General features: G+C 68.3%; 101 protein-coding genes and 1 tRNA gene (2 of these 102 only partly in view). 64 read left to right on the forward strand and 38 right to left on the reverse strand.

The window, feature by feature from the left end:
• Positions 1-1,226, forward strand: partial view of a sensor histidine kinase gene (locus tag GGQ80_RS06775; protein WP_183983140.1) — the 3' portion only. The gene continues 157 nt to the left of window position 1, outside the view; the window shows 1,226 of its 1,383 coding nt (coding positions 158-1,383); its start codon lies beyond the left edge, outside the window; it ends in the stop codon at positions 1,224-1,226.
• Here the strand turns inward: GGQ80_RS06775 and GGQ80_RS06780 are convergent.
• The 3 genes from GGQ80_RS06780 to gltX are packed head-to-tail and all read right to left on the reverse strand — an operon-like array spanning position 1,194 to position 4,138.
• Positions 1,194-1,394, reverse strand: coding sequence for a hypothetical protein (locus tag GGQ80_RS06780; RefSeq protein ID WP_183983141.1), 201 nt, complete (start codon positions 1,392-1,394; stop codon positions 1,194-1,196). The two genes, GGQ80_RS06775 and GGQ80_RS06780, sit on opposite strands and share 33 nt — an antisense overlap.
• A 3-nt stretch (positions 1,395-1,397) precedes the next feature.
• A complete protein-coding gene (locus GGQ80_RS06785; RefSeq protein ID WP_183983142.1) occupies positions 1,398-2,681 on the reverse strand; it encodes a citrate synthase in 1,284 nt (427 codons plus the stop codon).
• 20 nt (positions 2,682-2,701) lie between these two features.
• On the reverse strand, positions 2,702-4,138 hold the full coding sequence (gltX, locus tag GGQ80_RS06790) for a glutamate--tRNA ligase (RefSeq protein WP_221364227.1): 1,437 nt from the start codon (positions 4,136-4,138) through the stop codon (positions 2,702-2,704).
• Between the two features lie 56 nt (positions 4,139-4,194).
• On the opposite strand from gltX, the gene GGQ80_RS06795 reads away from it, so the two are divergent.
• Positions 4,195-6,333, forward strand: coding sequence for a ComEC/Rec2 family competence protein (locus GGQ80_RS06795; protein ID WP_183983143.1), 2,139 nt, complete (start codon positions 4,195-4,197; stop codon positions 6,331-6,333).
• A 43-nt stretch (positions 6,334-6,376) separates the two neighbouring features.
• Here the strand turns inward: GGQ80_RS06795 and lexA are convergent, their stop codons facing one another.
• Genes lexA through GGQ80_RS06810 form a run of 3 tightly spaced genes read right to left on the reverse strand, consistent with a single transcriptional unit; the run spans position 6,377 to position 8,972 of the window.
• Positions 6,377-7,066 carry a transcriptional repressor LexA gene (lexA, locus tag GGQ80_RS06800; RefSeq protein ID WP_183983144.1) on the reverse strand — a complete coding sequence of 230 codons (690 nt, stop codon included), beginning with the start codon at positions 7,064-7,066 and terminating at the stop codon, positions 6,377-6,379.
• Positions 7,067-7,122: 56 nt separating this feature from the next.
• Positions 7,123-8,304 carry a molybdopterin molybdotransferase MoeA gene (locus GGQ80_RS06805; RefSeq protein ID WP_183983145.1) on the reverse strand — a complete coding sequence of 394 codons (1,182 nt, stop codon included), beginning with the start codon at positions 8,302-8,304 and terminating at the stop codon, positions 7,123-7,125.
• Entirely contained in the window at positions 8,301-8,972 is a 672-nt protein-coding gene (locus tag GGQ80_RS06810) for a peptidylprolyl isomerase (protein ID WP_183983146.1), read from the reverse strand. Before GGQ80_RS06810 ends, GGQ80_RS06805 begins: the two co-directional genes overlap by 4 nt.
• Positions 8,973-9,147: 175 nt before the next feature.
• On the opposite strand from GGQ80_RS06810, the gene GGQ80_RS06815 reads away from it, so the two are divergent.
• Positions 9,148-9,666 carry a PilZ domain-containing protein gene (locus GGQ80_RS06815; RefSeq protein WP_221364228.1) on the forward strand — a complete coding sequence of 173 codons (519 nt, stop codon included), beginning with the start codon at positions 9,148-9,150 and terminating at the stop codon, positions 9,664-9,666.
• Between the two features lie 7 nt (positions 9,667-9,673).
• Here GGQ80_RS06815 and GGQ80_RS06820 read toward each other — a convergent pair whose 3' ends face one another.
• From GGQ80_RS06820 to GGQ80_RS06840, 5 genes are read right to left on the reverse strand one after another with little or no spacing between them, the layout of a single operon-like run.
• Entirely contained in the window at positions 9,674-10,135 is a 462-nt protein-coding gene (locus tag GGQ80_RS06820; RefSeq protein ID WP_183983148.1) for a GNAT family N-acetyltransferase, read from the reverse strand.
• A 40-nt stretch (positions 10,136-10,175) separates the two neighbouring features.
• Entirely contained in the window at positions 10,176-10,643 is a 468-nt protein-coding gene (gene moaC, locus GGQ80_RS06825) for a cyclic pyranopterin monophosphate synthase MoaC (protein ID WP_183983149.1), read from the reverse strand.
• Positions 10,640-11,422 (reverse strand): indole-3-glycerol phosphate synthase TrpC, encoded by a 783-nt coding sequence (trpC, locus tag GGQ80_RS06830; protein ID WP_183983150.1) that lies wholly within the window; start codon positions 11,420-11,422, stop codon positions 10,640-10,642. Before trpC ends, moaC begins: the two co-directional genes overlap by 4 nt.
• Positions 11,419-12,414, reverse strand: a complete 996-nt coding sequence (trpD, locus tag GGQ80_RS06835; RefSeq protein ID WP_183983151.1) for an anthranilate phosphoribosyltransferase — start codon at positions 12,412-12,414, stop codon at positions 11,419-11,421. Before trpD ends, trpC begins: the two co-directional genes overlap by 4 nt.
• Positions 12,411-12,995 carry an anthranilate synthase component II gene (locus GGQ80_RS06840; protein ID WP_183983152.1) on the reverse strand — a complete coding sequence of 195 codons (585 nt, stop codon included), beginning with the start codon at positions 12,993-12,995 and terminating at the stop codon, positions 12,411-12,413. The genes trpD and GGQ80_RS06840 overlap by 4 nt, the downstream gene beginning before the upstream one ends.
• Positions 12,996-13,141: 146 nt before the next feature.
• Between GGQ80_RS06840 and GGQ80_RS06845 the strand changes: the two genes are divergently transcribed.
• Positions 13,142-13,552 carry a hypothetical protein gene (locus GGQ80_RS06845; RefSeq protein ID WP_183983153.1) on the forward strand — a complete coding sequence of 137 codons (411 nt, stop codon included), beginning with the start codon at positions 13,142-13,144 and terminating at the stop codon, positions 13,550-13,552.
• Positions 13,553-13,673: 121 nt separating this feature from the next.
• Here GGQ80_RS06845 and GGQ80_RS06850 read toward each other — a convergent pair whose 3' ends face one another.
• Both GGQ80_RS06850 and GGQ80_RS06855 read right to left on the reverse strand, forming a co-directional pair.
• Complete coding sequence (locus GGQ80_RS06850) at positions 13,674-15,167, reverse strand: anthranilate synthase component I family protein (RefSeq protein ID WP_183983154.1); 1,494 nt, start codon at positions 15,165-15,167, stop codon at positions 13,674-13,676.
• A 139-nt stretch (positions 15,168-15,306) separates the two neighbouring features.
• Positions 15,307-17,253, reverse strand: coding sequence for a peptidylprolyl isomerase (locus GGQ80_RS06855; RefSeq protein WP_183983155.1), 1,947 nt, complete (start codon positions 17,251-17,253; stop codon positions 15,307-15,309).
• Positions 17,254-17,367: 114 nt separating this feature from the next.
• On the opposite strand from GGQ80_RS06855, the gene tpiA reads away from it, so the two are divergent.
• Complete coding sequence (tpiA, locus tag GGQ80_RS06860; protein WP_183983156.1) at positions 17,368-18,117, forward strand: triose-phosphate isomerase; 750 nt, start codon at positions 17,368-17,370, stop codon at positions 18,115-18,117.
• Positions 18,118-18,240: 123 nt separating this feature from the next.
• Positions 18,241-18,747, forward strand: a complete 507-nt coding sequence (locus tag GGQ80_RS06865; RefSeq protein ID WP_183983157.1) for a hypothetical protein — start codon at positions 18,241-18,243, stop codon at positions 18,745-18,747.
• A gap of 27 nt (positions 18,748-18,774) precedes the next feature.
• Here the strand turns inward: GGQ80_RS06865 and GGQ80_RS06870 are convergent, their stop codons facing one another.
• Both GGQ80_RS06870 and GGQ80_RS06875 read right to left on the reverse strand, forming a co-directional pair.
• Positions 18,775-20,163, reverse strand: coding sequence for a leucyl aminopeptidase family protein (locus GGQ80_RS06870; protein ID WP_183983158.1), 1,389 nt, complete (start codon positions 20,161-20,163; stop codon positions 18,775-18,777).
• The gene (locus GGQ80_RS06875; protein WP_183983159.1) at positions 20,160-21,551 is read right to left on the reverse strand and encodes a serine hydrolase domain-containing protein; all 1,392 of its coding nucleotides are present in this window, start codon (positions 21,549-21,551) and stop codon (positions 20,160-20,162) included. Before GGQ80_RS06875 ends, GGQ80_RS06870 begins: the two co-directional genes overlap by 4 nt.
• A 107-nt stretch (positions 21,552-21,658) precedes the next feature.
• Here GGQ80_RS06875 and GGQ80_RS06880 point away from each other — a divergent pair, with 107 nt between their 5' ends.
• Complete coding sequence (locus GGQ80_RS06880; protein WP_183983160.1) at positions 21,659-21,802, forward strand: lmo0937 family membrane protein; 144 nt, start codon at positions 21,659-21,661, stop codon at positions 21,800-21,802.
• Between the two features lie 121 nt (positions 21,803-21,923).
• On the opposite strand, the gene rimO is transcribed toward GGQ80_RS06880, so the two are convergent.
• Positions 21,924-23,255 carry a 30S ribosomal protein S12 methylthiotransferase RimO gene (gene rimO / locus GGQ80_RS06885; RefSeq protein WP_183983161.1) on the reverse strand — a complete coding sequence of 444 codons (1,332 nt, stop codon included), beginning with the start codon at positions 23,253-23,255 and terminating at the stop codon, positions 21,924-21,926.
• 84 nt (positions 23,256-23,339) lie between these two features.
• On the opposite strand from rimO, the gene GGQ80_RS06890 reads away from it, so the two are divergent.
• Positions 23,340-24,428, forward strand: a complete 1,089-nt coding sequence (locus tag GGQ80_RS06890) for an anhydro-N-acetylmuramic acid kinase (protein ID WP_183983374.1) — start codon at positions 23,340-23,342, stop codon at positions 24,426-24,428.
• Positions 24,429-24,742: 314 nt separating this feature from the next.
• The gene (locus GGQ80_RS06895; protein WP_183983162.1) at positions 24,743-25,396 is read left to right on the forward strand and encodes an Npun_F0296 family exosortase-dependent surface protein; all 654 of its coding nucleotides are present in this window, start codon (positions 24,743-24,745) and stop codon (positions 25,394-25,396) included.
• 99 nt (positions 25,397-25,495) lie between these two features.
• Here the strand turns inward: GGQ80_RS06895 and GGQ80_RS06900 are convergent, their stop codons facing one another.
• From GGQ80_RS06900 to GGQ80_RS06920, 5 genes are all read right to left on the reverse strand, one after another.
• On the reverse strand, positions 25,496-26,674 hold the full coding sequence (locus tag GGQ80_RS06900; RefSeq protein ID WP_183983163.1) for a vWA domain-containing protein: 1,179 nt from the start codon (positions 26,672-26,674) through the stop codon (positions 25,496-25,498).
• A 42-nt stretch (positions 26,675-26,716) separates the two neighbouring features.
• Positions 26,717-27,259 (reverse strand): CHAP domain-containing protein, encoded by a 543-nt coding sequence (locus GGQ80_RS06905; protein ID WP_246346923.1) that lies wholly within the window; start codon positions 27,257-27,259, stop codon positions 26,717-26,719.
• Positions 27,260-27,345: 86 nt separating this feature from the next.
• Positions 27,346-27,858, reverse strand: a complete 513-nt coding sequence (locus GGQ80_RS06910) for a serine O-acetyltransferase (protein WP_221364229.1) — start codon at positions 27,856-27,858, stop codon at positions 27,346-27,348.
• Positions 27,855-28,709, reverse strand: a complete 855-nt coding sequence (locus tag GGQ80_RS06915) for an AAA family ATPase (RefSeq protein ID WP_183983165.1) — start codon at positions 28,707-28,709, stop codon at positions 27,855-27,857. Before GGQ80_RS06915 ends, GGQ80_RS06910 begins: the two co-directional genes overlap by 4 nt.
• 38 nt (positions 28,710-28,747) lie before the next feature.
• Positions 28,748-29,410 (reverse strand): DUF6975 family protein, encoded by a 663-nt coding sequence (locus GGQ80_RS06920; RefSeq protein ID WP_183983166.1) that lies wholly within the window; start codon positions 29,408-29,410, stop codon positions 28,748-28,750.
• A 195-nt stretch (positions 29,411-29,605) separates the two neighbouring features.
• On the opposite strand from GGQ80_RS06920, the gene GGQ80_RS06925 reads away from it, so the two are divergent.
• The 5 genes from GGQ80_RS06925 (at position 29,606) to GGQ80_RS06945 (ending at position 34,413) form a co-directional block, all read left to right on the forward strand.
• A complete protein-coding gene (locus tag GGQ80_RS06925; protein WP_183983167.1) occupies positions 29,606-31,834 on the forward strand; it encodes a S9 family peptidase in 2,229 nt (742 codons plus the stop codon).
• Positions 31,834-32,595: a hypothetical protein gene (locus tag GGQ80_RS06930; protein ID WP_183983168.1), complete on the forward strand. Its 762-nt coding sequence runs from the start codon at positions 31,834-31,836 to the stop codon at positions 32,593-32,595. Before GGQ80_RS06925 ends, GGQ80_RS06930 begins: the two co-directional genes overlap by 1 nt.
• Before the next feature lie 77 nt (positions 32,596-32,672).
• Positions 32,673-33,701 carry an aspartate-semialdehyde dehydrogenase gene (locus GGQ80_RS06935; protein ID WP_183983169.1) on the forward strand — a complete coding sequence of 343 codons (1,029 nt, stop codon included), beginning with the start codon at positions 32,673-32,675 and terminating at the stop codon, positions 33,699-33,701.
• Positions 33,702-33,733: 32 nt separating this feature from the next.
• Complete coding sequence (locus GGQ80_RS06940; RefSeq protein ID WP_221364266.1) at positions 33,734-33,994, forward strand: FitA-like ribbon-helix-helix domain-containing protein; 261 nt, start codon at positions 33,734-33,736, stop codon at positions 33,992-33,994.
• Positions 33,994-34,413: a type II toxin-antitoxin system VapC family toxin gene (locus tag GGQ80_RS06945; RefSeq protein ID WP_183983170.1), complete on the forward strand. Its 420-nt coding sequence runs from the start codon at positions 33,994-33,996 to the stop codon at positions 34,411-34,413. The genes GGQ80_RS06940 and GGQ80_RS06945 overlap by 1 nt, the downstream gene beginning before the upstream one ends.
• A gap of 8 nt (positions 34,414-34,421) precedes the next feature.
• Here GGQ80_RS06945 and GGQ80_RS06950 read toward each other — a convergent pair whose 3' ends face one another.
• The 3 genes from GGQ80_RS06950 to GGQ80_RS06960 are packed head-to-tail and all read right to left on the reverse strand — an operon-like array spanning position 34,422 to position 37,613.
• Entirely contained in the window at positions 34,422-35,987 is a 1,566-nt protein-coding gene (locus tag GGQ80_RS06950) for a DHA2 family efflux MFS transporter permease subunit (protein WP_183983171.1), read from the reverse strand.
• Complete coding sequence (locus GGQ80_RS06955; RefSeq protein WP_183983172.1) at positions 35,987-37,069, reverse strand: HlyD family secretion protein; 1,083 nt, start codon at positions 37,067-37,069, stop codon at positions 35,987-35,989. Before GGQ80_RS06955 ends, GGQ80_RS06950 begins: the two co-directional genes overlap by 1 nt.
• Entirely contained in the window at positions 37,062-37,613 is a 552-nt protein-coding gene (locus GGQ80_RS06960) for a MarR family winged helix-turn-helix transcriptional regulator (protein WP_343050912.1), read from the reverse strand. Before GGQ80_RS06960 ends, GGQ80_RS06955 begins: the two co-directional genes overlap by 8 nt.
• A 79-nt stretch (positions 37,614-37,692) precedes the next feature.
• Here GGQ80_RS06960 and GGQ80_RS06965 point away from each other — a divergent pair, with 79 nt between their 5' ends.
• Positions 37,693-38,451, forward strand: coding sequence for an alpha/beta fold hydrolase (locus GGQ80_RS06965; protein ID WP_343050913.1), 759 nt, complete (start codon positions 37,693-37,695; stop codon positions 38,449-38,451).
• Between the two features lie 172 nt (positions 38,452-38,623).
• On the forward strand, positions 38,624-40,432 hold the full coding sequence (locus GGQ80_RS06970) for a M2 family metallopeptidase (RefSeq protein ID WP_183983174.1): 1,809 nt from the start codon (positions 38,624-38,626) through the stop codon (positions 40,430-40,432).
• Positions 40,433-40,544: 112 nt separating this feature from the next.
• On the opposite strand, the gene GGQ80_RS06975 is transcribed toward GGQ80_RS06970, so the two are convergent.
• The 3 genes from GGQ80_RS06975 to GGQ80_RS06985 form a co-directional block, all read right to left on the reverse strand.
• A complete protein-coding gene (locus tag GGQ80_RS06975; protein WP_183983175.1) occupies positions 40,545-41,105 on the reverse strand; it encodes a hypothetical protein in 561 nt (186 codons plus the stop codon).
• Positions 41,106-41,169: 64 nt separating this feature from the next.
• A complete protein-coding gene (locus GGQ80_RS06980) occupies positions 41,170-42,618 on the reverse strand; it encodes an AMP nucleosidase (protein WP_183983176.1) in 1,449 nt (482 codons plus the stop codon).
• 184 nt (positions 42,619-42,802) lie between these two features.
• Positions 42,803-43,282 carry a peroxiredoxin gene (locus GGQ80_RS06985; protein ID WP_183983177.1) on the reverse strand — a complete coding sequence of 160 codons (480 nt, stop codon included), beginning with the start codon at positions 43,280-43,282 and terminating at the stop codon, positions 42,803-42,805.
• A gap of 106 nt (positions 43,283-43,388) precedes the next feature.
• On the opposite strand from GGQ80_RS06985, the gene GGQ80_RS06990 reads away from it, so the two are divergent.
• From GGQ80_RS06990 to trxA (GGQ80_RS07030), 9 genes are all read left to right on the forward strand, one after another.
• Positions 43,389-43,949 (forward strand): YqgE/AlgH family protein, encoded by a 561-nt coding sequence (locus GGQ80_RS06990; protein ID WP_183983178.1) that lies wholly within the window; start codon positions 43,389-43,391, stop codon positions 43,947-43,949.
• Between the two features lie 155 nt (positions 43,950-44,104).
• A complete protein-coding gene (gene ahcY / locus GGQ80_RS06995; RefSeq protein ID WP_183983179.1) occupies positions 44,105-45,526 on the forward strand; it encodes an adenosylhomocysteinase in 1,422 nt (473 codons plus the stop codon).
• Positions 45,527-45,761: 235 nt separating this feature from the next.
• Positions 45,762-48,098 (forward strand): PAS-domain containing protein, encoded by a 2,337-nt coding sequence (locus GGQ80_RS07000; protein WP_183983180.1) that lies wholly within the window; start codon positions 45,762-45,764, stop codon positions 48,096-48,098.
• 100 nt (positions 48,099-48,198) lie between these two features.
• Positions 48,199-48,645: a tRNA (adenosine(37)-N6)-threonylcarbamoyltransferase complex ATPase subunit type 1 TsaE gene (gene tsaE, locus GGQ80_RS07005; RefSeq protein ID WP_343050915.1), complete on the forward strand. Its 447-nt coding sequence runs from the start codon at positions 48,199-48,201 to the stop codon at positions 48,643-48,645.
• On the forward strand, positions 48,642-49,613 hold the full coding sequence (locus GGQ80_RS07010) for an aminoglycoside phosphotransferase family protein (RefSeq protein ID WP_183983380.1): 972 nt from the start codon (positions 48,642-48,644) through the stop codon (positions 49,611-49,613). The genes tsaE and GGQ80_RS07010 overlap by 4 nt, the downstream gene beginning before the upstream one ends.
• Positions 49,610-50,374, forward strand: coding sequence for a nucleotidyltransferase family protein (locus tag GGQ80_RS07015; protein ID WP_183983182.1), 765 nt, complete (start codon positions 49,610-49,612; stop codon positions 50,372-50,374). Before GGQ80_RS07010 ends, GGQ80_RS07015 begins: the two co-directional genes overlap by 4 nt.
• Positions 50,375-50,476: 102 nt before the next feature.
• Entirely contained in the window at positions 50,477-53,395 is a 2,919-nt protein-coding gene (locus GGQ80_RS07020) for a PD-(D/E)XK nuclease family protein (RefSeq protein WP_183983384.1), read from the forward strand.
• Positions 53,388-56,798: a double-strand break repair helicase AddA gene (gene addA, locus GGQ80_RS07025; RefSeq protein ID WP_343050917.1), complete on the forward strand. Its 3,411-nt coding sequence runs from the start codon at positions 53,388-53,390 to the stop codon at positions 56,796-56,798. Before GGQ80_RS07020 ends, addA begins: the two co-directional genes overlap by 8 nt.
• Before the next feature lie 61 nt (positions 56,799-56,859).
• Complete coding sequence (gene trxA / locus GGQ80_RS07030; protein ID WP_183983183.1) at positions 56,860-57,183, forward strand: thioredoxin TrxA; 324 nt, start codon at positions 56,860-56,862, stop codon at positions 57,181-57,183.
• Positions 57,184-57,290: 107 nt separating this feature from the next.
• Here trxA (GGQ80_RS07030) and argJ read toward each other — a convergent pair whose 3' ends face one another.
• Entirely contained in the window at positions 57,291-58,520 is a 1,230-nt protein-coding gene (gene argJ / locus GGQ80_RS07035) for a bifunctional glutamate N-acetyltransferase/amino-acid acetyltransferase ArgJ (RefSeq protein WP_425506023.1), read from the reverse strand.
• Positions 58,521-58,615: 95 nt separating this feature from the next.
• Here argJ and GGQ80_RS07040 point away from each other — a divergent pair, with 95 nt between their 5' ends.
• The 4 genes from GGQ80_RS07040 (at position 58,616) to secA (ending at position 62,578) form a co-directional block, all read left to right on the forward strand.
• Positions 58,616-59,020 (forward strand): energy transducer TonB, encoded by a 405-nt coding sequence (locus GGQ80_RS07040; RefSeq protein WP_183983185.1) that lies wholly within the window; start codon positions 58,616-58,618, stop codon positions 59,018-59,020.
• 60 nt (positions 59,021-59,080) lie between these two features.
• Positions 59,081-59,389: a hypothetical protein gene (locus GGQ80_RS07045; protein ID WP_183983186.1), complete on the forward strand. Its 309-nt coding sequence runs from the start codon at positions 59,081-59,083 to the stop codon at positions 59,387-59,389.
• A 40-nt stretch (positions 59,390-59,429) separates the two neighbouring features.
• Positions 59,430-59,732 (forward strand): hypothetical protein, encoded by a 303-nt coding sequence (locus tag GGQ80_RS07050; RefSeq protein WP_343050918.1) that lies wholly within the window; start codon positions 59,430-59,432, stop codon positions 59,730-59,732.
• A gap of 101 nt (positions 59,733-59,833) precedes the next feature.
• A complete protein-coding gene (gene secA / locus GGQ80_RS07055; protein ID WP_183983188.1) occupies positions 59,834-62,578 on the forward strand; it encodes a preprotein translocase subunit SecA in 2,745 nt (914 codons plus the stop codon).
• A 159-nt stretch (positions 62,579-62,737) separates the two neighbouring features.
• On the opposite strand, the gene astD is transcribed toward secA, so the two are convergent.
• The gene (astD, locus tag GGQ80_RS07060; protein ID WP_183983189.1) at positions 62,738-64,150 is read right to left on the reverse strand and encodes a succinylglutamate-semialdehyde dehydrogenase; all 1,413 of its coding nucleotides are present in this window, start codon (positions 64,148-64,150) and stop codon (positions 62,738-62,740) included.
• A 92-nt stretch (positions 64,151-64,242) separates the two neighbouring features.
• The gene (locus GGQ80_RS07065) at positions 64,243-65,601 is read right to left on the reverse strand and encodes a protein adenylyltransferase SelO family protein (protein ID WP_183983190.1); all 1,359 of its coding nucleotides are present in this window, start codon (positions 65,599-65,601) and stop codon (positions 64,243-64,245) included.
• A 37-nt stretch (positions 65,602-65,638) separates the two neighbouring features.
• Here GGQ80_RS07065 and GGQ80_RS07070 point away from each other — a divergent pair, with 37 nt between their 5' ends.
• The 5 genes from GGQ80_RS07070 to GGQ80_RS07090 all read left to right on the forward strand — a co-directional run bounded on the left by GGQ80_RS07070 (position 65,639) and on the right by GGQ80_RS07090 (position 70,706).
• The gene (locus GGQ80_RS07070) at positions 65,639-66,496 is read left to right on the forward strand and encodes an alpha/beta fold hydrolase (protein WP_183983191.1); all 858 of its coding nucleotides are present in this window, start codon (positions 65,639-65,641) and stop codon (positions 66,494-66,496) included.
• Between the two features lie 9 nt (positions 66,497-66,505).
• On the forward strand, positions 66,506-67,636 hold the full coding sequence (locus tag GGQ80_RS07075; protein WP_183983192.1) for a glycosyltransferase: 1,131 nt from the start codon (positions 66,506-66,508) through the stop codon (positions 67,634-67,636).
• A gap of 81 nt (positions 67,637-67,717) precedes the next feature.
• Positions 67,718-69,121, forward strand: a complete 1,404-nt coding sequence (locus tag GGQ80_RS07080) for a nitronate monooxygenase (RefSeq protein WP_183983193.1) — start codon at positions 67,718-67,720, stop codon at positions 69,119-69,121.
• On the forward strand, positions 69,121-70,563 hold the full coding sequence (locus GGQ80_RS07085) for an amidohydrolase family protein (RefSeq protein ID WP_183983194.1): 1,443 nt from the start codon (positions 69,121-69,123) through the stop codon (positions 70,561-70,563). Before GGQ80_RS07080 ends, GGQ80_RS07085 begins: the two co-directional genes overlap by 1 nt.
• Positions 70,560-70,706 (forward strand): hypothetical protein, encoded by a 147-nt coding sequence (locus GGQ80_RS07090; protein ID WP_183983195.1) that lies wholly within the window; start codon positions 70,560-70,562, stop codon positions 70,704-70,706. The genes GGQ80_RS07085 and GGQ80_RS07090 overlap by 4 nt, the downstream gene beginning before the upstream one ends.
• Positions 70,707-70,793: 87 nt before the next feature.
• On the opposite strand, the gene GGQ80_RS07095 is transcribed toward GGQ80_RS07090, so the two are convergent.
• Entirely contained in the window at positions 70,794-70,982 is a 189-nt protein-coding gene (locus tag GGQ80_RS07095) for a YMGG-like glycine zipper-containing protein (RefSeq protein ID WP_183983196.1), read from the reverse strand.
• 66 nt (positions 70,983-71,048) lie between these two features.
• The gene (locus tag GGQ80_RS07100; protein ID WP_183983197.1) at positions 71,049-72,047 is read right to left on the reverse strand and encodes a 2-hydroxyacid dehydrogenase; all 999 of its coding nucleotides are present in this window, start codon (positions 72,045-72,047) and stop codon (positions 71,049-71,051) included.
• An 86-nt stretch (positions 72,048-72,133) separates the two neighbouring features.
• On the opposite strand from GGQ80_RS07100, the gene GGQ80_RS07105 reads away from it, so the two are divergent.
• On the forward strand, positions 72,134-72,622 hold the full coding sequence (locus tag GGQ80_RS07105; RefSeq protein WP_425506025.1) for an SH3 domain-containing protein: 489 nt from the start codon (positions 72,134-72,136) through the stop codon (positions 72,620-72,622).
• Between the two features lie 119 nt (positions 72,623-72,741).
• Here GGQ80_RS07105 and GGQ80_RS07110 read toward each other — a convergent pair whose 3' ends face one another.
• On the reverse strand, positions 72,742-73,929 hold the full coding sequence (locus GGQ80_RS07110) for a thiolase family protein (protein WP_343050919.1): 1,188 nt from the start codon (positions 73,927-73,929) through the stop codon (positions 72,742-72,744).
• A gap of 92 nt (positions 73,930-74,021) precedes the next feature.
• On the opposite strand from GGQ80_RS07110, the gene GGQ80_RS07115 reads away from it, so the two are divergent.
• The 9 genes from GGQ80_RS07115 to GGQ80_RS07155 all read left to right on the forward strand — a co-directional run bounded on the left by GGQ80_RS07115 (position 74,022) and on the right by GGQ80_RS07155 (position 88,089).
• A complete protein-coding gene (locus GGQ80_RS07115) occupies positions 74,022-74,255 on the forward strand; it encodes a hypothetical protein (RefSeq protein WP_246346924.1) in 234 nt (77 codons plus the stop codon).
• 28 nt (positions 74,256-74,283) lie between these two features.
• Positions 74,284-75,000 (forward strand): prepilin peptidase, encoded by a 717-nt coding sequence (locus tag GGQ80_RS07120; protein ID WP_246346925.1) that lies wholly within the window; start codon positions 74,284-74,286, stop codon positions 74,998-75,000.
• Entirely contained in the window at positions 74,997-75,398 is a 402-nt protein-coding gene (locus GGQ80_RS07125) for a hypothetical protein (protein WP_183983202.1), read from the forward strand. Before GGQ80_RS07120 ends, GGQ80_RS07125 begins: the two co-directional genes overlap by 4 nt.
• Before the next feature lie 185 nt (positions 75,399-75,583).
• Positions 75,584-77,710: an autotransporter assembly complex protein TamA gene (locus GGQ80_RS07130; protein ID WP_183983386.1), complete on the forward strand. Its 2,127-nt coding sequence runs from the start codon at positions 75,584-75,586 to the stop codon at positions 77,708-77,710.
• Positions 77,710-81,924, forward strand: coding sequence for a translocation/assembly module TamB domain-containing protein (locus GGQ80_RS07135; RefSeq protein ID WP_183983203.1), 4,215 nt, complete (start codon positions 77,710-77,712; stop codon positions 81,922-81,924). Before GGQ80_RS07130 ends, GGQ80_RS07135 begins: the two co-directional genes overlap by 1 nt.
• Positions 81,925-81,989: 65 nt before the next feature.
• Complete coding sequence (locus tag GGQ80_RS07140) at positions 81,990-83,462, forward strand: flavin-containing monooxygenase (protein ID WP_183983204.1); 1,473 nt, start codon at positions 81,990-81,992, stop codon at positions 83,460-83,462.
• A 389-nt stretch (positions 83,463-83,851) separates the two neighbouring features.
• The gene (locus GGQ80_RS07145) at positions 83,852-85,189 is read left to right on the forward strand and encodes an EAL domain-containing protein (protein ID WP_183983205.1); all 1,338 of its coding nucleotides are present in this window, start codon (positions 83,852-83,854) and stop codon (positions 85,187-85,189) included.
• Positions 85,190-85,193: 4 nt separating this feature from the next.
• Complete coding sequence (locus tag GGQ80_RS07150; protein WP_246346927.1) at positions 85,194-87,638, forward strand: ATP-binding protein; 2,445 nt, start codon at positions 85,194-85,196, stop codon at positions 87,636-87,638.
• A gap of 61 nt (positions 87,639-87,699) precedes the next feature.
• The gene (locus tag GGQ80_RS07155) at positions 87,700-88,089 is read left to right on the forward strand and encodes a response regulator (protein ID WP_183983206.1); all 390 of its coding nucleotides are present in this window, start codon (positions 87,700-87,702) and stop codon (positions 88,087-88,089) included.
• A 3-nt stretch (positions 88,090-88,092) separates the two neighbouring features.
• Here the strand turns inward: GGQ80_RS07155 and GGQ80_RS07160 are convergent, their stop codons facing one another.
• A complete protein-coding gene (locus GGQ80_RS07160; RefSeq protein ID WP_183983207.1) occupies positions 88,093-88,938 on the reverse strand; it encodes a methyltransferase domain-containing protein in 846 nt (281 codons plus the stop codon).
• Between the two features lie 43 nt (positions 88,939-88,981).
• On the opposite strand from GGQ80_RS07160, the gene GGQ80_RS07165 reads away from it, so the two are divergent.
• The 8 genes from GGQ80_RS07165 to GGQ80_RS07200 all read left to right on the forward strand — a co-directional run bounded on the left by GGQ80_RS07165 (position 88,982) and on the right by GGQ80_RS07200 (position 92,676).
• Positions 88,982-89,707: a ComF family protein gene (locus GGQ80_RS07165; RefSeq protein ID WP_183983208.1), complete on the forward strand. Its 726-nt coding sequence runs from the start codon at positions 88,982-88,984 to the stop codon at positions 89,705-89,707.
• A gap of 31 nt (positions 89,708-89,738) precedes the next feature.
• Complete coding sequence (gene grxC, locus GGQ80_RS07170) at positions 89,739-89,996, forward strand: glutaredoxin 3 (RefSeq protein ID WP_183983391.1); 258 nt, start codon at positions 89,739-89,741, stop codon at positions 89,994-89,996.
• The gene (locus GGQ80_RS07175; protein ID WP_183983209.1) at positions 89,993-90,811 is read left to right on the forward strand and encodes a carbon-nitrogen hydrolase family protein; all 819 of its coding nucleotides are present in this window, start codon (positions 89,993-89,995) and stop codon (positions 90,809-90,811) included. Before grxC ends, GGQ80_RS07175 begins: the two co-directional genes overlap by 4 nt.
• A complete protein-coding gene (locus tag GGQ80_RS07180; protein ID WP_183983210.1) occupies positions 90,808-91,230 on the forward strand; it encodes a DUF1178 family protein in 423 nt (140 codons plus the stop codon). Before GGQ80_RS07175 ends, GGQ80_RS07180 begins: the two co-directional genes overlap by 4 nt.
• A gap of 186 nt (positions 91,231-91,416) precedes the next feature.
• The gene (locus GGQ80_RS07185; RefSeq protein WP_343050923.1) at positions 91,417-91,866 is read left to right on the forward strand and encodes a LuxR C-terminal-related transcriptional regulator; all 450 of its coding nucleotides are present in this window, start codon (positions 91,417-91,419) and stop codon (positions 91,864-91,866) included.
• Between the two features lie 37 nt (positions 91,867-91,903).
• Positions 91,904-92,095, forward strand: coding sequence for a hypothetical protein (locus GGQ80_RS07190; protein ID WP_183983211.1), 192 nt, complete (start codon positions 91,904-91,906; stop codon positions 92,093-92,095).
• A 7-nt stretch (positions 92,096-92,102) separates the two neighbouring features.
• The gene (locus GGQ80_RS07195; protein ID WP_183983212.1) at positions 92,103-92,564 is read left to right on the forward strand and encodes a hypothetical protein; all 462 of its coding nucleotides are present in this window, start codon (positions 92,103-92,105) and stop codon (positions 92,562-92,564) included.
• Between the two features lie 35 nt (positions 92,565-92,599).
• Positions 92,600-92,676 (forward strand) — tRNA-Arg (locus GGQ80_RS07200).
• 48 nt (positions 92,677-92,724) lie between these two features.
• Here GGQ80_RS07200 and GGQ80_RS07205 read toward each other — a convergent pair.
• Both GGQ80_RS07205 and GGQ80_RS07210 read right to left on the reverse strand, forming a co-directional pair.
• Positions 92,725-93,072 (reverse strand): FkbM family methyltransferase, encoded by a 348-nt coding sequence (locus tag GGQ80_RS07205; RefSeq protein WP_221364232.1) that lies wholly within the window; start codon positions 93,070-93,072, stop codon positions 92,725-92,727.
• A gap of 56 nt (positions 93,073-93,128) precedes the next feature.
• Positions 93,129-93,886 (reverse strand): IS5 family transposase gene (locus GGQ80_RS07210; protein ID WP_183983213.1). Its coding sequence is split into 2 segments (ribosomal slippage): positions 93,129-93,562 and positions 93,562-93,886, totalling 759 coding nucleotides; the frame shifts between segments, so codons are not numbered across the junction.
• Positions 93,887-94,773: 887 nt separating this feature from the next.
• On the opposite strand from GGQ80_RS07210, the gene GGQ80_RS07215 reads away from it, so the two are divergent.
• The 6 genes from GGQ80_RS07215 (at position 94,774) to GGQ80_RS07240 (ending at position 102,221) form a co-directional block, all read left to right on the forward strand.
• Complete coding sequence (locus GGQ80_RS07215; RefSeq protein WP_183983214.1) at positions 94,774-95,721, forward strand: LysR family transcriptional regulator; 948 nt, start codon at positions 94,774-94,776, stop codon at positions 95,719-95,721.
• A 266-nt stretch (positions 95,722-95,987) separates the two neighbouring features.
• Positions 95,988-98,288 carry a TonB-dependent receptor domain-containing protein gene (locus GGQ80_RS07220; RefSeq protein ID WP_183983215.1) on the forward strand — a complete coding sequence of 767 codons (2,301 nt, stop codon included), beginning with the start codon at positions 95,988-95,990 and terminating at the stop codon, positions 98,286-98,288.
• Positions 98,289-98,316: 28 nt separating this feature from the next.
• Positions 98,317-100,107, forward strand: a complete 1,791-nt coding sequence (locus tag GGQ80_RS07225; protein WP_183983216.1) for an ABC transporter ATP-binding protein/permease — start codon at positions 98,317-98,319, stop codon at positions 100,105-100,107.
• Positions 100,108-100,202: 95 nt separating this feature from the next.
• The gene (trxA, locus tag GGQ80_RS07230) at positions 100,203-100,526 is read left to right on the forward strand and encodes a thioredoxin (protein ID WP_183983217.1); all 324 of its coding nucleotides are present in this window, start codon (positions 100,203-100,205) and stop codon (positions 100,524-100,526) included.
• The gene (locus GGQ80_RS07235; RefSeq protein WP_183983218.1) at positions 100,523-101,371 is read left to right on the forward strand and encodes a hypothetical protein; all 849 of its coding nucleotides are present in this window, start codon (positions 100,523-100,525) and stop codon (positions 101,369-101,371) included. The genes trxA (GGQ80_RS07230) and GGQ80_RS07235 overlap by 4 nt, the downstream gene beginning before the upstream one ends.
• A gap of 13 nt (positions 101,372-101,384) precedes the next feature.
• Positions 101,385-102,221, forward strand: coding sequence for an amidohydrolase family protein (locus tag GGQ80_RS07240; protein WP_246346929.1), 837 nt, complete (start codon positions 101,385-101,387; stop codon positions 102,219-102,221).
• Here the strand turns inward: GGQ80_RS07240 and GGQ80_RS07245 are convergent.
• Positions 102,197-102,745 carry a septal ring lytic transglycosylase RlpA family protein gene (locus GGQ80_RS07245; RefSeq protein ID WP_183983219.1) on the reverse strand — a complete coding sequence of 183 codons (549 nt, stop codon included), beginning with the start codon at positions 102,743-102,745 and terminating at the stop codon, positions 102,197-102,199. The genes GGQ80_RS07240 and GGQ80_RS07245 overlap by 25 nt on opposite strands.
• An 83-nt stretch (positions 102,746-102,828) precedes the next feature.
• Between GGQ80_RS07245 and GGQ80_RS07250 the strand changes: the two genes are divergently transcribed.
• Positions 102,829-104,157 carry an MFS transporter gene (locus tag GGQ80_RS07250; protein WP_183983220.1) on the forward strand — a complete coding sequence of 443 codons (1,329 nt, stop codon included), beginning with the start codon at positions 102,829-102,831 and terminating at the stop codon, positions 104,155-104,157.
• A 13-nt stretch (positions 104,158-104,170) separates the two neighbouring features.
• Here GGQ80_RS07250 and GGQ80_RS07255 read toward each other — a convergent pair whose 3' ends face one another.
• On the reverse strand, positions 104,171-106,447 hold the full coding sequence (locus tag GGQ80_RS07255) for a glycoside hydrolase family 3 N-terminal domain-containing protein (RefSeq protein ID WP_183983222.1): 2,277 nt from the start codon (positions 106,445-106,447) through the stop codon (positions 104,171-104,173).
• Between the two features lie 159 nt (positions 106,448-106,606).
• On the opposite strand from GGQ80_RS07255, the gene GGQ80_RS07260 reads away from it, so the two are divergent.
• The 5 genes from GGQ80_RS07260 to GGQ80_RS07280 all read left to right on the forward strand — a co-directional run.
• The gene (locus tag GGQ80_RS07260; RefSeq protein ID WP_183983224.1) at positions 106,607-107,599 is read left to right on the forward strand and encodes a substrate-binding domain-containing protein; all 993 of its coding nucleotides are present in this window, start codon (positions 106,607-106,609) and stop codon (positions 107,597-107,599) included.
• Between the two features lie 4 nt (positions 107,600-107,603).
• On the forward strand, positions 107,604-109,022 hold the full coding sequence (locus GGQ80_RS07265; RefSeq protein ID WP_183983226.1) for a glucoamylase family protein: 1,419 nt from the start codon (positions 107,604-107,606) through the stop codon (positions 109,020-109,022).
• A 96-nt stretch (positions 109,023-109,118) separates the two neighbouring features.
• Positions 109,119-110,675 (forward strand): tryptophan halogenase family protein, encoded by a 1,557-nt coding sequence (locus tag GGQ80_RS07270; protein ID WP_183983228.1) that lies wholly within the window; start codon positions 109,119-109,121, stop codon positions 110,673-110,675.
• 127 nt (positions 110,676-110,802) lie between these two features.
• Positions 110,803-113,820, forward strand: a complete 3,018-nt coding sequence (locus GGQ80_RS07275) for a TonB-dependent receptor (RefSeq protein WP_183983230.1) — start codon at positions 110,803-110,805, stop codon at positions 113,818-113,820.
• 24 nt (positions 113,821-113,844) lie between these two features.
• A protein-coding gene (locus tag GGQ80_RS07280; protein ID WP_183983231.1) for a DUF6445 family protein crosses the window boundary here: on the forward strand, positions 113,845-114,173 show its beginning. Its footprint extends 349 nt past the window's final position; 329 of the gene's 678 nt are visible here — the first part of the coding sequence; the start codon lies at positions 113,845-113,847; its stop codon lies off the right edge, out of view.

A 114,173-nucleotide genomic window follows, 5' to 3' on the forward strand; every position in this document is an offset into this window, starting at 1 on the left:
CGCGGCTGGCGCATCGACTGGGCATCCTCGTCTCGCGCGGGGTAGTGGTCGGCGACACCGATGCGCCGGTCGAGCTGTGGGTGAAGGCGGAGCCGATCGGCAACCTCGTCCGGTTGGCGATCAGCGGCTGGCGCGAGGGGCGGCGGATCGCACCGGCACCGATCGACGAGGCGGCGGCGGCGGCGATCGGCACCGACCTGGGCTGGGACGTGGATGCGGCGCTGCGCTTCACCTACATCGCGCTCGACGGGGCGCGGCAGCTGGGGATCGATGCGATTGCCTTGCTTGGCAAGCCGATCACCGCGCTGTTCCAGTTCGAGGAAGATCGCGACGGATCGATGCCGCTGCTGGAGGCGGTCGCACAGCGTAAGCCGTTTGAGCAGCAGCGCGCCCTGCTGCGCGCGCCTAATGCGCGGCAGGTGATGCTGTCGGCGTTCGTGCGGCGCGATCCCGATGGCGGCTTCGCGGGCTTTTCGGGGGCGGCCAACCTGATCGTCGAGCCGGGTAGCGAGACGCCGGCACCGCCGCCGTCGATGGCGGCGATTGCCGGCGATGGACTGAACCAGGCGCTGCGCACGCCGCTCGCGCGGATCATCGACACCGCGGAGACGATCAGCACCTCCGCCGAAGGGCCGATCCAGCAGGAATATGTCGATTATGCCGCGCACATCGCGCACGCCGGCCGGCACCTGCTGGGGCTGGTCGACGACCTGATCGACGTCCATGCGATCGAGCGCGAGGATTTCCACCCGACGCTGAGCGCGATAGACCTGGCCGATGTCGCGCGCCGCGCCGCCGGGCTGATGTCGGTGAAGGCGAGCGAGGTCGGGGTGGCAATAGCGCGGCCGCTGCCGGCGCTACACGTTACCGCGATGGCTGATTTCCGCCGGACGCTTCAGATCCTGGTCAACCTGATCGGCAATGCCGTGCGCTATTCGCCCGAGGGCGGGGTGGTGACGGTAAGCGTGACGGCGACGCCCGATGGCTTCGCCAATGCGATCGTCGCCGACAAGGGGCGTGGGATCGATCCCGCCGATCATGACCGGGTCTTCGCGAAGTTCGAGCGCCTCGACCCGCTGGAGGCGACGGGCAACGGGCTGGGCCTCTACATCGCCCGGCGGCTGGCGCGGGCGATGGGCGGGGAGCTGACGGTTGAGAGCGAGCCGGGCGAGGGCGCGCGGTTTACCCTGTCGCTACCGACGCAGCCGGCGCGCCACGAGGATTAGGCCGAGGCCGAACACCGCGACGACCGCGCCGCGATCGGCCCAGGCGCCCTGGCCCAGCATGAAGCTGGACGAGGGCCACATGATGTATCCCAGCCCCTGCCCAATCCAGAGCAGACCGACGAGCGTGACGATCACGCCCGTCGCGATCAGGATCGGCCGAAGGCGCATCGGTTAGCGCTGGCCGACGGGGATATAGTCGCGCTCGGTCGGGCCGGTGTACAGCTGGCGCGGACGACCGATCTTCTGGTCGGGATCCGTGATCATCTCGTTCCACTGCGCGACCCAGCCGACGGTACGGGCGAGCGCGAAGAGCACGGTGAACATCGACGTCGGGAAGCCGATCGCCGACAGGATCACGCCCGAATAGAAGTCGACGTTCGGGAACAGCTTCTTCTCGACGAAATAATCGTCGTTGAGCGCCAGCTCTTCGAGCCGCAGCGCGGTTTCGAACAGCGGATCATTGACCTTCAGCGCGTCGAACACCTCGCGCACCGTCTTCTGCATGACGGTCGCGCGCGGATCGTAGTTCTTGTAGACGCGGTGGCCGAAGCCCATCAGGCGGAACGGATCGTTCTTGTCCTTGGCGCGGGCGATGAACTCGGGGATGCGCTCGGGCGTGCCGATCTCGCGCAACATGTTGAGCGCAGCCTCGTTGGCGCCACCGTGCGCCGGACCCCACAGGCACGCGATGCCCGCCGCGATGCAGGCGAAGGGATTGGCGCCCGACGAACCGGCGAGACGAACGGTCGAGGTCGATGCGTTCTGCTCGTGGTCGGCGTGGAGGATGAAGATGCGGTCCATCGCGCGCTCGACGGCCGGGTTCACCTCATAGGGCTCAGCCGGCACGCCGAAGGTCATGCGCAGGAAGTTGCCCGTGTAGCTGAGCGAATTGTCGGGATACAGGAACGGCTGGCCGACGCTGTACTTGTACGCCATTGCCGCGATCGTCGGCATCTTGGCGATCAAGCGGTGCGACGCAATGGTGCGCTGCTGCGGATCGTGGATGTCGGTCGAGTCATGATAGAAGGCGCTGAGCGCGCCGACGACGCCGCACAGGATCGCCATCGGGTGCGCGTCGCGACGGAAGCCGCGGAAGAAGGTCGCCAGCTGCTCGTGGACCATGGTGTGGCGGCTGATCGTGCGGCTGAACTTCTCCAGCTCGTCGGCGCTCGGCAGCTCGCCGTTAAGCAGCAGGTACGACACCTCCATGAAGCTTGACTGCTCGGCCAGCTGGCCGATTGGGTAGCCGCGGTGGAGCAGCACGCCCTCGTCGCCGTCGATGAAGGTGATTTCCGAACGGCAGCTCGCGGTCGAGGTGAAGCCGGGATCATAGGTGAAGTCGCCGGTCTGGGCATAGAGCTTGCGGATGTCGACCACGTCGGGCCCGATCGTGCCCGACAGGACCGGATATTCGAAGTCACCACCGTTGACGGCAAGTTTGGCGGAATCGGTCATGCGAAAAGGCGTCCTTCCTGTCAGGCGGCCATATGATCGGCGATGCGACCAAGGCTCTCCTCGCGCCCGAGCAGCACGAGGACGTCATAGATCCCGGGCGACGTCTTGCGCCCAGTGAGAGCGGCACGGAGCGGTTGCGCTGCCTGGCCGAGCTTCACGCCACGTGCCTCGGCAACCTGCCGTACCGCCGCTTCGAGTTCTTCCGTATCCCAGTTGTGCACTGCGTCAAGCGCGCTGTGCAGCGCAGACAGTATCGCGGGTGCATGACCCTCGAGCAGCGGCGCGGCGGCGGGATCGATCGGCAGCGGCCGGGCGACGAACAGGAAAGCGGCGCCTTCGGTCAATTCGTTGAGGTTGGCGGCGCGGACCTTGAGCACCGGCATCGCCCGCTCGACCAGCGGCAGCGCGTCGTGCCCCCAGCCGCCACGCTCGACGACCAGCGCCGCGAGCCGCGCATCGTCGGCCTCGCGGATGTAATGGCCGTTGAGATTCTCGAGCTTCTTCAGGTCGAAGCGCGAGGGGCTCTTGCCGACGGCGGCGAGGTCGAACCATCCGGTCGCCTGCTCTCGGCTAATGATCTCGTCGTCGCCATGGCCCCAGCCGAGGCGGAGGAGGTAATTGTCGAACGCTTCGGGCAGGATGCCCATCGTGTCGCGATACGCCTCGATCCCGACGGCGCCGTGGCGCTTCGACAGCTTGGCGCCGTCGGGGCCGTGGATCAGCGGGATATGCGCATAGACCGGCTCGGCCCAACCCATCGCGCGGATGATCGGCAACTGGCGGAAGGCGTTGTTGAGGTGGTCGTCACCGCGGATGACATGGGTCACGCCCATGTCGTGGTCGTCGACCACCACCGCGAGCATGTACGTCGGCGTGCCGTCGGAACGCAGCAGGATCAGGTCGTCGAGCTCGGCATTCTGGACGGTGACCGGACCCTGCACCTGATCGTCGATCGTCGTCGCGCCCTCCTGCGGCGCACGTAGGCGAACGACGAAGGGCTGGCCGGCGGGTGCTTCCGAGGGATCGCGGTCGCGCCAGGGGCTGCGGATCCGCAAGGGGCGCTTGGCGGCCTGCGCCTCGGCGCGTTGCTGCGCGATCTCGTCCTGCGTCATCCAGCAGCGATAGGCGTGGCCGCGCTCAAGCAGCTCGGCGGCGACGGCGGCGTGACGATCCGCGCGGGCGAACTGCATGACGGCGTCGCCATCCCAGTCGAGCCCGAGCCAGCGCATGCCCTCCAGAATCGCGTCGATCGCCGGCTGCGTAGAGCGGGCGCGGTCGGTGTCCTCGATGCGGAGCAGGAAGCGGCCGCCATGATGGCGCGCGAACAACCAGTTGAACAGCGCGGTGCGCGCGCCGCCCAGGTGGAGGTAGCCGGTCGGCGACGGTGCGAAGCGGGTGACGACGGTGCCGTTCTGCTTCGCTTCCGTGGCGGTGTCGTGATCGATCGTTGCGCTCAAGCGCGCGTGCTCCCAAGCTCGAATGGATGGCCTCTTCAGCCGCCGCGCCCCCTAGCATGCCGTTCCGGCGTAACCCAAGCCTCGATTGGCCGGGAACGGGCGCCGTCGAGCGCTGGCTGGAAGCGGAGCGCGACCAGCTGGTGCTGTGGCTGCCGGTGACGTTCGGCGTCGGGGTCGCAGCGTGGTTCGTGCTCGGCGATCTATGGGCGTGGCAGGTGCTGGCCTTGGCGGCGCTGGCGGGCGGGCTCGGGTGCCTGGCGGTGGGGCGCGCCGGGCGATTGGCGCGGGCGTCGGGGATCGGGCTGCTCATGGTGGCGCTGGGCGTCGGTTGCGCCTGGTGGCGGGCGGAGCGCGTCGCGGCGCCCGTTCTGGCGCGGCCGGTGGTGGCGATGGTGACGGGGCGGGTCGAGGCGATCGACCGGCTGGCGGCGCGTGGGGTGATGCGCCTGACGATCGCGACGACGGGCGGCGGATTGCCGAAGCGGGTGCGGGTCAATCTGGCGGAAGCGGACGCACCCGCGGCGCTGACGGTCGGCGCCGGCGTGTCGTTGCGCGCGCGGCTGATGCCGCCGCCGGGGCCGGCGGTGCCCGGCGCCTACGACTTCGCAAGGGTGGCGTGGTTCGGTGGGCTGGGGGCGACCGGGCGGGGGTTTGCGCCGGTGGCGGTGACCGCGCCGGGAGAAGCGTCGGCCGGACTGCGCGAGCGGCTGACGCGGCACATCAACGATAGGCTCGAGGGTAGCCGCGGCGGCATCGCGGCCGCGCTGGTGACGGGCGACGAGGGCGCGATCGAGGAGGCGGACGCCGAGGCCATGCGGCGGGCGGGGCTGGCGCATCTGCTCTCGGTCAGCGGGCTGCACATCACCGCGGTGGTCGCCGCGACGATGGTGATCGTGCTGCGGCTGCTGGCGCTGAGCCCGTGGCTGGCGCTGCGCGTGCGGTTGCCGCTGGTCGCGGCAGTGGCGGGGGCGGTCGCGGCGATCGGCTATACCTGGCTGACGGGCGCTCAGGTGCCGACGATCCGCAGCTGCGTCGCGGCATTGCTGGTGCTGGCGGCGCTGGCGGTGGGACGCGAGGCGATGACTCTGCGGCTGGTGGCGACGGGTGCGCTGGTGGTGCTGGTATTCCGGCCGGAGGCGCTGGTCGGGCCAAGTTTCCAGCTGTCGTTCGCCGCGATCACCGCAATCGTGGCGTTGCACGAGCAACCGCGCATACGGGCATTCTTCGAGCCGCATGATGAGGGGCGGATACGGGGCGTGGGGCGATCGCTGGCGTCGCTGCTGGTGACCGGCGTCGTCGTCGAACTGGCGCTGATGCCGATCGCGATGTTTCACTTTCACAAGGCCGGTGTCTATGGCGCACTCGCGAATATCGTCGCCATCCCGCTGACGACGTTCGTCATCATGCCGATCGAGGCACTGGCGCTGGTGTTCGACTTGGTCGGAGCCGGCGCGCCCTTCTGGTGGCTGGCGGGGCAGGCGGTGACGGCGTTGCTGTGGATCGCCCGGACGGTGGCGGCGGCGCCGGGATCGGTCGTGGCGCTGCCGTCGATGCCGGTCGGGGCGTTCGCGATCATGGTCGGCGGCGGGCTGTGGCTGGCGCTGTGGCGGACGTGGTGGCGGGCGCTGGGGGTGGTGCCGCTGGCGGCGGGCGCGGTCTGGGCGCTGGTCACGCCGCCGCCCGACCTGCTGGTGACGGGGGACGGACGGCATGTCGCGGTGCGAACCGGTGACGGACTGGCGCTGCTGCGCGAGCGGACGGGGGACTATACGCGCTCGACGCTGGCGGAGAATGGCGGGACCGACGGTGAGCCGCTGCTGCTCGACGGCCGGCGCGAGGCGCGGTGCAGCCGCGACCTGTGCATCGTCGACCTGATGCGCGAGGGGCGGCGATGGCGGGTGATGGCGACGCGGTCGGGCTATCTGGTGCCCGCGGGTCAGCTGATCGCGGCGTGCGGGCAGGCGGACGTCGCGGTGAGCGAGCGCGGGCTGCCACGGCGGTGCCGGCCGCGCTGGCTGCGGCTCGATCGGCAGACCCTGGCGCACACCGGCGGCGTGGCGGTGAGGTTTGCCGGTGGGTGGGTCGTGACGGTCAGGCAGCCGGGCGATCAACACCCCTGGATGGTGGCGGAGACCGTCATGCCGCCGCGCCTACGCACGGCGGAGGGCGGGCGCTGCCCACCTACGTCATGCTGAAACGGGTTCAGCATGACGGTAACGTGGCGGGCGGAACCTGGCCTCAGTCGTAGCGGCGGAGCAAGCCGGCGAGCTTGCCCTGTACGCGGACGTGGCTCGGCGGATAGCGCTGGGGATCGTAAGAGCGGTTTGCCGGGTCGAGGCGGACCATCGCGCCTTCGCGGCGAAAATATTTCAGCGTCGCCTCGCATTCCTCGATCAGCGCGACCACGATCTCGCCGTCGCGGGCGGTCTCGGTGCGGCGGATCAGGGCGTAGTCGCCGTCGAGGATACCCGCTTCGACCATCGAGTCGCCCGACACCTCGAGCGCGTAATGCTCGCCCGAGCCGAGCAGCGCGGCGGGGACGGCGAGCATCGAGCTGCCCTCGAACGCCTCGATCGGCACGCCGGCGGCGATGCGGCCATGGAGCGGGATCTCGACCACGTCGTTGGCGGGGGTCGGCGCAGGCTTGAAGTTCTCGAAGGTAACGGCCCGTTCGGTCGGCGCCGTGGCAGGCGCCGCAGGCTTCTTCTCGCCACGCTCGGGCATGCGCAGCACCTCCAGCGCGCGGGCGCGGTTGGGGAGGCGGCGGATGAACTGGCGTTCCTCGAGCGCGGAAATCAGGCGATGGACGCCCGACTTCGACTTCAGCGCCAGCGCCTCCTTCATTTCCTCAAACGACGGCGATACGCCGGTCTCTTCGAGCCGGTCGTTGATGAAGCAGACGAGCTCGTGCTGCTTGCGCGTGAGCATGGCGACCCTTTCGTCGGGAACAGACGCGGAACTTCTAGTGAACGCCTGCGCCCCCGTCAAGCGATGACGAGGATTTCCGCCGAGTCGCCTTCCGCGGCCGCCGAAGCGTGCGGCGGCCGGACGATCAGGCATGTCGATCGTGCGAGCGTCAGCAGCATCGAACTGTCCTGGATGGTCGAGGCATAGGCCCGGCCATCGCGCACTTCCGCCCGCAGATAATCGGTGCGCGGGCCATTGGCGGGCAGCGCTTCGCCGAGGATGGCGACGGTCGACAGCGGCAGCGGATCGGCCGCCCCGGCGAGGTGGGCGACGAGCGGGCGGACGAACAGCAGCGCGGTGACGAAGGCCGAGACGGGATTGCCCGGCAGGCCGAGCACGACCGCGTCGCCGAGGCGGCCGGCCATCATCGGCTTGCCCGGCCGGAGGGCGATCCGCCAGAAGTCGAGGCTGCCGCCGGCCGCCTCCAGCGCTGGCCGGACGAGATCATGGTCGCCGACCGAGGCGCCGCCGGTGGTGACGAGCAGGTCGGCATCGACCGCAGCGAAGGCGGTGGCGAGCGCGTCGAGGTCATCGGGCAGGATGCCGAGCGGCACCAGATCGACGGGCAGGTCGGCCAGCATCGCGGCGAGCATCGGCGAGTTGGATTCGGGGAGCGACAGCGGATCGGCGAGGGTGCCGGCGGGGACCAGTTCGTTGCCCGTCGCGGCGATCGCGACCCGGACGCGGCGACGCACGGTCGCTTCGGCGACGCCGCCGGTGATCGCGACGGCGAGCCGGGCGGGCGTCAGCCGCTGGCCGGCCGCGACCAGCGTGTCGCCGGCCGAGAAGTCGAGCCCGCGGCGGCGGACATTGGCGGTGAGGCGGGGCGGGCCTTCGCCCATCAGGGTGAGCGTCGCGCCATCGCGACCCGCCTCTTCCTGCACGAGCACGGTGTCGGCGCCCGCCGGCATCACGGCGCCGGTGAAGATGCGGGTGGCCTCGCCCGTCTCGACCCGACCGGCAAAGGGGGCGCCCGCCGCGCTTTCGCCGATCACCTGCCAGGGGCCGGGGAGGTCGGCGTAGCGGATCGCATAGCCGTCCATCGCCGACAGGTCGGCGGCGGGCTGGGTGCGGCGGGCATGGAGATCGGTGGCGGCCCAGCGGCCGGCGACGGCGGTGATCGGCAGCGTCTCGGTGGCGACCGGGCTGACGAGCGCGAAGAGGCGTGCCTGCGCCTCGGCGACGGGGACGAGGCTCATCGAGCGGGCTTCGCCGACACGGGCTTCTTGACCTCGAGCCAGGGTTTGACGCGGCCGGTGGGGTGCGGGGTGCCGTTCAGCCGCTTGGCGCTGATGAGCCGGATCGGGCGCAGCAAAAGCTGGCCCCCCATGCCGCCGCCGGTGGGGAGGGCGAGGATGCGCTTGACCGTGTCCATCCCGGCGATGACGCGGCCGAACGCGGCATAGCCGGGCGACTGCGGGCCGGCGTCCATCGCCGGCATCGGACCGACGGTGATGAAGAAGTTGCCGCCCGCCGACCCGGCCTCGGCACGCCGCGCCATCGAGATGGTGCCGTCGAGGTGGCGCAGGCCGGTCTTCGCCGTGGTTTCGAGCGGGAAGGCGGGGAGGATGCGCTGCGCATCGGTGCGGATCCCGCCCTGGACGAAGCCGAACTTCGGCGCGAGGCGGCTGCGCGCGGCGCGATAGAACCAGACGCCGTCGAAGCGACCGTCGTCGACATAGGCGAGAAAGTTGGCGGTGGTCGCTGGCGCCCGCCGGGTGTCCAGCGCCAGCGTGATCGCGCCGACGCCGGTCGTCAGCCGGACGCGCACGACCGCGGGTTCGCGCGGGCGGGCAGCGGGAGCGCCGGTCGACACGGCGGTGAGGATCAGCGCCAGAACGGCGCGGGCGATCGAGCGAAACGTCATGGCGTGGGCGGTAGGCCGCTTGCCGTCGGTCGGCAACGACAGTGCGCTATCGTACTATCAATACATATCATGGGATAAATATCGCGGCAGCGCCCCTGCACTTAACGTTGTGTTTTCCCCTGGCGTGTCAGGGGAGGCTCCTTCGTCGACCACCAGAGGGGGCGTGACAGTGTTGATGACCGCCCTGCAATCGGGCTTGCGACCACGCGAGCCGCGCGTGAAGGTCGTCGTGCCCTGTCGGATGAACGTCAACGGCGCGTGGAGCGACGCGTGTATCCACAATGTTTCGTCGCGCGGACTGCTGGTCGCCGGGGCGAAAGGCGCGCCGGCGGTCGGCAGCTATGTCGACATTCGCCGCGGGTCGCTGGTCATGATCGGCCGCGTCATGTGGCAGAAGGACCGGTTCTTCGGCGTTCGCGTCCAGGACAAGGTCAACGCCCGGGCGCTCGTGGCCGAACCGCGCGGGCGGCGCAAGGCGAGCCGCGACGGGAGCGAGGTATCGCGGAGCGCACGCGCCCTCGCGCACGAAGGCAATGTCGCGCGGCGGGTGGAGCGGAGCCGCGCCATTGCGGCGGCGTTCCAGTCGTCGCTGCTGGTCCTGGGCGGCGGCGGTGCGGCGGTGTTCGTCGCGCTCGAAGTCTATGAGGCGCTGGCCGCGCCGATGGAGACGGTGAGGCAGGCAATGGGGGGCTGAGCGGGCATCAGCCGAGCCGATAGACCTTCTGCACGATGCCAGGAGGTTTGTGATAGGTCGTGAAGCCCATCGCTGCGTAATAGGCGAGGCCGGTCGCATTGTCGGCGCCGATATAGGCATCGATCGCCTCGATCCCTGCTGCCGTTGCGGCCGCCAGGCTGGCGGCGAACAGCGCCTTGCCGACGCCCTGGCGGTGGGCGTCCGGACCGATGTGGGTGCCGATGATGCCCCACCCGTCGGGAACGTGGTAGCGATTGCCGGGCGTCGCCCGAACGAGCGACTGGAAGCCGAGCAGCCTATTGGAGTCGCTGACCGCGACGCTGCAACGGATGCCGGTGAAATTGTCGATATATTGCGCGAGAACGAACGCGATGTCGCCGGGTCGTTCGCGGCCGCTCGCCGCGATGATGGCGCGAAGGACACGGCTCATCTCGGCAGCATCGGCCGATGTCGCAGCACGAATCAACATCCTGAGCGATCCCCATCCCCAGTCTGCGTAAGTACGGGGCCTAGCCGCGTACCCAATCACCAGACTTTCCACCGCTTTTCGCAAGCAGCTGAACCGCATCGATGACCATCGTCCGGTCGACCGCCTTGGCCATGTCGTAGATCGTCAGCAGCGCGACCGAGACGGCGGTCATCGCCTCCATCTCGACCCCGGTCTTGCCCTCGGTGGCGGCGGTCGCCGTCGCTTCGATGCCGTCGTCGGTGAAGGCGAGGTCGAGGCTGACGCGGCTAAGCGGCAACGGATGGCAGAGGGGGATCAGGTCGCCGGTGCGCTTCGCCGCCATGATGCCGGCGACGCGGGCGACGGCGATGACGTCGCCCTTCGCGGCGGCGCCGGTGCGGATCGCGTCGAGCGCCTCGGCGCTCATGCGGATGTGGCCCCGGGCGGTCGCCTCGCGCCGGGTCACCGACTTGCCGCCGACGTCGACCATATGCGCGGCGCCAGCCGCGTCGAGGTGGGTCAGGCTCATCCCTGGAGCAGTGTTCGGGTGGCGGCGGCGACGTCGTCCTGGCGCATCAGCGCCTCGCCGACGAGGAAGCAGTGGACGCCGCGCGCCATCATGTCGGCGACGTCGGTGTGGGTCATGATCCCACTCTCGGTGACGAGCGTCGTGCCCTCGGGCGCGCGGCCCATCAGTTCTACGGTGCGGGCGAGATCGACCGAGAAATCGCGCAGGTCACGGTTGTTGATGCCGATCAGCCGCGACTTCAGCCGCGCGGCGCGCTCCATCTCCGCCGCGTCGTGGACCTCGACGAGCACGTCCATGCCGCAGTCGTTCGCCGTAGCCTCTATCTCGGCCATCTGGCCATCGTCCAGCGCCGCGACGATGATGAGGATCGCATCGGCGCCGATGCTGCGCGCCTCGTGTACCTGCCACGGATCGACCATGAAGTCCTTGCGCAGGACGGGCAGCGAACAGGCGGCGCGGGCGGCCTTCAGATAATCGTCGCAGCCCTCGAACCACTTCTCGTCGGTCAGGACCGAAAGGCAGGCGGCGCCGCCTTCCTCATAGGCGCGGGCGAGGGCGGGGGGATCGAAGTCGGCCCGGATCAGCCCTTTCGAAGGGCTGGCCTTCTTGATTTCGGCGATCAGCGCCGGCTGGCCAACGCGGGCGTCGAGCGCGGCGCAAAAGCCGCGCGGGGCGGTGGCGGCGTCGATCCCGGCGTCGAGATCGGCGAGGCTGGTCGTACACTTGCGTGCCGCGACCTCCGCCTTTTTGGTTTCGATGATTCGGGTCAGGACGTTCATGCGTAGGCGATCCAGGCGTCGAGCAGGCGCGCGGCGGCACCGGTGTCGATGGCAGTGGCGGCGCGGCTCGCCGCGTCGGCAAGATGGGTATCGGTGCCCGCCAGCACCAGCGCGGCGGCGGCGTTGAGCAGCACCGCGTCGCGATAGGCGTCATGCTCGCCATCGAGCAGCGTGCGCAGGCGCCGGGCGTTGTACACCGGATCGCCGCCACGGATCGCGGCGAGCGGATGGCGGGGGAGGGCGGCGTCGTCGGGTGTGACGTGGCGAGGCAGCGCGGCGCTGCCGATCGAGACGACGATGCTGGGGCCCGCGCCCGACAATTCGTCGAGCCCCTCTTCGCCCGACACGACGAACGCCGCTTCGGTGCCGAGCTGTTCCAGCGCCTTGCCATAGAGCGGGGCATAGTCGGGCCGGGCGATGCCGATCAGCTGGCGGGTGACGCGCGCTGGGTTGGCGAGTGGGCCCATCAGGTTGAAGATCGTCCGGCGACCGATGCGGCGGCGGATCGGGGTGATGCGGCGCATGACCGGGTGGTGGTTGGCGGCGAAGAGAAAGCAGATGCCGAGATCGCGCAGCGTCGCCTCGGCGAGCGCCCCGGCGCGCTCCATGTCGAGGCCCAGCGCCTCAAGCGTGTCGGCGGCACCGGCCTTCGACGAGGCGGCGCGGTTGCCGTGCTTGGCCACCGGCACGCCGGCGGCAGCGACGACGAGCGACACCGCGGTCGAGACGTTGAGCGTGTGATGGCCGTCGCCGCCGGTGCCGCACACGTCGATCGCGCCCGCGGGGGCATCGATCGGCACCATCCGCTCGCGCAGCGCGCGGGCCGCCTCGGCAATCTCGATCGAGGTCTCGCCGCGGTCGGCGAGCGCGATCAGGAAGTCGGCAACGGCGTCTTCCGAGGTGCGGGCATCGAGCAGGTCGGCGAACGCCTGACGCGCCGATTCGCGCGCCAGCGGCGTCGACGGGTCGGGCAACAACGCGACGGTGGTCACGCCAGTGCCTTCACGGGAAGGCCGGCAATACGGAGGAAATTGGCGAGCATCGCATGACCATGCTCGGTCGCGATGCTTTCGGGATGGAACTGGACGCCGTGGATCGGCAGCGTGGTATGGCGGAAGCCCATGGTCACGCCATCGTCGCTGCGCGCGTTGACGACGAGCGTCTCTGGCACGTCATTGACGATCAGCGAATGGTAACGCGTCGCGGTGAAGGGGGAGGGCAGGTCGGCGAACAGCCCGGTGCCGTCATGCTCGATCGGCGAGGTCTTGCCGTGCATCAGCCCGCCGCGTTCGACCCGGCCGCCGAAATACTGGCCGATCGCCTGATGCCCCAGGCAGACGCCGAGCAAGGGCCGCCCCGCATCGGCGGCGGCAGCGACCAGATCAAGGCTGACGCCCGCCTCGCTTGGCGTGCAGGGGCCGGGCGAGATCAGGAACGCTTCGGCACCGGACGACAGCGCCTGCCCCGCGGACATCGCGTCATTGCGCACGACCTCGACCGCCGCGCCCAGCTCCTTGAGGTAGTGGACGAGGTTCCAGGTAAAGCTATCGTAATTGTCGATCACCAGGATCATCGCGCCGCCATAGCCGATGGCAGCGACTTCGCAACGATTGTTGCCGCGCTGCAATGCCGTGGTGACACGACGGGTGTGAGACCGCGTTCAGCGCGGAGCCAGCGGCGCCGTGGAACGTTATGTCGAAGGACCAAGGAGATGCCCCCATGTTACGCGTCGTGATCGCTGCCGCCCTGCTCGCCTCGCCGGCGATCGCCGCGGCGCAGGATACCCAGGCGGAGAGCGGCCAGCCGCCGCAGCGCGTGCGCAGCGTCACGCTGTCGGCGGGGCAGAAGTGCCCGCCGTCGACCTCGACCGAGGTCGTGGTGTGCTCGACGCTCGACCAGCCCTATCGCATTCCCAAGCAGTTCCGCGACGATGGCCCGATTGCAGCGAACAACCAGAGCTGGGTCAATCGGACGGCAACGATGGACCAGGTGAGCCGGGTCAACGGCGGTCTGCCGAACACCTGTTCTGTGGTGGGCACGGGCGGGCAGACTGGCTGTTCGCTGGTTGCCGGGCGGCAGTGGATCGCCGAGCGGCAGGCGCAGCAGCGCACCGAGTCGACGGTTCCTTAAACCGGAATCTTCGTCACCCCGGCCTTGAGTCGGGGCCCCGCTGTCTTCTCCTTACTCGTTGGATAAAAGCGGGACCCCGGCTCGAGGCCGGGGTGAAGGGGATTTGAATCGGGCGTCAGGATTACTGACCGTATGCGGGGGCGCCAGCCCGCTCCACAGCCTCGCGCGCCGCGGCCAGAATGGCGCCCGCCTTGGCCTCGCACTCACGCTGTTCATAGGCGGGAATGCTGTCGGCGACGATGCCAGCGCCGGCCTGGGCGTGGATCGTGCCGTCCTTCACGACCGCGGTCCTGAGCACGATGCACGAATCCATCGAGCCGTCCGGCGAGAAATAGCCGACGCCGCCGGCATAGGCACCGCGGCGCTCGGGCTCTAGCTCGGCGATGATCTGGCAGGCGCGGACCTTGGGTGCACCCGAGACGGTGCCGGCGGGAAAGCCGGCGAACAGCGCGTCGAGCGAATCGCGGTCGCTGGCGAGCGCCCCGGTGACGTTGGAAACGATATGCATGACGTGGCTGTAGAATTCGACGCCGTAGCTGGCGGTAACGCGGACGCTGCCCGGCTCGGCGGCGCGGCCGACGTCGTTGCGGCCGAGGTCGAGCAGCATCAGATGCTCGGCCCGCTCTTTGGGGTCGGCGAGCAGGCTGGCACGGTTCGCCTCGTCCTCCGCTGCGGTCGCGCCGCGCGGGCGGGTGCCGGCGATTGGGCGGATCGTCACCGCGCCGTCGCGGACGCGGACGAGGATTTCGGGGCTCGACCCGATCAGTGCGAAGCCGGGCAGGTCGAGGTGATAGAGATAGGGCGACGGGTTGATCCGGCGCAGCGAGCGGTACAGCTCGAACGCCGGCAGCGGGAAAGGCGCCGAGAAGCGCTGTGCGAGGACCACCTGGAAGATGTCGCCGGCGCGGATGTATTCGCGCGCGGTTTCCACCATCTCGGCGTAGCGTTCAGGCGGGATCGCCGGAGTGTAGGCCGGCGGCGTCAGCTCGGCACGGACCGGCGGCGGCAGCGAGGCCGAGGCGAGCGCTGCGGCGACCAAGTCGAGGCGCTCCTCGGCGGCGGCCATCAGCGCATCGGGTTCGCCCTCAACTGGCCAGACCGGGGCGACGAGGTACAGCGCATCGGCGAGGCGATCGAACACCAGTACCACCGTCGGGCGCACGAACAGCATGTCGGGCAAGCCGAGCGGATCGGCATCGGGCTGCGGCAGGGTTTCGACGAGACCGACGGTTTCATAGCCGAAATAGCCGACGAGGCAGGCGAGCGCGCGGGGCAGTTCGGGCGGCACCTCGCCGCGGCATTCCTCGACCAGGCTGCGCAGCGCGGCGAGCGTCGGGGCGCCGGCGGGGGCGAAGGCGTCGCGGTTCGTCGACCAGTGGCGGTTGATCTCGGCGACGTCGCCGTGGGCGCGGAAGACGAGGTCGGGGGCGAGGCCGATCAGGCTGTGGCGGCCACGCGTCGCACCGCCCTCGACCGATTCGAGCAGGAAGTCGCCGCGGCCGGGCTCGATCAGCTTGAGCGCGGCGGCAACGGGAGTGTCGGTGTCGGCAACCTGCCGGCGCCACAAGAACGCAGGGCGGCCGGCGGCGAGCTGGGCGCGGGGGTCGGGCGGCATTAAATCCTCCCCGGCACGGGGAGGGGGACCAGCCGCACACCGGCGAGTGGCGGGCGAGTCGCCTGTGGGGAACCCCCTCCACCATCGGCTGGCGCCGATGGTCCCCCTCCCCGTGCCGGGGTGGACTTGCGCGGCATCATCAGTTCGGGCCGCCGGCGCCGGTTAGGTCGGCGCGGGTGCGGGCGACGGCACCCTTGTCGATCTTGACGCCAACGCTGTCGCGAACGGCGCGGACGAACTGTGCGGCATATTCGCGGCCGATCCCGCCGGCGAGCGAGCGGCGCGCGTCGGCGACGAAGGCGGGGTTGGCGGCGGCGTTGGCGGCGTCGATCCGATCGAGGCGGACGACGTACCAGCCGCTGCCGTCGGGCGCTTCGATTAGCTTGGCCTGGCCGCGGTCCATGCTGAACATCAGGACGAGCGGGCCGGCCGCGGCACGCGGGTTGGAGGCCAGTTCCGCACGCGATGCCGCCAGCGGCTGCGGCGCGGGCAGCGAGCGGCCGGTGCCCGACAGCGCCTGCGCGAGCGGCGTGCCCTTGTTGACCTTGGCCACCACGTCGGCGGCGATCCGGCGCGCCTCGGCACGGGCGCGGTCCTGGCGGAAATCGCGGTCGACCTGGGCGCGGACGTCGGCGAGCGCGCGGGGCGTCGGCTGAGTCAGCGACCCGATGCCGACCAGCGCGAAGCTGCCGTCGGGGCCGGTCTGCACCATCTGCGGCGAATCGCCCTCTTGAAGCTGGAAGCCGGCGCTGACCACGGGGGCGAGCGCGGGATCGGGCTTGGCGTCGGGCTTCAGCGGATCGATGCCCTGCGCGGTGATCGCGGGGGTCGACTGCGCGGTCAGCTTCTGGTCGGCGACCGCTTCGTCGAAGGTGGCGTTGTTCGAGAGCGAATCGTCGATCGCGTTGCGCACCGCGGTGAGCGCGTCGAGCGTCTTCTGCTTCGTCAGCTCGGCGACGAGCTCGGGCTTCGCCTGGTCGAGCGACTTGCCGGCGACCGCCTCGATCGAATCGACCTTGGCGACGATCCAGCCGATGCCGCCGCGTATCGGCCCGACAACTGCGCCGCGCTGGGCGGCGAACACCGCGTCGGCGACCTGGGCCGAGGTGGTGCCGGCATAGGCGGCCTTGTCGACGCCCGCCTGGGTCGACGGCTCGAGCCCGGCAGCGCGGGCGGCGTCGCCGATCGGTGTGCCCGCCTTCACCTTCGCGGCGAGCGCATTGGCACCGGCCTGGTCGAGGACGGTGACCTGCGTGATCGTGCGCTTCTCGCTGGCGGCGAAGCGCGCGCGATTGTCGTTATAGGCCTTGGCGATCTCGGCGTCGGTCGGCGCGACGCGGCCGGCGACCGCGGCGGGGCCGACGAGCGCGTATTTCAGCACGCGCCGTTCCGGCAGGGTGTAGCGCGCAATGTTGCGGCGATAGAAAGTCTGAAGCTCGGCGTCGGTCGGCGCCGCGCCGTTCGCGACCGCGGCGGCGGGGATCAACGCTGCCTGGCCACTACGCTTTTCGAGCAGCAGCGCGGCATAGGGCAGCGCGATGCCTTCGGGCAGGTAGCGGGCCGACAGGGCGGGGCGGAGCAGCTGCTGCCCGATCATGTCGCGCGCGATGTCGGCACGGACCTGGCGGTCGCTGAGCCGGCGTTGCGCCAGGAGCTGCTCGTAGATGCGCTGGTCGAACTGGCCGGTGGGACCCTGGAGACCCGGCAGACTGGCGATCTGGCCGTCGACGAGGCGCTTGCTGATCTGCATCCCGGCGGCGTGGCCGAACTGGTCGAGCGCGAGGCCGTTGATCACCTGGTCGAGCGTAGCGTCGAGCCCGCCCTGCGCGGCGAAGTCGGCGACGGTGACGCTCGGCTGCTGCTGGCGGATCGCGTCGATGCGGGCGCCCACGGCGGTCTTGAAGTCGGCGACCGACACCGCGCCCTTGCCCACCGTCGCGACATTGCTGCCCGTCAGGCTGCCGCCGGACGGCCGAAGCCCGGTGACGTCGCCCGCCGCGAAGGCAAGGGCGATGACGCCGAGGACGACGAAGGTCACGACGATGCCGGCCTTTGAATTGATGATCCGGCGGAAAAAGCTGAGCATGGGCGTCCGTTGCGGCCGACAGGGAGGAGCGACGCTTTACGGGCCACCTCGCTTGCCATCAAGCGCCCGCCGCGCCATCGCCCTTCGTAACGAGAGTCGAGACAGGGGAACGGGATGACGAGGCGCACGCTGATTGCGGGCAATTGGAAGATGAACGGGTCGCTGGCGGCGCTCGGCGAGCTCGAGGCGATCGCCGCCGCAGCGGCGGCGGCGCCGGGCATCGATGTCGAGGTGGCGGTGCCCGCCACGCTGATCGCGGCGGCGGCACAGCGCGTACCCGCGCTCAAGATCGGTGCCGAGGATATCCACGAGGAGGACAGCGGCGCGCATACCGGCTGCGTGTCGGCACCGATGGTGAAAGAGGTCGGCGCGCAGTTCACGATCGTCGGCCATTCGGAGCGTCGGTCGGACCAGCACGAGACGAGCCACGACGCCTATATGAAGGCGGCGGCGGCTCACCGGCACGGGCTGTCGGTCATCATCTGCGTCGGCGAGACCGAGGCGGAGCGGCTGGCAGGACGGGCCGAGCGGGTCGTGCAGGCGCAGCTCGAGAAATCCGTCCCCGACGATGGCGACGCATCGTGGCTGAGCATCGCCTATGAACCGCGCTGGGCGATCGGGACGGGGCGGACGCCGAGCCATGAGGAGATCGAGGCGATGCACGCGATCGCGCGCGCCAAGGTGCGCCAGATGATCGGCGACACCGCGCTCGACATGCGCATCCTGTACGGCGGGTCGGTGACGGGGGACAATGCGGGGTCGATCCTGGCGCTGGACAATGTCGACGGTGCGCTGGTCGGCGGCGCGAGCCTGACCGCCGCCAAGTTCGTGCCGATCATCGAAGCGGGGGCCAAGGGACGCTGAAATACTGCGGTCCGGCGGGTGGATATGGCCGCTGCGTGACAAATGATGGCTGTCGCGCCGTCGCCCCTTGGCGGCGCGGCTCTGCATCCCGACTAGAGCCTGCATGTCCGACAGGAGTGATCGATGCAGATGAAGCTATTGACGGCGGCGGCGATGTTGGCGGCGGTCGGCCTCGGCACGCTGGTGTCGTGCGGCGAGGCGCCGAGCACGCACATGGGACCCGACGGCAATGGCGTGTCGCTGCGCAACCTGGCCGACACGCCAGTCGCGATCGACAAGGACGAGCAGCCGCGCCGGCTGATCCAGGGAACGCTGGTGCCGACGCCGTCGGACACCAGGTCGCGCCACTACCTGCTGCGCGAGCGCAAGGCGTTGAACGGCACGATCATCGCGGTGCTGCGCGAGGAACGGGGCGAGCGGGTCGCCTATTCGCGGGTCGAGGTCGATTGCCAGCGACGGCTGTTCCATGTGCTGGGCGTCGGATCGTCGCGCGCCAAGGTCGAGGTAACGCGCGCCTATGACGGGCCGCTTCGCTCGATCGAGGGGTTGCCGCTTCGCCAGGAGCTGGCGGCGTTCGTCTGCGAGCGATCGAAAACACCGCTGGCGCCGGCGCCCTCTTCGCGGATTTGATCCCGCAGCGTCCAGCGTGAGAGCCCGCTATGGTCGGGCGTAGCGCTTCTGGAGGACGGCGAAGGCGGCACGTAGAGCGTAGGCGTCGCCGCCCTTCGGCCGGCCCGCCTTGGCGGTGGGCCGCCAGGCGAAGACGTCGAGGTGCGCCCAGGCGGTGTCCTTCGGCACGAAGCGGCGGAGGAAGAGCGCGGCGGTGATCGCGCCAGCGAAGCCGCCCTCGGGCGCGTTGACCATGTCGGCGATGTCGGACTTCAGCAGCTCGTCGTACGCATTCCAGAGCGGCAGCCGCCACATCGGATCGTGGAGCTGCTCGCCAGCGCCTAGCAGATCGGCGGCGAGGGCGTCGTCGTCGGTGAACAACGGCGGCAGGTCGGGGCCGAGCGCGACTCGGGCGGCGCCGGTAAGCGTCGCGAAGTCGAGGATCAGCTCGGGCTGGTCCTCGCCCGCCTTGGTCAGCGCATCGCCGAGGATCAGGCGGCCTTCGGCGTCGGTATTGGTGTTCTCGACGGTCAAGCCCTTGCGGGTCCTGAGCACGTCGCCGGGACGGAAGGCGTTGCCCGCGATGCTGTTCTCGACCGCGGGAATGAGGAGGTGGAGGCGGACCGGCAGACGCGCCTCCATGACGAGGCCGGCGAGCGCGAGCACATGCGCAGCGCCGCCCATGTCCTTCTTCATCAGCCGCATGCCCGCCGAGGGCTTGATATCGAGGCCGCCGGTGTCGAAGCACACGCCCTTGCCGACCAACGCGATGCGCGGGTGCGAGGGATTACCCCATTCCACCTCGATCAGCCGCGGCTGGCGGTCGCGCGCAGCGGCCTGGCCGACCGCGTGGATCATCGGATAGCCCGTCGCCAGCGCGTCGCCGCGAGTGACGGTAAGGGTTGCGCCGTGGCGCTTGGCGAGTGCGTCGGCCTCCGCCTCGAGCTGTTCGGGGCCGAGGTCGCCGGCACCGGTGTTGACGAGGTCGCGGACCCAGGCGGTCGCCTTGGCGAGGCGAACGGTCTCGTCGATATGGGCAGGATCGTCGGTCAGCAGCACGCGCGGGCCGACGTCGCCGCCCGCGGCGTAGCGGGTGAAGCGGTGCTGGGCGAGCAGCCAGCCGAGCCCGGCGGCCCCGACCGGGCCCTCGGCGAGGCGATAGTGACCCTCGGGCAACCCAGCGCCGAGTGACGCGATCCGCCAGGGAGATGTCACCGCTTCGTTGCAGACGAGCAGCATCGACCAGTCGTCTGGGGATTCGCCTGGCAGGACGGCACGGTCGCCGGGCTTGCCGGTCAGGCGGTGCGCGGCGACGGTGGTGCGGATACGCTGGGGCTGGTGCGCGAGCCAATCCGCCCAGCGATCTGGATGGACGACGTGGATGAGATGCGCGGGCTGGCCGCGATCGGGCTGGAGCAGGGTGGCGAAGTCGGTCATTGGACGGGCGCCACCAGGAACTGCTCGAAGCGGCCGTTCTCGCCCGGCTCGCTAAAGGTGCTGAGCGACAGGGTGCGATCGGGATAGGTGATGCGATAGCTGCGCAGGACGAAGCCGCCGCGCAATCTCATCGTGCCGCGTTGGGTGAAGCCGGTGGGCTCGCCAAGCGCCGACAGGCTGGAACGGTAATCCGCCTGTGCCGCCGGCGTGAAGTAATAATTGGCGTTGTCGGTCAGGCGGCTGCGGTCGAGCGTGCCGGTGCGCAGCTGGTCGTAGACGGCGCGGGCGCGGGTGAGCGCGGCGGTGTCGGCGGCGCTGGCGGGGGCGGCGGGTAGCACCGCCTTGACGATGCCGTCGGTGATGCGGCCGGTGGCGTCGCCGAACCAGCTGTTGGTCAGGACGACAACGGCGGCTTTCTGGTCGGGGAAGACGATGTTTTCGGAGAGGAAGCCGACCGCCTCGCCGCTATGCTCGACATAGCGGCGGCCGTCGCGCGTGCCGGTCTGCACGCCGAGGCCATAGCCGTTGGTGGTGCCGTCGACGAGCTTCACCGGCGTTTCCTGCGCCTGCCAGTCGTCGGTGGGCAGCAGCGCACGGTCGATCCGCGCGACGTCCCATTTGGCGAGATCCTCGGCACTCATCGACAGCTCGCCGGCGGCGTAGAGCCAGCCGCGCGCCGCGGGCTTCTCGACGCGGACGGGGCCGAGCGCGTAGCGGCCATAGCCCTGGGGAAAGCCGGGGCCGACCGCGAGATCCTGGTCGAGCGCGCGGATGTCGAGTGGCTTGAAGACGCGCTGCTGGAGGAAGGCGAGCAGCGGCATGCCAGCGACCTTCTCGACGATCAGGCCGGCGACGACATAGCCGGTGTTGGAATATTGCCACTGGGTGCCGGGCTCGAAATCGAGCGGCTTCTTCGCCCAGCGATCGACGATGTTCTGCGGCGTGGTGGGGGTCGCCATCGCCTTGAAGCTATAGTCCTGCGGCCAATAGTCCTGCAGGCCCGAGGTGTGGGCGAGCAGCTGGCGCAGCGTGATGCGGTCACCGCCGGTAATGCCGGGGAGATATTGGCCGACCTTATCGTCGAGGCTGAGCTTGCCGTCGTCTTCGAGCAGTTGCAGCGCGGTAGCGGTGAACTGCTTGGAGATCGAGGCGATCTGATAGGGCGCCTTCGCATCGGCGGTGCCGCCGCGCTCGGATTGCTTGCCATAGGCCTTGGCGAACACGGTCCGGCCGCCGCGCACCACCGCGACCGAGGCGGAAGGCGTGCCCGACGCCTTCAGCGCATCGGCGACGACGGTGTCGATCTGGGCCGTTTCCTGTGGGGTGAGCGACTGGGCGGCGAGCGAGGCGGGCGCGAGGAGCGCCGCCGCGAAGAGGATTGGCTTCATCGCCGGCGGTTCAAGCAGAAGCATTGACCTAGTGCAACCGGGGGAACGAACGCTGGCGGACCAAGTTTGTTACAGCCGAGCAATGTTCTGTTACGAGGAGGACCGTCATGCTGTGGACCATCGTCGTTATCCTGCTGATCCTATGGGCGCTTGGCTTCACGCTGCACGTCGGCGCGGGCCTGATCCACATCCTGCTGGTCGTCGCGTTGATCGTCGGGCTGGTACAACTTTTCAGCGGACGGCGGGTCTGACGGCCCTGCAGCATGTGAAGCCGTCATCCTGAACTTGATTCAGGATCTCAGGCGGGGGAGCCCGCTCGTGGCCTGAGATGCTGAAACGAATTCAGCATGACGGGGGGATGAGTTGAAAGATTCAGTGGACGGGCACGCCGTAGAGGTCGTGCTCGTCGGCGTCTTCGATCACCACCGGGGCGATGTCGCCGACGGCCAGGTGGCCGGCATCGCGCAGGAAGACCTCGCCGTCGATTTCGGGTGCGTCGGCCTTGGAGCGGGCGGTGGCGCCGCCTTCCTCGTCGACGGCATCGACGATGACGTCGAGGGTGCGGCCGACCTTGGCCTGGAGCTTAGCGGCGGAGATCGCCGCCGTCTTTTCCATGATCCGCGCGTAGCGTTCTTCCTTGAGCGCGTCGGGGACATGGTCGGGCAGCACGTTGGCGCTGGCGCCCTCGACGGGTTCGAAGCGGAAGGCGCCGACGCGGTCGAGCTGCGCCTCGTCGAGCCAGTCGAGGAGGTACTGGAAATCCTCCTCGGTTTCGCCGGGAAAGCCGACGACGAAGGTCGATCGGATCGCGATGTCGGGGCAGATGCTGCGCCACTGATGGATACGCTCGAGCACGCGGGCGTCGTTGCCGGGGCGCTTCATGCGGCGCAACACCGACGGCGCGGCATGCTGGAACGGTATGTCGAGATAGGGGAGCACCAGCCCCTCCGCCATCAGCGGGATGACCTGGTCGACGTGGGGATAGGGGTAGACATAATGTAGCCGTACCCAAGGCGCGATCTGGCCGAGTTCGCGGGCAAGATCGGTCATGTGGGGCACGACCTCTCGTCCCTTCCAGGCGCGCAGTTCCTTGCGGATATCAAGGCCGTAGGCGGAGGTGTCCTGGCTGATGACCAGCAGCTCGCGCGTGCCGGCGGCGACCAGCTTCTCCGCCTCGCGCAGGATCGCGTCGGGGCGGCGGCTGACCAGATCGCCACGTAAGGACGGGATGATGCAGAAGGAGCAACGGTGGTTGCAGCCTTCCGAGATCTTCAGATAGCTGTAGTGGCGCGGCGTCAGCTTCAGCCCGGCATCGGGGATGAGATCGAGATAGGGCGACAGGTTCGCGGGCGCGGCGGCGTGGACCGCCTCGACGACCTGCTCATATTCGTGCGCGCCGGTGATCGCGAGCACATCGGGGAAGCGGGCGCGGATCGCCTCGGCTTCCTTGCCCATGCAGCCGGTCACGATGACGCGGCCATTCTCTGCAATCGCCTCGCCGATCGCCTCCAGGCTTTCCTCCTTGGCGCTGTCGAGGAAACCGCAGGTGTTGACGAGCACGACGTCGGCGCCGGCATAGTCGGGCGACATCTGATAGCCGTCGGCGCGCAGCTGGGTGAGGATCCGTTCGCTGTCGACCAGGTTCTTGGGACAGCCGAGCGACACCATGCCGACACGCGGCGGAGAGGGGAGTTGGGTTGCCATGGGACGGCCCGCACATAATGCGAGCCGGCCCGATTTGCCAGCCGCCCGCATTGCTGGGATGGAAGCGGCATGGCTGGAGAACGGATGCTGGCGATCGGGCTGATGTCGGGGACATCGCTCGACGGGATCGATGCGGCGCTGATCGAGACCGATGGCGACGCCTATGTGAAGCCGCTGGCGTTTCGCGGCGAGCCCTATTCCGATGCGGCGCGCGCGCAGCTGGCGGCGGCGACGGTGACGGCGCTCACCTATGACAAGCCGCGGCCGAGCCCCGAGATCGTCGCGGCGACCGAGTTGCTCGACCGGGCGCATGTCTTCGCGGTCCACAAGCTGCTGCGCGAGGCAGGTGTGGATGCGGCCGACGTCGGGGTGATCGGCTATCACGGGCAGACGGTGGCGCATCGCCCCGACCGCGGCTGGACCTGGCAGATCGGTGACGGCGCGGTGCTGGCGCAGGCGACGGGCATCACCACGGTCAGCGACCTGCGGAGCGCCGATGTCGCGGCGGGCGGACAGGGGGCGCCGCTGCTGCCGGTATATCACCGCGCGCTGACGGCCGGGCTGGAGAAGCCGGTGGCGGTGCTGAACCTGGGCGGGGTCGGCAACATCACCTTCGTCGGCAGCGACGGCGCGCTGATCGCGTTCGATACCGGGCCGGCGAACGGGCTGGTCGATTCGTGGGTCGAGGCGACGACCGGAGCCAGGTTCGACGCCGACGGCGCGCTGGCGGCCGGCGGGCGGGTCGACGAAGCGGTGCTGACCGCGATGCTCGATCATCCCTATTTCGACTCGCCGGCGCCCAAGTCGCTCGATCGCAGCGACTTTACCGTCCAGCCCGCGCGTGGCCTGTCGCCGGCGGACGGCGCGGCGACGTTGACCGCATTCACCGCCGAGTCGGCTGCCCTGGCGCTGCGGCAACTGCCCGAGCGACCGCGGCGGCTGATCGTGGTCGGCGGCGGGCGGCTCAATCCGGTGATGTTGGCGATGATCGGCGATCGCACCGGGCTTTCGCCGGAAGCGGGCGAGTCGCTCGGCTGGAACGGCGATGCGACCGAGGCCGAGGGCTGGGCCTATATGGCGGTGCGCGCGCTTGGAGGTGAGCCGATCAGCTTTCCCGGCACCACCGGCGCGCCGAAACCGATGACCGCAGGCAAGATCAATCCGGCCGCTTGACGGGTGCTAAGCCGATCGGCGGGGGAAGCTTTCCTGTCTTCAACCTGCCGTTTCTCACAGGCTGACCCATTTTGGGTCATTCGTGTTGCTGCAGTGCAACAGGCGGAAAACGCGAAACTCGCGGCAATCCGCTGATTTCGGTCCATTCAGCAACGCTTAAGCTGCGATACCATGATCGAAAAAAGAGCGTTACTAAGTCGTTAACGGTGGTATGAAGGGGCGGTCGCAACGAGAGGGGCAATTCGCATCAAGCGGAGACCTCACGGACACCAAACTCAGGCTGTTTCACAGCCAAATAACGGGGCATACTCATCATGAAGAAGCTTTCTCTCGCGATCGTGGCAGTCGCCGCCATCGCCGCTGCTGCGCCGGCGAGCGCGACCGTCCTCGGCACCTACACTCCTGCCGGTGCGTCGACGTCGAGCAACGGCACGCTGCTGCAGACCTTCAACTCGTGCACCAGCACGAGCTGCACCGGCATGTCGGGCACCTTCTCGATCCTGACGCCGCCGGCGAACTCGAATGGCGCGCCGCCCGCCAGCTCGAATCCCGCGGGCACGCCGTATCTGTCGGTTCTCGCCAACAACAGCGCGACCTACACCTTCGCGAGCCCGGTTTCGGCCTTCCAGTTCGACTGGGGTTCGATCGACACGTACAACACGCTGGTCGTGAACTACGTCGGCGGCTCGAAGACCTTCGTCCCGGGCTCGACCGACTTCAACAACACCGTCGCAAACGGCAACCAGACCTCGTCGCAGACCAACGGTCTGTTCCGCGTGTTCGGTACGGCTGGTGAGCAGTTCACCAGCGTCACGTTCCAAAACGGTAACCAGAACTCGTTCGAGGTCGACAACATCGCAGCGGTTCCCGAGCCGGCGACCTGGGCGATGATGGTTCTCGGCTTCGGCGCAGTCGGCTTCGCCGCTCGCCGTCGCTCGAAGGTTGCTGGCCGCGTCGTCGCTGCCTAATCTTCGGACCTGATGAAGGAGCCGCCGGTGAGCGATCACCGGCGGCTTTTTCATGTCTGGAGGCTATCGGACGAGGCGAATGCCGCTTCGTCGGCCATCTCAGCGCTTGCGCGTCAGCTCGCGCATCGCGTCGTCGAGACCAGTCAGCGTCAGCGGGTACATGCGGTCGTTCATCAACCGGCGCATGATCGCGATCGACTGCGAATAGCCCCATTGCGCCTCGGGGATGGGATTGAGCCAGGCGGCGGCGGGGTAGGTGGTCGTCAGCCGCTGAAGCCAGACCGCGCCCGCTTCCTCGTTCATATGCTCCACCGAGCCGCCGGCGTGGGTGATCTCATAGGGGCTCATCGACGCGTCGCCGACGATGACCAACTTATAGTCGTGGCCGAACTTGTGGAGGACATCCCAGGTCGGCGTCCGTTCGGTGAAGCGGCGGCGGTTGTCTTTCCACAGCCCCTCGTACGGGCAGTTGTGAAAGTAGAAGAATTCGAGGTTCTTGAACTCGGCCGTCGCGGCGGAAAACATCTCCTCGCACAACGTCACCCACGGATCCATCGACCCGCCGACGTCGAGGAATAGCAACAGCTTGACCGCGTTGCGGCGCTCGGCGCGGAAGCGGACGTCGAGCCAGCCCTGGCGGGCGGTGCCGTCGATCGTGCCGTCGATGTCGAGTTCGTCGGCCGCGCCCTCGCGCGCGAAGCGGCGCAGGCGGCGTAGCGCGACCTTGATGTTGCGGGTGCCGAGCTCGCGCGTCGAATCGAGGTTCCTGAAGGCGCGCTGGTCCCAGACCTTGATCGCCTTGCCGTGGCGCGACTCGCCGCCGATGCGGACGCCTTCGGGGTTGTAGCCGCCGTTGCCAAACGGGCTGGTGCCGCCGGTGCCGATCCACTTGTTGCCACCCTGGTGGCGACCCTCCTGCTCGGCGAGGCGCTGTTCGAGCGCAGCCATAATTTCGTCCCAGGAACCGAGCGACTCGATCGCGGCCATCTCTTCCGGTGTGAGGTGCTTCTCGGCGATGGCGCGCAGCCAGTCGGCGGGGAGTTCGACGCGATTTTCGGCGAAGCTGATCGCGATGCCGCGGAATACCTTGGCGAAGACCTGGTCGAAGCGATCGAGTAGGCCCTCGTCCTTCACATAGGTCGCGCGGGCGAGATAGTAGAATTGCTCGGGCGTGCGATCGATCACCTCCTCGTCGAGCGCGCGGAGGAGGACGAGATGCTCCTTCAGGCTTGCGGGGATGCCGGCGGCGCGCAACTCGTCGAGGAAAGCGAGGAACATGGCGGCCAGCCTAGGCCGTCGTCGCGGACGGGGGAAGCGGGGTCAGCGCGCGTAGGCGTCGATCAGCGCGGCAATATCGTCCGGGTTCTTGCCCGACAGGCCGGGCGCGGCCTTGGCGGCGCCGGGATAGATGAAGCCCTCGACCGGATAGACGCTGCCACCGAGACCCTCTACGCCGAGATACCAGACCTTCACCTGGCTCCAGTCGTTGGCGGGCGAGACGTCGAACAGCGTCACGTCCTGCTCGGTATGGCCGCGCTCGCCATTCTGGCGCGACCAGTTGGCATGGGTGAGCATGACGACGCGCTTCTCGACGACGCGGCTGATGACCGCGACATGGCCGAGCGGCAAACGCGCGGTCCTGGCGAAGACGATGACCGAGCCGACGCGGGGCGTGTGCGCGCGGACGTAGCGACCGGCGGCCTGGGACCACCAGGTCCAGGCATCGCCGAAGATCTGGATGCCCGACGCCGCGCGGGCGAAGGGGACGCACTGGCCGACATAGTCGAGCAGGCCGGCGTGCGCACCGGCAGGCAAAGCCAGGGCACCCGCCGCGATCGCTGCCATGATCCCCTTGTATCGCATCGCTCGCCTGTCTGACGCCGGGATGGTTGCCGCCAGGTTAGCAGAGCGGCGATTCGTCAGGCAAGTCGTCCGCCGTGCGTTGCCCGTCAGCGGCGATAGCCGATGCAGCGCGCCGGGACCCCGACCATGATCGCGCCGGGCTCGACATCCTTGGTGACGACCGCGTTGGCGCCGATCAGCGCGTGGTCGCCGATGGTGACGGGACCGATGATCTTCGCGCCGGCGCTGACGTCGACATGGCCGCCGAGGCGCGGTGCGCCTTCGCGCCGGCCGTCGACACCCAGCGTCACCTGCTGCATCAGCAGGCAGTTGGGGCCGATGACGCTGGCGGGAAACACGACGATCCCATTCGGATGCGGCATGATGAGGCCGCCCGCGATCGTCGCCTCCGGCGGGATGTCGGCCTGGGTCACGATCGACCAGAAGCGATAGCGCAGCACGATCAGCTTACGCCCGATCGATCGCCGGCCGGTGGTTCGCTGCATATCACGAAGCGCCGCGAGGAAGCGTCGCGAGGGATCCCAGCGGGTCGTCGGTCGCTCGCGCGTCCAGTCGGGCTCGGTAGCCGAGACGACGGGCGCCGCGGGCTGGTCGATCACGGCCGATTCTGCTGGCGCTTCGCCATGAAGGCGAGGCGTTCGAACAGCATCACGTCGGCCTCGTTCTTGAGCAAGGCGCCGTGGAGCGGCGGGATCGCCTTGGTGGGATCGCGGTTCTGCAGCGTTTCGAGGGGCATGTCCTCGTGCAGGAGTAGCTTCAACCAGTCGAGCAGCTCGCTGGTCGAGGGCTTTTTCTTGAGGCCGGGGACGTCGCGGACGTCGTAGAAGATGTCCATCGCCTTCGACACCAGGATCTTCTGGATGCCGGGGAAGTGGACGTCGACGATCGCCTGCATCGTGTCGCGATCGGGGAATTTGATATAGTGGAAGAAGCAGCGGCGCAGGAAGGCGTCGGGCAGCTCTTTTTCGTTGTTGGAGGTGATGACGACGATCGGCCGCTCGACCGCGCGCACCGTCTCCTTCGTCTCGTAGACGTGGAATTCCATCCGATCGAGCTCCTGTAGCAGATCGTTGGGAAATTCGATGTCGGCCTTGTCGATCTCGTCGATCAACAGCACCGGCGGCTTGGGCTGGGTGAATGCCTCCCATAATTTGCCGCGGCGGATGTAGTTGCCGATGTCGTGGACGCGCGGATCGCCGAGCTGGCCGTCGCGCAGGCGGGCGACGGCGTCATATTCGTAGAGGCCCTGCTGCGCCTTGGTCGTCGACTTGACGTTCCATTCGATCAGCGGCGCGCCGACCGCCTTCGCGATCTCGTAGGCGAGCACGGTCTTGCCGGTGCCCGGCTCGCCCTTGACGAGGAGCGGGCGGCGGAGGGTGACGGCCGCGTTGACCGCGACCTTCAGATCGTCGGTGGCGACGTAGCTCTGCGTACCTTCGAAGCGCTGCATGTCCGCGGGATGGCGGATCGCGGCGCCCGGTGCAAGCGTCAGGCCGCCTCGCGGGCGCTGGCGCGGGCGTCGAGGAGTTGCCAGAGGCCGCGGTGTTGGGCGAGGACCTGCGCGGCGCCGAAGCTCATGGCCCGCTCCACGGCGGGCAGCTGGGCGAGATCGTCGACGACCATCACGCATTCCTCGACCGAGGGAAGCGCCAGCGCGACGGGATCGATGCCGAAGCGGGCGGCGGCATGGTCGAGCAGGGCGCGGATGGCATGCCAGTCGAGGACGAGCGCAGCGACCGCGCCGGTCGAGCAGCCACGGCGATCGGAGCGGGCGAGCATGTCCATCGCGTGGCGCTGCCCGACCAGGGTCGCATGGGTTTCGGCCTGGCCCGGCGTCGAGGGCAGGGGGCCGGCAGCGGCGGCGAGCTGGGCGAGATAGCCGCGCTCGATGGTGCAGCCGTCGGCGATGCGCTCGATCCAGTCGCACGCATCGGGATGGGCGCGCTGGGCGAGCGCGGTGGCGGCGATGCCGGGATGCTGGCCGTGGACGGCGCACAGCGCATGGATCGCGTCGCACAGGTCGCGCTGGCTGGCGCCGAGCCCCAGCAGGCGTTGCCGCTGCGGCTGCGCCGCCGAGCCATCGGCACCGACCAGCCGGACGAGGGTGTCGCCCGCGTTAGCATGCCAACCAGTCCGTGCGTTATCCAACATGTTACCCCGGATCGTGAACTCGTGCCGCGTCGGCGGGCACGAACTCGGTTGTGAAGCACTGCTCTAACCGAAGCGCGTAAAGACAGGGTTTATGCCGAAATAACCACGCCCTGCGGCTTTACGCGAGGCGACCGGCCCGCGATAACCCGCGCCGTGGCCGGCGTCCGCCGGCCATGGGACTCGCGGAGTGACGGGATGCGCGCATGGTTGCTGGGATTGGCGCTGGCTTCGGTGGGGAGCGCTGTGATGGCCGCTGACGAGGTGGCGAAGCCCGGTGACCTGACCCTGGCCCGTGTCTTCGGCAATCCCGACCTGTCGGGCGCGCAGCCACGCGCGCTGAAGCTGTCGCCCGACGGCACGCTGCTGACGTTCCTGCGCCCGCGCGCCGACGAGAAGGAGCGGCTTGACCTGTGGGCGCGCGACACGCGCAGCGGTGCCGAGCGGATGCTGGTCGATTCGAAGAAGGTCGGATCGGGCGCCGAGCTGTCGGAAGCCGAGAAGATGCAGCGCGAGCGGGCGCGGATCGGCGGCTCGAAGGGCATCGTCGCCTATAATTTCGCGCCGGACGGCAAGTCGATCCTGGTCCCGATCGACGGCGACCTGTTCCTGGCGACGCTCGACGGCAAAACGCGGCGGTTGACGAACACGCCGGGCGGCGAGCTGAACCCGGTGGTGTCGCCCGCGGGCGGCTATGTCAGCTTCGTGCGCGACCAGAATCTGTATGCGCAGCCGCTGGCCGGCGGCGATGCGCGGGCGGTGACGACCGGCGGGGGCGGCACCGTTCACTTCGGCGAGGCGGAGTTCGTCGCGCAGGAGGAAATGCATCGCAGCACGGGCTATTGGTGGAGCCCCGACGATCGCTTCATCGCGGTCGAGCGGTTCGACGAGGCGCCGGTGCCGGTCTTCACCCGCGCAGCGATCGGCGCGTCGGGCACCAAGACGTTCGAGCAGCGCTATCCGGCCGCGGGCACACCCAACGTGCTGGTCGAGCTGTACGTGATGCGTCCCGACGGCAGCGGGCAGGTGAAGGTCGATCTGGGCCGCGACCCCGACATCTATCTGGCGCGGGTCGACTGGACGCCTGACGGGTCGGCGCTGCTGGTGCAGCGCGAGAGCCGCGACCAGAAGACGCTCGACATGTTGCGCGTCGATCCGGCGACGGGCAAGGCGACGGTGCTGTTCACCGAGAAGTCGGGCGCCAGGAGCTGGCTGAACCTGTCCGACGCGTATCGGCCGATGAAGGACGGCAGCCTGATCTGGCGGTCGGAGCGTGACGGCTTTGGCCACCTTTACCGGTTCGACAAGGGTAGGTGGACGCAGCTGACCAAGGGGTCCTGGGTGGTCACCAATCTTGTCGGCGTCGACGAGGGGAAGGGCCGGTTGTGGTTCACCGGCAACAAGGACGACGTCCTCGAGCAGCAGCTCTATTCGGTCGACATCGCTCGCCCCAACCAGATCACGCGACTGACCGAGCGCGGCTGGACCAATGGCGCGACGATGGACGCCGCAGCGACGCGGCTGATCGTGTCGCGCAGCAATCCCAATCAGCCGTCGCAGGTGTTCCTGGCCGATGCGACCGGCAAGCGGCTGGATTGGATCAACGAGAATGCGGTGAAGGCGGGGCATCCCTATTACCCCTATCTCGCCAGCCACCAGCCGACGCAGTTCGGCACGATCAAGGCCGAAGACGGCACGACGCTGTATTGGGAAATGATCACGCCCAAGCTGGAGCCGGGCAAGAAATATCCCGTCTTCTTCCAGCATTACGGCGGCCCCGGCACCGGGCAGCAGGTGACGCGCGGGTGGCAGGGGGCGTTGCCGCAGTATCTGGTCGACCAGGGGTGGATCTTCTTCCAGATCGATAACCGCGGTTCGTACAATCGCGGCAAGGCGTTCGAGGACCACATCTATCACGCGATGGGTACGGTCGAGGTCCAGGATCAGCTCGCCGGCGCCAACTATCTGAAGACGTTGCCGTTCGTCGATGCGACGAAGATCGCGACCTATGGCTGGTCCTATGGCGGCTATATGTCGTTCAAGATGTTGGAGAAGACGCCGGGCGTCTATGCGGCGGCGGTATCCGGTGCGCCAGTGACCGACTGGCAGCTGTACGACACGCATTATACCGAGCGCTATCTGGGCGATCCGCGCAAGGATCCGAAGAGCTACACCTCGTCGGCGGCATGGGCGCAGGCGAGCGAGATCAAGGACCCGCTGCTCGTGATCCACGGCATGTCGGACGACAACGTCTTCCTCGACAACACGTTGAAGGCGGTGGCCGAGATGCAGAAGGCGGATACGCCGTTCGAGATGATGCTGTACCCCGGCTATACCCATCGTGTCGGCGGGCCGGGCGTCAGCGAGCATCTGTGGGGGACAATCCTCGACTTCCTCGACCGCAAGGTGAAGAACAAGGCGAAGTGATGATCCTGGCACTGATGCTCGGCGCGGCCACGCCGTCCGCCGCTTGTACGCTGACGGCGCCGCAGGATTGTGCCTCGGCGGGCGAGGTGCTCGCGGCGCCGGGAGCGGTCGAGGGAATCCGCTCGATCGCGGGGCAGCGCCGAGGCAATTTCCTGCGCGATGGCCTGCCGCTCGTTGCTGACCAGGCGATCGAGGTGTTGCGCGGCATTCCCGAAAAGCCGCGACGGATCGCCAATGGCTGGCTGTTCGGCGCATGCCGGCAGGCGAGCTGCGGCGAGATGGCGGCGGTGATCGTCGACGCGAGGGGCAAGATCGCGTCGTTCGCAGTGCTGCATGGCGCGTGCCCGCTCGACGTCACGCGACCCGGCTGCGCCCGCGCGCTGACGCTGTCGATCTGGGGCGGCAACGATGTCGTCAACTGGCGCGGGTTGTTGACCGACTGGGCGACGCGATACAGCAGCGGCGTGGTCGACAACGTGTTCCTCAACGGCGAGAACGAGCCGGTGATTACGGCGGTCGGCGAATTCGACGGCGACCGCGTACCCGACACGGCGGCATTCGCGGCGTTGGGCGATAGCTGGCAAGTGACGATCAACCGGGGGGTGGAGCCCGGCAAGGCGATCGTGGTGGCGACGACCGCCGATCCGGCAGGCTACACGCTGAAGGCGACGCCGGCCGGGCTGGTCTTTGGCCCGCCGGGGTTGCTGAGCCGCGCGCAATGGAACGGCGCGCGCTTCGTGACGCGAGCGCCAGCGCAATAAAGTTATAGAAATGTCCGCTGGTCTTTGCGTGGAAGCAAGCTAGAGACGCCGCGACGCAGCATATTGGAACGTTGAAGATGGGTTATCGGGTGGTGGTCGCAGGCGCGACGGGCAACGTCGGGCGCGAGATGGTCAACATCCTCGCCGAGCGCGAATTTCCGGCGGACGAGATCGCGGTGCTCGCCTCGTCGCGCTCGACGGGCGACGAGATCGAATATGGCGACACCGGGCGGATGCTGAAGGTGCGCAATATCGAGCATTTCGATCCCGAAGGCTGGGACATCGCGCTGTTCGCGATCGGCAGCGAGGCGACGAAGGTCTATGCGCCCAAGTTCGCCGCCGCCGGCTGCACCGTGATCGACAATTCGTCGCTGTATCGCATGGACCCCGACGTGCCGCTGATCGTGCCTGAGGTGAACGCCGACGCGATCGACGGCTACAGGGCGAAGAACATTATCGCCAACCCCAACTGCTCGACCGCGCAGATGGTCGTCGCGCTGAAGCCGCTGCACGATGCGGCGACGATCAAGCGCGTCGTCGTCGCGACCTATCAGTCGGTGTCGGGCGCGGGCAAGGTCGGCATGGACGAGCTGTTCGAGCAGAGCCGCAACATCTTCGTCGGCGATCCGGCCGAGGCTAAGAAATTCACCAAGCAGATCGCGTTCAACGTGATCCCGCACATCGATAGCTTCCTGGACGACGGATCGACCAAGGAAGAATGGAAGATGGTGGTCGAGACCAAGAAGATCCTCGATCCCAAGATCAAGGTGACCGCGACCTGCGTGCGCGTGCCGGTATTCGTCGGCCATTCCGAAGCGCTCAACATCGAGTTCGAGAACGAGATTTCCGCCGAGGACGCCAAGCGCATCTTGCGCGAGGCGCCGGGCGTGCTGCTGATCGACAAGCATGAGGACGGCGGCTACGTCACCCCGATCGAGAGCGCCGGCGAGGATGCGACGTTCGTCAGCCGGGTGCGCGAGGATCCGACGGTGGAGAATGGCCTGTCCCTGTGGTGCGTCAGCGACAACCTGCGCAAGGGGGCGGCGCTGAACGCGGTGCAGATCGCGGAATTGCTGGGCCGGCGGCACCTGCAGAAGGCGGGTTGAGAAAGTGATAGCAGCGCGCTATCATGCTGGCCATGGGCCAGGTACTGATCCGCAATCTAGATGACTCGGTGATCGATGCTTATCGTAGGGCGGCCGCTGCCAACCAGCGGTCGCTCGAGGCGGAATTGCGTGAGGCGCTGCGACAGGCGGCGCCTGATCAATCAGCCAGTCGACGTGCCGCCGCGCAGGCAATCCGCGATAGGCTGCCGGCCGATATGCCGGGTCCCGACGGCACCAACATTATTCGGCGCTATCGCGATACCAACGGTGGACGTGACTTGGACGCGTTCTGATGGTGCGCATCGTCGACGCTAGCGTCGCCTTCAAATGGTTCGTTCCTGAGGACGGCAGCGATCTTGCGCTCGCTATCCTAGACGGCCCTGAGAGATTGGTGGCGCCGGATATCATATTGTCGGAAGTAGCCAATGCGCTGTGGGTGCGTCTCCGCAAGCTGGAGCTCGACGGGGCTCCATCAACCGTAGTGCGTGACGCGGTTGCATCGCTGAAACGGATGCTGGACGAGAAGGTGCCGGCGCCAGAACTGCTACCTCGGGCCGTCGAACTGGCTTTCGCGTTGAACCACCCGGTGTATGACTGCCTTTATCTCGCGCTAGCCGAGCGGGAGCAGGCAGTGCTGGTCAGCGCCGACAAACGCCTCGTCGAGACGGCGCGAAAGGGCGGGTACGGGCCGTTGGCGCAGGTGCTGGCTTAACCTCGGCATCACTCCGCGTGCACCGCCTCCACCTTGCCCTTGGGGCGGCGGAGCAGGAGGACGAGCGGCAGCACCGCGACCGAGATCCAGGCCATCAGATAGAAATCGTCGATATAGGCGATCATCGCCGCCTGCTTGTTCACCATGCCGTCGGCGACCGCCATGACGCTGTCGGACAGCGCGCCGAACTGGTCGAGCTGGCCGAGGTTGAGGCCGGGGATCGTCGTTGCGGTGACGTGCTGCGACAGGTCGGCGTGGCTGGTCTGGATGTTGCGGGCGAGCAGCACCGTCACCATCGAGATGCCGGCCGACTGGCCGATCGAGCGGAACAGGTTGAGCAGGCTGGCGCCGTCGGGCCGGAAACGGCCGTCGAGCGTCGCGAAGGCGAGGCTGTTGAGCGGCATGAAGACGAGCCCCATGCCGAGCCCCTGGACGAAGCCGGTGGTGACGACCGGCCAGAAGTCCATCTCCAGCGAGTAGCCGGCCATCATCCTTAGCGACCAGGCGAAGACGATGAGGCCGACCGCGATCATGATCCGCGCGTCGATACGGCTCATCATCACGCCGGCAAACCACATCGTCACCAGCACGCCGACGCCGCGCGGCGCCATCATCATCCCCGTGTCGATCACGGGATAGCCGAACAGCGACTGGAGCATCGGTGGCAACAGCGCCATCGGCGCCATCGTCGAGACGCCGATCACGACCATGAAGAACATGCCGGTGACGAGGTTGCGGTTGGCGAACAGCTGGCGGTCGAACAGCGGCTTCTTCGCGGTGGCGAGGTGGATCACGGTCATCCAGGTCGCCGCCAGCGCGACGAGCCCCTCGATCACGATTTCCCAGCTCGAAAACCAGTCTCGCTCCTGCCCACGGTCGAGCATCAGCTGGAATGCGGCGACGGCGATGCCGATGAGAAGGAAGCCGCCGACGTCGAACGACTTGGCGTCCTTGGGTCGCGACGGCAGCAGGAACCAGAGGATGGCGAAGGTCAGCAGGCCGACGGGCACGTTGACGTAGAAGACCCAGCGCCAGTTATAGCTTTCGGTCAGCCAGCCGCCGATCACCGGGCCCATGATCGGGCCGACCATGACGCCCATCCCCCACACGCTCATCGCCTTCGCCGCGCGTTCGGGCGGGTTGATGTCGAGCATCGCGGTTTGCGACAGGGGATTGATGAAGGCGGCGAACACGCCCTGGAATACGCGGAAGACGACCATTTCGGTCAGGCTGACCGCGGTGCCGCAGGCCATCGAGGCGAGGATGAAGCCGGCGACGGCGATCAGGAAGAGGTTGCGGCTGCCGAACCGAGCCGACAGCCAGCCGGTCGCTGGCAACGCGATCGCGGTGGCGACGATATAGCTCGTCAGCACCCAGGTGACCGTGTCCTGCGTCGCGCCGAGCGCCGTCGCCATGTGCGGCAGCGCGACGTTGGCGATGGTGGTGTCGAGGATCTGCATGATCATCGCCCCCATCACCCCGACGGTCAGGATGCCGCGGTTGCGCGTTTCGAGCACCGGCTTGCCCATCGCCGCCGCGGGCCGTGGCGCGGCGGAAGCGGCGGCGGTCGCCATCAGTGCTTGCCGGTGTCGATCGTCACGTCGGCGGAAAGGCCGGCGATCATCGTCCGCGGCGGTGCGCCATCGATCGCGATGCGCACGGGTACGCGCTGCGTCACCTTTACCCAATTGCCGTTGGCGTTCTGTGCGGGGAGGACCGAAAACTCGCTGCCGGTCCCGGCGCCGATTGACTGGACACGGCCGCGGATCTTGAGGTCGGGATAGGCATCGAGCTTCACCTCGGCCGGCTGGCCGGGCGCCATGTGATCGAGGTCGGTTTCCTTGAAATTCGCCTCGACCCAGGCGGCCTGGCTGACGACGAGGCTGAGGGCCGGCACGCCGGTGGGGGTGACGTTGCCGACCTGAAGTCGCCCGGTCTGGCTGACGATGCCGTCGTGCGGCGCGCGCACGACGGTGCGCTGGAGATCGTAGGCGGCCTTTTCGCGCTTCGCGAGCGCGGTCTGGATGGCGGCGGGCTGGGCACCGCCGCCGCCGCTGCCGAGCTGCTGACGGGCGCGCGCGGCCGACGCCTCGGCAGTCGCGAGCTTGGCGCGGGCGGCGGCGACCGACTGGGTGGCGGCATCGACCGCTGCCCGCGTGGTGAAGCCGCGCTGCATCAGCGCCGCCTGGCGGTCATAGGTCGCCTGCGCCAGCGTGATGCCCGCGCGCGCGTCGGCGATATCGGCGGCGGCGCTCTGGGTATCGGTCGCCATCGTCGACACCGACACGCGAGCGGATGCGAGATCCGCATCGGCCTGGTCGAGCGCGATCTGATAGGGGCGGGGATCGATGCGGAACAGGACGTCGCCGGCCCTGACCCGCTGGTTCTCCTTCACGTCGACCTCGACGATCCGGCCGGACACGTCGGGGCTCACCGACACCATGTCCTGGCGGACATAGGCGTTGTCAGTCGACACGTAGCGCCCCCCGGTCAGCCAGACATAGCCGGCGATGGCGGCGATCAGCAGCGGTACGCTGACCAGCAGCACCGGCCGCAGCCAGCGACGCCTGGGCTTGGCGACGACCAGATCGGCCGGGGCGGCGACGGGAGCGGCGCCGGACGTGCGAACGTCGCGCTGGGGGTCTGCTTCAGCCATGGGCGGCGCGGTCCTTGTCGTCTTGATCGGTGAGGTTCGTGCGAATGCGCGCGAGCATGTCGACCAGCGCGGCGCGGTCGGCGGCGGCGATGCCGTCGAGCGCCTCGTCGACCGCCTGGTCGCCGATCGTGCGGAGCTGGTCGATCAGCGGGCGCGACTTTTCAGTGAGATAAAGATTCCACGCACGGCGGTCGTGAGGATCGCGGCGGCGTTCGACATGACCAGCCTCTTCGAGCCGGTCGACCATGCGGCACAAGGTGATTGGCTCGACCTCGAGCACCTCGGCAAGGCGCCCCTGGGTCAGCCCTTCGCGTCGGGAAATGGCGGTCAACGCGCGCCACTGCGTTCGGGTGACCCCGATCGCACGCGCACGCCCATCGAAAAGCCGGCGAAGCAGGCGCGACGTGTCGCTCAGCAGAAAACCAACTTCAGACATGGACGCGCATATAATAAGCACACTTATATAATGGAAGGACTGACGCGTGTGCGTTGCGCAATGGCGGTTGCACATGGCGGCGGCCGGCAGGATTTCTTTCGCCGTCAATCCTCACACGACAGGTGCGGCTTGCCATGCGGGCATCGTCAAGAGAATGAGGGCGCCGTGCAGCGATGGATGGATGCCGGTGGCAAGCGACCCGACTGAATTTTTCGAAAGTTTCGATGGCGCACGGATCGCGTGGCGCGAAATGGGGCAGGGGCGGCCGGTGGTGCTGATCCACGGCTATTTCTCGACCGCGCAGGTCAACTGGATCAAATACGGCCATGCCCGGGCGATCGCCGATGCCGGCTTTCGCGTCATCATGCCCGACCTGCGCGGCCATGGCGAGAGCGCGACGCCGCACGACGCCGCGTCCTATCCGCCCGACTGCCTGATGCGCGACAATCTGGCGCTGATCGAACATCTGGGGCTCAGCGACTATGACCTTGGCGGCTATTCGCTGGGCGGGCGGACGACGGTGCGGATGCTGGCCAACGGTGCCATGCCGCGACGCGTGGTGATCGCGGGCATGGGGTTGCAGGGATTGGTCGATACCGGCGGGCGCGGCGGGTATTTCCGGCGCGTGCTGACCAACCTCGGCAGTTTTGAGCGCGGGACGCCGGAGTGGCTGACCGAGGCGTTCCTGAAGACGACGGGCGGCGATGCCGAGGCGTTGCTGCGCGTGCTCGACACGTTCGTCGATACCGACGAGCGTGACATTGCGGCGATCTCGCAACCGACGCTGGTGGTGTCGGGGGTCGACGACGAGGACAACGGCCCGGCAGCCGAGCTCGCCGATCTGTTGCCGAACGGGCGCTATGTCGCCGTGCCGGGTAATCACATGAGCGCAGTGACCAAGCCCGAGATTGGCCGGGCGATCGCGGATTTCCTGGGCGAGTCATGATCCTCCCCCGCCAGGGGGAGGTGGCGCGCCGAAGGCGTGACGGAGGGGGAGGAGGGCGAGCAACCTCGACGATGTCGCTTACCGCCCCCTCCGTCAGCTTCGCTGCCACCTCCCCCTGGCGGGGGAGGATCAGTGGGCCTAAGCGGTTGGCAAGATTGAGAGAGAAACAAGAATGTATCGTTCGATGATTTCCGCGCTGGCGCTGGTGGCGGCAACCCCGGCGGTGGCGCAGAGCGCGACGCCGACCGCCGCGCAGGCCGACGCCTTCGTCGCGGAGGCCGAGAAGACGCTGGCGGCGAAGGGCGTCGATGCGGCGCGGATCAGCTGGGTCAATGCGACCAACATCACCGACGATACCGATGCGCTGGCGGCCAAGTCGGGTGCGGAGATGACCCAGCTTGGCGTCCGATACGCGCTGGAGGCAGCGAAATACGCCAAGGCGCCGGGGCTGTCGGCGGTGACCAGGCGCAAGCTCGACCTGCTGCGCGGCGGCCTGACGCTGCCCGCACCGACCACGCCGCCCGGTGCCGCGGACGAGCTGGCGACGCTGCGCACGCGGATGGCGTCGTCCTATGGCAAGGGCAAGGGCACGCTCGACGGCCAGCCGATCAACGGATCGGATATCGAAGCGGCGATGGGCACCGAGCGTGATCCCGTCAAGCTGAAAGAGATGTGGCTGAGCTGGCACGACAATGTCGGCGCGCCGATGCGCAAGGACTATGTGCGGATGGCGGAGATATCCAACGCCGGTGCGCGCGAGCTGGGCTATGCCGATCTCGGCGCGATGTGGCGGTCGGGATACGACATGCCGCCCGAGCAATTCGAGGCACTGACCGACAAGATCTGGGCCGAGGTCGAGCCGCTCTACGAGTCGCTGCACACCTATGTCCGCTGGAAGCTCAACGAGAAGTACGGCGATGCGGTGCAGCCCAAGACCGGGCCGATCCGTGCCGACCTGCTCGGTAACATGTGGGCGCAGGAGTGGGGCAACATCTATGACGTCGTCGCGCCGGCGGGGTCGGGCGACCTGGGCTATGACGTCGGCGAGCTGCTGGTCGCCAAGGGCTATGATCCGGTGAAGATGGTGCGGCAGGGCGAGGGCTTCTACTCCTCGCTCGGCTTTGCGCCGCTGCCCGAGACGTTCTGGCAGCGATCGCAGATCGTGAAGCCGCGCGATCGCGAGGTGATCTGCCATGCCTCGGCGTGGGACATCGACAGCAAGGACGATATCCGCATCAAGATGTGTACCAAGGTGAACGGCGACGACTTCGTCACGATCCACCACGAGCTCGGTCACAATTACTACCAGCGCGCCTACAAGGATCAGCCCAACCTGTTCCAGGGCGGCGCCAACGACGGCTTCCACGAGGCGATCGGCGACACCGTCGCGCTGTCGATCACGCCCGATTATCTGGTGAAGATCGGCCTGCTCGATCCCGCCAAGGTGCCGGCTGCCGACAAGGATACCGGGCTGTTGCTGCGCCAAGCGATGGACAAGGTGGCGTTCCTGCCGTTCGGCCTATTGATCGACAAGTGGCGCTGGGGCGTGTTCTCGGGCGAGATCAGGCCGGCGGGCATGCAGGCGGCATGGGACGCGATGCGGCTGAAATATCAGGGCGTGGTGCCGCCGGCGCCGCGTGACGAGACGCGGTTCGATCCGGGCGCGAAGTATCACGTGCCGGCGTCGACGCCCTACATGCGCTATTTCCTGGCGCGCGTGCTCCAGTTCCAATTCTATCAGGCCGCATGCAAGCAGGCCGGGTGGAAGGGGCCGCTTCACCGCTGCTCCTTCTATGGCAACAAAGCGGTCGGCGAGCGACTGAACGCGATGCTGACGATGGGCCAGTCGAAGCCGTGGCCGGATGCGCTACAGGCGTTCACCGGCAGCCGCGAGATGTCGGGCAAGGCGATGATCGCCTATTTCGCCCCGCTCAAGACGTGGCTCGACAAGCAGAACCAGGGCAAGCCGCAGGGGTGGTAACGGCGCCAGCGGTTTCGTCATCCCGGCTTTGAGCCGGGATCCCGCTTTCATCCTCGAACGATGAGGAAGTAGCGTCACCCCGGCTCGAGGCCGGGGTGACGGGGATTGGGGATCAGCCCGGGATCGTATTCTCGTCGGCGATGCCGGCTTCGAACTGCTTCGACGAATCGGTGCCGTCGGGCTGGTGCGCCTTGGTCCGCTTGGATTCCGGCTTGTCGTTCGCTGGCTTCTTGGGCGGCTTGGGCGTGCTGCCGCGAAGCGAGAGTAGCGCAGCAGTGGCCGCGCCGGCTGCGGCGAGGCCACCGGCGATGGCAGCGATCCCCCAGGGGCCGCCGACCTTCTTCTCGGCAGTCTTCGCGGCCTTCGTGGTTGCGCGGGTGGCGCGCTTGGCCGACGTGGACGTCGTCTTGGCCGCCTTGCCGGCGCTGCCCCGCACGGACTTGGCGGCGGACTTCGCGGTCGCCTCGATCGTCTCGACAGGGCCCTGCGATGCGCTCGTCGCCGTGCGTCGCTTGCGGGCGCCGGTCGTCGATGCGGCGGACTTGCTCGCGCGCGATTTTGTCGTGGTCGCGGGCGTGGTGGTGCTGCTCGACGAGCGCGCGGCGCGGCGGCGAGGTGCGGGCTTCTTCGCGTCGGTCGCTGGCGGCGTCGGCGTGTCGGGGGTGTCGGCCATGGCGGAAGTTCCCTGAATGGTTCCGCACCCGTAACGCATTAGGTCGCGATGGTTTCCCCAACGATCAGCGGAACGGCGGTTCGTCGAACGCGCGCAGCTTGCGGCTGTGGAGCCGTGGTCCTTCGATCCGCAGCTGCTCGCACGCCTCGATGCCGATGCGCATGTGCTCGCTGATCGCGCGTTCGTAGAAGCGATTGGCCTGGCCGGGCAGCTTCAGCTCGCCGTGGAGCGGCTTGTCCGACACGCAGAGCAGGGTGCCGTAGGGGACGCGGAAGCGATAGCCCTGCGCCGCGATCGTCGCCGACTCCATGTCGATGCCGACCGCGCGTGACAGCGAGAAACGCAGCGCCGAGCGGGAATAGCGCAGTTCCCAATTGCGATCGTCGGTGGTGACGATGGTGCCGGTGCGCAGGCGGCGCTTGAGCTCCTCGCCGGACTGGCCCGAGACGATCTCGGCCGCCTTGGCCATCGCCACCTGGACCTCCGCGATGGCGGGCACGGGGATCTCCGGCGGCAGAACGTCGTCGAGGACGTGATCGTCGCGCAGATAGGCATGGGCGAGGACATAGTCGCCGATCCGCTGCGACGGACGAAGGCCGCCGCAATGGCCGATCATCAGCCAGCTTTCCGGACGCGTGACGGCGAGATGGTCGCAGATCGTCTTCGCGTTCGACGGGCCGACGCCGATGTTGACGAGGGTGATGCCGGTGCGATCCTCGGCGATCAGGTGATAGGCGGGCATCTGGTGCCGGCGCCACGCGCTGTCGGTGACGATCTGGTCGACGTCTTCGGGCTTGGTGATGAGCACACCGCCCGCGCCCGACAGCGCGGTGAAGCGGCTGGGTGATCCGTCCGCCTTGGGGCCAAGCTGCGACGCGCCCCAGCGGACGAATTCGTCGACGTAGCGATGGTAGTTGGTGAACAGGACGTACTGCTGCGTATGCTCCGACGGGGTGCCGGTATAGTGGCGCAGCCGGGCGAGGCTGAAGTCGGTGCGCAACGCATCGAACAGCGCGAGCGGGCGGGCACCACCATCGGTATTCCACAAGCCGTCGGCGATCTCGTCGCCGATATGCGCAAGCTCGGTCGCGGGGAAGAAGCGCGCCAGCTCGGCGGCGGACACGGTGTCGAGGCTGAGCGCGTGGCCGGGATCGAGGACGTAGGGGAAGGGGATCTCCTGCCGCCCCGGCGCCGCTGTGACGTAGACGTCATAGTCTTCCATCAACAGCGTCAGCTGCTCGACGAGATAGTCGGCGAACAATGCGGGCTTGGTGACGCTGATCGCATAGTCGCCCGGGGTGACGAGCCGCCCGAACGAGCGCAGCGGCGTCGGCCGCTCGGTGCCGCCGCGATAGCTGAGGCGGATTTCCGGATAGGCGAACGAACCATCGGTGCGCGCGGCGTGCGGCGGGACGGTGCCGTCGGTGAGGTAGGCATTCAGCGCGCCCTGAAGGCGTTCGACGGCGGCGCGGTAGAGCCGATCGAGTTCGGCGACGATGTCGGATGCAGTCATCCGGGATGGTTACGCGCGGCGGATGACGCTGGCAAGACGGGGGCGATTGTCCTCCCCGCAGCGTGGGGAGGGGGACCGCCGCGCAGCGGTGGTGGAGGGGGCGTTCGGCAAGCGCGTCGCGGGTGGATGGCCCCTCCACCATGCCTGCGGCATGGTCCCCCTCCCCGTGTCGGGGAGGATCTGCTTACATCTCCGTCAGCAGCTTTTCGGCGCTGCTTACCTCGAAGGCGCCCGGCGCTTCGACGTTGAGCTGTTCGACGACCCCGTCATTGACCAGCATCGAGTAGCGCTTCGACCGCTTGCCCATGCCGAACTTCGATCCGTCCATGTCGAGGCCGAGCGCCTCGGCGAAGTCGCCGTTGCCGTCGGCGAGCATGGTGATGCCCTCGGCGTTGCTGGCCTTCGCCCAGGCGTCCATGACGAAGGCGTCGTTGACCGAGACGCAGGCAATCTCGTCGACGCCCTTCGCCTTCAATTCGTCCTGCTTCTCGACGAAACCGGGCAGGTGCTTGGCCGAGCAGGTCGGGGTGAAGGCGCCGGGCACGGCGAACAGCGCGACGGTGCGGCCGGCGAAGAACGCCTCGCTGTTGATCTGGTCGGGACCGTCGGGCGTCACCTTCACGAGCGTGGCCTTGGGCAGCCGGTCGCCTACGCTGATCGTCATGGGATATATTCTCCTGGGTTAGGCTTTTGCGCCGGCCATCCAGTGGCCATCCGCCGCGCCGATTTCAAGCATGGCGCCGCATCCGGGTACGGTATAGGCAGGCCGGATGTCCGAGCCAGCCTATCTGTCGGGCCAGTTCCTGCTGGCGATGCCGGGGATGAGCGATCCCCGCTTCGATCACGCGGTCATCGCGATCTGCGCGCATGACGACGAGGGCGCGATCGGCATCGGTCTCGGCGCGACGATCGACGGGCTGACGCTGCACGACCTGCTCGACCAACTCGAGATCGACCATGGCGTCGCACCCGATGCGCCGATCCATTTCGGCGGCCCGGTTGAGACGCGGCGCGGCTTCGTCGTCCATTCGAACGACTGGAGCGGCCAGGACACGGTCGACGTCGGCGGCCGCTGGGCATTGTCGGGGACGATCGACGTCCTGCGCGCGATCGCCGCGGGGAATGGGCCGAGCCGCTGGGTCGCGGCACTGGGCTATGCCGGCTGGGGCGCGGGCCAGCTCGACGGCGAGCTGACACGGCCGGGCTGGCTGGCGGTAACGGGTGACGAGACGTTGCTGTACGATACGCCCGCGGAAGAACGCTGGTCGGTCGGCTATGCCCAGGCCGGCGTCGATCCGCGGTTGCTGGTGAGCGATCTGGGGACCGCGTAACGCCCAGGCACAGGCAGGCGAGGGCTGCGCCGGCCATGGTGACCAACATATAAAGATATCTTTATATTTGATCTCGGGGACGTCCCGCAGTAAAGGCGCGCGCATCCGGCACGGGGATCAGCCCCGCCGAACCACCACGTTTCAGGAGAATCCTCGTGGCCACCGCGCTCGCTACCGAGACCCACGACTATGTCATCAAGGACATCGGCCTCGCCGATTTCGGCCGCGCCGAGATCAAGATCGCCGAAACCGAAATGCCGGGCCTGATGGCGCTGCGCGAGGAATTCGGCGCGTCGCAGCCGCTCAAGGGCGCGCGCATCACCGGCTCGCTGCACATGACGATCCAGACCGCGGTGCTGATCGAGACGCTGACCGCGCTCGGTGCCGACGTCCGCTGGGCGACGTGCAACATCTTCTCGACGCAGGACCACGCCGCCGCCGCCATCGCGGCGACGGGCGTTCCCGTGTTCGCGGTGAAGGGCGAGACGCTGGCCGAGTACTGGGATTATGTCGGCGACATCTTCTCGTGGGATCACGACGTCGACGGCCAGACCGCCAACATCATCCTCGACGACGGCGGCGACGCGACGATGTTCGCGCTGTGGGGTGCGAAGCTCGAGGCCGGCGCGACCTTCGCCGAGCCGGAGAACGAGGAAGAAGTCGAGTTCCAGCGGTCGGTGAAGGCGTTCATCGCCAAGAAGCCGGGCTATCTGACCGAGACGGTCAAGAACCTGAAGGGCGTGTCGGAAGAGACCACGACCGGCGTCCACCGCCTGTACGAGATCGCGAAGAAGGGCGAGCTGCCCTTCCCGGCGATCAACGTGAACGATTCGGTGACCAAGTCGAAGTTCGACAACCTGTACGGCTGCAAGGAATCGCTGGTCGATGCGATCCGTCGCGCCACCGACGTGATGCTCGCCGGCAAGGTCGCAACCGTCGCCGGCTTCGGTGACGTCGGCAAGGGTTCGGCCCAGTCGCTGCGCAACGGCGGCGCCCGCGTGCTGGTGACCGAGGTCGATCCGATCTGCGCGCTGCAGGCGGCGATGGAGGGCTTCGAGGTCGTGACGATGGAAGAGGCGGTCAAGCGCTCGGACATCTTCGTGACCGCGACCGGCAACGCCGACGTCATCACCGCCGATCACATGAAGGCGATGAAGCCGATGTCGATCGTCTGCAACATCGGCCACTTCGACTCCGAAATCCAGATCGCCGCACTGTCGAACTACAAGTGGTCGGAAGTGAAGCCGGGCACCGACCTGGTTGAGTTCCCCGACGGCAAGCAGATCATCATTCTGGCGAAGGGCCGCCTGGTGAACCTGGGCTGCGCGACCGGCCACCCGTCGTTCGTGATGTCGGCGTCGTTCACCAACCAGACGCTCGCGCAGATCGAGCTGTGGACGAAGGGCGAGAACTACAAGAACGACGTCTACGTCCTGCCCAAGCACCTCGACGAGAAGGTCGCGGCGCTTCACCTCGAAAAGCTGGGCGTCCAGCTGTCGAAGCTGAGTGACAAGCAGGCCAAGTATATCGGTGTGCCGGTCGAGGGCCCGTTCAAGCCCGACCACTACCGCTACTGATGCTTGCCGCCGCGTCGCCGCGCGAGCGGTGGCGGGCGGGCAGACGACGGGCCGCGCTTCCTATCGGAGGCGCGGCCCGTTCGCGTTGGCGATTGCTTTCTTTCCTGCGGCGCGACAATCGGTTTAGATCGGGACCCGGCTGGCGCTGCAGGGCGATGCGCGCGGCCGAAGGGGTGAGGAGTTCGACTAGCTTGACTGCCGATCGTCTCATCCAGTCGCCGGGCGGGGCCGCCGCGTGCTGACGCTGGACACGACCGCCCTGGCCGGCGTGGCGGCGGCGCTGTTCCTGCTGATCGCTGGCGCGGTCGTGGCGCTCTACGTCGGGCTGACCACCTGGGGCCGTGCACGCGCCGTCGAGGCGGAGCAGCGCGAGGCGGAGGCGTTACGCGCCGGTGCGCCGGTGGTGGCGATGATCGTTCGCCCCGATGCGCGGATCGACATGCCGCCGCGGATGGCCGACTGGCTGGGCCTAGTCACGCCGCCCCGGTTCCTGGCGGACCTGGGCGGCACCGATCGTGGATTGTCGTTGGCCGATGCGGAAACGCTGGTCGAGCATGTGACGGCGGCGCAGCGATCGGGCCGGCCCTTCACGCTGGCGGTGCGGCCGATCGGCTCCGATCGCGCGGTGACGCTACGCGGCGCGCGGGCGGCGGGCGAGCTGGGCGCGACCGGCGCCGTCATCGTCTGGGCGATCGACGCGACCGAGGCGGAGGCCGAGATCGCGCGGCTCGGCGAAGAGGTAAGCGATCTGGCCGCTGCCTATTCGGCGATGACGGGGCTGATCGAGGCGGCGCCGATGCCGATGTGGTATCGCGCGTCCGACATGTCGCTCGCGATGGTCAATTCGGCCTATGTCGAGGCGGTCGAGGGGCAGAGCGCGAGCGAAGTCGTTCGGCGCGGCGTCGAGCTGATCGACGGCCCTCCGATCGGGGCACGGACGGCACAGCAGACGGCGAGGCCCTATGTCCAGGCGATCCCGGCGACGATCGGCGGCGAGCGACGGACGCTTCAGGTCCATGACGTGCCGTTGCCCAATGGCGGCGTCGCCGGTTTTGCGGTCGATATCGAGGACCTGGAACAGTCGCGCGCACGCGCCAAGCGCTTCAACGAGGCTCAGCGGGCGATGCTGGACCAGCTGTCGGCCGGCGTCGTCCAGTTCGGTGCCGATCGCAGCCTGATCTTCTGCAACCAGCCGTTCCGGCGGCTGTTCGCGATGCGCGCCGAATGGCTGGCCGACCGGCCGGAGTTCGACCGCGTGCTCGAACGAATGCGAGAGGCGGACCGGCTACCCGAGGTGCGCGACTTCCCGTCGTGGAAGGCGGAGCGGCGCGACTGGTTCTACCTGACCGAGGATGCGGTCGAGGAAAACTGGCACCTGCGCGGCGGCACGCATCTGCGCGTCGTGGCACAACCGCTGCCTGATGGCGGCCTGCTGCTGATCATCGAGGACCGGACTGAGCAGGTCCAGCTCGCCAGTGCGCGCGACACGCTGCTGCGGGTGCGGACGGCGACGTTCGACAATCTGTTCGAGGCGCTGGCCGTGTTCGCGGGCGATGGGCGGCTGCAGCTGTGGAACAACCGAATGCGTGCGGTGTGGGGGTTCCAGGAGGAATTTCTGTCATCGCACCCGCGCGTCGACGCCTTCGCCGCGGCGGCGGCGTCGAAGCTGGCGTCGCCGAACCGGTCGGGGATGATCCCGGAGCTGGTCCGGTCCGCGACCGTGGAGCGGCAGCAGCGCGGTGGCCGCGTGATGTTCGCCGACGGGCGGCACTTCGAATTCGCCGCGGTGCCGCTGCCCGACGGCAACGCGCTCTTCACGATGCTCGACATCTCCGATGCCCGCCGCGCCGAGCAGGCGCTGCGCGACCGTGCCGATGCGCTGGAGGAAGCGGACCGGGTCAAGACGCAGTTCGTCGCCAACATGAGCTACGAGCTGCGCACGCCACTGACCTCGATCAGCGGTTTCGCCGAGATGCTGCACGCCGGCTATGCGGGCAAGCTGACCAAGGAAGCCGACGCCTATGTCGAGGCGATCCTGGAATCGGTCGAACGACTGAGCCTGCTGGTCGACGACGTGCTCGACCTGACGCGGGGCGAGGACGAAACCGAGATCGAGCGCGATGACGTCGATCTGGCGTCGACTGCACGGGCGGCGGCGGACAATGTGGCGACGGCGGCGAAGCGGCGACACATCGACTTCGCGGTCGAAATTTCGCGGTCGGTCGGGCGCGTCACCGGCGATGGCAAGCGGCTGCGCGAGGTTGTCGAGCATTTGCTGCGCCACGCGATCGCCGCAACGCCCGAAGGTGGCCGGGTACTGCTTCATGCCGATGGCAATTCCGCGGCGGCGCGGATCGTGGTGTCGGACGACGGGCCGGGGATGGACGCCGAGAGCGTCGCGACGGCGTTCGACCGCTTCGCCGAGCCGGGATTGCAGCCGACCGGCGAGCGCGCATTGGGGCTGGGCCTGCCGCTCGCCAAGCAATTCGTCGAGGCGCATGGCGGGACGATCGAGCTAATGTCGGAGCCGGGGCAGGGCACGCTGGTGACGGTCGAGTTCCCGCGGCGGTGATGTCCCCAACGATGCTGCCCTCACCCTTCCGACGCTTCGCGCCTCCCTCCCTTTCCCGGTGGGAGAGGGAAGGGGCCCGATCGCGCAGCGAGTGGGAAGGGTGAGGACGGTCGACCTCCCGGATCTCGCCGCGACCGAGGCCTTCGGGGCGTCGCTGGCGCCGCTGGTGCGGGCTGGCGACGTCATCGCGCTGCGAGGCGACCTTGGCATGGGCAAGACCAGTCTGGCGCGCGGGTTGCTGGCGGCGCTGGGGCTGGAAGGCGAGGCACCGAGCCCGAGCTTCGCGATCGTCCAGCCCTACGACCCGCCCGAGGTGCGACTGCCGGTCGCGCATGTCGACCTGTATCGGATCGACGAGCCTGCCGAGATCGACGAGCTGGGGCTCGACGAGGCACGGCTTGATTCGCTGTTGCTGATCGAATGGCCCGAGCGGGGCGGCGACCGCTGGCCCGATGCGCTGCTGCTCGACCTGTCGCCGGGGCCGGACGGCGGGCGGCGCTTGACAGTGACGATGCCCCCGGCTTGGGAGCGGCGATGGCCGACATGACCCCGCCGGCAGGTGCCGCCGCCTTCGTCGCCGCCCATGGCTGGGCCGGCGACATCGTTCCGCTCGCAGGCGACGCCTCGTTCCGCCGCTATTTCCGCGTGCTGTCGCAGGGACGCAGCGCGATCCTGATGGATGCGCCGCCGCCGCACGAGGATCCGCGACCCTTCATTGCGGTGGCGCGGTGGCTGAGCGTGAAGGGGTTTGCCGCGCCGACGATCCACGGCGTCGATCTCGACCAGGGGCTCGTCCTGCTCGAGGATTTCGGCGACGCCCGGATGCGCGAGGCGATCGACGAGCGGCCAGAGGCGACGATGGCGCTGTACGAGGCGGCGATCGACCTGCTCGTCGATCTGGCGCGGTATCCGGCGGGCGACTTCGCGCCCTATGATCGCGCCGTGCTGCATCGCGAGGCCGACCTGCTGGTCGACTGGTATTGCCCCGCGATCGGCGTCGAGATCGATCGCGCGGGCTGGACGAAGGCGTGGGACGCGGTGTTCGACCATGCGCTGACCGATACCCCGGTGACGGTGCTGCGCGATTACCACGCCGAGAATCTGATGCTCGTCGGGCCGACGCAGTCCCTGGGCCTGCTCGATTTCCAAGACGCGCTGGCGGGGCATCCGGCCTACGACCTGGTCTCGCTGCTCCAGGATGCGCGGCGCGACGTCGATCCGTCGATCGAGGAGGCGATGCTGGCGCGCTATCGCGCCGCGACGGGGGCGGGGGGGGATTTCCTGCGCGCCTATCATGTTCTTGGCGCGCAACGGAATGCGAAGATCATCGGGATCTTCACCCGGCTGTGGCAGCGTGACGGCAAGCCGCGCTATCCCGCGCTCTGCCCGCGGGTGTGGGCGTATCTGGAGCGCGACTTGGTGCAGCCGGTGCTGGCGCCGGTCGCCGCATGGTTCGACGCTAACCTGCCGCCCGAGATGCGCGGCGATCCGATGCTGCTGGCGCCCCAGGCATGAGCCGGCAGCTCGCGATACGCCCCGTGCCGCAGGGCCGGGTGCCCAGGACCGCGATGGTGATGGCGGCCGGGCTGGGCAAGCGGATGCGGCCGCTGACGATCACGCGTCCCAAGCCGCTGGTCGAGGTGGCGGGCAAGCCGTTGATCGACCACGTCTTCGACCGGCTGCGTGCCGCCGGCGTCGAGCGGGCGATCGTCAACGTCCATTATCTGCCCGATGCGCTGGAGGCGCATCTTCACCGGCGCTATCCCGATATCGAGGTGATCATCTCCGACGAGCGCGACATGCTGCTCGAGACGGGCGGCGGGCTGGTCAAGGCGAAGCCGCTGCTGGGTGATGATCCGGTGCTGGTCGTGAACGGCGACAGCCTGTGGATCGATGGCCCGGTCGACGCATTGAAGCTGCTGGCATCGCGCTGGAACCCCGCGGAGATGGACGTGCTGTTGCTGATGGTGCCGTTCGCGCGCGCTCATCACCTGGGCGGGCAGGGGGATTTCAGGCTCGCGGCGGACGGACGGATCACCGGGCGTCGCGGTGCGGGGCGGGTGGCGCCGTTCGCATATATCGGGGTGCAGATCATGGATCCGGCGGTGATCCGCGATGCGCCGGCGGGGCCGTTCTCGACCAACCTGTTCTGGGACCGCGCGATCGCGCAGCAGCGGGCGTTCGGGCAGGTCCATCAGGGGCTGTGGTTCGAGATCGGGACGCCGCAGGCGGTGACGCGGACCGAGGCGATGCTGGCGGATTCGTGGACGCGGTAGAACGCCGTGCGATCGTCATCCCCTTGAAGGCGGCGATCCATATTCTCAACGCTTTGGCATCGATCGATGGCGTCGCCAGTATGGATTCCCGCCTTCGCGGGAATGACGTTAGGGGGAGGGGTGGCTAGCCCCAACCTCTTCACCATCCCCTCGCACCAGGCGTTCGCCGATGCGCTCGTCGCCGGGCTGATGCGGCGGGCGGGGGGCGATGCGATGGCGTTGGCGCGGGGGCTGGTGCTGCTGCCCAACAATCGCGCGGCGCGGGCGGTGACCGAGGCGTTCGTGCGGGCGAGCGGCGGCGGGCTGCTGCTGCCGCGGCTGGTGCCGATCGGCAGCCCGGACCTGGGGGAAGCGGTGGGCGCGGCGCTCGATCCAGCCGATGGCGAGGCGCCGCCCCCGCCCGCGGTCCCGCCGATGCGACGGCGGATGATCCTGGCGCGGCTGGTGGCGGAAACGCAGAAGGTCGACGCGGCGGAGGCGGTGCGATTGGCGGGCGATCTCGCGCGGACGCTCGACCAGCTGCTGGTCGAGGAGGTGCCGCCGCAGCGACTGTGCGAGATCGAGCTGGGCCCCGAACTGACCGAACATTGGCGCCGCGCCCTGACGGCGTTCTCGGTCGTGATCGAGCGGTGGCCAAGGGAGCTGGCGGCGGCTGGCTTGATCGACGCGGCGGATCGGCGGCGCATCCTTCTGGATCGGCTTGCGGCGCGCTGGCGCGAGGTGCCGCCGGTGGGCTTCGTGTGCGCGGCGGGGGTGACCGACCCGGCGCCTGCGGTGGCGCGGCTGCTGCGTTGCGTCGCAGAACTGCCACAGGGGATGACGGTATTCGCGGGGCTCGATCGCGCGCTGCCGGACGCGGAGTGGGACGCGCTGGGCCCGAATGATCCCGATCCGGCGACGGGGCTGCGGCGGCGGTCGATCGAGACGCATCCGCAATTCCACCTGAAGCTGCTGCTCGACCGGATGGGCGTGGCACGGGGCGAAGTCGATGCCTGGGACGAGGCGCCGGGCGATGCGGCGCGAGGACGGGCGGTGGCGAATGCGCTGGCGCCGGCGGCCTTCACCGGCAAATGGACCCGGCTGGCCGAGGATGAGCGGGAGATCGACGGCATCGTCGCGGCGGAGTTCGCGACCCCGGCCGAGGAGGCGCAGGGCATCGCGCTGAGCTTGCGCGGCGTACTCGAGACGGAACAACGGACGGCGGCGCTGGTGACGCCGGATCGCGCGCTGGCGCGGCGGGTGGCGGCGCATTGCCGGCGCTGGGGGATCGCCGTCGACGACACCGCGGGGCGGCCATTGTCGATCCTGCCGCCGGGTGTGCTGCTGCTCGCGCTGGCGGACGCGGCGGCGCAGGGGTTCGCGCCATTGCCGCTGCTCGCGCTGCTCAAGCATCCGCTAGTGCGCAGCGGCGAAGATCGGCTCGCGTGGCTCGACGGGGTGCGGCGGCTCGATCGCCAGCTGCGCGGACCGCGGCCGGCGGCTGGGCTGGGCGGCATCGGCGGCCATATCGGCGAAAGCGAATGGTGGACGGGCGTCGTGCCGCTGCTCGCGCCGCTGGAGGCGGTGGCGGCCCGCGGTGAGCAGCCGCTCGGCGAGCTGGTCCGCACCCTGCGCGAGACGGCGGAGACCTTGTGCGGCGATGCCCTGTGGGCGGGGCCGGCGGGGCGAGCGGCGGCAGAGTTCCTGACCGAGCTGGAGGGCGAGGCGCATGCCGGGCCAGCGCGGATCGATGCCGAGGGGCTGGCCGCGATGCTGCGCACGCTGCTCGACGAGGTGGCGGTGCGGCCGCCGCAGGGCGGGCATCCCCGGCTTGCCATCTATGGCCAGATCGAGGCGCGACTGCAGAGCGCGGACCTGATGATCTGCGGCGGCATGAACGAGGGCGTCTGGCCGGGGACGCCGGCGCCCGATCCGTGGCTGGCGCCGCGGGTTCGTACGGCGTTGGGACTGCCGGGGCTGGAACGCGGGATCGGGATCGCGGCGCACGACTTCGCGCAGGCGCTGGGCAATCCGAAGGCGATGATCACGCGGTCCCGGCGGGATGCCTCGTCGCCGGCGCTGGCGTCGCGGTTGTGGCTGCGCTTACAGGCGATGGCCGGCGACCGGTTCGCGCGCGAGCACGATGTAGAGGGCTGGTCGCGGGCGCTCGACGAGCCGGGGATGCACGAGCCGTGCGCGCGACCCGCGCCGCTGCCCGAACCGCGGCTGAGGCCGACGAAGATCTCCGTAACGGAGATCGACCGGTTGAAGGCCGATCCCTACGCCTTCTACGCCCGGCGCATCCTGGCGCTGATGCCGCTCGACCCGGTCGATGCCGATCCCAGCGCGGCGTGGCGTGGCAATGCAGTACACGACATTCTCGAGGCGTGGTGGAAGGAAGATCGCTGCGCGGTCGATGCCCTGCGGCCTCGGGCCGAGGCGATGCTGCGCGATGGGCAGCTGCACCCGATGATGCGGGCGCTATGGCAGCCACGGCTGCGCGAGGCGATCGACTGGATCGCGGCGGAGGTCTTCGCGCGGGCTGCCGCGGGAAGACGGGTCGTCAGCGCCGAGGGGCGGGGCCAGATCGTGATCGACGGGATCACCTTGTCGGGGCGGTACGACCGGATCGACGTGGATGCCGACGGGTCGCTTGCGATCGTCGACTACAAGACCGGCAAGCCGCCCTCCGCCGCGGCGGTTCGCCAGGGGTATAGCCTGCAGCTGGGATTGCTCGGCGCGATCGCGGAAGCCGGCGGCTTCGACGGGATTCGCGGCAGGGCAGGCGCGTTCGAATATTGGTCGATGGGGCGCAGCAAGGACGGCTTCGGCTATGTCGCGACGCCGGTCGATGCGGAGGGCAAGCGCGAGCGGATCGTGACGTCCGAATTCACGTCGATCGCCGTCAGGAATTTCCGCACGGCGGCGAAGCTATGGCTGACCGGCGACGAGCCCTTCACCGCCAAGCTGGTGCCCGATTATGCGATCTACACCGAATATGACCAATTGATGCGCCGCGACGAATGGTACGGTCGTGAATGACCTGTCGCCCCTGCCGCCGCTAAAGGGCGCGCAGCGCGCGGCGAGCGATCCGCAGGCGCATGTCTGGCTCGCCGCCTCGGCGGGGACGGGCAAGACGCAGGTGCTGGCGGCGCGCGTCTATCGCCTGCTCCTGGCGGGGACCGATCCGTCGGCGATCCTGTGCCTGACCTTCACCAAGGCGGGCGCGGCGGAGATGGCGCACCGGATCAGCAGCAGGTTGGCGGCATGGGTGCGGATGCCCGACATCGCTCTGGGCAAGGACCTCCAGGCGTTGGGCGAGCGGGGGACGCCCGAGCAGCGCGCGGTAGCGCGGACGCTGTTCGCGCGGGTGCTCGACGCGCCGGGCGGCGGCCTGCGCATCCAGACGATCCACGGCTTTTGCCAGAGCTTGCTCGCCGCATTTCCGGTCGAGGCCGGGCTGACGCCGGGGTTCAGACCGATGGAGGCGCGCGAGGAGGCGGTGTTGGCGCGCGAGACACTGGCGGTGATGCTGGCGAGCGCGGAGGCCGAGGGACGCGAGCGGCCGGTGGCGACGATCGGCGCGTTGAGCCTGCGGATGGGCGAGGGCGGGGCGGAGAGTTTCCTCTATGCCTGTGCCCGCTCGCTGGCCGCGCTGGAGGCGTTGCCGAGCGGCATCGGGCCGTGGCTGCGGCGGACGCTTGACCTGCCGCAGGGCAATATCGACGAGGCCATGGCGGAAAGCTGCGACGCGATCGACACTTCCCTGCTGGAGCGAATCGCCGAGGCCAATCGCGCCTGGGGGACGGCAACCGGTATGGGCCATGCCGACGCGATCGGGCGGTGGCTGGCGGCAGCGCCGGCGGATCGGGTCGCGGGGCTGGAGGCGCTGTCGGCGGTGGTGCTGACCGGCAAGGGCGAGCCGCGCAAGGCGTCGGCGAAGCTGCTGGCGCTCGAGCCGGATTACGTCGAGCTGGCGGCCGAACTGGGCGATGCCTGCACCCAGCTGATGTCGCTTGCGACGTGCGCGGGCTATGCCGACCTGCTCGCCGATGCGCTGGAGGTGGGGCGCGATTATGCGCGCGCCTATGCCGAGGCGAAGCGGCGGCGCGGGGCGGTCGATTTCGACGACCTGATCCGCCTGACGGTGGCGCTGCTCGACCAGCCGGGGATCGGCGAATGGGTGCGCTTCAAGCTCGACCAGGTGACCGAGCATGTGCTGATCGACGAGGCGCAGGATACCAACGCCAACCAGTGGCGGATCGTCCGCGCGCTGGCGGACGAGTTCTTCGTGGGGCGCGGTATCTATGCGCCGTCGACGCGCACGCTGTTCACGGTCGGCGACCACAAGCAGGCGATTTTCGGCTTCCAGGGCACCGATCCGATCAACTTCCAGGCGGCGGAGCGCTATTTCGAGGGCAAGGCGGGTGAGGTCGCCGGCGACGACGAATGGCCGGCGCACGAGCGCGGGCTACCGTTCCAGCGACTGGCGCTGACCCATTCGTTTCGATCGACCCGGCCGATCCTGGAGTTCGTCGATGCCGCCGTCGCCGAGACCTGCGCCCTGGGGCTCGGCACCGAGATCGAGGAACATGCCAGCGAGGTCGCTGGGCCGGGCACGGTCGAGCTGTGGCCGCCGGTGATGGCGGGCGGCGATGCCGAGGACGAGGAAGGCTGGATCGACGATGCGGTGCGCGGCAACGCGGCGCGGATCGCGAAGCAGGTGCGGCAGTGGCTCGACGAAGGCATGATGCTCGGCACCGCAAGGCGACCGCTGCGGCCCGAGGACGTGATGATCCTGGTCAAACGGCGCGGCGAGCTGGCGGCGCTGATTGTCGCGCGGCTCTACGCCGAAGGCGTGCCGGTGGCGGGCGTCGACCGGCTGCGGCTCAACGCGCCGCTGGCGGTGCAGGACCTGCTCGCGGCGATCCGCTTCGTGTTGCAGCCGGAGGACGACCTCAGCCTCGCCAGCCTGCTCGTGTCGCCGCTGATCGGGTGGACGCAGGAAGAGCTGCTGGCGGCGGCGGTGCGCGAGCGGGGCGGCCTGTGGCGGCACCTGACGCGGACCCAGCCTGCGGAGCGGCTGGCACCGCTCACTGCGATGCTGGCGCGCGCGGATATCGCGACGCCGTACCAGTTCCTCGAGGAGATATTGTCGGGGCCGCTCGACGGTCGACGCAAGTTGCTCAGGCGGCTGGGGGCGGAGGCGCGCGATCCGATCGAGGAACTGCTGGGCGCGGCGCTGGCATTCGAGATGACGACGACGCCGTCGCTGCAGCGCTTCCTCGACTGGTTCGATCGCGGCGATGTCGAGATCGTGCGTGATCCGTCGCAGCCCCTCGATGCGGTGCGGGTGATGACGGCGCATGGCGCCAAGGGATTGCAGGCGCCGCTGGTGATCCTGGCCGATGCCACCGCCGATCCCGATGCGGCGCCGCGATCGCTGATCGGCTGGTCGCCCGAGGCCGGGGCAGAGCCGATGCCGATCTTTCGCCCGCGCAAGAACGAGCGCGGCGGCCCGCTCGACGCGGCGATCGCCGCGTTCGAGGCGCGCGAGCGGCAGGAGCATTGGCGGTTGTTCTACGTCGCGGCGACGCGGGCGGAGGAGCATCTGGTGATCGCCGGATCGCTGTCGGCGAAGTGGAAGGGCGAGGCGCCCGAGGCCAGCTGGTACGCGGCATCGGCGCGCGCATTCGCGGCGCTCGGCCTCGGCGGCGAGGGGGCGCGGACCTTCCACGGCGTCATGCCGCCGACACTGCCGACGCGCGAAGCCAAGGCGGCGACGCCGACCCGCCCGATAGCGCCGGTGCCCGACTGGGCGCGGCGCGCGGCACCGGTCGAGGCGCGGCCACCGCGGCCGCTCGCGCCCTCGGCGCTGGGCGAGGACGCGGTCAGCGATCCGCCGCCGGGCCCGGCGCTTCGTGCGGCGGCGGAGCGCGGGCGGCTGATCCATGGGCTGTTCGAGCGATTGCCGCCGGTGGCGCCGGCGGAGCGTGCAGGCGCGGCGGAACGCTGGCTGGCCGGCGCGGGCGGCGTGGCGGAGGCGGCGGCGCGGGCGGAGATTGCAGGGGCGGTGCTCGCCATCCTTGCCGATGATAGGTTCGCCGATCTGTTCGGGCCGACGGCGCTGGCGGAGGCGCCGATCGCGGCGACCTTGCCGAGCGGGCTGGTCGTCGCGGGGACGGTTGATCGGCTGCTGATCGACGAGGATGTCGTGCGGCTGGTCGATTTCAAGACGGGGCGGCGAGCGCCCGCCTCCATCGACGAGGTGCCCGACTATCACTGGCGGCAGATGGCGGCCTATGCGGCGGCGCTGGCGGTGATCTTTCCGGGGAGGCGGATCGAGGCGGCGTTGCTGTACACTGCGGGGCCGGTGCTGTTCACGCTGCCGGGCGACCAATTGGCGCGGCACAAGCCGGGCTTTAGCGACGCGGAGCAAAGCTGAGGCTCGGTCCGTTGAGCAACGCGGCTGGCCGCCCTACATGGCGGGCAAAGGAGAAATACCGATGGCAACCAAGACGATCACCGACGCGAGCTGGGACAACGACGTGCTGAAGGCCGACGGGCCGGTGCTGGTGGATTTCTGGGCCGAGTGGTGCGGGCCGTGCAAGATGATCGGGCCGAGCCTGGAAGAGATTTCCGAGGAGTTAGGCGAGCAGGTGACGATCGCGAAGCTGAACATCGACGAGAATCCCGATGCACCGGGCCGCTATGGCGTGCGGGGTATCCCGACGATGATCCTGTTCAAGGGCGGCGCGCCGGCCGCGCAGAAGGTCGGCGCCGAGCCCAAGGGGCGGATCAAGGCGTGGCTCGAGGGCGCGCTCACGTAACTTGCTGACGTCACCCTGAACTTGTTTCAGGGTCTCCCGCCGCGAGCGGTTTCGCTGGTGGCGGGAGATGCTGAAACGAGTTCGGCATGACGGAATCTTGCAGCCGGTCAGCTGCGGTAATCGGCGTTGATCGAGATGTAGCCGTGGGTCAGGTCGCAGGTCCAGACCGTGGCCTGGCCGTCGCCGAGGCCCAGGTCGACGCCCACGGCGATCTCCTGGCCCTTCAGGTGCGCGGCGACGGGGGCTTCGTCATAGCCTTCCACCGCCAGGCCATCGCGCGCGACCAGCGTATTGCCGAAGCGGATCGACAGCTTGTCGCGCTCGGCGGGCTCGCCGGCCTTGCCGACCGCCATGACGATGCGGCCCCAATTGGCGTCCTCGCCGGCAATGGCGGTCTTCACCAGCGGCGAGTTGGCGATCGACATCGCGATCCGGTGCGCGGAGCGGTCGCTTTCGGCGGCGATCACCTCGACCTCGATCAGCTTGGTCGCGCCTTCGCCGTCGCGGACCACGAGGATTGCGAGTTGGTGGCACAAGTCGTTCAGCGCGGCGCGGAAGGCGTCGGCGCCGGCACTGTCGTCGTCGACGAGCATCGCATTGCCCGCCGCCCCGGTGGCGAAGGCGAGGACGGTGTCGCTGGTCGAGGTGTCGCCGTCGACGGTGATGCACGAGAAGCTGGGCGCGTTGGCCGCGGATAGCGCGCGCTGGAGGAGGGCGGGGTCGACCGCCGCATCGGTGAAGACGAAGCCGAGCATCGTCGCCATGTCGGGCGCGATCATCCCCGAGCCCTTGATGATCCCGACCAGCGTGACGGTGCGGCCATCGACGATAGCGGTGGTCATCGCGCCCTTCGGATAGGTATCGGTGGTGCCGATCGTCTCGGCGGCCGACTTCCAGTCGGTGATGTCGGCGGTGAACGCGGCGTCTAGCCCTGCCTCCGCCTTGTCGATCGGCAGTGGGACGCCGATGACGCCGGTCGAGGCGACGAAGACGTCGGACGGCTGGCATCCGAGATGGCCGGCGGTGCGCGCGGCGATTGCCTCGACCGCAGCGCGGCCGCGATTGCCGGTGAAGGCGTTCGAGTTGCCGGCGTTGACGACGAGCGCGCGCGCCCGGCCGAGCGTCAGGGCGGCGCGGCACCATTCGACCTCGGGCGAGGGGCAGCGGCTGTTCGTCAATACGCCGGCGACGGCGGTGCCGGGCGCCAGCTCGACGAAGGTCAGGTCGCAGCGGTTCCATGTCTTGTAACGCGCCCGCGCGACTCGCGGCGTGGCCCCGGCGATCGGCGGCAGCGCGGGGAAGGGCGTGGCGAGGGGGGAGATGGGGGTGTCGACCATGAGGGCGTCCATAGCTCCAGATGGTTGCGGATCAACGCTGGAGCGTCGCGGCGAACGTGCAATGCTGCGGTAGGTCAAAAGTTGGAGTCGCTGCGATGCGGAGAACAGGTGTCCTGGCGATCACGGTCGGCCTATTCTGGAGCGCCGGCGCGATGGCCCAGTCCGGCTCTCAGCCGCTCGGCGACATCAGCCAATATCCCGGATCGACGAATTATCCCCCGGCGGCGCTGCGTGCCGATGCCCAGGGACGCACAGTGGCGCTTCTCGGCATCAGCCCGCAGGGGCGGGTCACGGATTGCAGCATCGAGGGGTCGAGCGGCAACTCGGATCTAGATGCGGAGACGTGTCAGATAGCGACGCAGCGAATGCGATTCCAGCCGGCGCGGGACGAGAAGAAGCGACCCGTCGCCTCGACCTATCGGCTGCCGATCCGCTGGGTCCTGCCGACGCCGCCTGTAGATACCGTGCCGCCGGCTCCGACGCCGCCCGCGGGCAGTTGACCCGAACGGCGGCCGGCTGGTCGCTCCATTAACCTTTCGGTAACTTTTTCGGGCGGATGGATGATCCGTCCCGAAGGGCGCGTGCTTGCCATGCGGGATCGGGAGAATGTCGCCATGTTGTCGATGATGCTGCTGCAAGTCGCGGCCATGGATCTGAGCAAGGGGCCCGTCGCGAACACCAACGTCGCGGTCGAGGTGCGGCTTGACGCCGAAGGGCGGGTGACGGCGTGCCGGGTGCCGAAGGGCGACCAACTGGCGTGCAAGGGCTTCGTCAAGGGGCGTCAGGTGGCCTCGCCGCTGCGCCGCAACGGCAAGCCCGTCGCCGGCAAGATGACGGTATCGACCACTACGGTGGTCAGCCCGCTCTGAGGTTGCGCACCGTAGCGGGGCGAGCCGTGTCACGGCGTCGGTGGACGACGGCCTCGCCGCGCCCTATGCAGGCCGACGCATGAACTTGCTGCTGCTTCTTTCCGCGTTGCTTTCCGCGCTGACCGGCGTTGCCGGCGGCGTGCGGGCGCCGCCGGCCGCGGCGCAGGTGATGGCGGCGGAGGCGCGCCGCGCGCTGCCGGCGGCGACGCGGCAGGCGCGACTCGCCGCTCGTCCCGTCGCGGCGCTGCCCGCGTTGGCGACGCTGGCCGGCACGGCGACCGCAATCGTTCCCGCCTTCGTCACGCCCGCGCTGCTGCTGACGACCGGCCGCCGCCGCGAATAACGCCGCGGTTGTACGGGCACGCGCCCGTCCCATCTGCCAGCCACGATCCCTCGCGCGCGCCGACCGGCTGCGTGCCCACCGCTATCCTTAGGAATCTGCCCATGTTCGGCGGCCTTGCCAAATCCATCTTCGGTTCGTCCAACGACCGCTACGTGAAGTCGCTCAATCCCGTGCTCGCCAAGATCGCGGGCTTCGAGCCGTCGCTGCAGGCGATGAGCGACGAGGAGCTGGCGGGCCAGACCGTCAAGTTCCGCGCCCGTCTGGACCAAGGCGAAAAGCTCGATGCGCTGCTGCCCGAGGCCTATGCCACGGTGCGCGAGGCGGCGCGCCGGGTGCTGGGTCAGCGCCATTATGACGTGCAGATGATCGGCGGCATCGTCCTCCACCGCGGCGAGATCGCCGAGATGCGGACGGGCGAGGGCAAGACGCTGGTCGCGACACTGGCGACCTATCTCAACGCGCTGCCGGGCGAGGGCGTCCACGTCATCACCGTCAACGATTATCTGGCGGCCCGCGATGCCGACTGGATGGGCCAGGTCTATCGCTTCCTGGGGATGACCGTGGGCGTCATCATCCCCAACCTGACCGACGAGCAGCGCCGCGCGGCGTATAACGCCGACATCACCTATGGCACGAACAACGAGTTCGGCTTCGACTATCTGCGCGACAACATGAAGTACGAGCGCACGCAGATGGTGCAGCGCCCGTTCGCGATGGCGATCGTCGACGAGGTCGATTCGGTGCTGATCGACGAGGCGCGCACGCCGCTCATCATCAGCGGCCCGACCGACGACAAGTCCGAGCTGTACATGCGCGTCGACGCGATCGTGAAGCAGCTGGTCGACAAGGATTACGAGCTCGACGAAAAGCAGAAGTCGATCACCCTGACCGAGGACGGTACCGAGCGCGCCGAGCGACTGCTCGAGGCGGCGGGCATCCTGGAGGGCGCGAACCTCTACGACTTCGAGAATACCCAGGTGGTCCACCACCTGAACCAGTCGCTGCGCGCCAACAAGATGTTCAAGCGCGACACCGATTACATCGTCAAGGATGGCAAGGTCATCATCATCGACGAGTTCACCGGCCGCATGATGGACGGCCGGCGCTGGTCCGACGGCCTGCACCAGGCGGTCGAGGCCAAGGAGGGCGTCGAGATCGAGCCCGAGAACCAGACGATGGCGTCGATCACCTTCCAGAATTATTTCCGCATGTATCCGAAGCTGGCTGGCATGACCGGTACGGCGGCGACCGAGGCGGCGGAATTCTACGACATCTACAAGATGAACGTCGTCACCATCCCGACCAACGTGCCGGTGCAGCGCATCGACGAGGAAGACGAGTTCTATAAGGATACCCAGGACAAGTTCCGCGCGATCGCCAAGAAGATCGGCGAGCATGCCGCGAAGGGACAGCCGGTGCTGGTCGGCACGGTCTCGATCGAGAAGTCCGAGCTGCTGAGCGAGTTCCTCAACCAGGAGGGCGTCGAGCATAAGGTGCTGAACGCGCGCTATCACGAGATGGAGGCGCACATCGTCGCGCAGGCCGGCCGCAAGTCGGCGGTGACGATCGCGACCAACATGGCGGGCCGCGGCACCGACATTCAGCTGGGCGGCAACCTGGAGTTCCGCATGCTCGACGAGCATCCCGAGCTGGTGGCCGGCACCCCCGAATACGACGCGGCAGCGGAGCGGATCCGCGCCGAGATCATCCAGGAGAAGAAGGACGTGCTCGCGTCGGGCGGGCTGTTCGTGCTCGGCACCGAGCGGCACGAGAGCCGGCGCATCGACAATCAGCTGCGCGGGCGTTCGGGTCGCCAGGGCGATCCCGGCTTGTCGCGCTTCTATCTTAGCCTCGACGACGATCTGCTGCGCATCTTCGGCCCCGACACGCTGTTCGCGAAAATGATGCGCAACAACATCGAGGACGGCGAGGCAATCGGTTCCAAGTGGCTGTCGAAGGCGATCGAGACCGCGCAGAAGAAGGTCGAGGCGCGCAACTATGACATTCGCAAGCAGGTCGTCGAATATGACGACGTGATGAACGACCAGCGTAAGGTGATCTACGAACAGCGCGCCGATATCATGGATGCCGAAACGGTGGGCGACGTCGTCACCGACATGCGTGCCGAGACGGTCAACGCGATCGTCGGCGAGGCGTGCCCGGTCGGCAGCTATCCCGAGCAGTGGGACGTCGAGGGGATGAAGACGCAGCTCGTCGAGGTGCTGAACCTCGACATGCCGGTCGACGCCTGGCTGGAGGAAGAGGCGATCGATCCCGAGATCGTCGAGGAGCGCGTGCGCGAGGCGGCCGATGCCGCGATCGCGACCAAGGCGGCGGACTTGGAGCCCGAAACCTGGACCCAGGTCGAGAAGTCGATCCTGCTCCAGAATTTGGACCACCACTGGAAGGAGCATCTGGCGACGCTCGACGCACTGCGCCAGGTCGTCCATCTGCGCGCCTACGCCCAGAAGACGCCGATCAACGAGTATAAGCAGGAAGCGTTCATGCTGTTCCAGCGGATGCTCGACAACATCCGCACCGACGTGACGCGGACGCTGGCCTATGCGCAATTCCAGATGCAGCCGTCGGTCGACCTGCCGCAGCTGCCCGACTTCATCACGACGCACTTCGATCCGTTCACGGGCGAGGACAACAGCAACGACATCGACGCCGGCACGCTGGGGCTGGTGCAGAGCCAGCTGCCGCCGCTCCAGATCGCGCGGCCTGAGCCGACCGATCTCGGCGACAATCCCGAGCATTGGGAAGGGCGGGTCAACCGCAACAGCCCGTGCCCGTGCGGATCGGGGCTGAAGTACAAGCATTGCCACGGGTCGGTGACGGCGTAAGCGATTGGGGAGGGGGCGTGCGTCCTCTCCGTCGTCATCCCCGCGAAGGCGGGGATCCAGACTGGCTGCGCTTGGTGAGACTCACGGCGACCAGTGATGATGGGGCCCCGCCTGCACGGGGATGACGACGTGTAGGGGCATCCCCCGAGGTGACGGGAATCAGTCGTCCTTCAGGCCGATGCCGATCGATGCCCTTGCCGACTCGGCCTCGCTCGAGACGACGGGGTAGGCGCAATAGTCGGCGGCGTAATAGGCGCTGGGCCGGTGGTTGCCCGACCAGCCGATGCCACCGAACGGGGCTGATGACGACGCGCCGTTGGTCGGGCGGTTCCAGTTGACGATGCCGGCACGCGCGCCCGCCCAGAAGCGGTCGTAGAGCGATGGCGTCTGGCTGATGAGCGAGGCCGACAGGCCGTAGCGGGTGGCGTTCGCCTCGGCGATGGCGGTATCGAAGTCGTCGGTGCGGACGATCTGGAGGATCGGGCCGAACAGCTCCATGTCGGGCCGCTCGCTGGCGTCGGTCATGTCGATCAGCGCCGGCAGCAGGAACGGGCGATCGTCGGCGGGACGCTCGAGATGGCGGATCGGGCGGCCGCCCTTCATCATCAGCGCCAGAAAGCTTTCGGTCAGCTGGTCGGCGGTCTGGTTGTCGATCACCGGCCCCATGAAGGGCGCCGGATCGTCGTGCGGCGCGCCGACGATCAGCCGGCCGACGAGCTTGTTGATCGCATCGACCAGCGGCTCCGCGAGCCTGTCGTCGACGATCAGCCGGCGCGCGGCGGTGCAGCGCTGGCCGGCGGTGGTGAAGGCCGACTGGACGACGAGCACCGCGGCGCTGTGGATGTCGGGCGTGTCCCAGACGATGATCGGGTTGTTGCCGCCCATCTCCAGCGCCAGGATCTTTTCAGGCTTGGCAGCGAAAGCGCGATTGAGTGCGATGCCGGTGCGTGCCGATCCGGTGAACAGCAGGCCGTCGATCCCGGCATGGTCGGCGAGCGCGCGGCCCTGGTCGGGGCCGCCGAGGAGCAGGCGGATGCAGCCCTCGGGAACGCCGGCGTCGCGATAGCATTGGACGAGGAACTCGCCGACCGCAGGAGTCTTTTCCGACGGCTTGAAGATCACCGCATTGCCCGCCAGCAGCGCGGGGACGATGTGGCCGTTGGGCAGGTGAGCGGGGAAGTTATAGGGGCCGAGGACCGCGAGGACGCCGTGCGGCTTGTGGCGCACCGCGACGCGGCTGCCCATCGGCGCGTCGAGCCGGCGCTGGGCGGTCCGTTCGGCATAAGCGCTGACCGAGATGTCGACCTTAGCGATGACGGTATCGACCTCGGTACGCGCTTCCCACAGGGGCTTGCCGGTTTCGCGTGCGATCAGGTCGGCGAACGCCTCGTAGCGCTGGCGCACGGTGTTGGCGAAGCGGCGCAGCGTCTCGATGCGGACGGTGAGCGGCTGCGCGGCCCAGGGCGCCCAGGCGGCCCGGGCCGCCGCAACTTCGGCTTCGGCGTCCCCCGACGTGCCACGCCACAGGAGGTCGCCGGTGGCGGGTTCGAAGGAAAGAAGATCGTCGGCCATAGCCGCGCTTTTAGCGGGAGTTGTGGCGGTGTCACGTCACCGCGGAGAGGTTGCCACACCCTCACCCTTCTCCTCGCTTCCGATGTAGGGGCTCAGGCAAGCGCCTCTCCCATCGTTCGGATCGCGTCGATCTTGGCGTGCAGCGGTGCCCAGTCGTCGCGCTCGTCGATCGCGCTCCACAGCGTTTCGACCTCGTCGATCAGCATCGAGCAGGGTTCGCCCTGCCAGTAGGAGTGGTCGCGGGCCTTGCGCGGTGCGTAGGCGTCGAGGGCAGCGCGGGCGTCGTTCCAGTCGCTACCATATCGATCGGGCAGGGGTTGCGCGAAGGCGTCGAAGAAGAAGCGGTCGAGCGGCGCCTCGGTCGCGCGAAGGGCGCGCTCGACGGTCTGGACGAGCGCGCGGTCGGTGACGGGATCCTGCGGCTGGCGGCCGAGGCGCCAGAGGAGCGCGCTCGCCACGGCGGGCTGATAGAGGCCGGCGAAGCGCTCGAGCGCGGCGATCAGCGGGTCGCTCTCGGCGATAAGGCGGAGGCTGGAGGCGAGTTGCATCACGTCCCAGTGGATCGCCTCGGGCTGGCGACCGAAGGCGTAGAGGCCGGCATGGTCGAAATAGGCGGCGGTGAAACCTGGGTCCCAGGTCGGGGCGAAGCGCCAGGGGCCGTAGTCGAAGCTTTCGCCGGTGACGTTGATATTGTCCGAATTGAGCACGCCATGGACGAAGCCTGCCGCCATGTAGCGCGCGGCAAGCGTGGCGGTACGCTCGACGATCAGGTTCAGCAGGCGGAGTGGATCGTCGCCATTCTCGCCATAGAGGTGGCGCAGGACATAGCCGACCAGGCGACGCATATTCTCCGCGTCACGCTCATAGGCGAGGCGCTGGAAGGTGCCGATGCGGATATGGCCGTGGCTGAGGCGGACCAGCACCGCCGAGCGCGTCGGCGAAGGTTCGTCGTTGCGATCCAGCTCCTCGCCGGTCTCGATCAGCGACAGGGTGCGGCTGGTGGGGACGTTCAGCGCCTCGAGCATCTCGGTCGCCAGGATCTCGCGCATGCCGCCCTTCAAGGTCAGGCGCCCGTCGCCGAAGCGGCTAAAGGGCGTCTGGCCGGACCCCTTGGTGCCGAGGTCCATCAGCCGGCCAGCATCGTCGTGCATCTGCGCGAAGGTGAATCCCCGGCCATCGCCGATGTCGGGATTGTACACGCGGAACTGGTGGCCGTGGTAGCGGAGCGCGAGCGGGCCGGGCAGCGTGCCGGGCAGAGGCGCGAAGCGGCCAAAATGCGCGATCCATTCGACGTCGTCGAGCGTGTCCAGCCCGATCGATGCGGCAGCGCGATCGTTGCGGAAGCGCAGGATTTGCTGCGGAAAGTTGGCGGCGGACACCGCGTCCGAGAAGGCGGGGCCGAGATCGGCGAGCGCGGTCGCGGGGCGGTATGCTTGCGGGGCGGGGGGCATGTGTGGATATGGAGGCCGCCAACCCAAGGACGCAACCATGCCAGCCTATGAAAATCGGTACTGGACGTCGGCCGACGGGCTGAAGCTGCATTATCGCTATTATTCCGGCGACATGATGAAGGCGCCGCTGCTGTGCCTGCCCGGACTGACGCGCAACGCCCGCGACTATGACGCCCTGGCGGCGCGGCTGGCGGGGTCGCGGCAAATCCTGGCGGTGAACCTGCGCGGGCGCGGCGGCAGCGAATATGCGCGCGATCCGATGACCTATGTCCCGGCGACCTATGTCGAGGATGTCCAGCGACTGATCGCCGAACTCGAACTGACGCGGGCGATCGCGGTCGGCACCTCGCTGGGCGGGATCGTCACGATGCTGCTGAAAGCGGCAGGCGCGCCGATCGTGGGGGCGATCATCAACGACGTGGGGCCGGACATCGACCCGCGCGGGCTTTCCCGGATCAGGAGCTACGTCGGGCGCGGCAGCGCCTTTCCGACATGGATGCATGCCGCGCGCGCGGTGCAGGACACCAACGCCGACGTCTATCCCGATTGGGGGATCGAGGAATGGCTGGCGATGGCCAAGCGGCTGTACCGGCTGACGAGCTCGGGGCGGATCGTGCTCGATTACGACCTGAAGATCGCCGAGCCGTTCCGCGTGCCGGGCGGCGAGGCGGGGCCGGACATGTGGGCCGCGCTGACGAGCCTCAGCGACGTGCCGGTGCTCGTCGTGCGCGGCGGCCGGTCCGACGTGTTGTCGTCCGAGACGGCGGAGCGGATGCTGGCAGCGCTGGGTCAGGGCGAACTGGTGACGGTGCCCGGCGTCGGCCACACGCCGACGCTGGTCGAGCCGATGCTGCAGGCGTCCGTCGACCGGTTGCTGGCGCGGGCCGACGGCTGAGGGCGGACCGTGCCGGTCAATATCCTTCATCTCCACGGCAGCTTCGATCATGGCGGCAAGGAAGCGCGTGTGATCCGGCTGATGCAGGCGTTCGGCGATGCTGCTCGGCACACGATCGTGTCGGCCGATCCCGACCGGATGGGCGCGCGGGCCGCGATCCCCAGGGGCGTCCGCTACGAGATCGCCCAGGATCCGCCGCCGCTGGCAGGCGCGGCATCGGTCGCGCGGTTCGAGGCGATCGCGCGATACATGCGCCGGTTCGACCTGGTGCTGACCTATGACTGGGGCGCGATCGACGGGGTGATGGCGCGCCGCGCCTTCGCCAAGGGCGCGCCGCCGCTGGTGCATCACGAGGACGGCTTTACCGAGGACGAGGCGAGTGGGCTGAAGGCGCAGCGCAACATCTATCGCCGGATCGCGCTGCCGGCTGCATCGGCACTGGTGGTGCCGAGCGAGGTACTGGCCTGGATCGCCGCCAACCGATGGAAGCAGCCGGCATCGCGCGTGCGCCGGATCGCCAACGGCATTGCGACGTCGCTGTACGAGGGACGCGCCGATCCCAAGGCGATACCGGGGCTGGTGCGCGGGCCGAAGGAGGTCGTCGTCGGCACCGTCGGCGGGCTGACGCGGGTCAAGGACGTGCCTGCGCTGGTGCGGGCGGTCGGCGGGCTGTCGGGTCGGATCAGGATGGTCGTCGTCGGCGACGGGCCGGAGCGCGGGGCGATCGAGCAACAAGCGCGGGCGATGGGGATCGGCGACAAGCTGGTGATGCCGGGGTTCGTCGATCGACCCTATCGCTTCCTGGGGTCGTTCGACATCTTCGCGCTGTCGTCGCTGAGCGAACAGCAACCGACCGCGGTGATGGAGGCGATGGCGGCGGGGCTGCCGATCGCGGCGGCGCCGGTCGGCGACGTGCCCCGGATGGTGGCGGCGGAGAATGCGCCGTTCATCACCGAATACCCGGGCGAGGTGCGCTTGCGCGATGCGCTGCAGCCCCTGGTCCTCGACGCCGATCTGCGCCGTAGCGTCGGCGCGGCCAACCGCGTCAAGGCCGTCCACGACTTCGACGAGGCGGCGATGATCGCGGCCTATCGGGCGCTGTACGAAGAGGTGTTGGGGCGCCCCGGCGCGCTGGGCTGACACAATGTCGTCAAATTGCGTGCGTCCGCTGCCACAATCGCTATACGGGGGCCGTCAATCTTTCATCGATGGTGCGCGCGCGTGTTCAAGGGCCTGAGTCCGATAGTCTACAATGGCCGAGAGGTCTGGCCGCTCGTCGAGGGTGGCAAGGGCGTCGCCGCGACCAACCATGCCTCCGCGGGCGCCTGGGCCGCGGCGGGCGGCATCGGCACGGTGTCGGCGGTCAACGCCGACAGCTATGATCCCGACGGCAAGATCATTCCGCAGATCTATCGCGCGCTGACGCGGCGCGAGCGGCACGAGGAACTGGTCGAATATGCCATCGAGGGCGCCGTCCAGCAGGTGAAGCGAGCGTTCGACATCGCGGGCGGCAAGGGCGCGATCAACATCAATGTGTTGTGGGAAATGGGCGGTGCGCCGCGCATCCTCCATGGCGTGCTGGAGCGGACGCGCGGGCTGGTGGCGGGCGTCACCTGCGGCGCGGGCATGCCGTACAAGCTGAGCGAGATCGCGGCGTCGTACAACGTCCACTATCTGCCGATCGTCAGCTCGGGCCGCGCCTTCCGCGCGCTTTGGAAGCGCGCCTATTCGAAGGCGTCGGAGTGGCTGGCGGCGGTGGTCTATGAGGACCCCTGGCTCGCGGGCGGGCACAACGGCCTGTCGAACGCCGAAGACCCGCTGAAGCCCGAGGATCCCTTCCCCCGCGTCAAGGCGCTGCGCGACACGATGCGCGAGGGTGGCATCCCCGATTCGACGCCGATCGTGATGGCGGGCGGCGTCTGGTACTTGCGCGATTGGAACGACTGGATCGACAATCCCGAGCTGGGCGCGATCGCGTTCCAGTACGGTACCCGGCCGCTGCTGACCCATGAAAGCCCGATCCCCGAGGAGTGGAAGCAGAAGCTGATGCATATCGAGGAGGGCGACGTCCTGCTCCATCGCTTCAGTCCGACGGGCTTCTATTCGTCGGCGGTCCGCAATCCCTTCCTACGTGCGCTGGAGGCGCGGTCGGAGCGGCAGATCGCGTTTTCGACGCAGGAAGCGGGCGACCATGTCTTCCAGCTCGACGTCGGCGTGAAGGGCAAGAACTTCTGGGTCACCCAGGGCGACCTGCTCCGCGCGCGCGAGTGGTTCGGCCACGGCTTCACCATGGCGCTGAAGACGCCCGACAACACGCTGGTGTTCGTCAGCCCCGAAGAGGCGAAGGAAATTCGCAAGGATCAGGCCGATTGCATGGGCTGCCTGTCGCAGTGCCTGTTCTCGAGCTGGGCGGATAGCGAGACAAACTCGACCGGGCGCCTCGCCGATCCGCGCAGCTTCTGCATCCAGAAGACGCTGCAGGAGATCGCGCACGGTGGCGATACCGAGCAGAACCTGATGTTCGCCGGACATGCCGCGTACAACTTCAAGCGCGATCCCTTCTATTCCAACGGCTTCGTCCCGACGGTGAAGCAGCTGGTCGATCGCATTCTGACCGGCGATTGATGCGGCGGCTGGTTCCCGCGCTCGCGGCGTCGGCGCTGCTCGGTGCGGCGCCGGTTGCTGGGCGAGAACGCGCGGACCTGTTGATCCGCCATGTAGCGGTGGTCGATGTCGAGCATGGCCGCACGCTGCCCGATCAGGCGGTGGCGGTGCGCGGCGATACCATCGTCGCGTCGGGCCGGGATAGCGATGTCGCAGGACGCTGGCAGGGCGCACGATGGGTCGAGGGACGCGGGCGCTTCCTGATCCCCGGGCTGTGGGACATGCACGTCCATTTCGGTGGCGGGCCGGCGCTGGTGGCCGAGAACGAGGCGCTGCTGCCGCTCTACATCGCCAATGGCGTGACGACGGTACGCGATTGTGCGGGCGACCTGCCAAATCAGGTTCTAGCGTGGCGCGAGGCGGTGCGGCGCGGCACGCTGACGGGGCCGACCATCTATACGTCCGGCCCCAAGATCGAGGGGCTGAAGCCGATCTGGAAGGGCACGCTGGAGACGGGCAGCGAGGCCGACGTCGATGCGGCGGTGTCGAAGCTGAAGGCGCTCGACGTCGACTTCGTCAAGATCACCGACAGCACGCTCGACCCGAAGCTGTTCCTCTATGCGGTTGGCGCGGCGCGGCGCGCGGGGCTGCCTGTATCGGGGCATATCCCGATGGCCGACACGATCGAGCAGGCGCTCGATGCGGGGATCAGCTCGATCGAGCACCTCGACTATGCGTTCAAGCCCGGCGCGCCCGACGAGGCGGCGATTGCGGCGGACTTTGCGGCGGGACGGATCACGCGGGCGGAGGCGGATCGACGCATCGACGAGGGCTTCGACCCTGCCGTCGCGGCGAAGGCCTGGCGGACAATGGCGGCGAAGGGCGTCGCGGTGACGCCGACGCTGCTCGTCAGTCGGACGATCGCCTATCTCGACCGCGACGATCATTCGCGCGACGCTTATCTCGCCTATATCGGGCCCGGCCTGCGTCAGACCTATCAGTGGCGCGTCGATCGCGCCGCCAAGGCGACGCCGGCGGAGATCGCCCGGCGCCATGCGCATGTCGAGAAGATGGCGGCGATCCTGCCGGGGCTGCGCCGGGCCGGCGTGACGATCATGGCGGGGACCGATGCGGGGTTCCTCAACAGCTTCGACTATCCGGGGCAGGCGCTGCACGACGAGCTGGCGCTGTATGTGCGCTACGGCCTGACGCCCGCCGAGGCGCTGGCGTCGGCGACGCGGGCGGGGCCGGGGTGGTTCGGCAAGCTCGACCGCTATGGCGCCGTGGCACGAGGCAAGGCGGCGGACCTGGTGCTGCTCAAGGCCGATCCGTTGAAAGACATTAGCGCAACGCGGGGCGTTGACGCGGTGGTGCTTCGTGGCAAGCTGTACGACCGAAAGGCGCTCGACGCGCTGCTGGCGGCAACGCGGGCGAAGGTCGCCGCCTGGAATCGCGCGCGGTGAGCGGCCGGCAGAGCGACGATGCGACGTCGCGGCAGGCGCTGCTGGCGATCATGGCGCAGGCGAAGGTCGATCGCGCCAATGCCGATGCGCATGCGCTGCGGGGCAAGGTCTGTCCGATCCAGCGGCCGGGGCTGAAGCGGTAGGCGCGTCATCGCGAGCGTAGCGACGTAATCCACTGCGGCGAGCGCAGGATTGGATTGCCGCGTCGCTGCGCCCCTCGCAATGATCGATCAGTCCACGACCGTGCCGACGACGGCACCGGCGGCGCCGCCCACGGCCGCGCCCTTTTCGACCTTGCCGCCGGTCACCGCGGCGGTGCCTGCGCCAGCGGCGGCGCCGATGCCGGCGCCCTTCAGCGTCGAACAGGCCGCCATCGGCAGCGAGGCGGCGACGAGAGCGAGGAGGGCGACTTTCTTCACGGCTATTCTCCGAGGGTTACGAGGATGCGGTGAGAAAGGCCGACGGGCGGGTCGGTTCCCGCGGGGCTATGCCCAGCCTTCGAGGACCTGATCGGGCGGACGGTGGCCGTCGGCCCACATGCGGATGTTCTGGATCACCTTCTCGCCGGTCGCGATGCGGCCTTCGAAGGTCGCCGAGCCCATGTGCGGGGTCATGACGACGTTGGGAAGGGCGAGTAGGCGTGGGTCGATGCGCGGTTCGTGTTCCCAGACGTCGAGGCCAGCGCCGGCAAGACGGCCCGCCTCCAGCGCCTCGACCAGCGCCTCCTCGTCGACGATGCCGCCGCGGCTGGCGTTGATGAGGAAGACATGGGGCCGCATCAGCGCGATACGGTCGCGGTCGATCAGGTCGCGGCTGTCGGCGTTGAGCGGGGTGTGGATGGTGACGATGTCGACGCGGGCGAGAAGCGCGTCGAGATGGGGGTGCCATTCGGCGCCCAGTTCCGCCTCCAGCACCTTGGGCAGGCGGTGGCGGTTGTGATAATGGATCGACAGGCCGAAGGCGCGGGCGCGGCGGGCGACCGCCTGGCCGATGCGGCCCATGCCGACGATGCCGAGCGCCTTGCCGCCGATACGGTGGCCGAGCATGCCGCCGGGGCTCCAGCCCTTCCACGTTCCCGAACGGACGAGCTTCTCGCCCTCCGCCAGCCGACGCGGGACCGACAGGATCAGCGCCATCGTCATGTCGGCGGTATCCTCGGTCAGGACGCCCGGCGTATTGGTGACGATGATGCCGCGGGCGCGGGCGGCCTTGAGGTCGATGTGGTTCACGCCGGCGCCGTAGTTGGCGATCAGCTTCAGCCGGTGGCCGGCATTGCCTATCAGATCGGCATCGATGTCGTCGGTGACGGTGGGGACGAGGACGTCGCACGACGCCATCGCCGCGGCGAGCTGGTCGCGCGTCATCTTCACGTCGCCGCGGTTGTTCTGCGTGTCGAACAACGCCTCGAGCCGCTCCATCACCGTGTCGGTCAGCTCGCGCGTCACGATGACGCGGGGATGGGGGCAGCGGCGCGTGTCGGTCATGGCGAAGCGGGTGTGGCGACCCGGCGATGACGCGTCAACGGGAGTTGAAGCGGTGGCGGTCGGCGGCATAGAGACGGGGCATGACCATGAGCCGCCTCGCCATTCTTTCCGCCCTCGTCGCGACGATCGGGCTCGATACCGCGGCCGGCGCCGCCGAGGCCAAGCGCGAGCCGCCTTATTACGCCTCGATCGCGCCGGGCCGGGCACGGACCCGGACCGGGCCGGCGCGCGCCTACCCCGCCAGCTGGCTGTACCAGCGCGCCGACCTGCCGGTGAAGGTGGTCGCGGTGTACAAGGAATGGCGGCGGATCGAGGACCCTGACGGCGCGCAGGGTTGGATGCTGGGCAATATGGTCAGCAGCACGCGGACCGCGATCGTGCGCGGCAGCGAGCCGGTCGAGATGCGCGATGCGCCGGGCGGTTCGGGCAAGCTGCTGTGGCGCGCGGCGCCGGGCGTCGTCGGTCGGATCAGCCGGTGCGAAGCGGGCTGGTGCCGGTTCGACGTGAAGGGGCAGGCGGGCTTCGTGGCGGTCGAGGGATTGTGGGGCGTGGAGCCGGGGGAGCGGGTGCCGTGAGGCGATTGCCCCTCCCTTGAAGGGAGGGGTTGGGGTGAGTTGTTTCCCAGGGCGACAGGCTCTGCGAGGCTCCGGACCCACCCCCCGACCCCTCCCTTCCAGGGAGGGGAGAAGGAACGTCAGTCCACCAGCTCCAGCGCCACCGCGGTGGCTTCGCCGCCGCCGATGCAGAGGCTGGCGACGCCCTTCTTCAGGCCGCGGTTCTGGAGAGCGGCGATCAGGGTCGCCATGATGCGCGCGCCGCTGGCACCGATCGGATGGCCGAGCGCAGTGGCACCGCCGTTGACGTTGACCTTGGCGTGATCGATGCCGAGGTCGCGCATCGCGATCATCGAGACGCAGGCGAACGCCTCGTTGATCTCGAACAGGTCGACGTCGGCTACCGACCAGCCGGCCTTGTCGAGCACCTTCTTCACCGCATCGACCGGCGCGGTCGTGAAGCGGGCGGGCTCATGCGCATGGGCGGCGGTGGCGACGATGCGGGCGACGGGGGTCAGTCCCTTGTCCGCGGCGACGCTCTCGCGCGTCATCACCAGCGCGGCGGCGCCGTCGCTGATCGACGAGGCGTTGGCGGCGGTGATCGTGCCGTCCTTGGCGAAGGCGGGCTTGAGCGTCGGAATCTTGGCGGGATCGCCCTTCGCGGGCTGCTCGTCCTTGTCGATCGTCTCGGTGCCCTTGCGGGTCTTCACCTCGACGGCGACGATCTCGCGGTCGAACCCGCCCGAGGTCTGCGCCGCTTGGGCGCGGGTCAGCGAGGCGACGGCATAGTCGTCCTGCGCGGCGCGGGTGAACTGGTATTCCTGGGCGGTATCCTCGGCGAACACGCCCATTGCCTTGCCGGGCTCGTACGCGTCCTCGAGCCCGTCGAGGAACATCGAGTCCATGATCCGGTCATGGCCGATCCGCGCGCCGCCGCGATGCTTGGCGAGCAGGTACGGCGCGTTGGTCATGCTCTCCATGCCGCCCGCGACCAGCATGTCGACCGAACCGGCCGCCAGCGCCTCGGCGCCCATGATCGCGGCCTGCATGCCCGATCCGCACATCTTGTTGACGGTGGTCGCCTCGACCGAGCGCGGCAGGCCCGCCTTCAGCGCCGCCTGGCGCGCCGGTGCCTGGCCGAGGCCGGCGGGCAGCACGCAGCCCATGTAGATACGCTCGACATCGTCGCCGGCAACGCCGGCACGCTCGACCGCCGCCTTGACCGCAGTGGCGCCGAGGTCAGTCGCCGATACGCCGGCGAGGCTGCCCTGGAACGAGCCCATCGGGGTGCGGGCGTAGGAGAGGATGACGACGGGATCGGTGGCCACGAATTTATCTCCGGCGAAGGGGATGAAGTTGAGCGATGATGTAGGGGCGGCGGCGCTGCCCCGGTAGGTCATGGGGAATGGATACACTCACCATGACGATCAAGTGGTATGCCGCGCTGTCAGGTATTATCGCTGCCTTTATGGTCAGTCTCGACATCGGTCGCCGGGTGACGGGGTGGGGATTCGTGATCTTCTTGACCTCGTCCATCGCCTGGATTTCCGGCGCGGTGCTGGCCAAGGATCCCGCACTCGGCACGCAGAATGCGGTGCTGTTCGCGGTCAACGGTTTCGGGGTGTATCGTTATCTGGTTCGCAAGACCGCTTGAGGCGCTGGGCTGGCCGATCGGGCTTGGGATGCTCGGCGCGATCGTCGGGAGTTTCCTGGCGACGCTGGTCGTGCGCTGGCCGGCGGGGCGCGGGCTTGGCGGGCGCTCGGCGTGCGACGGCTGCGGGCGGACGCTGACCGCGATCGAGCTGGTGCCGCTGGTGAGTGCGGCGGTCCAGCGGTGGCGATGCCGGAGCTGCGGCGCGGCGATCGATCCTAGGCATGGGCTGATCGAGGCAGGGTGCGCGCTGATCGGCGTGACCGCCGGCGTCGCGGTGGCGGGGCCGGAGGCTATGGCGGGCGCGATGTTCGGCTGGCTGTTGCTGACGCTGGCCGCGCTCGACGTCGCGGTGCTGTGGCTGCCAGATCGGCTGACGGGCACGCTGGCGGTGGCGGGACTGGCGACGGGGGCGCTGGGCGTGTGGCCGCCGATCGAGGACCGGCTGATCGGCGGCGTGGCGGGATTCGGCGTGCTTTGGCTGATCGCCGCCGCTTACCGCCGGATACGAGGACGCACGGGGATGGGCGGCGGCGATCCCAAGCTATTGGGCGCGATCGGGCTGTGGCTGGGGTGGCGGATGCTGCCGGCGGTGTTGTTGCTGGCGAGCCTGATCGGCGTCGGGCTGGTGCTGGCGGCGCGGATGAGCGGGCGCACCGTGAGCCGCGAGACGGCGATGCCGTTCGGGGCGCTGATGGCGGTGGCGGCTTACCCGGCGTGGCTGGTGATGATAGGAGCGGTGGGATGATGACGCTCGCGTTCCTGTTGCTCCAGGCGGCGACCCAGCCGCTAGGGCCGATCGGCAGGCAGGCGCTGCCGGCCAAGGGTTGCGCCGCCTATCTCTGGAGCACGGGCGATCGGCAGCTGGTGGCATTGGCGGGCGCCGATCCGGCGCAGCTGCGGCTTTCGATCGACGGCAAGACGATCGATCTGGCGCGCGCGAGCCAGGAGGGCGATGCGACGCTGGGCCTGCCGTCGCGGCAGCAGTTCCGCCGCGACGCGATCACCGCGACGCTCGATCTGACGGTCGAGGTCACGCCCAATCTGCAACGCGGCGCGCGCGTACCAGAGGGGCTGCTGACGATCGAGCGGCCCGGTCAGGACGTGGCGCTGGTGCCGGTGGCGGGGCTGGTCGGCTGCGCCTGACAGAGCCTGTCGAGGTCAAAAGACGGAAACCTTTCCCACCGACGGGCGTTGCGGGTTATCCGGGGGCGTATCGAAATACGAGCGACCCACAGGACAAGGGGGTCGTCGGTCGCGTGGCAGCAAGTTCGGGTAGACATTACTGGCTTGCCGTCGCGCTCGTTGCCGCAACCCCCGTCGCCGCTCAGCTGAACAAGCCGGGTACGGCACCGGCACAGGGACCCGATGCGCCCAAGCCGACACCGACGCTCGGTGCCACCGTCAGCGCGCAGGCGGCCGAGGTCGATCCCAAGGGCAACCAGCCGATCGTGCCGGAATCCGAGTTCGACGCGGCGATGCCGGCGCTGTCGGGCGACATCAACGCGCCGCTCGAACCGATGCCGAAGGATGCCGCAACGCAGGGTGCCACGCCGTCGACCGTCACACCGGTGACGGCGACGCCCGTGCTCGGCGAGGCGCTGCCGCCGCCGGCGACCGAGAATCCCCAGCTGGCCCAGCCGCTCGTGCCGCTGTCCGCCTTCAACACGCAGCCGCTGGAAACGGCGGCGGCCACCAAGGATCGCGACCTTCCCGAGATCCGTTACGAAACGGTGGTGAAGGGGCTCGACGAGCTGAAGCTGGCCGACGAGTTCAAGGGCCTGTCGGCGCTGCGCGAAGGCAAGGGCAAGGCGGCGAATGCGACCCAGGTTGCGGCGCGCGGTCGCGAGGACGAGGCGCTCGCGGTGCGGCTGATGAAGTCGCTCGGTTATTACGACGCCACCGCGGTCTCGACGATCGCGCAGGAAAAGGGCGCCGATGGCCAACCGGGGCGGCTGGTCGCGACGGTGACGGCGTCGCCGGGGCGGCTGTACAGGCTGTCGAGCGTGACGATCGACGCACAGCCGACGGTGCCGGCCGATCTGGTGCGCCGAAACCTGCCGCTGAAGGTCGGCGATCCGATCGAGGCGGCGCGGATCCAGGGCGCCGAGGCGAACGTCAGCCTGCAATTGCCGCGCAACGGCTATCCCTTCGTCAAGGTTGGCGAACGCGACATCCTGCTCGACGATCAGTCGCCGACGCCGACCGGCGCCTATACGCTGCCGGTCGACACCGGGCCGCGATCGACGTTCGGCAAGCTGGTGAGCGCAGGCGATCCGGTGTTCGGGCTCGACCATCTCAACGTCTTCCCGCGGTTCAAGGAAGGCCAGCTCTACGACGTCCAGAAGACCGACGACCTGCGCGATGCGCTGGTCGCGACGGGCCTGTTTTCGGGCGTGGCGGTGCAGCCGCAACGGACCGGGCGGCCGGGGCCGGACGGGACCGAGCAGGTCGATCTGTTGGTGACGCAGACCAAGGGGCCGCCGCGCAGCCTGGCGGGCGAGGTCGGCTATTCGACGGGGCAGGGCTTTACCGCGCAAGGCTCTTGGACCCACCGCAATCTGTTCCCGCCCGAAGGCGCGCTGATCGGCACGGTGATCGCGGGCACGCAGCAACAGGGCCTGTCGGGCACCTTCCGCCGCTCCAATGCGGGCAAGCGGGATCGCACGTTCACCGCGATCGCGTCGGCCCTGCACCAAAATTACGATGCGTTCGACGCCTTCACCGGCACGCTGTCGGCGCGGTGGAGCTATGACTCGACGCCGATCTGGCAGAAGAAGTTCACCTATTTCTACGGTGGCGAATTGGTCGGATCGAATGAGCGGGTCTACGACTTTGGGCGGGGCGATTATCGGCGGCGCAACTTCGGGATCGCGGCGATCCCGCTGCAGGCGATGTTCGATACGTCGAACGATCTGCTCAATCCCACCAAGGGCTATCGCCTGAAGCTGAACCTCAGTCCCGAAACCGCGGTGAGCGGCGGCGTCAGGCCCTATGCGCGTACGATGGTAGAGGTGACGGGCTATTATCCGGTAACCCAGAGCATCGTCATCGCCGGCCGGGCGCGCGGCGGTTCGATACAGGGGATCGATCGCGACGATCTGGCGCCGTCGCGGCGCTATTACGGCGGCGGCGGCGGATCGGTGCGCGGCTATGGCTATCAGCGGCTGGGCCCGTTCGATCCCAACGGCAACCCGGTCGGCGGCCGCAGCCTCAACGAATTCTCGATCGAGGCGCGCTATCGCTTCGGCAACTTCGGCATCGTGCCCTTCGTCGATGCCGGCAACAGCTATGAGAGCAGCTTCCCGACCGCCTCGAACCTGAAGTTCGGTGCGGGGATCGGCGGGCGGCTCTACACCAACTTCGGGCCGCTCCGCATCGACGTCGCGACGCCGCTGAACAAGCGGCCGGGCGACAGCCGCGTCGCGCTCTACATCTCGATCGGGCAGGCATTCTGATGGCCGACGAGGCGCCCGAGGTCGTGACCGTGAAGCCGCCACTGTGGCAGCGCGTGCTGAAGTGGATCGGCATCGCGATCCTGTGCGTGCTGCTGCTGATCGGCGTGGTCGTGATCGGGATCAACACCGATCCGGGCCGCCGCTTCGTCGCCGACCGCATCGGCGGCTACAAGACCGCGTCGGGGCTGAACATCAAGGTCGGACGGATCGACGGGTCGCTCTACGGCGCGATGGTCCTGTCCGATGTGCGCGTGTCCGATCCGAAGGGCGTGTTCCTGACGAGCCCGAAGCTGACAGTCGCCTGGCGCCCGTTCGCCTTCGCGCGCAACCACGTCGACGTGCGCACGCTGTCGACCGAGCTGGTGACGCTGGCGCGGAAGCCCGAGTTGATCCCGCAGCCGAGCGATCCCAACGCGCCGCTGCTGCCCGATCTCGATATCGACGTGAACACGCTGCACATCGGTCGGCTGGTGCTGCAGAAGCCGGTGACCGGGCAGACGCACATGATGCGGATCGACGGGCAGGTTCATATCGCCGACCGCCGGGCGCAGCTGGTCGCCGATGCGGCGGCGCTGCGGGGGCCGGGCGTGGCGGGCGGCGACCGGCTGCGGCTGCGGCTCGATGCGGTGCCCGAGGCGGACAAGCTCGACCTCGACTTGAAGCTGCAGGCGCCGGTCGGCGGCGTGGTGGGCACGATGGCGTCGCTGAAGGCGCCGTTGACCGCCAGCGTCGACGGGCGCGGCAGCTGGGCGTCGTGGCAGGGCCGTGCCCGCGCGACGCTGGGCGGCGGCGAGCTGGCGAACCTGGGGCTGAGCGCGAAGAACGGCCATATCGAGGTGCGCGGTCAGGCGCGGCCGGGGCTGTATCTGGAAGGGCCGGTCGAGCGGCTGACCGCACCGATGCTCAACGTCGCGATCGACGCGACGCTGGCGGAGCGGCGCGCGGATACGCGGATCAAGCTGAAGAGCGAGGCGCTGGCGGTGGATGCGGGCGGTATCCTCGATCTCGCCAACAGCCGCTTCGGGAACTTCGCGGTCGATGCGCAGCTGCTGACGCCAGGCGCGATTGCGACCAACCTGAACGGGCGCGACGTACGCGCGCGGCTGGTGCTCGACGGCGCCTTCGCGCTGCCGACGGTCGACTACAAGATATCGGCGCGAGCGCTTGGCTTCGGCACGACGGTGGTCGAGGACCTGTATGCCGAAGGGCTGGCACGGGTGAACAGCGACCGTATCCTGGTGCCGGTGAAGGCGCGGGCGCGGCGGGTGACCGGGCTCAACGCCTCGGTCGGCGGGCTGGCCAACAACGTGCGGATCGCGGGCGACTTCGCGGTGTCGATGCCCAACATCCTGTCGGACAACCTGCGCATCCGATCGGACAATATCGATGCGACGGCGGTGGTGGTCGCGAACGTCGAGACCGGGCGCTACACCGGCGCGCTGAAGGGGCGGGTGAACAACTTCCGCGTCGACAGCATCGGCATCATCAATCTGACGACCGACGCGCGGCTGGTGCCGGGGCCTCGCGGCGGGTTCGGCATCACCGGGCGCGTGGTGGCGCAGACGCGGCAGATCTTCAATTCGGGGATCAGCAGCTTCCTTGGCGGCAATGCGGTGGTGCGCGCCGACGTCGGCTATAGTCCCGAAGGCATCGTCACCTTCCGCAACCTTCGGCTCAGCGCGCCGCAGCTGCGCGTGACGCGGGGCGAGGGGCGGTTCGATCCGGCCAGCGGCGCGGTCGCGGTGAACGCCGACGCCTATTCGACGCAGTACGGCCCGCTCTTCACGCGCGTGACCGGATCGGCGAGCGCGCCGGTCGTGGTGCTGCGCGCGCCGCGCCCGGGCGTCGGGATCGGGCTAGTCGACCTCAGCGCCCGAGTCGTCGGGCGCGGCGGCGCCTATGCGATCACGGCGAGCGGCGGGACCAGTTACGGGCCCTTCACCGCCGACGTGCTGGCGCGGCCGGGTGCGCAGCTGACGATCGACGTGCGGCGACTGTTGCTTGCGGGCATTTTGGCGAACGGCCGCGTGGTGCAGACCAAGGCGGGGCCGTTCCAGGGCGCCCTGCGCTTTGCCGGTCGCGGCATCGCTGGCGACGTTCGCCTCGCCAATCAGGGTGGCAACCAGCGCGCCGATGTGGCGGCGCGGGCGTACAACGCCACCATTCCGGGCAACGTCGATTTCACCATCGGCCGGGCGATCGTGAACGCCAGCGTCGTCATGTTCCCGAAGGCGCTGCAGGTCGTCGCCGACGTCCAGCTCGCCGATACCCGCTACAACGCCTTTGTCATCGAGGCGGCGCGAGCGAAGGTGAATTATGTCGACGGCCGCGGGACGGCGCAGGCGCTGCTGACGGGAACGTCGGGCGTGCCGTTGCGCGTCGCCGTGAACGCGCAGCTATCGCCGGGCAGCTATCTGGTCGCGGCGCAGGGACAGGCGAACGGCATCAACTTCCGCACCACGCCCGGCCGGATCGAGGCGGTGCGCGGTGGCGGCTATCGCCTGCTGCCGGTGCGGGTGACTTTCGACCAGGGCTCGATGCGCGTTGCCGGCTCGTTCGGCGGCGGGGTGACGGCGGTGCAGACGCGGCTCGACCGGCTCGACCTGTCGATCCTGTCGGCGTTCGTCCCCAACCTGGGCCTGTCGGGCCAGGCCACGGGCAGCCTCGACTATCGCCAGGCGGGCAGCGGCATCCCCGATGCCGACGCGCGGCTGACGATCGCAAACTTCCAGCGCACCGGGCTCGCCAGCGTGTCCGAGGCGGTGGGCATCACCTTCGCCGGCAAGCTGACGCCGACGGGCGGCGAGGCGCGGGCGCTGGTGCAGCGCGGGACGACGACGGTCGGACGCCTGCTCGCGACGATGCGGCCGCTGCCGCCGGGCGCGGGATCCTGGACGACGCGGCTGATGCAGGCGCCGCTTGCCGGGGGCATCCGCTACAACGGGCCGTCGGCGGTGCTGTTCAGCCTGGTGCCGCTGTCGGGTCAGCAGCTGAGCGGCCCGATCGCGATCGCCGCCGACTTCGGCGGACGGCTGTCGGCGCCGCAGCTCAACGGGCTGATCCGCGCCGACAATCTCACCTACGACAACGAAACCTATGGCACGCGGCTGTCGCGGATGCGGATCGCGGCGCGGTTCAACAACGACCGGCTGGAGCTGACCCAGCTCGATGCGCGAGCCGGTGACGGGACCGTGCAGGCGCAGGGGCGCGTCGGCCTTGCGGCGGCGCAGGGCTTCCCGCTCGAGCTGACCGCGACGCTGAACAATGCCCAGCTGGCGAAGAGCGATGCGCTAAGCGCGACGACCAGCGGCACGATCAAGGTGACGAAGAACGCGCAAGGTGGCCTGATCCAGGGAAACCTGATTGTGCCGAACGCGCGCTACCAGATCATCCGCCAGGGCCAGGCCGAAGTGCCCGAGCTGACGGGGGTTCGTCGCAAGAGCCAAATCCGTGCGGCGAAGCCGACGGACCGACCCGCGCCGCCGGCGCCGTCGGGGCTGTTCAACCTGGACCTGCGCGTGCGCGCGCCCAACCAGCTGTTCGTGTCGGGCATGGGTCTCGAATCCGAATGGTCGATGGATCTGCGCATCGGCGGCACCAGCGCGGCGCCGACGATCGCCGGCGGGCTCGATCTGGTGCGCGGCACGTACAGCTTCGCGGGCAAGCGGTTCGACGTGACCCGCGGCACGGTGCGCTTCCGCGGTGGCGTGCTGGCCGATCCCGACATCAATATCCAGGCTTCGACGACGACCGACGGCATCACCGCTAACATCGTCATCAGCGGCACCGGCCAGCGCCCGCAGATCGCTTTCACTTCGACCCCGACGCTGCCGCAGGACGAGGTGCTAAGCCGCCTGTTGTTCGGCACCCGGCCCGAGAATCTGTCGGCGACTGAAGCGATCCAGCTGGCCGCCGCGCTCAATTCGCTGCGCGGGTCGGGCGGGGGTGGGCTCAACCCGCTCGGCAAGCTGCGCTCGGCGACCGGCTTCGACCGGCTGCGCATCCTGGGCGCCGACGACACGACGGGGCGCGGCACCAGCCTGGCGGCGGGCAAGTATTTGACCGACAACATCTATGTTGAGATCATCACCGATACGCGCGGCTTCACCGCCACCCAGCTCGACATATCGCTGACCAAGGCGTTGAGCCTGCTCACCTCGACGGGTTCGTTCGGCGGATCGGACGTGCGACTGAAATATTCGAAAGACTATTGAGCCCGGCCTGCGCATCGGATTAGGTTCGAATTCGCAACCGAATGCGGTGCGTCAGGAGAGAGCCGATGGCCGAGCATGTCGACGTGGTGGTGGTGGGTGCCGGCATTTCCGGGATCGGCCAGGGCTATCACCTGCAAACGCAATGCCCCGACCGCAGCTATATGATCCTCGAGGCGCGTGAAGCGATCGGGGGGACGTGGGACCTGTTTCGCTACCCCGGCATCCGCTCGGACAGCGACATGCACACGCTGGGCTTCTCGTTCCACCCGTGGCCGCACGAGCGATCGATCGCGGGCGGGTCTACGATCCGCGACTATGTCGAGGACACGGCGCGGACCTATGGCATCGATCGCCACATCCGCTTCGGCCATCGCGTCACCAGTGCCGACTGGTCGAGCGGCGAGGGGCATTGGCGGCTCGCGGTGACCGGTTCGGACGGCACGGCGAAGACGATCACCTGCAACTTCCTTTGCATGTGCTCGGGCTATTACGACTATGCCAAGGGCTATGCGCCGAGCTTCATGGGCGCGGAGGATTTCGCCGGTCGGATCGTCCACCCGCAATTCTGGCCGAGCGATCTCGACTACAGCGGCAAGGACGTCGTCGTGATCGGCAGCGGGGCGACCGCGGTGACGCTGGTGCCGGAGATGGCGAAGGACGCGGCGTCGGTGACGATGCTGCAGCGATCGCCGACCTATGTCGTCTCGCGGCCCGCAGAAGACGCGATGGCCAACTGGTTGCGGCGCAAGCTGCCCCGCAAGACCGCTTATGGCCTGACGCGGTGGAAGAACGTGCTGTTGGGCATGGTCTTCTACAAGATGGCGCGCAGGCGGCCCGAGAAGACGAAGGAGCGGCTGGTCGGCATGGTGCGCGAGCATCTCGGCCCCGACTATGACGTCGCGACGCATTTCACGCCGCGCTACAATCCATGGGACCAGCGGCTGTGCCTGGTGCCCGACGCCGACCTGTTCGACGCCATCAAGGCCGGCCGGGCGAGCGTCGTGACCGGGGCGATCGATCGCTTCGTTCCCGGTGGCATCAGGCTGGCGTCGGGCGAGGAGATCGCGGCCGACGTGATCGTGACCGCGACCGGGCTCGAACTTCAGATGCTGGGCGGGGCGGCGGTGTCGATCGACGGCGTGCCGGTCGATTTGAGCCAGGCGCTGCAATATAAGGGGATGATGTTCAGCGACGTGCCGAACATGGCCTTCACCTTCGGCTATACCAACGCATCGTGGACGCTGAAGGCCGATCTGGTCGCGCGTTACGTCTGCCGGTTGCTCAACACGATGAAGAAGCGCGGGCTATCGGTGGCGACGCCGCATAATGCCGACCCCAGTGTCACCGAGGAGCCGTTCGTCGATTTCTCGTCGGGCTATATCCAGCGCGCGGCACATTTCCTGCCCAAGCAGGGCAGCAAGAAGCCGTGGCGGCTGAACCAGAATTACGCGCTCGACGTGCTGGCGCTGCGGTTCGGCTCGGTCGACGACGCGATGGTATTTTCACGACCCGCCGACGCAAACCAGCATGCAGCCTAGCGGCTTGCGTGCCCAGCGCGACCGGTTAAAAATAGGAAAATAGATTTTACCGATTCGGGCAGCGCGGAGGTTTCGACGCGCTCAGATGCGGAACGGCATACCCGACGCCTTGGCCGGGCAGGATGGCTCGCCGTCGGATGTCCCATCGTGAAACAGACGGAAATCCGGCCGGCGAGCCGGCATTTGCGTTCAGAACGGACGCATCGTCTCGCCGTAGATCAGCGAGAGAAGGAACTTCAGCATGGTCGTCTCCCTTGTTTGCACCCCCTAAGCGGTGCCATGCCGTGGTAAAGGAACACGGTTAACGCGGCAAGATAGTAACACTTCGTTAATCATTTAGCGTGACGGCTTAAACGAATCTTAAGCGGCACGGCCTAGCGGGAGACTCAATGGGCAAACCGATCGCCAGGCTGAGCGCCGACCGCGCCACCATCGCCGCTCCCCCGCGCGAGGCGTTCGGCCCGCACATCGAGCGCGAGGTGGAGGTGGCGACCCACGCCTGGCATTTCGCCGTCCTGGTCGAGATCGCCAACTTCCGGTCGTTGCGCCGGTTCGTCGGGCCGCTGCGTGCCGACGGGGTCGCCAGCGACGTCGCCGGCCTGATCCATATGATGTTCCCGAGCGGATCGGTGCGCGTCGCCGGGCGCGGGCTGATCGAGCTGCTGCTGTGCGACGATTCGCGCGAGCGGCTGGAGGGCGTCCTGCGCGAGGTGCGTGGCGCCTTCGCGCGGCCGATCGACATCGACGGCGAGATGTTCACGATCGAACTGTGGATCGGCAGCGGCGCGGTCCAGGCGGTGAACCATGACGAGATACGCCTGCTCGAAGAAGCGGAGGAGGCGCTCGACGACGCGCGCACCGACGGCGGCGTCATCGCGCGCGAGGTCGCCATCAACGCCAGCACGCCGGAGCAGCTCGCGCTCGTCCGCGAGTTGCAGGAGGCGATCGTCGGCGGTCAGCTGTTCCTGCAATATCAGCCGAAGATCCACGTCCGGCGCCAGGAAGTGTCGGGGGTGGAGGCGCTGATCCGCTGGCGCCATCCCGAGCGCGGCCTGGTGATGCCGGGCGACTTCATTCCGCTGGCCGAGGAAAGCGAGCATATCCTCGACCTGACGATCTGGACGCTACGCCAGGTCATCGGCGATCAGCTGATCCTGGCGGAGGCAGGGCACGACGTCCCGATCTTCATCAACATCGCCGGCGTGCTGCTGGCCAATCCGCGCTTCGTCCACCTCGCCTGCTCGCTGGTCGAGGAGAGCGGCGCCAAGATCGGCTTCGAAATCACCGAGACGTCGGTCATCCGCGATCCCGCCAGCGCGATCGCCAATCTGAAGACCTTCGCCGAGATCGGTATCACCATCTCGATCGACGATTATGGCGCGGGCCTGTCGTCGCTCGCCTATCTGAAGCAGCTGCCGGCGCGCGAGCTCAAGATCGACAAGCTGTTCGTCACCCAGTTGACCAGTTCGAACCGCGACCCCTTGATCGTCCGCTCGACGATCGACTTGGCGCACGCGCTGGAGATGGAGGTGGTCGCCGAGGGTGTCGAGACGCAGGCAGCGCTGGCGCTGCTGGCGGTGATGGGCTGCGACATGGCGCAGGGTTTCCTCATCAGCCGGCCGATCGGTCTCGACGCGCTGATCAAATATCTGGAGCACGGCAGGGCGAACGCCTCGTCGGTGATCTCCGCGCTGAACGGGCGCTTCACGCCGTCCTGGCGTCGCTGAGCCGATGCGGCTGCTGCGCGCCCTGACATTGGCGCTGATGCTGATGGTGGCGACGGCAGCGAATGCCGACGATCGGCAACGGGATTTCGATGCCACCGTCGCCGAGGCGCGTGCCGCTATGTTTGCGAACCCGCGGCAAGCGCTCGAGCATGCGGAGAAAGCCGAGAAGCTGGTCGCGGCCGTGCCGTCCACCCGCCGCCCTGTCGCCTTGGCAGGCGCTCGCTGGCTGCAGGCAGAGGCGCTGGTTCGGTTGGATCAGGCGCGCGCAGCGAAGCCGTTGATCGCCTCGTCGCTCCAGACGGCGATAGCGATGAAGCCGAGGACAAAACTACTCGGCGATGTCCTTCTCACGCGTGGCGCCGCCGCAGCGAGCCTCGCCGAGGTGGGATCTGCCCTTGCCGACTATCAGCTGGCGTTCCGCGCCTATGGCGGCATCAAGGATCCCCGCGGTCAGGCGATCGCACTGATGTCCATCGCTGATCTATACGTACAGGCAAAGGACTACAGCAACGCGCTGCGCTATTTCGAGGAAGCCAGCGAGATATATCGTGGGGAGCCGGCTTTCACGGTTTCGATCCTGAACAATCAGGCGGTCATCCTGAAGGAGCAGAGCCGTTGCGGCGCGGCCGAGGCCAAGCTGCGCGAAGCCATGACGATCGTTCGATCAATGGCTAGCCCGCTGCTGGAGGCGCAGATCCTGCGCAACATGGCGCGCTGCCAGCTGGAGGCGGGGCGGATCCGTGACGCCCAGATGACGCTTGCTGCCGGCCAACGGCTGGTTCGCGCCGCTGGTCAGACAGACGATCCGATCATGCTTGCGGTGCAAGCCCAAGCCTTGTTGCAGGCTGGTGACAGCTTCGGTGCGCGAAAACTGGTCGATCAGGCGTTCAGTCGCAACGACCCGACGACGACCACACTGCCGTTCCGTGAAGCCCACGAGACCGCGGTGGCGGTCTATCGCGCGGTTGGCGACACCGGCGCCGCGCTGGCGCATCTGGCGGCGCTGAAGCGGCTCGACGATCAGGCGACGAAGCTTGCGACCAGCACCAGTAGCGCGCTGATGGCGGCACGGTTCGACTTCGCCAACCAGGAGCTGAAGATCGCCAAGCTGCGGCAGGACGAGCTGGCCCGCAGCATCGCCTACGAACAGCAGCGCGCGCGGACCGAGCGGTTGATCTTTGTCGGGTCGATCAGCGCGACCGCGATCGTCATCGCCATGCTCGGGGTCGGCCTCGTCACCATCCGCCGGAGCCGCAACGAGGTGCGCGCTGCCAACGACGACCTGGCGGTGACCAACACCGCGCTGGGTAAGGCGCTGGCCGCGAAGACCGAATTCCTGGCGACGACAAGCCACGAGATCCGCACGCCGCTCAACGGCATCCTCGGCATGGCGCAGGTGATGCTGGCGGACGGCTCGCTCGACGACGGCACGCGCGATCGGCTGAAGGTGGTGCATGGCGCCGGCCTGACGATGCGCGCGCTGGTCGACGACATCCTAGACGTCGCCAAGATGGAAACGGGCAACCTCACCATCGAGGAGGCGCCGTTCGACCTGAAGGCGACGATCGCCGACGCGACGCGGCTGTGGGAAGTGCAGGCGGAGGCGAAGGGGCTCAGCTTCGAGCGCGACCTCGACGCGTGCCCAGGGATGATCGAGGGCGATTCCGCGCGGGTGCGGCAGATCGCGTTCAACCTGTTGTCCAACGCACTGAAGTTCACGCCAGAGGGCGGCGTGTCCTTGCGCGTCTCGGTGGATCTCGATGGGCAGCGCTATCGCATCGCCGTGACCGACACCGGCGTCGGCATCCCGGCCGAGAAGCGCGAGGAAATCTTCGAATCGTTCCGCCAGGCGGATGCTAGCGTGACGCGGCAGTTCGGCGGCACCGGCCTTGGCCTGTCGATCTGCCGCAATCTGGCGCGGGCGATGGGCGGAGAGATTATCGTCGAAAGCGAGGTAGGGCGCGGATCGACCTTCGCGGTCACCCTGCCGCTGGTCGCGGCGGCAACGCAGGAGCCGGCGGTCGGGCGGCCCGAGCAGGGCGGCACGCGGCTGGTGATCCTCGATCGCAACCCGATCGCGCGCAGCATGCTGCGCACGCTGTTCGCGCCGCATGTCGACGACCTGCACTTCGCCGACGACGTCGACCAGGCGGTGGCGATGATCGAGGCGGGCGAGGTGTCGTACCTGCTCGCCGACGCCGCCGCGCTTCGCGCGAGCACGGATGCGGCCGAGGCGGCGGCGCGGCTGGCGATGGCTGCCCAGCGTTCCGCTTCGGCGCTGGCGGTTCTGTGGCCCGGTGCCGATGCGGCAGGGCTGGCGATGCTTCGCGAGGCCGGAATTTCGCTGGCCATCGCCAAACCGATCGCCGGCGCAACGCTTGTTAAGGCATTTTTCGGGGAGGAGGCGGCCGAAAGGCGGGATCAACGGCTTGTGCGGGAGGCAGCTTGAGGCGTAGATCGCGGACCATGGGGCGGGAAACGATCTCAACATCGGTGACGCGAGGGTGCACGTGAACGTCCTCTTCATCGAAGACGACCGGATGAACCGACGTGTCGTCAAGGACATGCTCGACGTTGCCGGTGCGACGATGGACGAAGCCGAAAGCGCCGAGCTGGGACTGGAGGCGATTGCCGCCAAGGATTACGACATGCTGCTCGTCGACCTTCGCATGCCCGGCATGGACGGCATCACCGCGATCCGTCACATCCGCGAGCGCGGCGACGCAAAGGGCGCGACGCCGATCATCGTCATCACCGCCGATACCGCGGTCGACCTGCGCGAGCGCTGCCTGGAGGCGGGCGCCGACGAGGTATTGTTCAAGCCGGTGGCGATGGACGCGCTGTTCGACGCGATGGGCCGCATCCTGGCGCGTGGTGCCGGCGGCGGCGTGATCGGCTGAAGTTCAGCTAGCCGCCGGATCGGGCTTGCCGATCGCGGCGGCGAGCGAGGCGGTGGCGCTGCCTCGCCGCGCGGGCTTGGGCTGCGACGGATCGGGGGCCCAGCCGGTCAGGAACAGGATCTGGAAGCGTTCGGTGGTGCGGCCATCGGCGTCGGCGGCCTCGGCAAAGGCGGCGGCGGCGCGCGCCAGCGTGTCGCGCGCCAGCGGCGTTCGGCGCGCCAGCACGTTCGAGGCGCCCATGCCGCGCAGGTCGTCGAGCAGGCGGCCGAGGCTGCGATAGCGCACGTCGAGCGTCTCGACGTCGGCGACGGGCAGCGTGAAGCCGGCGCGGACGAGCAGGTCACCGGCGGATCGCACGTCGACGAGCGGATGGAAGCGCGCCGCGGGCCGGTCGCCCTCGGCAGTGCGGAAGGCGCTGCGCAGCGCCGGCAGGCTGCCCGCGCCGATGAGGGCACCGACGAACAACCCGTCGGGGCGGAGCACGCGGCGGATTAGCGACAGCGCGCCGGGGAGGTCGCCGACCTGGTCGAGCACGCCGGCACTGACCACCGCATCGAAGCTGGCATCGGCGAAGGGCAGCCGGTCTTCATCGCCCTGCACGCCGCCGATAGCGTGCGCGAAGGCAAAGCCCGGATCGATTCGCGCCATGCGTGCTGCCGGGACGGTGAGCGTCGTATCGGCGGCACCGATATCGAGCGCCTCGGCAAAGGGGCGGGTGACGGCGGCGAGCCGTTCTTCGATCCCGTCGACCATCGCGGCGCGCAGGAAGTCATGCTCGGCCCAGCGCGTGGCGGCGCGGTCGCGGCGGCGGCGCCGGGCGGCGCGATCGAAAAGGTCGGGAGGGCTCACGAGGCCGCTTGTGCCCGGCGGCCGGGGGCGGAACAAGGCGGCGATGCACTTGCTGGTGGATTCGTTGGCTCGGCTCGGCGCGCTCGCATTGCCGCCGCGCTGCTGCGGCTGCGGCGAGCCGGTGACGGCGGATCACCAATTTTGCGCAAGCTGTTGGCATCGGCTGCGTTTCCTGACGCCGCCCTGGTGCGCGTCGTGCAACCTGCCGTTCGACTATGACCGAGGTGAGGGGGTCTGTTGTGCCCGCTGTCTCGCGTCGCCACCCCGTCACGCCGGGGTCCGCGCCGCCGTGGCCTATGGCGATATCGCGCGGCGGCTGGCGCTGAAGCTGAAATATGGCGGACGGATCGGCGTGGCGGAGACGATGGCGCGGCTGATCGCCCGACAGGTGCCGCCCGGCATCGACCTGCTGGTGCCGGTGCCGCTGCATCGCTGGCGGCTGTGGACGCGCGGCTACAACCAGGCCGCGCTGATCGCGGGCGCGCTTGCACGGCGGCTGGGCATTGCCGAGGACCGCGCGGTGCTGACGCGGGTGCGGCGAACGCCCGTGCTGCGCGGGATGGGGCCGAAGGCGCGGTCGAGGGCGGTCGCCGGTGCCTTTCGCGTCGGCGATGCGACACGGCTGAGGGGGCGGCACGTCGGGCTGGTCGACGACGTTTTGACCAGTGGTGCGACGGCGCAGGCGTGCACGCGCACGCTGCTGCGCGCCGGTGCGGCGTCGGTCACCATCCTGTGCTGGGCACGCGTGCTGCCGGGTGATGGCGATTGACAAGCGTGGCGGCAGTCCACACCTCCACGCCATGGCGAAGATCGAGATCTATACCAAGGAATGGTGCCCCTATTGCACCCGGGCGAAGCGCTTGCTGGAGGCGAAGGGCGCCGCGTTCGAGGAATATGACATCTCGATGGGCGGCCCCCAGCGCGCCGAGATGGTGGAGCGGGCCAACGGGCGGTCGACCGTGCCGCAAATATTCATCGACGGCGCGCATATCGGTGGGTCCGACGACCTGGCGGCGATGGATTCGCGCGGGGAGCTCGACCGACTGCTCGCGGGATGAGATTCGCGCTGCTCCAGATGACGAGCGGCATCGATCCCGCCGCCAACGCGGCGCGGCTGACGAGCGCGATCGATGATGCTGCAAGGGCCGGCGCGGCGATGGTGTTCACGCCCGAGATGTCGGGCCTGCTCGACCGGGATCGCGAGCGGGCGGCGGCCAGTATCTGCGCGGAGGGCGACGATCGCGTCCTGGCGGCGGTGTCCGACGCGGCGGCAGCCGCCGGCATCTGGGTGCATCTCGGCTCGCTGGCGGTGCGGCGTGAGGACGGGCGGCTGGCGAACCGCGGGTTCGTGATCGACGACCAGGGCGCGATCCGGGCGCGATACGACAAGATGCATCTGTTCGACGTCGACCTGCCGAGCGGCGAGCGCTGGCGCGAAAGCGCGAGCTATGCGGCGGGCGAGGAGGCCTGTGTGGTCGCGACGCCGGTCGGTTTGCTGGGGCCGTCGATCTGCTACGATCTGCGCTTTCCCGCACTTTACCAGGCGCTGAGCCAGGCCGGGGCGACGGTCCTGTCGGTTCCTGCCGCCTTCACCCGCCCGACCGGCGCGGCGCATTGGCATACGCTGCTGCGGGCACGCGCGATCGAGAATGCCGCCTTCGTCGTCGCGGCGGCGCAGACCGGCGAGCATGACGACGGCCGCGCCACCTTTGGCCATTCGCTGGTGGTCGATCCGTGGGGCGAGGTGGTGCTCGACATAGGCGAGGAGGCGGGGCTGGGCATCGTCGAGATCGACCCCGACGTGGTCGCGGTGGCGCGGGGACGTATCCCGGTTCTTCTGCATCGCCGAGCGATCACGGCGGTTTCGCGGTGATCGTCTACGACTTGCGATGCGGCGGCGGCCATGTCTTCGAGGCATGGTTCGCGTCGAGCGTGGCCTATGACGACCAGCGCGACGCGGGGCAGCTTGCGTGCCCGCTGTGCGGCGATGAATCGATCGGCAAGGCGGCCATGGCGCCGGCGATTCCGGCCAAGAGCAACCGGGCGCCTCCACCGGCGACGGTCAAGGCCGCCCTGAAGGCGCTGGCCTGCGAGCAGGCGAAGGCGCTGGAGGGATCGGAATGGGTCGGCGGACGCTTCGCCGATCGCGCCCGCGCCATGCACCAGGGCGACGAGCCCAACGCCCGGATCCATGGCCAGGCCAGCCTTGCCGAGGCCAAGGCGCTGATCGACGAGGGTGTTCCCGTCGCACCGCTGCCGTTGCCGATCATCCCGCCCGAGCAGGCGAATTAATGCGCCAACGATCGACGGACACGGCGAAATATTCATCTTGATCGTAATTGGGGATGTCACCGTCCGGACGAGCGAATAACGTCGCGCCGTGAGCAGTGACGAGCGATTCCCTCTTTCGACCATCCGGGGCGATTGTCGGCGGCTGTGCGATTCCGACGGCGGAGGGGCGATCGTGGCGGGTGGCGCGTGACACCACGGGCACGCGAATGCCTGCGCCTCGTCTGGAACAAGCGGGCAACGTCGAAGGAAATCGCCGCCGAGCTGGGGATCAGCAAGGCGACTGTCGACGGCTATATCGCCGACGCGGTCGTCGAGTTGGGCGCGCGCGACCGCCGCGACGCAGCGGCGATGCTGTTCGGCGGCACCCGTGCCGAATCAGGGGATGATCCGGCTCGGGTAGTGGCGCCGACGCCGGTCGAGGCACCGCCGGCATCGTCGACGGAGCAGCCGCCGGCAGCGCGGCCCTGGCGATCGCGAGGCCGTCCGCTCAACACGCTGTCGCTGGCGCAGACGATCGGATGGATCGCGGTGATCGCGATCGGTTCACTCGCGGGGCTGGCGTTGGCGATGGCGATCGGCAGCGGGCTGCCCCCGGTAGCCATGCCTGTCATCGAGGCGATCCGTCGGCTGACATGAATAGCGGGGCATCGACCCCGTGCCGAGGGGACGACCGATGCTCAACACGAAGATGACCGCCGTTCGCGAAGTTACCGAGCTGTTTGTGGCGCTGAAGGCGCAGATCGACGAGGCGATGGTGACGCGTGCCCGGTTGGAAACTGCGCTGATCGAAGGCCGCCGCAAGGCACGACTGCCGCTCGGCGCGGGGCTAGACGGGATGGAGAAGGTGGCTGGCATGGCGCAATGAGCTCTGGATGAGCATTCCCGTCTTTTTCGCCTGGATGGCGTTGTGCTGCGGCTATGCGATCTGGCGCGGCGGGGCGCCCGAGCGGATTGCCGCGGGATTGCAGATGGGGGCGTATGTGCTGACGTTGCTGCTCCACTACGCCATCGATGCAGCGGGCTATCGCTCGGCCAGCGTCGCCACGGCGGCGATCGACGTGTTGCTGGCGGCGCTGGCGATGCTAGGCTGGCGGTCGACGCGGTTCTGGCCGCTGTGGATCGCGGCCTGGCAACTAGCGGCGATCGTCGCGCATCTCGCCAAGACGATCGATCCCGCGATGCTGGCAAGCGGCTATGCCATCCAGGCGCAGTTCTGGGCCTATCCGATGCTCGCCGCGACGGCCGCCGGCGCCTGGCGTCACCGACAGCGCCTCCGCCAGGGTCGCGACGATCCATCCTGGAAGTCCGCGATCGACCCGCGCGTTGCGCATTGACCCGCGGCCTCCGCAAAACTACGCATCCTGCCGCTGCCCCCGTAGCTCAGCCGGATAGAGCGACGGTTTCCTAAACCGCAGGTCGGAGGTTCGAGTCCTCTCGGGGGCACCATTTAGCCGGGGCTTGGCTGAGGCCTTCTTGCCCCCATTGTCGCCCGAACTACCGTGTGGCAGCGGCTGTCCTAACCCCGCAATCTGCCGTGTCGGGCAGCGCGCCGGTCTTCGCAAGACGTGCAAATTCCTGAGCGTCGACCCAGTCGCTCAGGACCAAGTCGCCGCTGTACATCGGGTTTACGTTAATGATGATGTCGCCCCGGCGGGCGAGATATGAAACACAGTCAAGAAGCTTCTCAATTTCGTCGAGATGGTACTCGAATGTCACCAGCGGAATTGACGATGATAGGCCACGCAAGACCTCCGGTTCGTAACCCTCCACGTCGATCTTGCAAAGGTCGAGCGTACCGTATTGACGGATAAGAGCATCAAGCGTGGAAACATCAACCTCCAACTTATCAACTGCCGCTCCATCGATCGATAGATATGGCTAGGGTCAGGGCTCGTTGATCAGAGCCAGAAGATGACGGTGGCGGCGAGGGCGACGGCGGAGAAGAAGGCGATTGGGCAGCGGTCGTAGCGGGTGGCAACGCGACGCCAGTGTTTTAGCCTGCCGAACATGATCTCGATGCGGCTGCGACGCCGGTAGCGCCGCTTATCGTATCTCACCGGCTCGTTGCGGGATCGCCGGCCCAGGATGCAGGGCTGGATGCCTTTGGCCTGCAGGGCGTCGCGCAACCAGTCGGCATCATAGCCGGGGTTGCCGAGCAGCCACTGCGCCTTTGGCAGGTCGTCCAGCAGCGCAGCGGCGCCGACGTAGTCGCTGACCTGTCCGGCCGTCATGAAGAAGCTCAGCGGACGGCCATTCGCGTCGGCCAGCGCATGCAGCTTGGTGTTCAGCCCGCCCTTGGTGCGACCGATCAGGCGGCCAAGGCCCCCTTTTTGACCCGCAGGCTGGCAGCCGTGCGATGCGCCTTCAGGTAGGTCGCGTCGATCATCACCGTCTTCGGCTCAGCATCTGCCGCCGCCAGCCCTTCCATTATTCGGGTGAACACGCCCGCCGCGCCCCAGCGCTTCCAACGGTTGTACAGCGTCTTAGGCGGCCCGTAGGCGCTGGGTGCATCGCGCCAGCGCAGGCCGTTCTTGTTGACGAACACGATGCCGCTCAACACCCGCCGGTCGTCCACACGTGGCCTGCCGTGGCTCTTGGGGAAGAACGGCAGCAGCCGCTCCATCTGCTCGTCCGTCAGCCAGAACAGATCGCTCATGCCAGTCTCCTCGCAGAGCCTGAATCAGATCGCCGCCCTCATATCAATGGGTCCTGACCCTAGTCAGCACGTAAGCTGGCAGTGGAGTCGTCGTCGACGAAATTCAACGTGGTGCGACCGGGAGCAGCTCCGAGCGCGCTAGAAACGAGCGTGAAATCGGAGTTTCTTCCAAATTTATAGTTGATCGCGGGAAAGCAGTTCGGATTCGGCTCCACCGCGATGACGCGGAAACCGGCGGCAAGAAAGACTTGACTCTTCTGGCCCACGTGTACCCCACGTCGAAGACGAGGGCGCCGGGCGTTAGGTAGCGCAAATAGAGCTCCCGTTCGACATCGACGAGACGCTGAGACGATCCAATGAATCGGCGGACCAACGAGCGAACAGGTGCATAAAGACCGGTTGCTTGCAGGATCCGCTTTGCGCGCCAAGTCATTACCACAATACTTCCTCCCTGACTATTTGGTTCAGACTATCATTACCGTCTCGGGCGTCGGGCGGTGGCGGCGAGCCCGAATCGGGACGGCAGCCCGCCGACCTTTGAGCTTCACACTTTCTACCGAACGTTAAGCGAATTCTTGCGGAGCGTGTAGGAGGGGCGCCTCCGACGTAAGGTCATCCGACGATGAGGCGAACGCCCAGCCTTTCCCAGATGTCGACCTTCCGACCGACTCGCCTGGTTATCGATCGACCATATCGAACAACAACGGTGCGGACTTCGCACCGGGACGGGGTGGATCGGTCGCTGGTTTTGCGCATGTGAGCGCGGCGTTGGCGGTCGGCAGAATTCCTTTGCCCGTCGGGCAGCACACGCTTTTCTTACGGCCGGGATGCTAGCAGACGGCGACAGGTGAGGGCCCCATTCGGGGGCATAGCGATCCGGGGACCGTATGGACGTCGACGACACCGCGCTGCGCCGGCTGAACCTCAACCTGATCTATTCGCTCGACGCCATTCTCCACGCGCGGTCGCTGACCGACGCGGGACGACAGATCCATCTGGGACAGCCGGCGATGAGCGGCGCGTTGCGTCGGCTGCGCGAGCAGTTCGATGACCCGCTCGTCACCTTCACCGGCGGCGAGCCTCGGCTGAGTGCCTTGGCGTTGGTGCTGCGTCCGAAGGTGCGCCAGCTGATGCAGGGGATCGACGAGACGTTCCGCCTGTCGCTGCACTTCGATCCCAGGACGGCGCGGCGGACGTTCAGGATCGCCACCGGCGAGGCGCTGGAGATCATGCTGATGGGGCGCGTGGTCGGCACGATGCTGGGGAAGGCGCCGTTCGTCGACATCGAGATCGTGCCGCTCGATCATGGGGCGCCGGCGAGCGCCTTCAGCCAGGGCGTCGACCTGATCATCCTGCCACAACGACTGGCTGTTCCAGGACTGCCGGAGAGGCCGCTGATGGCAGAACATTTGTCCTGCATGGTCTGCGATCGACATCCGAGCGTCGGCCAGGCGCTCTCGATCGACGAGTATCTGGCGCTGCCGCATGCTGTCGTCGGTGACGCCTCGTGGCCGGCGGCGCACTTCAGCCGTTCGGTGCGCGAGCTGTTGGCGCGGCGTAGGATCAGCCTGCGCACCAGCCGGTACGCGGCGTTACCGCAACTGCTGACCGGGACCGAACTGGTCGCCACGGGCAGTACCTGGTTGTTCCAGCATCAGGCATCGATGGGCGCGCTGCGAGTCTTCAAGGCACCGTTCCATGTCGAGCGCGACGTGATCGTCGCGCAAAGGCCGGCTGGCGCGGGCGATGATCCGGCGATCGAATGGCTCCTCGGCCAGCTGGAGCAGGCGACCGCCACATTTCCCGGTGGGAGGGACTGGCATCGGCCGCGATGATACCGGCCATCACGCCTTTCGATTTGCCCCGGCCGCGCCGTCGTCGCAAGCTATTGGCGAAAGACGAATTATCCGGCCGACGTCCCATCAGATGGAGCGTGAGCCGGACAGGTGATGTCGCAGGAGATTTCGGTCGGGCCGGGGGGCGACCGAAATCAGGCCGCCCGTGCTCGGGCGGATCAGGACGCTGCAAGCCGGTCGAGATCGCGCCGATGCCGTAGTACGGCGCGGCGTGGACCGGCGCAGGGCCGCTGAAGGGAGGCGATGTGGGGGCGATCAAGGCGGTCTTGAGCAGTGTCGCACTGACGGCGATCGCTGCTGTATCGTGCCCCGGCAGCGCGGCGGCCCGTGGCGTGTCGGGCCGCATCAGCCTGCCGTCGCTCCCGCTTCGCGACGCGTTGGCGGAGATCGCGGCAAGGACGGGCGTGGTGGTGACCGTCGACCCCGATATTCCCGCCGGTCTGCGTTCGCGCGCGGTGAGGGCCGCCCCGGACGCGCTGGCTGCCGTGCGACAGGCGGTGGCCGACACCGGCCTGGCGGTCGACACCGGCCCTGACGGTCGCCTGACGGTGGTGGGTGAGGTCGTCGTCACCGCGCGGCGGGACGAGGCGGAGACGGGGCTGCCGATCCGGCACACGTCGACGTCCAGCCGCCTCGGCGATTCGCTTCGCGAACAGCCGCGCAATACGCAGGTGTTCGGCGCGCGTCTGCTGGCCGAGCAGCAGGCGCAGACGATCCCCGATGCCCTGCGCAACGCCGGCGGCGTGTCGGTGAACACTGCAACTGTGCAGGGGGGCACGGGCTATTCGGTGCGCGGCTTCGCGAGCGGCGGCGTGCAGAACGGCCTGCCGGGGTCGACCGCCGACGGGGTCGCGGTGGGGGTGACCCAATCGATCGCGAACGTCGAGCGCGTCGAGGTGCTGAAGGGCCCCGACGCGCTGCTGGCCGGGGTCGGCAACCTGGGCGGCACGATCAACGTCGTGACCAAGAAACCGAGCGCCGAGCCGTATCTCTACGTCAGCGGTGAAACCGGATCTTACGGCCGGATGCGCGGCACGATCGATGCCACCCGTGGGCTGAACGATGCCGGGACGATCAGCGCACGCGTCGTCGCCACCGCCGCCAGCGCGGATCGCAACTTCGGCGGCTATCGCGGCAATGAGGATTATCTTCTCGCGCCCAGCCTGCGCTACAAGGACGAGCGGACCGACGTCGTCCTGTCGATCAGCGCCAGCAACCAGATCTTCGGATTGCAGCCGTTCGTGCCGCTCAATCCGGGGGCGAACATGCCGTTCGACTATCCGCGCGATCGCCCGATCGTGTCGCGCGACCAGTTCCTGCGAGTCGGCACCACGCAATATTATGGAGAGGCCACGCGCGAGATCGGTAACTGGCTGACGCTGGTCGCGCGGGCGCAGCACCAGGACCTGCGGCTCGACCTGAAATATTACGGTGTCCTGTTCGTCGCCAGCTCTTCGGGTGTCGTCGGCCTGACCACCGGCGATGCGCGCCAGACCGGTGCTGCAGATGCGCTGGACGGCTATGCCCGGATCAGCGTCACCACAGGGCCGGTCGAGCACGTGCTGGTCGGCGGCTACACCCATGTCGAGAACGACACCCGAGCCTTCAGCGCGTCGGGGTCTGACCTCGTCTTCCAGAACATCTTTACCGATCCCGTCCCGGCACCGCTCTTGCCGGTCGACCGGCAGGACTATCGACTGTCGAGCAGCCAAGACGGGGCTTACGGCCAATATTGGCTCACGGTCGGTCCGGTGCGGCTGATCGCGGGAGTTCGACATAATCGATACGACAGTTCGATCGTCATCCCGAACCACGACAGTTCCCCGCAATCCAAGTCAGCGACGACGCCGAATGTCGGCGTGGTGGTCGATGTCTCGAATGATGTGTCGCTGTTTGGGGCGGCGGCATGGGGCTATGTGCCGACCTTCTCGCCCGATCGTAGCGGGAACCTGCTGCCCGACACCCACACCCTGAACCTGGAGGGCGGGGTCAAGGTAGATCTGGCGGACGACCGGCTGTTCCTCGTCGCTTCCTATTTCAAGCTGCGACAAAGCAATCTTATCATCGTCGATCCGATCGACCCCCGCTATTCGATCGCCGTGCCCGGGCAGCAGGGGAAGGGGATCGATGTAAACCTGACCGGCCAGGTTGCGAAGGGGTGGCAGGTCCAGGCCTCGCTGACCCGCATCGACTATTCGTTTCCGACGCCGTTCAGGTCCGGCATCGTCGTTCAGGGACAGCCGCGCGACCAGTACGGCATCTACACGTCATATCGCCGTGCGCTGGGCATGATGGCCAGCGCCGGTCTGGGGGCAGGGGTCTATGGACGGTCGAGCGCGTCGGTCAATCGAAGGGGCAGCTATTATGTGCCCGCGGCGGTGCAGGCCGACCTCAATGCGTTCCTGACCGTCGGCAGGCTCGACCTGAACCTCGGCGTGCGCAATATGTTCGATCGTCGGAATTATGGGATCACCTATTCGCCGAGCTTCATCCCCCGGCAGGAGCCACGCAACTGGCGCCTGACCACCGGCTACCGGTTCCAGTGATGGTCCCCCGCGGCGAGCAGCGCGTCCCATGATCCCGCAGCCTATCCCGACGGGCGAGGCGGCGCGCGAGGCCGGGCTGGCGTCACCCCAGCGGCCGGCAGGTCGCTGGAGCCACCTGCTGCGCCTGTTCGGCGACTATTGGCTGTCGCACGACTGGAAGTTCGCGTGGTTCGGGGCGGCGGTGCTGCTGCTCTATCAGTTCGGCAACGCCTGGATCATGATCGCCGGCATTCGCTGGCAGCAGGCGTTCTTCGACAGCATCGAGGCGCGCCAGGCGGGGCGGTTCGTGCCGCTGCTGCTGGTGTTCGTCGGGATACTTGCGGCGCAGATCGTCGCCTCGCTCGTCTACACCTGGACGACGATGATCCTCGGGATGCGCTGGCGGACGGTGCTGACTGCACGCTATCTCGACCGTTGGATGGCGCGAAACCGCTATGCTGAGATCGAGCGGCTGCGCCTGATCGACAACCCCGACCAGCGCATCGCCGACGATATCGCCGTGGTGACCGGTGGGCAGGTCAACGGGTTCGGCGTGGTGAACGTCGCCTTCGGCGTCATCGGGATGGTCGTCGGATCGTACAGTCTGATCGTGGTCCTGCTGGAAACCGCCGAGCCGTTTCGCTTTGCGCTATTCGGGCGAGCCGTGGTGATCCCCGGCAGCACGATATGGTACGCCGTCCTCTATTCGCTGTTCGGCAGTATCGTCGTCACACGGATCGGGCAGCCCTTCGTTCGGGCGCTGATGCGCCAGCAGCACCGCGACGCCGATTTTCGTGCCTCTATGATCCAGGTGCGCCGCCAGGCCGCGCAGATCGGTTTCGCCGGGGCAGCGTCGGTCGAGCGAGCGACGCTGGGCACCGCATTCGACCAGGTGCGCCACAATTTCCGCAGCGTTACCTGGAGCTTGCTCGGCATCAACGCGGGCCAGGGCGTCTACGAGCGAATCGGCAGCATCCTGCCGCTGTTCCTGATGGTGCCGCGCTATTTTGCGGGCGCGATTAGCTTCGGCCAGGTCATGGGCGCGCGCGATGCGTTTCAGCAGCTCGTCGGGCAGCTGTCGTTCATCGTCCAGATCTATGGGCGGATCGGCGTCCACATCGCCTGTCTCAACCGGTTGAAGGCGCTCGACGACGCGATCGACCAGCAGCGGGTGCGCGGCATTTCGGTCGACGCTGCGGCCTCGGGAGGCGCGGTGCTGAGGACTCGCGGGCTGGCGGTGCATCGCCCCGATGGCGCGGGATTGCTCGATATCGGCGATTGGTGCGTGCAGCGTGGCGAGCGCTGGATCGTGCAGGGACCGTCGGGTGTGGGCAAGAGCACGCTGCTGCGCGCGATCCTGGGCCTGTGGCCGGACGGCGCCGGCGAGGTGTCGCTGGCGGCGGGGCGGGCGATGACGGTGCCGCAGCGGCTCTATCTGCCCAGCGGTACGCTGAAATCGGCGGTCTGCTTCCCCGACCCCGACTCGATGCACGACGACGCCCAGATCGTCGCGTTGCTCGACGAGGTCGGCCTGTCGGCGCATCGCGACCAGCTGCATGCCGTGCGCTTCTGGCAGGACGAATTGTCGCCGGGCGAGCAGCGGCGCGTGGCGCTGGCGCGGATCCTGCTGCACCGGCCCGAGCTGCTGATCCTCGACGAAGCGACCAGCGCGCTCGACGGCGACAATGCGCGTCGCTTTCACGAACAGCTGCTGGCGGCACTGCCGGGCGTCACGTTGATCAGCGTCGTCCACGACGATGCGCTTGCGGTCTTTCACACCCACCGGCTGGTCGTCGGCAACGGTGTCGCCGCGGCGGCGCCGATCGGGGACGCCGCATGAGCGATCCGACCACGACGATCAGGCCATGGCCGCACGAAGCGCAAGGCCGGAGCGCCGCGGCGGGTGATGGCGACGCAATACGAGGAGCAACGAGCATGGCGGAAGCCCGGAACGTTACCGCCGGGTCGTTCGAACGCGAGGTCCTGGCCGCGCCGGGACTGGTGCTGATCGACCTGTGGGCGCCATGGTGCGCACCGTGCCGGGCACTCGCGCCCGTGATCGACGATATCGCCGACGATTTCGGCGATACGCTGACGGTCGGCAAGATCGACGTCGACGCTGAACCGTCCCTGCGCGACCGGCTGATGGTTCGCTCCGTCCCGACGCTGATCCTGTTCCGCGGCGGCGAGGAGCTGGCGCGCGCGACGGGCAACCAGTCGCGCGCACGCCTGACGGCATGGATCGAGGCACATCAATGACCATCGCATTCCATGGCGATCCGGCCTTGCAGTCGCAGCTGGTGTCGCGGCTCGGCCAGCACCGCGCCGACGGCACGCTGATCATCGGGGACACACGGTGGGACGGCGCGCGGGGCAGTCCGCTCGGCGTGCTGACCCACGATACCAGCATCGTATCACTGGCGACGCTGACGGGCTATCCGCTGGCGCTGGCGGGGCTGCTCGACCCGCTGGCGGCGATCATCCGCGGTCCGGAGGCCGCCGGTCGATTTGCGCGGCAATGGTTGTCGACGGCGATCGCGGGGGCCGACCTGGCGCCGGTGCCCGCGTTGATCGTCCTCGACCTGCTCGACCATCTGCCGCACGACATCATCGACTGCGCCGTGGTGACGCAGGTTGGCCGGTTGCATCGCGCGACGATCGCGGGAGAAAGCCTACCCCGGGCGGCATGGAATGCTTGTCGGCAGGCGATCATCGAGCAGGACGACGTCGAGGGCGACGAGGCGCGCAGCGCGGTGCTCGACCTCGTCGAGGCCGCGGCATGGCCGACGCGGGGCAGCCGATCGGTCCTGGCGACGATGATCATGGCCTGGTGCCGCCTGGCGGAATATGAGGGCCGAAGCGAATGGTCCGCCGCCGACGAGGATCGGGCGCAGGCAATGCTGCGGTCGTTGTGGGACGAGAACCGGGGCCGCCGCGAGGCTGGCGACGTGATCTGTTATCCTGCGCTTTTCGCCGAACGCGACCCATCGCTCGCCTCGCGCTTCGAGGCGAATCTCAGCGATGCCAATCGCCGCTATCTGGCGCGGGTGGACATGGCGGCGACGCTGGTCATCGACCGGATCGCGTCGGTGCGTCGCGCATAATCCTAAGGGTGCCATGTTGGACGTCATCGATTCGCATTTTCACCTCTGGTCGCTGACAAACCCGGGGCATCAGTGGCCGACGCCGGACATGCCGGCGCTCTATCGCGATTTCACCGCGGACGACCTGCGCAGGGCGGCGGCCGATGTGCGACTGGCCGGCGGGGTACTGGTCCAATCGCAGCCGACGGATGCCGACACCGACTGGATGCTGGCCGTGGCAGCGACGGAGCCGTTGGTGCTGGGGGTGTGCGGCTGGGTCGACCTGGCCGCCGCCGATGTGCCGCGGCGGATCGCCGAACTTGCCGCGATGCCCAAGCTCAGGGCGCTGCGGCCGATGCTGCAGTCGATCGCCGATACCGAATGGCTGCTGCGCGACGCATTGGCGCCGGCGATCGCGGCGATGATCGAGCATGGGCTGCGGCTCGACGCGCTGGTTCAGCCACGGCACCTGCCGATGCTCGCCGAGTTCGTCGATCGCTGGCCTGCATTGCCCGTCGTCATCGATCATGCCGCCAAGCCGCGTGCGGCGACGCGCGAGATGGATCCCTGGTGCGACGACATCGCGGCGCTGGCGGCGCGCGGGGTCTATTGCAAGCTGTCTGGCCTGCGCACCGAGCAGGGGCCCTATCAGCCGGCGCGGGCGCTGAAGCCTTATATCGACCATCTCGTCATCGAATTCGATCAGCGGCTGATGTGGGGCAGCGACTGGCCGGTGCTGCTCCAGTCGGGTGACCGCTACGACCGCTGGCTCGACGATGCGATCTGGCTGACCGACCTGGCGGAATGTGCGCAGGCGCGGTTGTTCGCCGGCTGCGCCCGCGAATTCTACGATCTGCCGCCGTCGAGCTGAGCGCGCAGATTTTGCAGGATCGGTTCGGCTACGGGAGCCAGCGGCGCGGCGGGCTTGCCGGCGCGGAGGCGGCGACGGTCTTTCTCGCTGGGCTCGACGATGCGCACGCGGACGGCGGCGGGGGATGCGGCGGTCAGGCCGAGCGAGGCGGCGGCGCCGCGCGACAGGTCGAGGATCCGGCTGTCGCCGCCGGCAAACGGGCCGCGATCGTTGATCCGGACCACCAATCGTCGCCCGGTCGCCAGCGCGGTAACCTCGACATAGGTCGGCAGCGGCAGCGTGCGATGCGCGGCAGTCAGCCAGCGGGCGCGGAACCGCTCGCCATTGGCGGTGCGCTTGCCCGACTCGTTGCCGTACCAGCTGGCATAGCCGAGCATGTCGTAGGTGGGATCGGCGGCGGGAACGTAGCTGCGGCCGCGGACAGCATAGGGGTTGCCGATCCGCACGGGATCGTCGCTGACCGGGCGATAGCCGCTGGCGCAGGCGGCGAGGGGCAGGGCGGCGAGAAGGACGAGGCGGCGCATGGCGGAGCTCATGGCGCGGAAGAGCGTCGCCGGTCCAGCCATGCCCTCGACTTTCCCCGCGGATCGGTCGACAGCCCGCGGCGATGATCGAGGAGCGGGGAGAGGGGCGCGTCGGGCGATGGCGGCTGATCGGCTTTGCCAGCGGCGACTTCGCGTTCAACCTCTATTGGCAGAGCGCGATGCTCTACCTGCTGTTCTACTACACCGACGCGCTTGGCCTCGGCATGGAGGCGGCGGCGGCGATGTATCTGGTCGCGTCCTGCTGGGACGGGGCAGTCAGCTTCGCGGTGGGGGTGCTCGTCGATCGCTATTGGCCGCGCCAGGCGATGCGACGCGCGCTGGTGCTGGGCGCGGTGCCGTTGGGGCTGTCGTTCGCGCTGGCCTATGCGCCGCCGCCGGTCGGCGGCACGGCGGGAGCGGCGATCGTGCTGGCGGGACATCTATTGTTCCGAACCGCCTATGCGCTGGTCAATATCCCCTATCTGGCGCTGTCGGGCCGGGTGAGCGGCGACAGTCGCGACCGATCGTTCGTCGCCGGCATCAGGATGCTGGCGGGGACGGCGGCGGCGGTGCTGGTGGCGCTGGGAACGGTGCCCCTCGGCAGCGCGCTGATGGGCGTTCGTGGCGGACCCCAGGCGTTTCTGGGGGCGGCAATGCTATTCGCCGGCATCGGCAGCGTGATCCTGATCCTGGTCGGTTGGACGTTCCGCGATGCACTGGTTGCCGATGATGACGACGCGCAGACGGCGCCGTTCTCGGTCCTGGCCTCGCTCGCGGCGACCGCAGGCAATCGCGCGTTCGTGACGCTGGCGGCGGCGATGATGGCGATGATCGTCGCGGTGTCGGTGCTCGACAAATCGGTGCTCTATTACTTCAAATATGCGCTTGGGGACGAAGCGGCGGGGCATCTGGCGCTGGCGGCGATGATGGCGGTCAGCGCGGTGGCGGTGCCAATGTGGATGGGAATCGCGCGGGTCATCGGCGTCAGGCGATTATGGTTCGTTGCAAGTGGGTTGTGCGGGATCGGCCTGACGGTCTTCGCGCTCGCCGACCTGCCGCGGACCGGGGCGATGCAGCTGTTCCTGGTGACGATGCAGGCAGGGACGGTGGCGCTGCACTTCGCCTTTTGGTCAATGCTGCCCGATGCGATCGACTGGGGGCGGCGGGCGCATGGCATGCGTGCCGACGGGGTGGCGTTCGGGCTGGTGGCGCTGCTCCAGAGGCTGGCGATCGGGGTGGCGACCGCGATGCTTGGGCTATCGCTCGGCCAATCGGGCTATGTCGCCAACAGCGCCCAGTCGCCGGAGACGCTGACCGCCCTGCGGGTGACGATCGCGCTGGTGCCGCTGGGCTTCTTCATGCTGGCGGCGGTGATGATGGCGCTTAACCCGCTCGGTCGGCGAGCGGGTTGAGCCAATTGTCGTTTTAGCGAACCAGTTCGAACGTCCCATGGGCGCCGTCGGCCTGGGCGGAAGGCGCGATCCAGACGTCGAAGGTGCCCGGCTCGACGGTCGGCTGAAGGTCCTGGCCGAGGAACTGGAGCTGCTCGCGGGTCAGGGTGAAGGCGACATGCTCGCTCGCCCCCGGCGCCAGCGCGACCTTGCGATAGGCCTTCAGCTCGCGGACGGGGCGGGTGATCGTCGCCACCCGGTCGCGAATGTAAAGCTGGACGACTTCCTCGCAGGCACGGGTGCCGCCGTTGGTGATCGTCGCCGCGATCTCGATCCGGCCGTCCCACGCCATCGTCGCGGGCACGGTGATCGCGCCATAGCCGACCTTGCCATAGGTCAGCCCGTGACCGAACGGATAGAGCGCCGCATTGGGGGCCGTGCGCCACTGCGCCTTGTAGGGCTCACGCGGACCGGCGGGGGCGGGGCGGCCGGTCGCCTTGTGGTCGTAGTGATAGGGTTCCTGGCCGCTTTCGTAGGGGAAGCTCATCGGCAGGCGGCCCGAGGGCGAACAGGCGCCGAACAGGACGTCGGCGATGGCGTTGCCGCTCTCCGAGCCAAGGAACCAGGTGACAAGGATCGCGGGCGCATCGCGCACGGCGCCCTCGAGCGCCAGGCCGCGTCCATTCTTGAGCAGCACGACGATCGGCTTGCCGGTCTTCGCCACCGCCTCGGCGAGCGCCATTTGCGGTGCGGGCACGGTGATCGAGGTGCGCGACTGCGCCTCGCCGGACATGCCTTCGCTCTCGCCGATCGCGAGGACGACGATGTCGGCAGCCTGCGCTGCGGCGACCGCGGCGTCGATGCCGCCGGCCAGCGGCTCCTCTACGCCCGAACCCGGCGTCGTCGAGACGTTCGTCGCGCCGGCGTTGCGCAGGCCGGTGACGAGATCGACCGCCTGGTTGTTGTCGCCATAGACCACCCAAGGTCCATTGAGGTCGTGCTGGCCGCTGGCGAACGGGCCGATCAGCGCGATGCGACGGTTCTTGTCGAGCGGGAGCAGGTCGCCCTCGTTCTTGAGCAACACCATCGCCTTGCGACCCGCCTCGCGCGACAGCGCCAGCGCCGCCTTGGTGCGCGAGCGGGTCTTCTCGCGCTTCTTGTCGATGCGGCGGAAGGGATCGTCGAACAGGCCGAGCTGCTGCTTGACGGCGAGGACGCGGCGAACCGATCGGTCGACTAGTTCCTGCGGCACCGCGCCCTCGCGAACCAGCGCGGGGACGTGGAGGGCGTACAGGTTCGACTGCATCGACATGTCGACACCCGCCAGGAAGGCGATGCGCGCCGCATCCTTGCCGTCGTTGGCGAAGCCGGCGGCGATCATCTCTTCGTCGCCGGTATAGTCGGAGACGATGATGCCGGGGAATTTCCATTCGTCGCGCAGCACCTGCTTCATCAGCCAGGGATTGCCGGTCGCGGGGATGCCGTTGATCTCGTTGAACGAGGCCATGCCACTCATCGCGCCCGCGTCGAAGCCGGCCTTGTACGGCGGCAGGTAGACCTCGCGCAGCGTTCGTTCCGACAGGTCGACGATATTATAGTCGAGCCCGCTTTCGGCGGCGCCATAGGCGGCGAAATGCTTGATGCAGGCCATCACCGCGTCATCGGCGGCGAGGCTCTTGCCCTGGAAGCCGCGGACGCGCGCGGCGGCGAACAGGCGGCCGAGCATCACGTCCTCGCCCGCGCCTTCCATCGTCCGGCCCCAGCGCTGGTCGCGGGCGATGTCGACCATCGGGAAGAAGGTCCAGTCGATGCCGGCGCCCGCCGCCTCATAGGCGGCGACGCGCGCGGTGCGCATCGCGAGGTCGGGTTCGAAGCTGGCGGCCTCGGCGACGGGCACCGGAAAGATGGTGCGATGGCCGTGGATGACGTCGGCCGCGAAGATCAGCGGGATTTTCAGCCGCGACCCGCGCATCACCGCCTGCTGCATCCGCCGCGCCATCTCGGCACCGTTGCCGTTGAAGACACCGGTCAGCTTGCCAGCGACGGCGTCGGCGATCTGGCCATCGAAGCTAGGGCCGGTGGAGGGAGGATTGAGCGCGGTCGCGACACCGCCACCCCAGGCCGCGGCGTTGAGCTGGAGCTGGCCGGCCTTCTCCTCGAGCGTCATCTTGCCGATCAGCGCCTCGATCGATGCCGGCAGTGCCATCGCGTCGGTCTGGGCCAGCAATGCCCGCGCCGGGCTGCTGGCCCAGGCGGCGACGGCACCTGCACCCAGCAACGCCGCACGGCGCGAAATCGTGGTGTCGGTCATGATCCTCGAACTCTCCCCTTGCCGGCCGCCCGCCCGTCGAAGGCTTTTGGCGTTGACCGATGCTTGTAACCGGTTACACACGCCATGTCCGTCGCACAAGATGCAGCCATGCGCTATCGCGACGGACAGTCGTACTGCGTTGAGGGGGGAGGGGTTAGCGTGAGGTCGGCATCCGCCACGATCCGCGATGTGGCGCGGGTGGCAGAGGTTTCGGTGGCATCGGTGTCGCGCGCGCTGAACGGGCATAGCAGCGTCCATCCCGACACGCGCGCCCGCGTCGTGGCCGCCGCCAAGACGCTGGGCTATGTTCCCCATGCGGGTGCGCGCAGCCTGTCGATGGCGCGGACGCATGCGATCGGCGTGGTGCTGCCCGACCTGCACGGCGAGTTCTTCTCCGAAATCGTGCGTGGCATGGACCGCGAGGTGAGCGCGCGCGGCTATCACCTGTTGCTGTCGAACATGCACGCCGACGCCGCACTGGCGGCGCAGGCGATCCGGTCGATGCGCGGGCGCGTCGACGGGCTGATCGTGATGGCGCCTCAGCTCGATGCCGAGGGGCTGGACGATGCGCTGCCGCCCGATCTGCCTGCGGTACTGGTCAACGCGCACGACGACATCGGTCGTGCCGGCTTTCGCGTCGACAATGCGGCGGGCATCGCGGCGGTGGTTCGGCATCTCGTCGACGGCGGGCGGCGCAAGCTGGTCCATGTCGCGGGGCCATCGGGGAACATCGATGCCGGCGAGCGCCGTGAGGGGTTCCTGACGGCGATGGCCGAGCATGCGCCCGGCGTCGAGCCGGTGGTGATCGAGGGCGACTTTCGCGAGGCATCGGGCGCGACCGCGGTCGGGCTGCTGCGCGCCCGAGGGCTAGCGTTCGACGGGATCGTCGCCGCCAACGACATGATGGCGCTTGGCGTCATGGCGGCATTGCGCGAGGCGGACATCGCCGTGCCGCGCGCCGTCGCGGTGACGGGCTTCGACGACGTGCCGCTCGCGCGCTACCTGGGGCTGACGACGGTCCGCGTGCCGATCGCCGACATGGGCGCGCGTGCGGTGGCGCGACTGATCGGCGCCCTCGAAGATGCCCCGCTCACCGACGACGTCGAAACCATCGATACCGACCTCGTCGTCCGAACGACCACAGGAAGCTGACCGCATGACCATCGCCCTCGATCGCAGGACGCTATTGGCCCGCGCGCCGCTGGCTGCGGGAGCCGCGCTGATACCGGGCGCAAGCGCGCTGGCGGCGACGCCCGCGCTGCCGCGCTGGTTCGACGATCTCGAGCATCGCACCTTCCGCTACTTCTGGGACCTCGCGAACCGCAGCAACGGGCTGGTGCCCGACCGCTGGCCGACACCGTCGTTCGCGAGCATCGCCGCGGTCGGCTTCGCGCTCACCGCTTATCCGATCGGGGTCGAGCGTGGCTGGATCAAGCGCGATGAGGCGCGCGGCCTGACGCTGACGACGCTGCGCTTCTTCGACCAGGCGAAGCAGGGCGATGCCGAGAGCGGCGTCAGCGGTCACCAGGGCTTCTTCTACCACTTCCTCGATATGGAAACGGGCACGCGCTATCGCGATACCGAGCTGTCGAGCGTCGACACCACACTGCTGTTTCTCGGCATACTGTTCGCCGGCGCATGGTACGACCGCGCCGACCCGGTCGAAGCGGAGATCAGGCGGCTCGCGGCGCGGATCACCGACCGCGCCGACTGGCCGTGGTTCACCAACGCGGGCGGCACGGTGTCGATGGGCTGGCATCCCGGCAAGGGTTTCATCGAGCGCGCGTGGGACGGGTACAACGAGGGGATGATGGTCTATATCGTCGGCCTCGGCAGCCGCGGCAAGCCGCTGGCGGACGGGGCGTGGGACGCGTGGGCCAAGACCTATCCCGGCTTCTGGCGCGGTGAGGGCGGGACACGGCACCTGGCCTTCGCGCCGCTGTTCGGCCACCAGTACAGCCAGATGTGGATCGACTTCCGCGGCATCCGCGATGCGGCGATGCGCGAGGCGGGGCTCGACTATTTCGAGAACAGCCGCCGCGCGACCTATGCCAACCGCGCCTACTGCATCGCCAATCCGATGCGATGGGACGGCTATGGCCGCGACGTCTGGGGCCTGACCGCGTGCGACGGGCCAGGTAATTTCCAGCTGCCGTTCAAGGGGCGGACCGCGGAGTTCTTCGGCTATGCGGCGCGCGGGCCGCTGGGGCAGCCCGACGAGCGCGACGACGGCACGATCGCACCGACCGCGGCGCTCGGCAGTCTCGCCTTCGCGCCCGAGATCGTAGTGCCGGCGGCGGCAGCGATGAAGCGCTGGCCGCGGCTGTACGGGCAATATGGCTTCCTCGACAGCTTCAACCCGTCGTTCCGCTATACCGACGTCAAGCTGGAAACCGGATCGGTCGACGCCAAGAGCGGCTGGGTGGCGAAGGACTATCTCGGCATCGACCAGGGCGCGATTTCGGGCGCGATCGCCAATGCGCGGGACGAGGGGGTGTGGCGGGCGATGCGGCGCTCGCCGACGATCCGGCGCGGGTTGCAGCGGGCGGGGTTTACCGGCGGGTGGCTGGGCTGATCAACGTCATCGCGAGCGCAAGCGAAGCAATCCATCGCGTCCCGGTCCGTCGCTGGATTGCTTCGCTCCGCTCGCAATGACGGCGTAAGGTAGAGCATGACGAACACCGATCACCCCAATCCGCCGCTCAAGACCATCACCATCGTCGGTGGCGGTACGGCGGGATGGATGACGGCGGCACTCCTCTCTCGGCTGTTTCTCGGCGCCTACACGATCCGCCTGATGGAGAGCGAGGAGATCGGCACGATCGGCGTTGGCGAGGCGACGATCCCGGCGATCCGCACCTTCAACGGGCTGGCCGGGATCGACGAATATGAGATGGTCCGCGCCACCCAGGCGACGTTCAAGCTGGGCATCGAATTCCGCAACTGGCGCAGCCCCGGGCACAGCTACATCCATGGCTTCGGCAAGATCGGGCAGGATCTCTACTGGCTGCATTGCCACCAGTTCTGGCTGAAGGAGCAGGCGGCGGGACGGGCGAAGCATCTCGACCACTATGCCCTCAACACGCTGGCGGCGCGGATGAACCGCTTCGCCATGCCCGATCCGAGCAACCCGCACTCGCCGCTCGCCGATATCGACTACGCCTATCACTTCGACGCCTCGCTCTTCGCGCGGTTCCTGCGCGGGCGGGCCGAGGCGGCTGGGGTCGAGCGGATCGAGGGGCGGATCGTCGCGGCCAACCGGCGTGGAGAGGACGGTTTCCTCGACCATGTCATGCTCGCCGATGGGCGGAAGATCGACGGCGACCTGTTCGTCGACTGTTCGGGCATGCGCGGGCTGTTGATCGGCGATGCGATGGGCGTCGGCTATGAGGATTGGAGCCAGTGGCTGCTGTGCGACCGCGCGCTGGCGGTGCCGAGCGCGCGGGCCGGCGAGCTGACGCCCTATACCCGCTCGACCGCGCATGGCGCGGGGTGGCAGTGGCGCATTCCGCTGCAGCATCGCACCGGCAACGGTCATGTCTATGCGAGCCGCTTCGTCGACGACGATGCGGCGGCGGCGACGCTGATGGCGCACCTCGACGCGCCGGCGCTCGACACGCCGCGGCCGGTCCGCTTCCACCCGGGCAAGCGGCACAGGGCGTGGGAGAGGAACGTCGTCGCGCTCGGGCTGGCGGGTGGGTTCCTCGAGCCGCTCGAATCGACGAGCATCCACCTGATCCAGACCGGCATCCTGCGGCTGATCGCGCTGTTTCCGGGTCGCGGCTTCAACGCCGCGGACATCGACGAGTACAACCGGCAGACCGACTTCGAATATCGCGACGTGCGCGACTTCATCATCGCGCATTACAAGGTGACGGAGCGAGAGGACACCGAGTTCTGGCGCTACCTCAAGCATATGGACGTGCCCGACAGCCTGACCGAGCGGCTGGACCTGTTCGCCGCCTCGGCGCGGTTTTTCATGCATGGCAAGGCGGAGCTGTTTCGCGAGGAGAGCTGGGTGCAGGTGCTGCTGGGGCAGGGGCTCAAGGCGCACTATGATCCGATGGTCGACATGATCCCCGCCGATCAGGCGAGCGCGTTCCTGAAGGACGTCGAGGAGGTGATCGCCGACGTCGCCGCCGGGCTGCCGACGCATGAGGCGTTCATCGCCCGCCACTGCCGTGCGCCTGCCATGAGTGTGGCTGCCGGGCAACAGTCGTCGCGATAGTTAATCGGGCTTCGCGGCGTCGGTTGTAACCGGTTACGGGTAAGCGTAACCGGTTCCATAAGCCCTGCGGCGCCACGGGCCATCCGTGCGCGCAAAGAGGGGCGGTGGTTTAGTGAGGGGAACCGACATGGCATCCAGCATCTATCGTGCGCAGCTTCGCCGCGGCATCTCGGCGGTAGCGGTCGCCGCTGCGCTCGTGATAAGTACACCGGCGCTGGCACAGACGACATCGACGCTGCGCGGGCGCGTCGCCGGTGCGCCGGCTGGCACTGCCGTCACCATCACCGACCTGACGACCGGCCAGGTCATCAACGGCCGCACAAATGCGGCGGGCGACTACACAATCCCCGGCATCCGCCCCAGCACCTATCGCATCGCGGTCGCGGGCCAGCGTCCCGAGCAGGTCGTGGTACCCGTCGGCCAGATCATCACCGTCGACCTCGGCACCGCGGCGGGCGCCGCAGAGAGCGCCACCACCGAAACCAATGCTCAGGGCGGGGCCGGATCGGGCACGGGCAGCGACATCGTCGTGACCGCGCGGCGCACCCAGGAAGTGCGCACCGCCGAAGTCGCGACCAACGTGTCGCAGCAGCAGATCGAAAGTCTGCCGCAGAACGATCGCAACTTCCTGAACTTCGCCGCGCTTGCGCCCGGCGTCGCGGTGACGCCCGGCAACGGTGCGCGCCAGGTGCAGGCAGGCGGCATCAGCGCCGACAACATCAACGTCTACATCGACGGCCTCAGCCTGAAGAACCAGGTCAACCACGGCGGCGTCGCCGGCCAGAACTTCAGCCGCGGCAATCCCTTCCCGCAGCTGGCGGTGCAGGAGTTCAAGGTCGATACCCAGAACTTCAAGGCCGAGTATGAGCAGGCCGGATCGGCGATCATCACTGCAGTGACCAAGTCGGGCGGCACCAGCTTCCACGGCACGCTGTTCGGCGAGTGGCAGCCCAAGTCGTTCATCAGTCGCCCCTATTTCGACCGGCCGGGCAAGGCGAACAACCCCGACGGCACGATCCCCAAGCCCGATTACGATCGCAAGCAATATGGCGGGGACTTCGGCGGCCCGATCATCAAGGACGTGCTGCACTTCTACGGCGCGTTCGAGGCGACCGACCAGCGGCTGCCATCCAATTCGGTGCTGCTGCAGACGTCGCAGGGCATCCCCCAGGCGATCGCCAGCCAGTACAACGGCAGCTATCCGCAGAGCTTCAACCAGAAGCTGTACTTCGGCAAGCTGACCGCTTTCGCGTCGGCGGCCGACACGATCAACTTCAGCGTCTTCCTGCGCCGCGAGAGCAACCTGGCGGACTTCGGCGGGACGTCGGTGCCGTCGCACGGTCACTTCCTGCAGTCCAAGATCGACCAGTATCAGCTCGAGTGGAACCATCGTGGCGACGAGTGGCTGAACGAGGCGACGCTCGCCTATAACAAGGCGTTCAACGGCACGCCGCGGGTCGCCGACGGTCCCGAGATCATCCTGGGCGTGCCGGGCGGCGTGCTTGCGGCGCTGGGCGCCAACGGCTTCGAGCAGTACGACAACCAGAAGAGCGTCACGTTCAAAGACAACGTCACCTTCTTCAGCGGCGCGCATGTCGTGAAGGCGGGTTTCCGCTTCGCCGCCAGCACCCTGTCGCGCGCCGAGGACAATCTCGGCAACGGCGCCTACTATTTCACGCCGCAGACCTTTACGTCGTTCGATGCCTCGACGCCGCAATCTGCGCAGATCTCGGTCGTGCCGGTCCGCGCGGCGTCGGTTAACAACAACCAGGTCGGCTTGTTCATCCAGGACGACTGGACGGTCGACGAGCATTTAACGATCAACGCCGGCATCCGCTGGGATTACGAAGACAACGCCAAGAACGACCGGTTCGTGACCCCCGCGCCGATCGCCGCCGCGCTGCGCGCATACCAGCCGTGGAAGGCGGCGGGAATCAACCCGGAGGACTACATCTCCACCGGCAGCAACCGTAAGCCGTATTGGAAGGCGTTCCAGCCGCGCGTCGGCGTGTCGTACGACATCAACGGCGACCGCGACACGGTGCTGTTCGCCGGTGCCGGCCGCTATTACGACCGGCCGCTGTTCATCACCTCGGCGATCGAAACCATCAAGGCGGTGTACCAGCGCACGCTGCTGCTGAACTTCTGCGACGGCAGCGGCCAGCCGACCTGCGCGTCGGTGCGAGCGGGCAACGGCGGCGCGCTGCCGGCGACGACGCTGGCGTGGAACCCGGCGTACAAGAACGTCGATACGCTCCGCGCGGCCGCAACCGCGACGGGTGTCGGCGGTGAGGTGTGGCTACTCAACAACGACACCAAGCTGCCCTTCTCCGACCAGTTCAACATCGGCGTGCGCAAGCGGCTGGGTTCGATCCAGACGTCGATCACGCTCAGCCACATCCGCAGCCACAACATCTTCAAATATGTTCGCGGCAATCGCCTGCCGAGCGGGCAGTATACGTCGCAGGGCGACCAGTGGATCGAGGACGGCTTCCCCGCGCAGGGCCTGCTGCCCGGCTATAGCGGCAAGCTGAACATCGGGTCGAACGACGGCAAGGCGACGTACAACGCGGTGTACTTCACTGCCGAGAAGCCGTTCGTCGCGGGATCGAAGTGGGGCTTCACCAGCACGCTGACGATCCAGCAGGCGAAGAGCAACGTCGCGCAGGAGCTGCAGGGCGACGAGTTCTACAATGGCCCGCGCGTCGATGCCTATGGCACCAACTTCGTCGCCGGTGTCGAGAAGTGGCGCTTCGTCGGCACCGCGATCGCGCGCGGTCCGTTCGATACGAAGCTGTCGGTGACGGGCACGTTCAGTTCGGGCCCGTCGTTCGGCCAGGTGATCTTCCCGGCCGATGGCCAGCGGGCCCCGGAAAACGCCTGCTGCTACGGTAATTTCGGCGGCGTGTTCTGGCCGGGGACGTTCCTGGGCTATTCGAGCGTCGATGCGCGGATCGCCAAGAACTTCAAGATGCCCTGGGGTCACGACCTCGAGATCAACTTCGCGGCGTTCAACCTGTTCGATTCGGTGAACCGCAACTACTCGGCCTGGGGCGCCGGGGCCGGCCGCAACCCGACGAAGGAAGAGAATGGCACCGTCGGTGTCGGTCGGTCGTTCCAGGTCGGTGCGCGCTACAAGTTCTGAGGCACGCGAGGGGCGCGGGGTCGCATGACGCCGCGCCTGCTCCGTGTCGGGCAGAGCGATAGCCCCGTCGTAATCGTCGACGACGTGATCGGCGACACCGCGGCCGTGATCGACCTGGCGGCGGCGATGGCGCCGTTTCCCGCCGTTGCTGGGAGCTATTACCCCGGTGTGCGACGGGTGCTGACCCCCGCCGACGGCGCCGCGCACGGCTATGCGACCGCGCTCCTCCAGGCGGTGGCGCCGTTCATCGGCGGTGCCTTCGACGTCGACGGCTTCGACTGGATCGAGGGCAGCTTTTCGATGGTCACGACCCAACCGTCGGCGCTGGCAGCGGCGCAAAGGGCGCCGCATTT

It is taken from the genome of Sphingomonas jinjuensis (genome assembly GCF_014197105.1).
In the GTDB taxonomy this organism is placed as follows: Bacteria; Pseudomonadota; Alphaproteobacteria; order Sphingomonadales; family Sphingomonadaceae; genus Sphingomonas; species Sphingomonas jinjuensis.

Bases quoted from the DNA above. Each gene is read 5' to 3' on its own strand.
- GGQ80_RS06870 (WP_183983158.1), bottom strand. From the start codon at position 20,163: ATGACCGACTTCGCCACCCTGCTCCAGCCCGATCGCGGCCAGCCCGCG.
- trxA (WP_183983217.1), top strand. From the start codon at position 100,203: ATGGCGGAAGCCCGGAACGTTACCGCCGGGTCGTTCGAACGCGAGGTC.
- GGQ80_RS06915 (WP_183983165.1), bottom strand. From the start codon at position 28,709: ATGCAGCGCTTCGAAGGTACGCAGAGCTACGTCGCCACCGACGATCTG.
- argJ (WP_425506023.1), bottom strand. From the start codon at position 58,520: ATGGTCGACACCCCCATCTCCCCCCTCGCCACGCCCTTCCCCGCGCTG.
- GGQ80_RS07245 (WP_183983219.1), bottom strand. From the start codon at position 102,745: ATGCGCCGCCTCGTCCTTCTCGCCGCCCTGCCCCTCGCCGCCTGCGCC.
- GGQ80_RS07140 (WP_183983204.1), top strand. From the start codon at position 81,990: ATGGCCGAGCATGTCGACGTGGTGGTGGTGGGTGCCGGCATTTCCGGG.
- GGQ80_RS06815 (WP_221364228.1), top strand. From the start codon at position 9,148: ATGACCGCCCTGCAATCGGGCTTGCGACCACGCGAGCCGCGCGTGAAG.
- GGQ80_RS06900 (WP_183983163.1), bottom strand. From the start codon at position 26,674: ATGTTCCTCGCTTTCCTCGACGAGTTGCGCGCCGCCGGCATCCCCGCA.
- GGQ80_RS07070 (WP_183983191.1), top strand. From the start codon at position 65,639: ATGCCAGCCTATGAAAATCGGTACTGGACGTCGGCCGACGGGCTGAAG.
- GGQ80_RS07250 (WP_183983220.1), top strand. From the start codon at position 102,829: ATGATCGAGGAGCGGGGAGAGGGGCGCGTCGGGCGATGGCGGCTGATC.
- moaC (WP_183983149.1), bottom strand. From the start codon at position 10,643: ATGAGCCTGACCCACCTCGACGCGGCTGGCGCCGCGCATATGGTCGAC.
- GGQ80_RS06955 (WP_183983172.1), bottom strand. From the start codon at position 37,069: ATGGCTGAAGCAGACCCCCAGCGCGACGTTCGCACGTCCGGCGCCGCT.
- GGQ80_RS07020 (WP_183983384.1), top strand. From the start codon at position 50,477: ATGACGTTAGGGGGAGGGGTGGCTAGCCCCAACCTCTTCACCATCCCC.
- GGQ80_RS07195 (WP_183983212.1), top strand. From the start codon at position 92,103: ATGAGCATTCCCGTCTTTTTCGCCTGGATGGCGTTGTGCTGCGGCTAT.
- GGQ80_RS06820 (WP_183983148.1), bottom strand. From the start codon at position 10,135: ATGTTGATTCGTGCTGCGACATCGGCCGATGCTGCCGAGATGAGCCGT.
- GGQ80_RS06785 (WP_183983142.1), bottom strand. From the start codon at position 2,681: ATGACCGATTCCGCCAAACTTGCCGTCAACGGTGGTGACTTCGAATAT.
- GGQ80_RS07175 (WP_183983209.1), top strand. From the start codon at position 89,993: ATGAGATTCGCGCTGCTCCAGATGACGAGCGGCATCGATCCCGCCGCC.
- GGQ80_RS07135 (WP_183983203.1), top strand. From the start codon at position 77,710: ATGGCCGACGAGGCGCCCGAGGTCGTGACCGTGAAGCCGCCACTGTGG.
- GGQ80_RS06890 (WP_183983374.1), top strand. From the start codon at position 23,340: ATGCTGGCGATCGGGCTGATGTCGGGGACATCGCTCGACGGGATCGAT.
- GGQ80_RS07270 (WP_183983228.1), top strand. From the start codon at position 109,119: ATGACGAACACCGATCACCCCAATCCGCCGCTCAAGACCATCACCATC.
- GGQ80_RS07105 (WP_425506025.1), top strand. From the start codon at position 72,134: ATGAGCCGCCTCGCCATTCTTTCCGCCCTCGTCGCGACGATCGGGCTC.
- astD (WP_183983189.1), bottom strand. From the start codon at position 64,150: ATGGCCGACGATCTTCTTTCCTTCGAACCCGCCACCGGCGACCTCCTG.
- GGQ80_RS06925 (WP_183983167.1), top strand. From the start codon at position 29,606: ATGCGCGCATGGTTGCTGGGATTGGCGCTGGCTTCGGTGGGGAGCGCT.
- GGQ80_RS06840 (WP_183983152.1), bottom strand. From the start codon at position 12,995: ATGATCCTGGTGATCGACAATTACGATAGCTTTACCTGGAACCTCGTC.
- GGQ80_RS06780 (WP_183983141.1), bottom strand. From the start codon at position 1,394: ATGCGCCTTCGGCCGATCCTGATCGCGACGGGCGTGATCGTCACGCTC.
- GGQ80_RS06920 (WP_183983166.1), bottom strand. From the start codon at position 29,410: ATGTTGGATAACGCACGGACTGGTTGGCATGCTAACGCGGGCGACACC.
- trxA (WP_183983183.1), top strand. From the start codon at position 56,860: ATGGCAACCAAGACGATCACCGACGCGAGCTGGGACAACGACGTGCTG.
- GGQ80_RS07225 (WP_183983216.1), top strand. From the start codon at position 98,317: ATGATCCCGCAGCCTATCCCGACGGGCGAGGCGGCGCGCGAGGCCGGG.
- GGQ80_RS07065 (WP_183983190.1), bottom strand. From the start codon at position 65,601: ATGCCCCCCGCCCCGCAAGCATACCGCCCCGCGACCGCGCTCGCCGAT.
- GGQ80_RS06850 (WP_183983154.1), bottom strand. From the start codon at position 15,167: ATGCCGCCCGACCCCCGCGCCCAGCTCGCCGCCGGCCGCCCTGCGTTC.
- GGQ80_RS06855 (WP_183983155.1), bottom strand. From the start codon at position 17,253: ATGCTCAGCTTTTTCCGCCGGATCATCAATTCAAAGGCCGGCATCGTC.
- GGQ80_RS07235 (WP_183983218.1), top strand. From the start codon at position 100,523: ATGACCATCGCATTCCATGGCGATCCGGCCTTGCAGTCGCAGCTGGTG.
- GGQ80_RS06940 (WP_221364266.1), top strand. From the start codon at position 33,734: ATGGGCCAGGTACTGATCCGCAATCTAGATGACTCGGTGATCGATGCT.
- GGQ80_RS07100 (WP_183983197.1), bottom strand. From the start codon at position 72,047: ATGACCGACACGCGCCGCTGCCCCCATCCCCGCGTCATCGTGACGCGC.
- GGQ80_RS07145 (WP_183983205.1), top strand. From the start codon at position 83,852: ATGGGCAAACCGATCGCCAGGCTGAGCGCCGACCGCGCCACCATCGCC.
- GGQ80_RS07275 (WP_183983230.1), top strand. From the start codon at position 110,803: ATGGCATCCAGCATCTATCGTGCGCAGCTTCGCCGCGGCATCTCGGCG.
- GGQ80_RS06945 (WP_183983170.1), top strand. From the start codon at position 33,994: ATGGTGCGCATCGTCGACGCTAGCGTCGCCTTCAAATGGTTCGTTCCT.
- GGQ80_RS07045 (WP_183983186.1), top strand. From the start codon at position 59,081: ATGATCCGTCCCGAAGGGCGCGTGCTTGCCATGCGGGATCGGGAGAAT.
- GGQ80_RS06980 (WP_183983176.1), bottom strand. From the start codon at position 42,618: ATGACTGCATCCGACATCGTCGCCGAACTCGATCGGCTCTACCGCGCC.
- GGQ80_RS06805 (WP_183983145.1), bottom strand. From the start codon at position 8,304: ATGAGCCTCGTCCCCGTCGCCGAGGCGCAGGCACGCCTCTTCGCGCTC.
- GGQ80_RS06895 (WP_183983162.1), top strand. From the start codon at position 24,743: ATGAAGAAGCTTTCTCTCGCGATCGTGGCAGTCGCCGCCATCGCCGCT.
- grxC (WP_183983391.1), top strand. From the start codon at position 89,739: ATGGCGAAGATCGAGATCTATACCAAGGAATGGTGCCCCTATTGCACC.
- GGQ80_RS06950 (WP_183983171.1), bottom strand. From the start codon at position 35,987: ATGGCGACCGCCGCCGCTTCCGCCGCGCCACGGCCCGCGGCGGCGATG.
- trpC (WP_183983150.1), bottom strand. From the start codon at position 11,422: ATGAACGTCCTGACCCGAATCATCGAAACCAAAAAGGCGGAGGTCGCG.
- GGQ80_RS07015 (WP_183983182.1), top strand. From the start codon at position 49,610: ATGAGCCGGCAGCTCGCGATACGCCCCGTGCCGCAGGGCCGGGTGCCC.
- GGQ80_RS07165 (WP_183983208.1), top strand. From the start codon at position 88,982: ATGCACTTGCTGGTGGATTCGTTGGCTCGGCTCGGCGCGCTCGCATTG.
- rimO (WP_183983161.1), bottom strand. From the start codon at position 23,255: ATGGCAACCCAACTCCCCTCTCCGCCGCGTGTCGGCATGGTGTCGCTC.
- GGQ80_RS07040 (WP_183983185.1), top strand. From the start codon at position 58,616: ATGCGGAGAACAGGTGTCCTGGCGATCACGGTCGGCCTATTCTGGAGC.
- GGQ80_RS07010 (WP_183983380.1), top strand. From the start codon at position 48,642: ATGACCCCGCCGGCAGGTGCCGCCGCCTTCGTCGCCGCCCATGGCTGG.
- GGQ80_RS07215 (WP_183983214.1), top strand. From the start codon at position 94,774: ATGGACGTCGACGACACCGCGCTGCGCCGGCTGAACCTCAACCTGATC.
- GGQ80_RS07125 (WP_183983202.1), top strand. From the start codon at position 74,997: ATGATGACGCTCGCGTTCCTGTTGCTCCAGGCGGCGACCCAGCCGCTA.
- GGQ80_RS07115 (WP_246346924.1), top strand. From the start codon at position 74,022: ATGACGATCAAGTGGTATGCCGCGCTGTCAGGTATTATCGCTGCCTTT.
- GGQ80_RS07085 (WP_183983194.1), top strand. From the start codon at position 69,121: ATGCGGCGGCTGGTTCCCGCGCTCGCGGCGTCGGCGCTGCTCGGTGCG.
- GGQ80_RS07255 (WP_183983222.1), bottom strand. From the start codon at position 106,447: ATGACCGACACCACGATTTCGCGCCGTGCGGCGTTGCTGGGTGCAGGT.
- lexA (WP_183983144.1), bottom strand. From the start codon at position 7,066: ATGCTCACGCGCAAGCAGCACGAGCTCGTCTGCTTCATCAACGACCGG.
- GGQ80_RS06975 (WP_183983175.1), bottom strand. From the start codon at position 41,105: ATGGCCGACACCCCCGACACGCCGACGCCGCCAGCGACCGACGCGAAG.
- GGQ80_RS06880 (WP_183983160.1), top strand. From the start codon at position 21,659: ATGCTGTGGACCATCGTCGTTATCCTGCTGATCCTATGGGCGCTTGGC.
- GGQ80_RS06810 (WP_183983146.1), bottom strand. From the start codon at position 8,972: ATGACGTTTCGCTCGATCGCCCGCGCCGTTCTGGCGCTGATCCTCACC.
- GGQ80_RS06985 (WP_183983177.1), bottom strand. From the start codon at position 43,282: ATGACGATCAGCGTAGGCGACCGGCTGCCCAAGGCCACGCTCGTGAAG.
- GGQ80_RS07265 (WP_183983226.1), top strand. From the start codon at position 107,604: ATGACCATCGCCCTCGATCGCAGGACGCTATTGGCCCGCGCGCCGCTG.
- GGQ80_RS06930 (WP_183983168.1), top strand. From the start codon at position 31,834: ATGATCCTGGCACTGATGCTCGGCGCGGCCACGCCGTCCGCCGCTTGT.
- GGQ80_RS06795 (WP_183983143.1), top strand. From the start codon at position 4,195: ATGCCGTTCCGGCGTAACCCAAGCCTCGATTGGCCGGGAACGGGCGCC.
- GGQ80_RS07120 (WP_246346925.1), top strand. From the start codon at position 74,284: ATGCTCGGCGCGATCGTCGGGAGTTTCCTGGCGACGCTGGTCGTGCGC.
- GGQ80_RS06935 (WP_183983169.1), top strand. From the start codon at position 32,673: ATGGGTTATCGGGTGGTGGTCGCAGGCGCGACGGGCAACGTCGGGCGC.
- GGQ80_RS06990 (WP_183983178.1), top strand. From the start codon at position 43,389: ATGTCCGAGCCAGCCTATCTGTCGGGCCAGTTCCTGCTGGCGATGCCG.
- tpiA (WP_183983156.1), top strand. From the start codon at position 17,368: ATGACGAGGCGCACGCTGATTGCGGGCAATTGGAAGATGAACGGGTCG.
- GGQ80_RS06875 (WP_183983159.1), bottom strand. From the start codon at position 21,551: ATGAAGCCAATCCTCTTCGCGGCGGCGCTCCTCGCGCCCGCCTCGCTC.
- GGQ80_RS06845 (WP_183983153.1), top strand. From the start codon at position 13,142: ATGTTACGCGTCGTGATCGCTGCCGCCCTGCTCGCCTCGCCGGCGATC.
- GGQ80_RS07150 (WP_246346927.1), top strand. From the start codon at position 85,194: ATGCGGCTGCTGCGCGCCCTGACATTGGCGCTGATGCTGATGGTGGCG.
- GGQ80_RS06970 (WP_183983174.1), top strand. From the start codon at position 38,624: ATGTATCGTTCGATGATTTCCGCGCTGGCGCTGGTGGCGGCAACCCCG.
- secA (WP_183983188.1), top strand. From the start codon at position 59,834: ATGTTCGGCGGCCTTGCCAAATCCATCTTCGGTTCGTCCAACGACCGC.
- GGQ80_RS06865 (WP_183983157.1), top strand. From the start codon at position 18,241: ATGCAGATGAAGCTATTGACGGCGGCGGCGATGTTGGCGGCGGTCGGC.
- GGQ80_RS06905 (WP_246346923.1), bottom strand. From the start codon at position 27,259: ATGCGATACAAGGGGATCATGGCAGCGATCGCGGCGGGTGCCCTGGCT.
- GGQ80_RS07190 (WP_183983211.1), top strand. From the start codon at position 91,904: ATGCTCAACACGAAGATGACCGCCGTTCGCGAAGTTACCGAGCTGTTT.
- GGQ80_RS07240 (WP_246346929.1), top strand. From the start codon at position 101,385: ATGTTGGACGTCATCGATTCGCATTTTCACCTCTGGTCGCTGACAAAC.